This is a genomic window from Roseovarius tolerans (genome assembly GCF_028885395.1).
Classification (GTDB): Bacteria; Pseudomonadota; Alphaproteobacteria; order Rhodobacterales; family Rhodobacteraceae; genus Roseovarius; species Roseovarius tolerans.
Genome location: NZ_CP118494.1, coordinates 3,635,854 through 3,741,103, shown reverse-complemented (window position 1 = coordinate 3,741,103; position 105,250 = coordinate 3,635,854). Strand labels below are relative to the sequence as shown.

The 105,250-nt window shown below is 65.4% G+C and carries 130 protein-coding genes and 3 tRNA genes (2 of these 133 running past the window's edge); 55 read left to right on the top strand and 78 right to left on the bottom strand.

Features of this window, described 5'->3' with window-relative positions; all coding sequences use genetic code 11:
* On the bottom strand, nt 1–600 hold the 5' portion of the coding sequence (locus tag PVU19_RS18705; protein WP_152911590.1) for a spondin domain-containing protein. 246 nt of this gene lie to the left of the window's left edge; only the first 600 of its 846 coding nucleotides appear in the window; it begins with the start codon at nt 598–600; its stop codon lies beyond the left edge, outside the window.
* A gap of 221 nt (nt 601–821) precedes the next feature.
* On the opposite strand from PVU19_RS18705, the gene pyrF reads away from it, so the two are divergent.
* A complete protein-coding gene (gene pyrF, locus PVU19_RS18700) occupies nt 822–1,514 on the top strand; it encodes an orotidine-5'-phosphate decarboxylase (RefSeq protein WP_050661641.1) in 693 nt (230 codons plus the stop codon).
* A gap of 16 nt (nt 1,515–1,530) precedes the next feature.
* On the opposite strand, the gene PVU19_RS18695 is transcribed toward pyrF, so the two are convergent.
* The 6 genes from PVU19_RS18695 to def (PVU19_RS18670) form a co-directional block, all read right to left on the bottom strand.
* Nucleotides 1,531–1,604, bottom strand: a tRNA-Gly gene (locus PVU19_RS18695).
* A gap of 68 nt (nt 1,605–1,672) precedes the next feature.
* Entirely contained in the window at nt 1,673–1,912 is a 240-nt protein-coding gene (locus PVU19_RS18690) for a hypothetical protein (protein WP_050661642.1), read from the bottom strand.
* Between the two features lie 3 nt (nt 1,913–1,915).
* Nucleotides 1,916–2,158, bottom strand: coding sequence for a hypothetical protein (locus PVU19_RS18685; RefSeq protein ID WP_050661643.1), 243 nt, complete (start codon nt 2,156–2,158; stop codon nt 1,916–1,918).
* A 4-nt stretch (nt 2,159–2,162) separates the two neighbouring features.
* A complete protein-coding gene (gene fmt / locus PVU19_RS18680; RefSeq protein ID WP_050661644.1) occupies nt 2,163–3,071 on the bottom strand; it encodes a methionyl-tRNA formyltransferase in 909 nt (302 codons plus the stop codon).
* 58 nt (nt 3,072–3,129) lie between these two features.
* Complete coding sequence (def, locus tag PVU19_RS18675; protein WP_050661645.1) at nt 3,130–3,624, bottom strand: peptide deformylase; 495 nt, start codon at nt 3,622–3,624, stop codon at nt 3,130–3,132.
* Nucleotides 3,621–4,139, bottom strand: a complete 519-nt coding sequence (gene def / locus PVU19_RS18670) for a peptide deformylase (protein WP_050661646.1) — start codon at nt 4,137–4,139, stop codon at nt 3,621–3,623. Before def (PVU19_RS18670) ends, def (PVU19_RS18675) begins: the two co-directional genes overlap by 4 nt.
* A 96-nt stretch (nt 4,140–4,235) precedes the next feature.
* On the opposite strand from def (PVU19_RS18670), the gene PVU19_RS18665 reads away from it, so the two are divergent.
* Nucleotides 4,236–5,408 carry a MalY/PatB family protein gene (locus tag PVU19_RS18665; protein WP_050661647.1) on the top strand — a complete coding sequence of 391 codons (1,173 nt, stop codon included), beginning with the start codon at nt 4,236–4,238 and terminating at the stop codon, nt 5,406–5,408.
* Between the two features lie 85 nt (nt 5,409–5,493).
* Here PVU19_RS18665 and rpsA read toward each other — a convergent pair whose 3' ends face one another.
* Both rpsA and cmk read right to left on the bottom strand, forming a co-directional pair.
* Nucleotides 5,494–7,161, bottom strand: a complete 1,668-nt coding sequence (rpsA, locus tag PVU19_RS18660) for a 30S ribosomal protein S1 (RefSeq protein ID WP_050661648.1) — start codon at nt 7,159–7,161, stop codon at nt 5,494–5,496.
* 212 nt (nt 7,162–7,373) lie between these two features.
* Nucleotides 7,374–7,997: a (d)CMP kinase gene (cmk, locus tag PVU19_RS18655; RefSeq protein ID WP_050661649.1), complete on the bottom strand. Its 624-nt coding sequence runs from the start codon at nt 7,995–7,997 to the stop codon at nt 7,374–7,376.
* A 98-nt stretch (nt 7,998–8,095) separates the two neighbouring features.
* Here cmk and PVU19_RS18650 point away from each other — a divergent pair, with 98 nt between their 5' ends.
* Genes PVU19_RS18650 through arsC form a run of 3 tightly spaced genes read left to right on the top strand, consistent with a single transcriptional unit; the run spans nt 8,096 to nt 9,827 of the window.
* Nucleotides 8,096–8,434 (top strand): DUF952 domain-containing protein, encoded by a 339-nt coding sequence (locus tag PVU19_RS18650; protein WP_050661650.1) that lies wholly within the window; start codon nt 8,096–8,098, stop codon nt 8,432–8,434.
* Nucleotides 8,431–9,489, top strand: coding sequence for a quinone-dependent dihydroorotate dehydrogenase (locus tag PVU19_RS18645; RefSeq protein ID WP_050661651.1), 1,059 nt, complete (start codon nt 8,431–8,433; stop codon nt 9,487–9,489). The genes PVU19_RS18650 and PVU19_RS18645 overlap by 4 nt, the downstream gene beginning before the upstream one ends.
* Nucleotides 9,486–9,827 carry an arsenate reductase (glutaredoxin) gene (gene arsC / locus PVU19_RS18640; protein ID WP_050661652.1) on the top strand — a complete coding sequence of 114 codons (342 nt, stop codon included), beginning with the start codon at nt 9,486–9,488 and terminating at the stop codon, nt 9,825–9,827. The genes PVU19_RS18645 and arsC overlap by 4 nt, the downstream gene beginning before the upstream one ends.
* A 60-nt stretch (nt 9,828–9,887) precedes the next feature.
* Here arsC and PVU19_RS18635 read toward each other — a convergent pair whose 3' ends face one another.
* The 3 genes from PVU19_RS18635 to PVU19_RS18625 form a co-directional block, all read right to left on the bottom strand.
* Nucleotides 9,888–10,910: an aspartate-semialdehyde dehydrogenase gene (locus PVU19_RS18635; RefSeq protein WP_050661653.1), complete on the bottom strand. Its 1,023-nt coding sequence runs from the start codon at nt 10,908–10,910 to the stop codon at nt 9,888–9,890.
* 75 nt (nt 10,911–10,985) lie between these two features.
* Nucleotides 10,986–12,158: an MFS transporter gene (locus PVU19_RS18630; protein ID WP_050661654.1), complete on the bottom strand. Its 1,173-nt coding sequence runs from the start codon at nt 12,156–12,158 to the stop codon at nt 10,986–10,988.
* A gap of 28 nt (nt 12,159–12,186) precedes the next feature.
* Nucleotides 12,187–13,116 carry a histone deacetylase family protein gene (locus tag PVU19_RS18625; RefSeq protein WP_050661655.1) on the bottom strand — a complete coding sequence of 310 codons (930 nt, stop codon included), beginning with the start codon at nt 13,114–13,116 and terminating at the stop codon, nt 12,187–12,189.
* A 99-nt stretch (nt 13,117–13,215) separates the two neighbouring features.
* Here PVU19_RS18625 and PVU19_RS18620 point away from each other — a divergent pair, with 99 nt between their 5' ends.
* From PVU19_RS18620 to rlmH, 3 genes are all read left to right on the top strand, one after another.
* The gene (locus tag PVU19_RS18620) at nt 13,216–14,529 is read left to right on the top strand and encodes a mechanosensitive ion channel family protein (protein WP_050661656.1); all 1,314 of its coding nucleotides are present in this window, start codon (nt 13,216–13,218) and stop codon (nt 14,527–14,529) included.
* A gap of 182 nt (nt 14,530–14,711) precedes the next feature.
* Nucleotides 14,712–15,077 (top strand): ribosome silencing factor, encoded by a 366-nt coding sequence (rsfS, locus tag PVU19_RS18615; RefSeq protein ID WP_050661747.1) that lies wholly within the window; start codon nt 14,712–14,714, stop codon nt 15,075–15,077.
* Complete coding sequence (gene rlmH / locus PVU19_RS18610; RefSeq protein ID WP_050661657.1) at nt 15,078–15,548, top strand: 23S rRNA (pseudouridine(1915)-N(3))-methyltransferase RlmH; 471 nt, start codon at nt 15,078–15,080, stop codon at nt 15,546–15,548.
* Between the two features lie 89 nt (nt 15,549–15,637).
* Here the strand turns inward: rlmH and rplT are convergent, their stop codons facing one another.
* From rplT to pyk, 4 genes are all read right to left on the bottom strand, one after another.
* Nucleotides 15,638–16,003 carry a 50S ribosomal protein L20 gene (gene rplT, locus PVU19_RS18605; protein ID WP_050661658.1) on the bottom strand — a complete coding sequence of 122 codons (366 nt, stop codon included), beginning with the start codon at nt 16,001–16,003 and terminating at the stop codon, nt 15,638–15,640.
* A gap of 20 nt (nt 16,004–16,023) precedes the next feature.
* On the bottom strand, nt 16,024–16,224 hold the full coding sequence (gene rpmI, locus PVU19_RS18600) for a 50S ribosomal protein L35 (RefSeq protein ID WP_050661659.1): 201 nt from the start codon (nt 16,222–16,224) through the stop codon (nt 16,024–16,026).
* 134 nt (nt 16,225–16,358) lie between these two features.
* Nucleotides 16,359–16,580, bottom strand: a complete 222-nt coding sequence (locus PVU19_RS18595; RefSeq protein ID WP_050661660.1) for a hypothetical protein — start codon at nt 16,578–16,580, stop codon at nt 16,359–16,361.
* Nucleotides 16,581–16,620: 40 nt separating this feature from the next.
* Nucleotides 16,621–18,066, bottom strand: coding sequence for a pyruvate kinase (gene pyk / locus PVU19_RS18590; RefSeq protein ID WP_050661661.1), 1,446 nt, complete (start codon nt 18,064–18,066; stop codon nt 16,621–16,623).
* 128 nt (nt 18,067–18,194) lie between these two features.
* Between pyk and PVU19_RS18585 the strand changes: the two genes are divergently transcribed.
* The 4 genes from PVU19_RS18585 (at nt 18,195) to PVU19_RS18570 (ending at nt 21,556) form a co-directional block, all read left to right on the top strand.
* Nucleotides 18,195–18,935, top strand: coding sequence for an N-formylglutamate amidohydrolase (locus PVU19_RS18585; protein ID WP_050661748.1), 741 nt, complete (start codon nt 18,195–18,197; stop codon nt 18,933–18,935).
* Between the two features lie 58 nt (nt 18,936–18,993).
* A complete protein-coding gene (locus PVU19_RS18580; protein ID WP_050661662.1) occupies nt 18,994–19,308 on the top strand; it encodes a DUF1244 domain-containing protein in 315 nt (104 codons plus the stop codon).
* A 57-nt stretch (nt 19,309–19,365) separates the two neighbouring features.
* Nucleotides 19,366–20,070 carry a glutathione S-transferase family protein gene (locus PVU19_RS18575; protein WP_050661663.1) on the top strand — a complete coding sequence of 235 codons (705 nt, stop codon included), beginning with the start codon at nt 19,366–19,368 and terminating at the stop codon, nt 20,068–20,070.
* A 112-nt stretch (nt 20,071–20,182) separates the two neighbouring features.
* Entirely contained in the window at nt 20,183–21,556 is a 1,374-nt protein-coding gene (locus PVU19_RS18570) for an L-serine ammonia-lyase (RefSeq protein WP_050661664.1), read from the top strand.
* Between the two features lie 99 nt (nt 21,557–21,655).
* Here PVU19_RS18570 and PVU19_RS18565 read toward each other — a convergent pair whose 3' ends face one another.
* The 7 genes from PVU19_RS18565 to PVU19_RS18535 form a co-directional block, all read right to left on the bottom strand.
* Nucleotides 21,656–22,279, bottom strand: coding sequence for a trimeric intracellular cation channel family protein (locus tag PVU19_RS18565; protein WP_050661665.1), 624 nt, complete (start codon nt 22,277–22,279; stop codon nt 21,656–21,658).
* Nucleotides 22,276–22,743, bottom strand: coding sequence for a ribonuclease HI (gene rnhA, locus PVU19_RS18560; protein WP_050661666.1), 468 nt, complete (start codon nt 22,741–22,743; stop codon nt 22,276–22,278). The genes PVU19_RS18565 and rnhA overlap by 4 nt, the downstream gene beginning before the upstream one ends.
* Nucleotides 22,736–23,353, bottom strand: coding sequence for a glutathione S-transferase family protein (locus PVU19_RS18555; RefSeq protein WP_050661667.1), 618 nt, complete (start codon nt 23,351–23,353; stop codon nt 22,736–22,738). The genes rnhA and PVU19_RS18555 overlap by 8 nt, the downstream gene beginning before the upstream one ends.
* A 9-nt stretch (nt 23,354–23,362) precedes the next feature.
* Nucleotides 23,363–23,818, bottom strand: coding sequence for a DUF3429 domain-containing protein (locus PVU19_RS18550; protein ID WP_050661668.1), 456 nt, complete (start codon nt 23,816–23,818; stop codon nt 23,363–23,365).
* 419 nt (nt 23,819–24,237) lie between these two features.
* Nucleotides 24,238–25,188, bottom strand: a complete 951-nt coding sequence (gene ispH / locus PVU19_RS18545; protein ID WP_050661669.1) for a 4-hydroxy-3-methylbut-2-enyl diphosphate reductase — start codon at nt 25,186–25,188, stop codon at nt 24,238–24,240.
* A gap of 336 nt (nt 25,189–25,524) precedes the next feature.
* Nucleotides 25,525–25,977 carry a YqaA family protein gene (locus PVU19_RS18540; protein WP_050661670.1) on the bottom strand — a complete coding sequence of 151 codons (453 nt, stop codon included), beginning with the start codon at nt 25,975–25,977 and terminating at the stop codon, nt 25,525–25,527.
* A gap of 45 nt (nt 25,978–26,022) precedes the next feature.
* Nucleotides 26,023–26,595 carry a LabA-like NYN domain-containing protein gene (locus PVU19_RS18535; RefSeq protein WP_050661671.1) on the bottom strand — a complete coding sequence of 191 codons (573 nt, stop codon included), beginning with the start codon at nt 26,593–26,595 and terminating at the stop codon, nt 26,023–26,025.
* Nucleotides 26,596–26,780: 185 nt separating this feature from the next.
* On the opposite strand from PVU19_RS18535, the gene folK reads away from it, so the two are divergent.
* The 10 genes from folK (at nt 26,781) to rnc (ending at nt 35,796) form a co-directional block, all read left to right on the top strand.
* On the top strand, nt 26,781–27,305 hold the full coding sequence (folK, locus tag PVU19_RS18530) for a 2-amino-4-hydroxy-6-hydroxymethyldihydropteridine diphosphokinase (RefSeq protein WP_235575676.1): 525 nt from the start codon (nt 26,781–26,783) through the stop codon (nt 27,303–27,305).
* A 78-nt stretch (nt 27,306–27,383) separates the two neighbouring features.
* Entirely contained in the window at nt 27,384–27,737 is a 354-nt protein-coding gene (gene rpoZ / locus PVU19_RS18525; protein WP_050661673.1) for a DNA-directed RNA polymerase subunit omega, read from the top strand.
* Nucleotides 27,738–27,769: 32 nt separating this feature from the next.
* A complete protein-coding gene (locus PVU19_RS18520) occupies nt 27,770–29,896 on the top strand; it encodes a RelA/SpoT family protein (RefSeq protein WP_050661674.1) in 2,127 nt (708 codons plus the stop codon).
* Nucleotides 29,897–29,921: 25 nt separating this feature from the next.
* The gene (locus PVU19_RS18515) at nt 29,922–30,602 is read left to right on the top strand and encodes a DUF2062 domain-containing protein (protein WP_050661675.1); all 681 of its coding nucleotides are present in this window, start codon (nt 29,922–29,924) and stop codon (nt 30,600–30,602) included.
* A gap of 39 nt (nt 30,603–30,641) precedes the next feature.
* Complete coding sequence (locus PVU19_RS18510; protein WP_050661676.1) at nt 30,642–31,394, top strand: pyridoxine 5'-phosphate synthase; 753 nt, start codon at nt 30,642–30,644, stop codon at nt 31,392–31,394.
* The gene (locus tag PVU19_RS18505) at nt 31,387–32,001 is read left to right on the top strand and encodes a LysE family translocator (RefSeq protein ID WP_050661677.1); all 615 of its coding nucleotides are present in this window, start codon (nt 31,387–31,389) and stop codon (nt 31,999–32,001) included. The genes PVU19_RS18510 and PVU19_RS18505 overlap by 8 nt, the downstream gene beginning before the upstream one ends.
* A 7-nt stretch (nt 32,002–32,008) precedes the next feature.
* Complete coding sequence (locus PVU19_RS18500) at nt 32,009–33,478, top strand: alpha/beta fold hydrolase (protein WP_050661678.1); 1,470 nt, start codon at nt 32,009–32,011, stop codon at nt 33,476–33,478.
* Nucleotides 33,475–33,885: a holo-ACP synthase gene (gene acpS, locus PVU19_RS18495; RefSeq protein WP_050661679.1), complete on the top strand. Its 411-nt coding sequence runs from the start codon at nt 33,475–33,477 to the stop codon at nt 33,883–33,885. The genes PVU19_RS18500 and acpS overlap by 4 nt, the downstream gene beginning before the upstream one ends.
* A gap of 400 nt (nt 33,886–34,285) precedes the next feature.
* Entirely contained in the window at nt 34,286–35,116 is an 831-nt protein-coding gene (gene lepB / locus PVU19_RS18490) for a signal peptidase I (protein ID WP_050661746.1), read from the top strand.
* On the top strand, nt 35,113–35,796 hold the full coding sequence (gene rnc, locus PVU19_RS18485; RefSeq protein ID WP_050661745.1) for a ribonuclease III: 684 nt from the start codon (nt 35,113–35,115) through the stop codon (nt 35,794–35,796). The genes lepB and rnc overlap by 4 nt, the downstream gene beginning before the upstream one ends.
* A gap of 40 nt (nt 35,797–35,836) precedes the next feature.
* Here rnc and PVU19_RS18480 read toward each other — a convergent pair whose 3' ends face one another.
* Nucleotides 35,837–36,391: a thermonuclease family protein gene (locus PVU19_RS18480; RefSeq protein ID WP_082237402.1), complete on the bottom strand. Its 555-nt coding sequence runs from the start codon at nt 36,389–36,391 to the stop codon at nt 35,837–35,839.
* A gap of 83 nt (nt 36,392–36,474) precedes the next feature.
* On the opposite strand from PVU19_RS18480, the gene era reads away from it, so the two are divergent.
* From era to recO, 3 genes are read left to right on the top strand one after another with little or no spacing between them, the layout of a single operon-like run.
* Nucleotides 36,475–37,380, top strand: coding sequence for a GTPase Era (gene era / locus PVU19_RS18475; RefSeq protein ID WP_050661744.1), 906 nt, complete (start codon nt 36,475–36,477; stop codon nt 37,378–37,380).
* Between the two features lie 4 nt (nt 37,381–37,384).
* Nucleotides 37,385–37,717, top strand: a complete 333-nt coding sequence (locus PVU19_RS18470) for a DUF1491 family protein (RefSeq protein ID WP_050661743.1) — start codon at nt 37,385–37,387, stop codon at nt 37,715–37,717.
* Between the two features lie 9 nt (nt 37,718–37,726).
* Nucleotides 37,727–38,461: a DNA repair protein RecO gene (gene recO / locus PVU19_RS18465; protein ID WP_050661742.1), complete on the top strand. Its 735-nt coding sequence runs from the start codon at nt 37,727–37,729 to the stop codon at nt 38,459–38,461.
* A gap of 305 nt (nt 38,462–38,766) precedes the next feature.
* Here the strand turns inward: recO and PVU19_RS18460 are convergent, their stop codons facing one another.
* Together PVU19_RS18460 and PVU19_RS18455 are read right to left on the bottom strand one after the other, a co-directional pair.
* Nucleotides 38,767–39,156 (bottom strand): META domain-containing protein, encoded by a 390-nt coding sequence (locus PVU19_RS18460; protein ID WP_050661741.1) that lies wholly within the window; start codon nt 39,154–39,156, stop codon nt 38,767–38,769.
* Nucleotides 39,157–39,160: 4 nt separating this feature from the next.
* The gene (locus PVU19_RS18455; RefSeq protein ID WP_050661740.1) at nt 39,161–39,715 is read right to left on the bottom strand and encodes a TetR/AcrR family transcriptional regulator; all 555 of its coding nucleotides are present in this window, start codon (nt 39,713–39,715) and stop codon (nt 39,161–39,163) included.
* Nucleotides 39,716–39,864: 149 nt separating this feature from the next.
* On the opposite strand from PVU19_RS18455, the gene phnC reads away from it, so the two are divergent.
* From phnC to PVU19_RS18430, 5 genes are all read left to right on the top strand, one after another.
* Entirely contained in the window at nt 39,865–40,689 is an 825-nt protein-coding gene (phnC, locus tag PVU19_RS18450) for a phosphonate ABC transporter ATP-binding protein (protein ID WP_050661739.1), read from the top strand.
* 56 nt (nt 40,690–40,745) lie between these two features.
* Nucleotides 40,746–41,648 carry a phosphonate ABC transporter substrate-binding protein gene (gene phnD, locus PVU19_RS18445; protein ID WP_050661738.1) on the top strand — a complete coding sequence of 301 codons (903 nt, stop codon included), beginning with the start codon at nt 40,746–40,748 and terminating at the stop codon, nt 41,646–41,648.
* A 72-nt stretch (nt 41,649–41,720) separates the two neighbouring features.
* Complete coding sequence (gene phnE / locus PVU19_RS18440) at nt 41,721–42,593, top strand: phosphonate ABC transporter, permease protein PhnE (RefSeq protein WP_050661737.1); 873 nt, start codon at nt 41,721–41,723, stop codon at nt 42,591–42,593.
* A 4-nt stretch (nt 42,594–42,597) separates the two neighbouring features.
* A complete protein-coding gene (gene phnE / locus PVU19_RS18435; protein WP_050661736.1) occupies nt 42,598–43,935 on the top strand; it encodes a phosphonate ABC transporter, permease protein PhnE in 1,338 nt (445 codons plus the stop codon).
* A 101-nt stretch (nt 43,936–44,036) separates the two neighbouring features.
* Nucleotides 44,037–44,654 carry an LbetaH domain-containing protein gene (locus PVU19_RS18430; RefSeq protein ID WP_050661735.1) on the top strand — a complete coding sequence of 206 codons (618 nt, stop codon included), beginning with the start codon at nt 44,037–44,039 and terminating at the stop codon, nt 44,652–44,654.
* Nucleotides 44,655–44,784: 130 nt separating this feature from the next.
* Here PVU19_RS18430 and PVU19_RS18425 read toward each other — a convergent pair whose 3' ends face one another.
* Nucleotides 44,785–45,558 carry a sulfite exporter TauE/SafE family protein gene (locus tag PVU19_RS18425; protein ID WP_050661734.1) on the bottom strand — a complete coding sequence of 258 codons (774 nt, stop codon included), beginning with the start codon at nt 45,556–45,558 and terminating at the stop codon, nt 44,785–44,787.
* Between the two features lie 146 nt (nt 45,559–45,704).
* Between PVU19_RS18425 and PVU19_RS18420 the strand changes: the two genes are divergently transcribed.
* Entirely contained in the window at nt 45,705–47,393 is a 1,689-nt protein-coding gene (locus PVU19_RS18420) for an acyl-CoA dehydrogenase family protein (RefSeq protein ID WP_050661733.1), read from the top strand.
* Nucleotides 47,394–47,538: 145 nt separating this feature from the next.
* Here the strand turns inward: PVU19_RS18420 and PVU19_RS18415 are convergent, their stop codons facing one another.
* The 3 genes from PVU19_RS18415 to PVU19_RS18405 all read right to left on the bottom strand — a co-directional run bounded on the left by PVU19_RS18415 (nt 47,539) and on the right by PVU19_RS18405 (nt 50,412).
* Nucleotides 47,539–48,492 (bottom strand): SLAC1 anion channel family protein, encoded by a 954-nt coding sequence (locus PVU19_RS18415; RefSeq protein ID WP_050661732.1) that lies wholly within the window; start codon nt 48,490–48,492, stop codon nt 47,539–47,541.
* A gap of 5 nt (nt 48,493–48,497) precedes the next feature.
* Nucleotides 48,498–49,196, bottom strand: a complete 699-nt coding sequence (locus PVU19_RS18410; protein ID WP_050661731.1) for a fumarylacetoacetate hydrolase family protein — start codon at nt 49,194–49,196, stop codon at nt 48,498–48,500.
* Between the two features lie 73 nt (nt 49,197–49,269).
* The gene (locus PVU19_RS18405) at nt 49,270–50,412 is read right to left on the bottom strand and encodes an alpha-D-ribose 1-methylphosphonate 5-triphosphate diphosphatase (RefSeq protein WP_050661730.1); all 1,143 of its coding nucleotides are present in this window, start codon (nt 50,410–50,412) and stop codon (nt 49,270–49,272) included.
* A 50-nt stretch (nt 50,413–50,462) separates the two neighbouring features.
* On the opposite strand from PVU19_RS18405, the gene PVU19_RS18400 reads away from it, so the two are divergent.
* Nucleotides 50,463–51,149, top strand: a complete 687-nt coding sequence (locus PVU19_RS18400) for a DUF1045 domain-containing protein (protein WP_050661729.1) — start codon at nt 50,463–50,465, stop codon at nt 51,147–51,149.
* Here the strand turns inward: PVU19_RS18400 and phnN are convergent.
* From phnN to PVU19_RS18380, 4 genes are read right to left on the bottom strand one after another with little or no spacing between them, the layout of a single operon-like run.
* Nucleotides 51,131–51,679, bottom strand: a complete 549-nt coding sequence (gene phnN, locus PVU19_RS18395; RefSeq protein WP_050661728.1) for a phosphonate metabolism protein/1,5-bisphosphokinase (PRPP-forming) PhnN — start codon at nt 51,677–51,679, stop codon at nt 51,131–51,133. The two genes, PVU19_RS18400 and phnN, sit on opposite strands and share 19 nt — an antisense overlap.
* Entirely contained in the window at nt 51,676–52,359 is a 684-nt protein-coding gene (gene phnL / locus PVU19_RS18390; protein ID WP_050661727.1) for a phosphonate C-P lyase system protein PhnL, read from the bottom strand. Before phnL ends, phnN begins: the two co-directional genes overlap by 4 nt.
* Nucleotides 52,360–52,417: 58 nt before the next feature.
* Nucleotides 52,418–53,188, bottom strand: coding sequence for a phosphonate C-P lyase system protein PhnK (gene phnK / locus PVU19_RS18385; RefSeq protein WP_050661726.1), 771 nt, complete (start codon nt 53,186–53,188; stop codon nt 52,418–52,420).
* On the bottom strand, nt 53,185–54,054 hold the full coding sequence (locus PVU19_RS18380) for an alpha-D-ribose 1-methylphosphonate 5-phosphate C-P-lyase PhnJ (RefSeq protein ID WP_050661725.1): 870 nt from the start codon (nt 54,052–54,054) through the stop codon (nt 53,185–53,187). Before PVU19_RS18380 ends, phnK begins: the two co-directional genes overlap by 4 nt.
* Before the next feature lie 82 nt (nt 54,055–54,136).
* On the opposite strand from PVU19_RS18380, the gene PVU19_RS18375 reads away from it, so the two are divergent.
* The gene (locus tag PVU19_RS18375) at nt 54,137–54,325 is read left to right on the top strand and encodes a hypothetical protein (protein ID WP_050661724.1); all 189 of its coding nucleotides are present in this window, start codon (nt 54,137–54,139) and stop codon (nt 54,323–54,325) included.
* Nucleotides 54,326–54,327: 2 nt separating this feature from the next.
* Here PVU19_RS18375 and PVU19_RS18370 read toward each other — a convergent pair whose 3' ends face one another.
* Genes PVU19_RS18370 through phnG form a run of 4 tightly spaced genes read right to left on the bottom strand, consistent with a single transcriptional unit; the run spans nt 54,328 to nt 57,063 of the window.
* The gene (locus PVU19_RS18370) at nt 54,328–54,930 is read right to left on the bottom strand and encodes an HAD family hydrolase (protein ID WP_050661723.1); all 603 of its coding nucleotides are present in this window, start codon (nt 54,928–54,930) and stop codon (nt 54,328–54,330) included.
* Nucleotides 54,931–54,961: 31 nt separating this feature from the next.
* Nucleotides 54,962–56,050 (bottom strand): carbon-phosphorus lyase complex subunit, encoded by a 1,089-nt coding sequence (locus tag PVU19_RS18365; RefSeq protein WP_050661722.1) that lies wholly within the window; start codon nt 56,048–56,050, stop codon nt 54,962–54,964.
* The gene (gene phnH, locus PVU19_RS18360; protein ID WP_050661721.1) at nt 56,051–56,620 is read right to left on the bottom strand and encodes a phosphonate C-P lyase system protein PhnH; all 570 of its coding nucleotides are present in this window, start codon (nt 56,618–56,620) and stop codon (nt 56,051–56,053) included.
* The gene (phnG, locus tag PVU19_RS18355; protein WP_050661720.1) at nt 56,620–57,063 is read right to left on the bottom strand and encodes a phosphonate C-P lyase system protein PhnG; all 444 of its coding nucleotides are present in this window, start codon (nt 57,061–57,063) and stop codon (nt 56,620–56,622) included. The genes phnH and phnG overlap by 1 nt, the downstream gene beginning before the upstream one ends.
* A gap of 102 nt (nt 57,064–57,165) precedes the next feature.
* On the opposite strand from phnG, the gene phnF reads away from it, so the two are divergent.
* Both phnF and PVU19_RS18345 read left to right on the top strand, forming a co-directional pair.
* On the top strand, nt 57,166–57,885 hold the full coding sequence (gene phnF, locus PVU19_RS18350) for a phosphonate metabolism transcriptional regulator PhnF (protein WP_050661719.1): 720 nt from the start codon (nt 57,166–57,168) through the stop codon (nt 57,883–57,885).
* Nucleotides 57,886–58,040: 155 nt separating this feature from the next.
* The gene (locus PVU19_RS18345; RefSeq protein WP_050661718.1) at nt 58,041–58,769 is read left to right on the top strand and encodes a hypothetical protein; all 729 of its coding nucleotides are present in this window, start codon (nt 58,041–58,043) and stop codon (nt 58,767–58,769) included.
* Between the two features lie 32 nt (nt 58,770–58,801).
* Here PVU19_RS18345 and PVU19_RS18340 read toward each other — a convergent pair.
* Both PVU19_RS18340 and PVU19_RS18335 read right to left on the bottom strand, forming a co-directional pair.
* Nucleotides 58,802–58,888: transfer RNA gene (locus PVU19_RS18340), tRNA-Leu, on the bottom strand.
* A 99-nt stretch (nt 58,889–58,987) separates the two neighbouring features.
* A complete protein-coding gene (locus PVU19_RS18335; protein ID WP_235575677.1) occupies nt 58,988–60,310 on the bottom strand; it encodes a peptidoglycan-binding domain-containing protein in 1,323 nt (440 codons plus the stop codon).
* A 142-nt stretch (nt 60,311–60,452) separates the two neighbouring features.
* Between PVU19_RS18335 and lipB the strand changes: the two genes are divergently transcribed.
* Nucleotides 60,453–61,115 (top strand): lipoyl(octanoyl) transferase LipB, encoded by a 663-nt coding sequence (gene lipB / locus PVU19_RS18330; RefSeq protein WP_050661751.1) that lies wholly within the window; start codon nt 60,453–60,455, stop codon nt 61,113–61,115.
* Between the two features lie 97 nt (nt 61,116–61,212).
* Nucleotides 61,213–61,599 (top strand): c-type cytochrome, encoded by a 387-nt coding sequence (locus PVU19_RS18325; RefSeq protein ID WP_050661716.1) that lies wholly within the window; start codon nt 61,213–61,215, stop codon nt 61,597–61,599.
* A gap of 90 nt (nt 61,600–61,689) precedes the next feature.
* Here PVU19_RS18325 and nthA read toward each other — a convergent pair whose 3' ends face one another.
* The 5 genes from nthA to trxB form a co-directional block, all read right to left on the bottom strand.
* Complete coding sequence (gene nthA / locus PVU19_RS18320; RefSeq protein ID WP_050661750.1) at nt 61,690–62,346, bottom strand: nitrile hydratase subunit alpha; 657 nt, start codon at nt 62,344–62,346, stop codon at nt 61,690–61,692.
* Nucleotides 62,336–62,614, bottom strand: a complete 279-nt coding sequence (locus PVU19_RS18315; protein WP_050661715.1) for an SH3-like domain-containing protein — start codon at nt 62,612–62,614, stop codon at nt 62,336–62,338. Before PVU19_RS18315 ends, nthA begins: the two co-directional genes overlap by 11 nt.
* Nucleotides 62,607–62,948 carry an SH3-like domain-containing protein gene (locus PVU19_RS18310; protein WP_050661714.1) on the bottom strand — a complete coding sequence of 114 codons (342 nt, stop codon included), beginning with the start codon at nt 62,946–62,948 and terminating at the stop codon, nt 62,607–62,609. Before PVU19_RS18310 ends, PVU19_RS18315 begins: the two co-directional genes overlap by 8 nt.
* A gap of 39 nt (nt 62,949–62,987) precedes the next feature.
* Nucleotides 62,988–64,055 (bottom strand): flagellar motor switch protein FliG, encoded by a 1,068-nt coding sequence (locus PVU19_RS18305; protein WP_050661713.1) that lies wholly within the window; start codon nt 64,053–64,055, stop codon nt 62,988–62,990.
* A gap of 168 nt (nt 64,056–64,223) precedes the next feature.
* Nucleotides 64,224–65,168: a thioredoxin-disulfide reductase gene (gene trxB, locus PVU19_RS18300; RefSeq protein WP_050661712.1), complete on the bottom strand. Its 945-nt coding sequence runs from the start codon at nt 65,166–65,168 to the stop codon at nt 64,224–64,226.
* A 198-nt stretch (nt 65,169–65,366) separates the two neighbouring features.
* Between trxB and PVU19_RS18295 the strand changes: the two genes are divergently transcribed.
* Nucleotides 65,367–65,867 (top strand): Lrp/AsnC family transcriptional regulator, encoded by a 501-nt coding sequence (locus PVU19_RS18295; protein ID WP_050661711.1) that lies wholly within the window; start codon nt 65,367–65,369, stop codon nt 65,865–65,867.
* Here PVU19_RS18295 and PVU19_RS18290 read toward each other — a convergent pair.
* The 5 genes from PVU19_RS18290 to hrpB form a co-directional block, all read right to left on the bottom strand.
* Entirely contained in the window at nt 65,864–66,616 is a 753-nt protein-coding gene (locus tag PVU19_RS18290) for a Hint domain-containing protein (RefSeq protein WP_050661710.1), read from the bottom strand. The two genes, PVU19_RS18295 and PVU19_RS18290, sit on opposite strands and share 4 nt — an antisense overlap.
* Nucleotides 66,617–66,902: 286 nt before the next feature.
* On the bottom strand, nt 66,903–67,040 hold the full coding sequence (locus PVU19_RS18285) for a hypothetical protein (protein ID WP_162838252.1): 138 nt from the start codon (nt 67,038–67,040) through the stop codon (nt 66,903–66,905).
* Nucleotides 67,041–67,324: 284 nt separating this feature from the next.
* Nucleotides 67,325–68,806 carry an inorganic phosphate transporter gene (locus PVU19_RS18280; protein ID WP_050661709.1) on the bottom strand — a complete coding sequence of 494 codons (1,482 nt, stop codon included), beginning with the start codon at nt 68,804–68,806 and terminating at the stop codon, nt 67,325–67,327.
* An 86-nt stretch (nt 68,807–68,892) separates the two neighbouring features.
* The gene (locus PVU19_RS18275; RefSeq protein WP_274789836.1) at nt 68,893–69,336 is read right to left on the bottom strand and encodes an NUDIX hydrolase; all 444 of its coding nucleotides are present in this window, start codon (nt 69,334–69,336) and stop codon (nt 68,893–68,895) included.
* A gap of 105 nt (nt 69,337–69,441) precedes the next feature.
* Nucleotides 69,442–71,889, bottom strand: coding sequence for an ATP-dependent helicase HrpB (gene hrpB, locus PVU19_RS18270; RefSeq protein WP_050661707.1), 2,448 nt, complete (start codon nt 71,887–71,889; stop codon nt 69,442–69,444).
* 211 nt (nt 71,890–72,100) lie between these two features.
* Between hrpB and meaB the strand changes: the two genes are divergently transcribed.
* Nucleotides 72,101–73,069 (top strand): methylmalonyl Co-A mutase-associated GTPase MeaB, encoded by a 969-nt coding sequence (meaB, locus tag PVU19_RS18265; protein WP_050661706.1) that lies wholly within the window; start codon nt 72,101–72,103, stop codon nt 73,067–73,069.
* Nucleotides 73,070–73,328: 259 nt separating this feature from the next.
* On the opposite strand, the gene PVU19_RS18260 is transcribed toward meaB, so the two are convergent.
* Nucleotides 73,329–73,568 carry a hypothetical protein gene (locus PVU19_RS18260; RefSeq protein ID WP_050661705.1) on the bottom strand — a complete coding sequence of 80 codons (240 nt, stop codon included), beginning with the start codon at nt 73,566–73,568 and terminating at the stop codon, nt 73,329–73,331.
* Between the two features lie 127 nt (nt 73,569–73,695).
* On the opposite strand from PVU19_RS18260, the gene PVU19_RS18255 reads away from it, so the two are divergent.
* From PVU19_RS18255 to PVU19_RS18245, 3 genes are all read left to right on the top strand, one after another.
* Complete coding sequence (locus PVU19_RS18255; protein WP_050661704.1) at nt 73,696–74,406, top strand: M48 family metallopeptidase; 711 nt, start codon at nt 73,696–73,698, stop codon at nt 74,404–74,406.
* Nucleotides 74,407–74,409: 3 nt separating this feature from the next.
* Nucleotides 74,410–74,766 (top strand): YigZ family protein, encoded by a 357-nt coding sequence (locus PVU19_RS18250; RefSeq protein ID WP_050661703.1) that lies wholly within the window; start codon nt 74,410–74,412, stop codon nt 74,764–74,766.
* 64 nt (nt 74,767–74,830) lie between these two features.
* A complete protein-coding gene (locus PVU19_RS18245; protein WP_050661702.1) occupies nt 74,831–75,094 on the top strand; it encodes a DUF6455 family protein in 264 nt (87 codons plus the stop codon).
* A gap of 49 nt (nt 75,095–75,143) precedes the next feature.
* On the opposite strand, the gene trhA is transcribed toward PVU19_RS18245, so the two are convergent.
* Together trhA and PVU19_RS18235 are read right to left on the bottom strand one after the other, a co-directional pair.
* The gene (gene trhA, locus PVU19_RS18240) at nt 75,144–75,794 is read right to left on the bottom strand and encodes a PAQR family membrane homeostasis protein TrhA (protein WP_050661701.1); all 651 of its coding nucleotides are present in this window, start codon (nt 75,792–75,794) and stop codon (nt 75,144–75,146) included.
* Between the two features lie 57 nt (nt 75,795–75,851).
* Nucleotides 75,852–76,238 carry a thiol-disulfide oxidoreductase DCC family protein gene (locus tag PVU19_RS18235; protein WP_050661700.1) on the bottom strand — a complete coding sequence of 129 codons (387 nt, stop codon included), beginning with the start codon at nt 76,236–76,238 and terminating at the stop codon, nt 75,852–75,854.
* Between the two features lie 180 nt (nt 76,239–76,418).
* On the opposite strand from PVU19_RS18235, the gene PVU19_RS18230 reads away from it, so the two are divergent.
* Complete coding sequence (locus tag PVU19_RS18230; RefSeq protein ID WP_050661699.1) at nt 76,419–77,333, top strand: lipid A-modifier LpxR family protein; 915 nt, start codon at nt 76,419–76,421, stop codon at nt 77,331–77,333.
* An 88-nt stretch (nt 77,334–77,421) separates the two neighbouring features.
* On the top strand, nt 77,422–78,486 hold the full coding sequence (locus PVU19_RS18225; protein WP_050661698.1) for a Hint domain-containing protein: 1,065 nt from the start codon (nt 77,422–77,424) through the stop codon (nt 78,484–78,486).
* A 37-nt stretch (nt 78,487–78,523) separates the two neighbouring features.
* On the opposite strand, the gene PVU19_RS18220 is transcribed toward PVU19_RS18225, so the two are convergent.
* Nucleotides 78,524–79,354 (bottom strand): fumarylacetoacetate hydrolase family protein, encoded by an 831-nt coding sequence (locus tag PVU19_RS18220; protein ID WP_050661697.1) that lies wholly within the window; start codon nt 79,352–79,354, stop codon nt 78,524–78,526.
* A gap of 101 nt (nt 79,355–79,455) precedes the next feature.
* On the opposite strand from PVU19_RS18220, the gene PVU19_RS18215 reads away from it, so the two are divergent.
* Nucleotides 79,456–80,457 (top strand): ligase-associated DNA damage response exonuclease, encoded by a 1,002-nt coding sequence (locus PVU19_RS18215; RefSeq protein ID WP_050661696.1) that lies wholly within the window; start codon nt 79,456–79,458, stop codon nt 80,455–80,457.
* Complete coding sequence (locus PVU19_RS18210; protein WP_050661695.1) at nt 80,454–82,046, top strand: ATP-dependent DNA ligase; 1,593 nt, start codon at nt 80,454–80,456, stop codon at nt 82,044–82,046. The genes PVU19_RS18215 and PVU19_RS18210 overlap by 4 nt, the downstream gene beginning before the upstream one ends.
* A 1-nt stretch (nt 82,047) precedes the next feature.
* On the opposite strand, the gene PVU19_RS18205 is transcribed toward PVU19_RS18210, so the two are convergent.
* Entirely contained in the window at nt 82,048–82,977 is a 930-nt protein-coding gene (locus PVU19_RS18205; protein WP_050661694.1) for a hypothetical protein, read from the bottom strand.
* 144 nt (nt 82,978–83,121) lie between these two features.
* Here PVU19_RS18205 and PVU19_RS18200 point away from each other — a divergent pair, with 144 nt between their 5' ends.
* Nucleotides 83,122–84,936 carry a M3 family oligoendopeptidase gene (locus PVU19_RS18200; protein WP_050661693.1) on the top strand — a complete coding sequence of 605 codons (1,815 nt, stop codon included), beginning with the start codon at nt 83,122–83,124 and terminating at the stop codon, nt 84,934–84,936.
* 160 nt (nt 84,937–85,096) lie between these two features.
* Here the strand turns inward: PVU19_RS18200 and PVU19_RS18195 are convergent, their stop codons facing one another.
* The 4 genes from PVU19_RS18195 to PVU19_RS18180 all read right to left on the bottom strand — a co-directional run bounded on the left by PVU19_RS18195 (nt 85,097) and on the right by PVU19_RS18180 (nt 88,662).
* Nucleotides 85,097–85,366 carry a DksA/TraR family C4-type zinc finger protein gene (locus tag PVU19_RS18195; RefSeq protein ID WP_050661692.1) on the bottom strand — a complete coding sequence of 90 codons (270 nt, stop codon included), beginning with the start codon at nt 85,364–85,366 and terminating at the stop codon, nt 85,097–85,099.
* Between the two features lie 62 nt (nt 85,367–85,428).
* Complete coding sequence (locus PVU19_RS18190; RefSeq protein WP_082237405.1) at nt 85,429–86,517, bottom strand: alpha/beta hydrolase; 1,089 nt, start codon at nt 86,515–86,517, stop codon at nt 85,429–85,431.
* Between the two features lie 59 nt (nt 86,518–86,576).
* Nucleotides 86,577–87,473: an RNA polymerase sigma factor RpoH gene (gene rpoH / locus PVU19_RS18185; RefSeq protein WP_050661691.1), complete on the bottom strand. Its 897-nt coding sequence runs from the start codon at nt 87,471–87,473 to the stop codon at nt 86,577–86,579.
* Nucleotides 87,474–87,630: 157 nt separating this feature from the next.
* Nucleotides 87,631–88,662: an RluA family pseudouridine synthase gene (locus tag PVU19_RS18180; RefSeq protein WP_050661690.1), complete on the bottom strand. Its 1,032-nt coding sequence runs from the start codon at nt 88,660–88,662 to the stop codon at nt 87,631–87,633.
* Here PVU19_RS18180 and PVU19_RS18175 point away from each other — a divergent pair.
* Nucleotides 88,661–88,966: a DUF6476 family protein gene (locus PVU19_RS18175; RefSeq protein ID WP_050661689.1), complete on the top strand. Its 306-nt coding sequence runs from the start codon at nt 88,661–88,663 to the stop codon at nt 88,964–88,966. The two genes, PVU19_RS18180 and PVU19_RS18175, sit on opposite strands and share 2 nt — an antisense overlap.
* Nucleotides 88,967–88,976: 10 nt before the next feature.
* Nucleotides 88,977–89,327, top strand: coding sequence for a hypothetical protein (locus PVU19_RS18170; protein ID WP_152911591.1), 351 nt, complete (start codon nt 88,977–88,979; stop codon nt 89,325–89,327).
* Nucleotides 89,328–89,358: 31 nt separating this feature from the next.
* Here PVU19_RS18170 and PVU19_RS18165 read toward each other — a convergent pair.
* Nucleotides 89,359–89,435: transfer RNA gene (locus tag PVU19_RS18165), tRNA-His, on the bottom strand.
* 41 nt (nt 89,436–89,476) lie between these two features.
* Nucleotides 89,477–89,962 carry a GNAT family N-acetyltransferase gene (locus tag PVU19_RS18160; RefSeq protein ID WP_050661687.1) on the bottom strand — a complete coding sequence of 162 codons (486 nt, stop codon included), beginning with the start codon at nt 89,960–89,962 and terminating at the stop codon, nt 89,477–89,479.
* A 78-nt stretch (nt 89,963–90,040) separates the two neighbouring features.
* Here PVU19_RS18160 and PVU19_RS18155 point away from each other — a divergent pair, with 78 nt between their 5' ends.
* On the top strand, nt 90,041–90,229 hold the full coding sequence (locus PVU19_RS18155) for a DUF6324 family protein (RefSeq protein ID WP_050661686.1): 189 nt from the start codon (nt 90,041–90,043) through the stop codon (nt 90,227–90,229).
* On the opposite strand, the gene PVU19_RS18150 is transcribed toward PVU19_RS18155, so the two are convergent.
* The 8 genes from PVU19_RS18150 to PVU19_RS18115 all read right to left on the bottom strand — a co-directional run bounded on the left by PVU19_RS18150 (nt 90,224) and on the right by PVU19_RS18115 (nt 96,289).
* Entirely contained in the window at nt 90,224–90,667 is a 444-nt protein-coding gene (locus PVU19_RS18150; protein WP_050661685.1) for an MmcB family DNA repair protein, read from the bottom strand. The two genes, PVU19_RS18155 and PVU19_RS18150, sit on opposite strands and share 6 nt — an antisense overlap.
* Before the next feature lie 335 nt (nt 90,668–91,002).
* Nucleotides 91,003–91,341 carry a hypothetical protein gene (locus PVU19_RS18145; protein ID WP_050661684.1) on the bottom strand — a complete coding sequence of 113 codons (339 nt, stop codon included), beginning with the start codon at nt 91,339–91,341 and terminating at the stop codon, nt 91,003–91,005.
* Between the two features lie 103 nt (nt 91,342–91,444).
* Nucleotides 91,445–92,053 carry an extensin-like domain-containing protein gene (locus PVU19_RS18140; protein ID WP_050661683.1) on the bottom strand — a complete coding sequence of 203 codons (609 nt, stop codon included), beginning with the start codon at nt 92,051–92,053 and terminating at the stop codon, nt 91,445–91,447.
* Nucleotides 92,050–92,967, bottom strand: coding sequence for a prephenate/arogenate dehydrogenase family protein (locus tag PVU19_RS18135; RefSeq protein ID WP_050661682.1), 918 nt, complete (start codon nt 92,965–92,967; stop codon nt 92,050–92,052). Before PVU19_RS18135 ends, PVU19_RS18140 begins: the two co-directional genes overlap by 4 nt.
* Nucleotides 92,964–94,049 carry a histidinol-phosphate transaminase gene (gene hisC / locus PVU19_RS18130; RefSeq protein WP_050661681.1) on the bottom strand — a complete coding sequence of 362 codons (1,086 nt, stop codon included), beginning with the start codon at nt 94,047–94,049 and terminating at the stop codon, nt 92,964–92,966. Before hisC ends, PVU19_RS18135 begins: the two co-directional genes overlap by 4 nt.
* A gap of 116 nt (nt 94,050–94,165) precedes the next feature.
* Nucleotides 94,166–94,786, bottom strand: a complete 621-nt coding sequence (rpsD, locus tag PVU19_RS18125) for a 30S ribosomal protein S4 (protein WP_050661680.1) — start codon at nt 94,784–94,786, stop codon at nt 94,166–94,168.
* A gap of 397 nt (nt 94,787–95,183) precedes the next feature.
* On the bottom strand, nt 95,184–95,876 hold the full coding sequence (locus PVU19_RS18120) for an NUDIX hydrolase (protein WP_050661521.1): 693 nt from the start codon (nt 95,874–95,876) through the stop codon (nt 95,184–95,186).
* A 23-nt stretch (nt 95,877–95,899) separates the two neighbouring features.
* Nucleotides 95,900–96,289, bottom strand: coding sequence for a DUF983 domain-containing protein (locus tag PVU19_RS18115; RefSeq protein WP_050661520.1), 390 nt, complete (start codon nt 96,287–96,289; stop codon nt 95,900–95,902).
* Nucleotides 96,290–96,305: 16 nt separating this feature from the next.
* Between PVU19_RS18115 and PVU19_RS18110 the strand changes: the two genes are divergently transcribed.
* The 5 genes from PVU19_RS18110 (at nt 96,306) to PVU19_RS18090 (ending at nt 98,546) form a co-directional block, all read left to right on the top strand.
* Nucleotides 96,306–96,524, top strand: a complete 219-nt coding sequence (locus PVU19_RS18110) for a hypothetical protein (protein WP_139194541.1) — start codon at nt 96,306–96,308, stop codon at nt 96,522–96,524.
* Nucleotides 96,521–97,015 carry an EF-hand domain-containing protein gene (locus PVU19_RS18105; RefSeq protein WP_050661519.1) on the top strand — a complete coding sequence of 165 codons (495 nt, stop codon included), beginning with the start codon at nt 96,521–96,523 and terminating at the stop codon, nt 97,013–97,015. The genes PVU19_RS18110 and PVU19_RS18105 overlap by 4 nt, the downstream gene beginning before the upstream one ends.
* A 79-nt stretch (nt 97,016–97,094) precedes the next feature.
* Nucleotides 97,095–97,688 carry an RNA polymerase sigma factor gene (locus PVU19_RS18100; protein ID WP_050661518.1) on the top strand — a complete coding sequence of 198 codons (594 nt, stop codon included), beginning with the start codon at nt 97,095–97,097 and terminating at the stop codon, nt 97,686–97,688.
* Nucleotides 97,672–98,037 (top strand): hypothetical protein, encoded by a 366-nt coding sequence (locus tag PVU19_RS18095; protein WP_274789833.1) that lies wholly within the window; start codon nt 97,672–97,674, stop codon nt 98,035–98,037. Before PVU19_RS18100 ends, PVU19_RS18095 begins: the two co-directional genes overlap by 17 nt.
* Nucleotides 98,037–98,546, top strand: a complete 510-nt coding sequence (locus tag PVU19_RS18090; protein ID WP_082237378.1) for a periplasmic heavy metal sensor — start codon at nt 98,037–98,039, stop codon at nt 98,544–98,546. The genes PVU19_RS18095 and PVU19_RS18090 overlap by 1 nt, the downstream gene beginning before the upstream one ends.
* 30 nt (nt 98,547–98,576) lie before the next feature.
* On the opposite strand, the gene PVU19_RS18085 is transcribed toward PVU19_RS18090, so the two are convergent.
* The 9 genes in view from PVU19_RS18085 to PVU19_RS18045 are tightly spaced (at most 4 nt apart) and all read right to left on the bottom strand, a layout consistent with a single transcriptional unit that may run on beyond the window.
* Complete coding sequence (locus PVU19_RS18085) at nt 98,577–99,542, bottom strand: energy transducer TonB family protein (RefSeq protein ID WP_050661516.1); 966 nt, start codon at nt 99,540–99,542, stop codon at nt 98,577–98,579.
* Entirely contained in the window at nt 99,539–99,922 is a 384-nt protein-coding gene (locus PVU19_RS18080) for an ExbD/TolR family protein (RefSeq protein ID WP_050661515.1), read from the bottom strand. Before PVU19_RS18080 ends, PVU19_RS18085 begins: the two co-directional genes overlap by 4 nt.
* 4 nt (nt 99,923–99,926) lie before the next feature.
* Entirely contained in the window at nt 99,927–100,304 is a 378-nt protein-coding gene (locus PVU19_RS18075) for an ExbD/TolR family protein (protein WP_050661534.1), read from the bottom strand.
* Nucleotides 100,304–100,942, bottom strand: coding sequence for a MotA/TolQ/ExbB proton channel family protein (locus PVU19_RS18070; RefSeq protein ID WP_050661514.1), 639 nt, complete (start codon nt 100,940–100,942; stop codon nt 100,304–100,306). The genes PVU19_RS18075 and PVU19_RS18070 overlap by 1 nt, the downstream gene beginning before the upstream one ends.
* Nucleotides 100,935–101,591, bottom strand: a complete 657-nt coding sequence (locus tag PVU19_RS18065) for an adenosylcobinamide amidohydrolase (protein ID WP_050661513.1) — start codon at nt 101,589–101,591, stop codon at nt 100,935–100,937. Before PVU19_RS18065 ends, PVU19_RS18070 begins: the two co-directional genes overlap by 8 nt.
* Entirely contained in the window at nt 101,588–102,346 is a 759-nt protein-coding gene (locus PVU19_RS18060) for an ABC transporter ATP-binding protein (protein WP_050661512.1), read from the bottom strand. The genes PVU19_RS18065 and PVU19_RS18060 overlap by 4 nt, the downstream gene beginning before the upstream one ends.
* A complete protein-coding gene (locus PVU19_RS18055) occupies nt 102,343–103,326 on the bottom strand; it encodes a FecCD family ABC transporter permease (RefSeq protein WP_050661511.1) in 984 nt (327 codons plus the stop codon). The genes PVU19_RS18060 and PVU19_RS18055 overlap by 4 nt, the downstream gene beginning before the upstream one ends.
* On the bottom strand, nt 103,323–104,189 hold the full coding sequence (locus PVU19_RS18050) for an ABC transporter substrate-binding protein (protein WP_050661510.1): 867 nt from the start codon (nt 104,187–104,189) through the stop codon (nt 103,323–103,325). Before PVU19_RS18050 ends, PVU19_RS18055 begins: the two co-directional genes overlap by 4 nt.
* Nucleotides 104,164–105,250, bottom strand: partial view of a TonB-dependent receptor plug domain-containing protein gene (locus tag PVU19_RS18045; protein ID WP_050661509.1) — the 3' portion only. Its footprint extends 734 nt past the window's final position; the window shows 1,087 of its 1,821 coding nt (coding positions 735–1,821); the start codon falls outside the window, past its right edge; the stop codon is at nt 104,164–104,166. Before PVU19_RS18045 ends, PVU19_RS18050 begins: the two co-directional genes overlap by 26 nt.

Sequence of the window (105,250 nt, the reverse complement as noted above, 5' to 3'; positions counted from 1 at the left end):
TGCGGCGCCCTCGGCGGTGTTGGCCCCGGCAAGATCGGCGGATCCGCCGGTTGCCGACGTGTCGTTGACCTCGGTGCCCGCGTCCCACATATCGGCCCTGGATATGGTGATCACCCGGTCGCCCTGGAAGATGCCCAGGTCGTCAAAGAGCGCGATGGCTTGCGGATCGTCATTGCCCATGAAGGTGTCGTTCGTGGGTGCCAGCATCGAAAAGTAGCTTAAAAACCTGTTCACCGCACCATCAACGTCGAACTGGGCGGTGACCGATTCACCCGGAACGAATACCGGCCGGGGCGGAAAGTCGGGCCCTAAAACGAAGAGTCTGTCCGAGTCGGGATCTGCTGCGACGCGTTCCGCATTGAGACCATTCGCGAAGCCGGTTTCGGCTATGGTTTCGAGACCGGGGCTGGCCGCAGCGCCCTCATCAAAGGCATCAAAGCTGCCATCGTGAAACGCCAGGTACATCGGCGAAAATGCAAACCCGCCCAAGGCTGCGGTATTTGTTACGGTGAATTCAAGTGTCGTGGCCTGGGCCATTGCGGCGCATGATATGGTCGCGCAAAATGAAATGGCGACCTGTCTTTTGAGTTTATTGAACATTTTATACACCTCAATTTAAAATTGAGTTGCCAAACAATAACGGCAACTCACAGAGGATGCGCTTCGGGGTGATTCACGCCAAATCAAGATTGCGTGATATGCGTGTTGTGTGGATGAGCCGGAGGCGGGGCCGTTCATTTGTACGATAGCCGGGTCTTACCTTGACGCCTGATCTGTGTCTCGGCACAAGGGCGCGACCGCTGAATGCAAGGACCTCGCTAATGCAAGATGACCGCCTGATCGTTGCCCTCGATGTGCCCAATGCGCTGGAGGGCTTGCAGCTAGCCGAAGTGCTGGGGCCGTCGGTGAGTTTCTACAAGATCGGGCTGGGCATGCTGACCGGGGGTGGTCTGGCGCTGGCCAACGAGCTTAGCCAGGAGCATGGCAAGCGGATTTTCCTCGACATGAAGCTGTTCGATATCGGGGCCACGATCGAGGCGGCGGTGCGCGGGCTGGCGCAGTTCGATCTGGATTTCCTGACCGTGCATGGCGACCCGCATGTGGTGCGCGCGGCCAAGGAGGGCGCGGCGGGCAAGCCACTGAAGATCTTGGCCGTGACGATCCTGACCTCGCTCGACCGGGCCGATCTCGATGCCGGGCTGATCAAGCCGGGCGATCTGCCTGATCTGGTGGCCGAGCGCGCAGGCCGCGCCTTCGAGGCCGGGGCCGACGGTGTGATTGCCAGCCCGCAGGAAGCCGCGATGATCCGCGCGCTGCCGCAGGCGACGGGGCGGCTGATCGTGACGCCGGGGGTGCGGCCCGTGGGCAGTGCCCTGGGCGATCAGAAGCGCGTGGCGACACCGGCGCAGGCGGTGGCGGACGGGGCCGATCATATCGTCGTGGGGCGGCCGGTCTGGGCGGCGGCGGACCCGCGCGCGGCGGCCGAGGCGATCCTGTCGGAGTTGCGCGGATGATCAGGCGGGGAGATTTTGGAGCGGGTAACGGGAATCGAACCCGTAACTGAAGCTTGGGAAGCTTTCGTGATACCTTTTCACCATACCCGCGTCTGAGCCGTGGAGATATGGCCTTGTGCGGGCGTGGTCAAGAGGGGAAAGCGGAGCGCGCGCGCGGCCTACTTGCGCCCCAGATACATCTGGTAGAGCCAGATCAGCAGCAGCGACCCCAGCACCGCGCCAATGAGCCCGCCCAACAGCCCCGTGACCATCAGCAGCACCCGGATCACCACCGCGCCGATGAGCGCGCCCGCGATGCCGATCATCACGGTTTGCACCACCCCGGCCTCGATCCGCATCAGCCGGGTCGCGAGGAACCCCGCCGCCGCCCCGATAATGATCAGGTAGACCACGCCCATGGCTTACCTCCGCTTGCGCCAATGGGTCGGCACGATGATAAGTGCGCCGACCGATGAGAGGATCGCGTCAATTCCGGGCGCGCCGAAGCGGATGCCGAACATGATGCGGATGAAGTAAAAGAGGAACGCGCCGCCGACGCAGATGATGATCGACGGGAGATAGCCGTTGCGGGTAAAGCCGCTTTTTTCGCTGGCATAGCCGACGATGCCCGCGATCACCACCGTGCCGAAAAGTTGCAGGAACATCGCGTTACTCCAATCGGCTGCCGCGCGGCCAAGCCATGCCGCGCAGGAACTCGGGCCCATCCTGCGCCGCGCGGCCCGCGCGTTGCAAGCGCAAAAGCCGCACCGCGCCTCGCCCGCAGGCGACCGTCGCCTCGGCGTCGAGCACCTCGCCGGGGGCGCCCTGCCCTTGGGCCACGCGCGAGGCCAGCAGTTTCACCCGCGCCTCGCCTGCCAGGCACCACGCGCCGGGAAAGGGCGAAAGGCCCCGGATGCGCCGGTCGACCTCTTGCGCGTCAAGGCTCCAGTCCACGCGCGCCTCGGCCTTGTCGATCTTGGCGGCATAGGTGACGCCTGTCTCGGGTTGCGGTTCGGGCTGCAAGCTGTCCAGCTGCGCCAACGCCTTGACGATCAGCCGCGCGCCCATGTCCGACAGTCTGTCATGCAACTGCCCGGTGGTCTCGGCCTCGCCGATCCGCGTTGCCTCGCGCATGAGGACTGGCCCGGTATCGAGCCCCGCCTCCATCTGCATGATGCAGATGCCGGCCTCGGCATCCCCGGCCATGATCGCGCGGTGAATGGGGGCGGCGCCGCGCCAGCGCGGCAGGAGGCTCGCGTGGATGTTGAGACAGCCCTTCGCGGGCGCATCGAGCACCGTCCGCGGCAGAATGAGGCCATAGGCCACGACCACCGCCACATCGGCTTTGTGCGCGGCGAAGGCCGCCTGTTCGTCGGCCCCTTTCAGGCTGACCGGGTGGCGGACCGGCAGGCCAAGCGTCTCGGCGCGCGCCTGCACCGGGCTGGGGCGGTCCCTTTTGCCGCGTCCCGCCGGGCGCGGCGGCTGGCAATAGACGGCGGCCACCTCGTGCCCCGCCTCGACCAGCGCATCGAGCACCGGCACGGAGAAGTCCGGCGTTCCCATGAAGATCACACGCATAGCAGCCCCTTCATCTTTCCCAAAATACTCATATCCAACCGTGCCAAGGACGATAGGCTCAGGCCAGTTTTCTTGCCTTCCGAAACAGCATGTCCCGTTTGACCCGGCCCAGCCGGTCGAAATACATCCGCCCCTGCAGATGGTCGATCTGGTGCTGCACGGATGTGGCCCAGAGCCCGACGAAATCGCGCTCCTCGACCTCGCCTGACGCATTCAGAAACCGCACCGTCACCGCGCGGGGCCGCTCGATCACCGCCGAGACGCCGGGCAGGCAGGGGCTGGCCTCCTGATGTTCGCGCAAATGCACGCTGGCGTGCAGGATTTCGGGATTGGCCATGCGCACGACCTGACCGCGCGCGTCGCTTGCATCGACCACCGCCAGCGCCTGCATCTCGCCAAGCTGCGTCGCCGCGAGCCCGACGCCCGGCATCGCCTCCATCACCGCGATCATCTCGTCCCAGATCGCGTGGGTCGCATCGGTGATCGCGCTCACCGGGGCGGCGGCAGTCCGCAGCCGCTTGTCGGGCCAGCGCAGGACCGGGCGCAGGCTCACGCGCGGGCCTGCTCGCGCTTGAGTTTCTGCATGCGCCGGGTGATCATCTGCCGCCGCATCGCGCCGAGATAGTCGATGAAGAGCTTGCCGTTGAGATGGTCGATCTCGTGCTGCACGCAGGTCGCCCAGAGGCCGTCGAAGGTCTCGGCCTGCGCGTTGCCGTCGCGGTCGATCCAGCGGACATCGACCAGTTTGGGCCGTGTCACGTCGGCATATTGATCGGGGATCGAGAGGCAGCCTTCCTCGTAGGTATTGGTCTCGTCTGAGCTGGCCACCACCTCGGGGTTGAACATCACCAGCGGGCGCGGCTCTTCACCCTCGTCCTTGACGCAGTCGAGCACGATCAGGCGGCGGGTTACCCCGACCTGCGGTGCGGCAAGGCCGATACCCGGCGCGTCATACATGGTTTCCAGCATGTCGTCGGCGAGGCGGCGCAGATCGTCGCTGAGATCGGGCACAGGCTCGCAGACCTTTTTCAGGCGCGGGTCGGGGTGGATGAGGATCGGGCGTTTCATGGCGCTTGATTTAGGGGATCGGCGCACGATCCGCAACGGTCTTGCACCCGGCGAGCAATCGTCTAGCCTGCGCCGCGACATCCCAAGGAGAGCCCCATGAATTTCGACGAGATCATCGACCGCCGTGGCACAGGAAGTACCAAGTGGGACAGGATGGAGGCCTATGGCGGTGTCTCGCCCGCTGACGGAATTCCGATGTGGGTCGCCGACATGGACTTCCGGGCGGCTGATGTCCTGCAGGACGCGATGCAGAGCCTCATGGACCGCGCCAATTACGGCTATTTCCCCGGCGACGGTGAAATGAACGAAGCGGTTGCGTGGTGGATGAAAGAGCGCCACGGGTGGGACGTGGACCCAAGCCACATGTCAAGCACCGCCGGGCTGGGCCATGCCATAGCCCTGATCCTAGAAACCTACACCGATCCCGGCGACGAGGTGATCATCTTCACCCCGGTTTACCATGAGTTCACAAACAAGATCGAACTGACCAAGCGCGTCGTTCACGAGGCCCCGCTGGTTATCGAGGATGGCATCTACCACATGGATCTGGACGCGCTCGAGGCCGGGCTCAGCGGCAAGGAGCGAATGATGCTCATCTCCTCGCCGCACAATCCGGCAGGGCGCATCTGGACGCGAGGGGAATTGCGCCAATTGTCCGAGTTTTGCACGCGTCACGATCTCATCATGGTTGCGGACGAAATCCATCACGACCTCGTTTTTCCCGGCCAGACATTTACGCATTTCCTCAATGCCGCCCCTGAGGCTGCGGATCGCACGTTTGTTCTCACCGCCGCGTCGAAAACATTCAACACCGCTGGCGCGCGCGTCGGGACGGTGACGATCCCCAATCCCGATCTGCGCAAGCGTTTCCGGCAGGCGCTGCTCGAACATCAGACCCAGCCCAATCTCTTGGGGGTCGAGTTGACGCGGGCCGCCTACTCGCCGGGTGGTGCTGCCTGGGTTGATGAACTGGTCGCCTATCTCGACGGCAATCACCGGCTTTTCCTCGATGGGATCGGTCAGATCCCTGCGCTGAAGGCCATGCCCATGCAATCGACATATCTCGCCTGGGTGAACTTTGCCGATACCGGCATGGATATGAAGGAGGTTCTTCGAAGGGTGCATGAGGATGCGCGTCTTGTTCCGTCAGTGGGCGCTGATTTCGGCACCGGAGGCGAAACCTTCCTGCGGTTCAACATCGCCACGCCGCGCGCGCGGGTGGCCGAGGCGGTGGAGCGGCTTCAGGCGGCTTTCGCCGATCTGCAATAGCGCGCCGCGACCAGACATGCCCGCACAGAAAAACGGCCCCGTCACATCGACGGGGCCGTTTTCATTCTGTCACAGCGTCTGACGCTTACTTGTCGTTGTCGCCCTTGAGCGCCGCGCCAAGGATATCGCCAAGCGATGCGCCGGAGTCGGACGAGCCATACTGCTGAACCGCCTCTTTCTCTTCGGCGATTTCGCGGGCCTTGATCGAGAGGCCCAGACGGCGGGTCTTGCTGTCCACGTTCGTGACGCGCACATCGACCTTGTCGCCGACCGAGAACCGCTCGGGGCGCTGCTCGGCGCGATCACGGCTGAGGTCGGAGCGGCGGATGAAGGATTTCATGCCCTCGTATTCCACCTCGACGCCGCCATCCTCGATCGCCGTCACTTCGACGGTGATGATCGAGCCGCGCTTCACGCCACCCACGGCATCGGCGAACTTGTCACCGCCGAGCGCCTTGATCGAGAGCGAGATACGCTCTTTCTCGATATCGACCTCGGAGACGACCGCCTGAACGATGTCGCCTTTCTTGTAGCTCTGGATCGCTTCCTCGCCACGCTCGTCCCAGCTCAGGTCGCTGAGATGGACCATGCCGTCGATTTCGCCTTCGAGACCGATGAACAGACCGAATTCGGTGATGTTCTTGACCTCGCCTTCGACTTCGGTGCCGGCGGGGTGGGTCTCGGCAAAGACTTCCCACGGGTTGCGCATGGTCTGCTTGAGGCCAAGGCTGACACGACGCTTGGCGCTGTCGATTTCCAGAACCATGACTTCGACCTCTTGCGAGGTGGAGACGATCTTGCCGGGATGCACGTTCTTCTTGGTCCAGGACATTTCCGAGACGTGAACGAGACCTTCGACACCGGGCTCCAGCTCAACGAAGGCACCGTAATCGGTGATGTTCGTCACGCGGCCGGTATGCACCGATTCGAGCGGATACTTGGCGGCGACCAGATCCCACGGATCTTCCTGCAGCTGCTTCATGCCGAGGCTGATGCGGTGCGTGTCCTTGTTGATCTTGATGACCTGAACCTTGACGGTCTCGCCGATCGTGAGGATTTCCGAGGGGTGATTGACGCGGCGCCAGGCCATGTCGGTGACGTGCAGAAGGCCGTCGACACCGCCGAGGTCCACGAAGGCCCCGTATTCGGTGATGTTCTTGACCACACCGTCGACCGTCTGGCCCTCGGTGAGGTTGGCGATGACCTCGGCGCGCTGTTCGGCGCGGCTTTCTTCCAGAATGGCGCGGCGCGACACGACGATATTGCCGCGGCGGCGATCCATCTTGAGGATCTGGAAGGGCTGCTTGAGACCCATGAGCGGGCCTGCGTCACGCACCGGTCGCACATCGACCTGAGAGCCGGGCAGGAAGGCCACGGCGCCGCCGAGATCGACGGTAAAGCCACCCTTGACGCGGCCAAAGATCGCGCCTTCGACGCGCTCTTCGTCGGCATAGGCCTTTTCGAGACGGTCCCATGCCTCTTCGCGGCGGGCCATCTCGCGGCTGACCACGGCTTCGCCGCGGGAGTTCTCTGCGGAGCGCAGGAAGACCTCGACCTCGTCGCCGACGGAAATGTCGGGCTGCTCGCCGGGATTCGCGAATTCTTTCAGATCAACGCGGCCTTCCATCTTGTAGCCGACGTCGATGATGGCTTGTCCCGCCTCGATGGCGATGACCTTGCCTTTGACAACCGTGCCCTCATCGGGCGTGTCCATTTCGAAGCTTTCTTCAAGGAGGGCTTCGAAGTCCTCCATAGATACGTTCTGAGCCATGTGGTCTCTGGTTTCCTTTGATCGGTTTTCTGGCCGCGCGGTTGTCTCCGCCGGTCTTGGGGTTTCATTGGTCAGGCGGGTCACAAAACAAAGAGGGCCGGTGGTGCCGACCCTGCTCGATCTCAATGCTTCGTGGCGGTTTCCGCCTTGTTGACGCGCCGCGTATAGCGGGGGCGGGGGCGTAAATCAAGCGTCTAAAGCGCCCCAAGGCGGGCTTTTGCCCGGTCCACCTCGGCCACCGCCGCCGCGACGGCCTGATCTATGGTCATCTCGGAGGTGTCGAGCCTGAGCGCGTCCTCGGCGGGTTTCAGCGGGGCCGCTGCGCGGGCGCTGTCGCGGGCGTCGCGCTGGCGCAGGTCGTCCATGACCTCGTCGAGCGTGGCCGTGTGGCCGCCGTCGCTCAGTTCCTTATGCCGCCGCCTGGCGCGTTCTTCGTCCGAGGCGGTGACGAACAGCTTCACCTCGGCCTCGGGGCAGATCACCGTGCCGATATCGCGGCCATCGAGCACCGCACCGCCCGCGCGCCGGGCGAAGGCGCGCTGAAAATCGAGGAGCGCCTGCCGCACCTCGGGGATTGCGGCGACGCGGCTGGCGGCCTGGCTGACATCGGGTGTGCGCAGGTCGTCCGCCTCCAGATCCTCGGCGCGCAGGCTCTGGGCCGCCTCGACCGGATCGAGCCCGGTCAGCACACGCCGCCCGGTGGCCCGGTAGAGCAGCCCGGTATCGAGATGCGCAAAGCCGAAATGGCGGCTGAGCGCCCGCCCGATGGTGCCCTTGCCCGCCGCTGCCGGTCCGTCGATTGCTATGGTGAACGCCATGCCTGTCCTCGTCTTGCCTGGACCATCTTGCTAGCCGATCCGGCCCTGCGCCTCAAGCATCGCTTGACGCAGCGGCCCGGGCGCGGCATCACCCGGATATGCTGATTTACAAGATATTCCGTGGCCCCGAATGGGCCGATCTTCGCGCCAAGGGTGAAAGCGCCGGTGCGCCGGTCGATCTCGCCGATGGGTATGTGCATTTCTCGACCGCCGATCAGGCACCCGAGACCGCTGCCAAACATTTCGCGGGCGAGGGCGATCTGATGCTCCTGGCCATCGAGACCGACCGTCTGGGCGAGGCCCTCAGATGGGAGCCGTCGCGCGGTGGCGCGCTCTTTCCGCATCTCTACCGCGAATTGCGGCTGTCTGATGTGGCCTGGGCGCAGCCCTTGCCGTTGGTGGATGGCGTGCATCAGTTCCCGGCGGGTCTGGAATGACCATGCTGGAGCGGCTGGGCCTTGGCCTGCTGCACCGGTTTGATCCGGAAGCCGCGCATGGTCTGGCGCTGCGGGCGCTGCGTATGGGGCTGACGCCCAGCGCCGGGCCGGTCACGAGCGCGCGGCTCAGGACTGATCTGGCGGGGCTGCGGCTGCCGAATCCGGTGGGTCTTGCCGCCGGGTTCGACAAAAATGCCGAGGCGCTGGGGCCGCTGAGCCGCGCCGGGTTCGGCTTTGTCGAGGTGGGGGCGATCACGCCGCGCCCGCAGCCCGGCAACCCGCGCCCGCGTCTGTTTCGACTGACCGAGGATCGCGGGGTCATCAACCGCTTCGGCTTCAACAATGAGGGCATGGAGGCCGCCGCCGCGCGGCTGGCCAATCGCCCGCGCGACGCGGTGATCGGCCTCAATCTGGGGGCCAACAAGGACAGCGACGACCGGGCCGAGGATTTCGCCCGGGTGCTGGCGCATTGCGGCGCGCATCTCGATTTCGCGACGGTCAATGTCAGCAGCCCCAACACCGAAAAGCTGCGCGAGTTGCAAGGGGCAGAGGCGCTGATGGGTCTGTTGAAAGGGGTGATGGAGGCGCGTGACTGGCTGCCGCGCCCGATTCCGGTTTTCCTCAAGATCGCGCCGGATCTCAGTGACACCGAGTTGTCGGAAATCGCCGATGTGGCGCGTGCGAGCGGGATCAGCGGCATCATCGCCACCAACACCACGCTGGATCGCGACGGGCTGCGCAGTGACGCGCGCGATCAGGCGGGGGGGCTGTCGGGCCGGCCGCTCTTCGAGAAATCGACGCGGGTGCTGGCACGGCTGTCGCAGCTGACCGGCGGTGAGATGCCGCTGATCGGCGTGGGCGGCGTGGGCTCTGCCGAGGATGCCTATGCCAAGATCTGCGCGGGGGCGCATGCCGTGCAGCTATATTCGGCGCTGGTTTATGAGGGGCTGTCGCTTGTCTCGAACATCGCCAAGGGCCTCGATGCGGCTCTGGAGCGTGACGGCTTCGCCAGCGTGGCCGAGGCCGTGGGCACCAAGCGGGAGGACTGGCTGTGATCACCTATTGGCACAATCCGCGCTGTTCCAAATCGCGCGCGGGACTTGCGCTATTGGAAGAGCGCGGGGCCGAGGTGAGCGTGCGCCGCTATCTTGAGGATGCACCAACCGAGGCCGAATTGCGCGCCGTGCTGGCGCAGCTGAACGTGGCACCCATCAAGATGATGCGGCCCGGAGAGGCGCGCTTCAAGGCGCTTGGCCTGTCCCGTGACAGTGACCCGGAGACGCTGATCGCGGCGATGGCCGAAAACCCGATCCTGATCGAGCGGCCCATCGGTGTGACCGAAGGCAGTGCCGCGATCGGACGCCCGCCCGAGAACCTGCTGTCGCTGCTCTGAGCGCGAAAACGCAAACGGGCGCGCCCGAAGACGCGCCCGATATCTGAGCCTGACCCGTGATCAGCCCTTTTTCAGAACCCTTGCCCCGAGTGTCTCGGCGATCTGCACGGCGTTGAGGGCCGCGCCCTTGCGCAGGTTGTCGCTGACGCACCACAGGTTGATACCGTTGTCGATGGTCGGGTCCTGCCGGATGCGGCTGATGAAGGTGGCGAAATCGCCGACGCATTCGATGGGCGTGACGTAGCCGCCATCCTCGCGCTTGTCGATCACCATGATGCCGGGGGCCTCGCGCAGGATGTCGCGCGCCTCGGCCTCGTCGAGATGATCCTCGAACTCGATATTGATCGCCTCGGCATGGCCGACGAAGACCGGCACGCGCACGCAGGTCGCGGTGACCTTGATTTTCGGATCGACGATCTTCTTGGTTTCGGCGACCATCTTCCATTCTTCCTTGGTCTGGCCGTCCTCGAGGAACACGTCGATATGCGGGATCACGTTGAAGGCGATCTGCTTGGGGTAGACCTTGGCCTGATAGTCGTCGGTCGGGTTGTAGACCGCCTTGGTCTGGTCCCACAGCTCGTCGATGCCGTCCTTGCCCGAGCCCGACACCGACTGGTAGGTCGAGACAACCACGCGCTTGATCCGGGCACGGTCATGCAGGGGCTTCAATGCGACCACCATCTGCGCGGTGGAGCAGTTGGGGTTGGCGATGATGTTCTTCTTGGCATAGCCCTCGACCGCCTGCGGATTCACCTCGGGCACCACGAGCGGCACGTCGGGGTCGTAGCGGTAGAGCGACGAGTTGTCGATCACCACGCAGCCCGCCTTGGCCGCCTTGGGGGCATAGATCTTGGTCGCGTCCGAGCCGATGGCGAAGAGCGCGATATCCCAGCCGGTGAAATCGAACGTGTCGAGATCGAGGGTCTTGAGCGTGCGGTCGCCAAAGCTGACTTCGGTGCCGAGCGAGCGGCGCGACGCGAGTGCGGCGATCTCGTCCACCGGGAACTCGCGTTCGGCGAGGATGTTCAGCATTTCGCGGCCCACATTGCCCGTGGCGCCAACGACGGCGATTCTGTAACCCATGTGTATCATGCCTCCTGATCGGGGTTGCGGTGCGGGTCATACAGGGATTGGTGGGGATGTGAAAGGGGCCGGTTGTCAGCCCATGTTGTCGCGGCTGAAGAGGTAGATCACCAGCCCGGCCAGCAGTGCAACGCCGAACAGCCCGAAGATCGCCACATATCCTGCAAGCGGGCCCGTGGCGGCCGCCGCTGCGTGCAGCGGACCGGAGGCGAATTGCGCGACGCCGACCCCGCCGATGCCAAAGAGATTGAGCAGCGTCACCCCGCGCCCGGCCAGATGCGGCGGGAAAAAGCTGCGGCCATGCGCGATGATCACCGGAAAGGACGCGCCGGAAAAGCCGATGATGGCCAGCAGGGCGATGGAGAGTGCAAGGCTCGTATCCGGCCAGAGCATCAGCGCGCATGTGGCCAGCGCGCAGATCAGGTTGCCGGTGAAGATCACCCATTTTCGGGTCTGGAACAGCCGGTCGAGCGGGCCATAGCTGAGCGTGCCCGCGATCATCGCCAGCCCCATGACCAGCGTCGCCTGTCCGACCTGCCCGGTATCGAGCATGAAGACGTCTGTGAGATACGGCCCGGCCCAGAGCCCGCGCAGCGCCGCCGCAGGCGCATAGGCCACGAACATCAGCGGCAGGATCGCCCAGATGGCGGGCATTTTCAGCAGGTCGAGCACCGAGCCGCGCGTTTCGCCGGTGACGGCTTCGGGATCGCGCACGAGGGTCTGAATCCCAAGCGCGATGACCGCCGATATGCCCGCCAGCCCCCAGAGCGCGGCGCGCCAGCCCATCGTCTCTGCCGCCCAGGCCATCGGGTAGGAGGCCACCAGGTTGCCCACCGATCCCACCCCCAGCATCAAGGCTGCGAGGGTGGCAAAGCGCGCGGGCGGGAACTGTCGCGCGAAGATGTAATAGGAGGCCATCAGCACCGGCGAGCAGCCCACGCCGATGAGCGCCATCGCAAGGCTGACATGCAGCGGCGTCGTGGCGAGCGCAAAGAGAGCCGCCCCGCCGCCCCCGCCGATCAGCAGCAGCATCGCCGCCGTGCGGCGCGGGCCGACCCGGTCAAGCGCCCATCCCACCGGCAATTGCATCGCAGCGAAGATCACGAACCACAGCCCCGAGGCAAAGGCGAGATCGTCCGGCGTGGTGCCGATATCGCGCGCCAATGGCCCGCTGAGCACCGCAAGGAAGGCGCGAAAGAACTGGCTCAGCACATAGGCGAGGCAGAGCAGGGCAAGGCCGGCACGCATGGATGAGGGTCCTTATCGGGGGCTGCGCTCAGGCGCCGCCACGCTTGATCAGCACATCGACATGCGCCGCCGTGCTCTCGGCCAGCGCATAGAGGTTATAGCCGCCCTCCAGACAGCTGACCAGGCGGCCACCGCAGAGATCATCCGCCAGATCGCAGAGCCGGTCGGTGATCCAGGTGAAATCGTCCGTCTCCAGCGTCAGTTCCGCCAGCGGGTCATCGCGATGCGCGTCGAACCCGGCGGAGACGAGGATCAGATCGGGCTTGAAGGCGCGCAGGCGGGGAAAGACCGTGTCCTCATAGGCGCGGCGGAACGCAGTGCTGCCCGAGCGCGGCGCGAGCGGCACGTTGAGGATGGTGTCATGCGGCCCGGTCTCATCCGGGGCGCCGGTGCCGGGCCAGAGCGGATATTGATGCGACGAGACGAAGAGCGCGCGCGGCTCGTCCTCCAGCAGGTCCTGCGTGCCGTTGCCGTGATGCACATCGAAATCCACCACCGCGACACGGCCCAGCCCTTGATGATCGAGCGCGTATTTCGCCGCCGCCGCGACATTGCCGAAGAGGCAAAAGCCCATCGGGGTTTCACGCTCGGCATGGTGCCCCGGCGGACGGGTGGCGACAAAGGCGTTATGCGCCTCGCCCGACAGCACCAGATCGACGCCGCGGATCGCGCCACCGGCGCCGCGATGCGCCGCCGCGAGGCTGCCCGGCGACATCCATGTGTCGGCATCCAATTGCACGAGTCCTTCGGCAGGGGCTGCGGCGCGGATCGTCTCGACGTAACTTTTTGGATGGACCCGCAGCAGATCGTCCTCGGCCACCAGCGGGGCGGTGACGCGCAGCAGGTCCTTTTCCACCAGCGCCGCCAGAACCCGCTCCAGCCGGGCCACCTGTTCGGGATGGCCCTCGGGCGGTTCATGCCCCAGGCAATCGGGATGGGTGATCAGGGCAGTGGTCATGGCGCTCCTCCGTCTTTGATCGGGTGAACAGAACCGGATTTTCCCGCCTTGTCCAGTGCAGCCTTGTGGGCGCGCGGGGGGCATGCCACTCTGGCTGGTATGGAAGGTGATGCCGTCACGTTGACACAGGATATCGCGCTCGGGCTTTGGGCGCAGTTGGAACTGTTCCTGCGCAGCCTGCTGCGCCCGTGGAATGCCTATCAGATCGCGATTGCAGTCGGCCTCTTCGGGCTGGCGCATGTCCTCAATGCCCTGCTTGGCCCGATCTGCCGCGAGTGGATGCGGCAGCGCGAGGGCTGGCCGAAATGGCGCATGCGCCTGCTGGTCATGCTGCACCGGCGCTTGCGGCTGATCTTTTTCGTGATGCTGATCTGGCCCCTGGTCTGGCTGATGCAGACCTATACCTGGCCCAGCCGGTCCTACCTGCTGACGATCTTTGCCGAACTTGCCCTTGCATGGCTGATGATCGCCGTCGTGACACGGCTGATCGGCAACAGTGTCCTGCGGGCGCTGGTGCGCTATGCGGCCTGGGCATGGGTCACGCTCAGCATCCTGGACCTGACCGAAGAGGCGCAAACCCTGCTCGATGGCTGGGCCTTCGAGTTCGGTGAGACGCGGCTGTCGCTCTGGCTGATCGTGCAGGCGGTGATCGTGATCGGCGTGCTCTTTGCCATGGCGCGCTTCATCTCGACAACGAGCGCGGCGCAGGTGCGCAAGAACGCCGATATTTCGCCCTCGATGCAGGTGCTGGTGGTCAAGTTCCTGCAGGTGCTGCTCTACGGGTCCGCCTTCTTCATCGGACTGCGCACCGTCGGTGTCGATCTGACGGGCCTTGCGGTCCTGTCGGGGGCGATCGGCGTGGGGCTTGGCTTCGGCCTGCAAAAGGTGGTGTCGAACCTTGTGTCGGGCGTGATCATCCTGCTCGACAAGTCGATCAAGCCCGGCGACGTGATCAGCCTTGGCGAGACCTTTGGCTGGATCAACAGTCTGGGGGCGCGCTATGTCTCGATCACCACGCGCGACGGGCGCGAATATCTTATCCCGAATGAGGATCTGATCACCGGGCAGGTGGTCAACTGGTCGCATTCCAACGATTTCGTGCGGCTCGACATCTATTTCGGCACCGCCTATGGCGACGATCCGCACAAGGTGCGCAAGATCGCCATCGAAGCCGCCAAGAGCGTCGACCGTGTGCTGAGCGTCAAGCCGCCGGTCTGCCATATCGTCGGCTTTGGCGACAGCAGCGTGGACTATATCCTGCGGTTCTGGATTCGCGATCCCACCGGCGGTCTCACCAACATTCGCGGCAATGTCTATCTGGCGCTCTGGGACGCGTTCCAGGCCAATGACATTTCCATACCGTTCCCGCAGCGCGAGGTGCGAATGTTGGGCGATCAGGCACAACCTGGGTAAATTCGGCGCATATTCGCGTGTAATCGGCCCTGCCTGCGTTGCGCTTCATTGAAAAGTCGTGTTTGTCTTGCTACCTTCAATACATGCCCGGCACCGGGGCTTTGCGGTGCGCCAGAGAGGAGGACTATGTCCTGTCTTTTACAATGCATGCGGCAGGCGCCGCTGAGCAGGGGGCGTATCCGATGACGCCCGTAATGACCGCAGATAGCGAAGCGCAGCTTGCGGCGATCCTTCAATCCCTTTCCGACGACAAGGCCGAGGATGTCGTGCAGATCGACCTGCGCGGCAAGACCGCCATGGGTGATTACATGGTGATCTGTTCGGGCCGGTCGTCGCGGCAGGTCTCGGCGATTGCCGAGAAGCTGGTGGATCGGCTCAAGCAGGAGCACGGCGTTCCGGCCGGCACCGAGGGCAAGGATACCGGCGACTGGGTGCTGATCGACACGGGCGACGTGATCGTCCATGTGTTCCGCCCCGAAGTGCGCGAGTTCTACCAGCTTGAGAAGATGTGGATGCCCACCGGGCAGACGGCAGCGACCCAGGCCTGAATGCGGGTGCATATCTGCGCGGTGGGCCGGTTGCGGACCGGCCCGGAACGCGCATTGATCGACGATTACGTCACCCGGTTCGACCGAACGGGGCGGGCGCTGGGCCTTGGCCCGCTCGTCCTGCATGAGGTCGAGGACAAGAAAGGCGGCGGCATGGAGGCCGAGGCCGCCCTGCTGGAGCGCGCGATCCCCAAGGGCGCGGTGATCGTGGCGCTGGATGAGCGCGGCACGGTCCTGTCCTCGCCCGAGTTTTCCGACCGTATCGCCGGATGGCGCGATGCCGGGCGCGGCGACGTGGCGTGTGTCATCGGCGGGGCGGACGGGATTGCGCCGGTGCTGCGTGCGCAAGCCGATGTCGCGCTGTCATTCGGCAAGATGGTCTGGCCACACATGCTCGTCCGGGTGATGCTGAGCGAACAGCTTTACCGCGCCGCCTCGATCCTCGCGGGCAGTCCCTATCACCGGGTGTGATCAACGTGCGTGAGCGCGCAAAATGAAACCGCCGCCCGGGGCATTCCCGAACGGCGGTTGTTTTTCTTGTCCCTCGATGTGCGACCGGCTCAGGAGGCCAGGGCACCCTTGGCTTGATCCACGATCGCGCCGAAGGCGGCGGGCTCGTGAACGGCCAGATCGGCCAGAACCTTGCGGTCCACCTCGACCCCGGCCAGGGTCAGGCCGTTGATGAAGCGCGAATAGGTCAGTGCCTCATCATGCGCGCGCACGGCGGCGTTGATCCGCTGAATCCACAGCGCGCGGAAATTGCGCTTGCGGTTCTTGCGGTCGCGCGTGGCGTATTGGTTTGCCTTGTCGACGGCCTGTGCGGCCACCTTGAAGGTGTTCTTGCGGCGGCCATAGTAACCTTTGGCGGCCTTGACGACTTTCTTGTGACGGGCGTGGGTAACAACCCCACCTTTGACGCGTGACATCTCTCAAATCCTCCTGGGGCTTAGCGTGCGTAGGGCATCATCGGCTTGATGATACCTTCGTCGGCTTTGCTGAGCGTGGTGGTGCCACGCGCGTTACGGATGAACTTGTTGCTGCGCTTGATCATGCCATGGCTCTTGCCCGCCTGGGCGGCCACAACACGGCCACTCGCCGTCACTTTGAACCGCTTCTTGCAGCTCGACTTTGTCTTCATCTTGGGCATTTCCGGCTCCTTTTCTAGGTCGGTAGGGCCGCACGACTCGGCATGCCACGTCTGGCCGGTCCTGCGGATAGAGCGCGCCGTATACGCGGACACCCTGATTTGTGCAAGGGGCTGACTGCGAAATTCCCGCGCCGTCAGATATAGCGCGCGATCACCTCGATCAGCAGCTTGGGCAACTCCGAAAAGCTGTAGCCGCCGGGCTTGTTGCTGAGCGCCCAGAGGATCAGCCCTCCGGCCCCGAGAATGGTGAACATCGCGACCCGCGGCGCGCGCCTGTCAGACACCGCCGAGAGCACCGCAGGAAGAGAGAACACTGCCAGAACCATACCGATAGCCATCGCAAGATCGGGATCCATTACGCACCTCTGAGAAATCGCTTACGTCAATTGCGCGAGCTTACCCCGGATCGGTGGCGTAAATCAAACTTTCCTGACAGGGGGCCACGCGCAGGATGTTGGTGGTGCCCGGCACGTTGAACGGCACGCCAGCCGTGACGACGATCTGATCGGTCTCCTCGGCATAGCCCTCGGCGCGCGCGGCGCGGGCCGCATTGATCACCGCCATCTTGAATCGCGTCAGTTCGCCGGTCATGACCGGATGCACGCCCCATGTCAGCGCAAGACGCCGGGCGGTGCCGCGCAGGCTTGTGAGGCCGATGATCGGCACCTTGGGGCGTTCGCGCGCCGTCAGCAGGGCCGTGGTCCCGGATTCGGTGTAGCAGCAGATCACCTTGATGTCGGTCGTCTCGGCGATCTCGCGGGCAGCGGCGACGATGCCGTCCGCCACGGTCTGCCGGTCGGCGCGGCGGCTGGCCTCGATCACCTCGCGATAGGTCGGGTCGTTTTCGACCTCGCGGGCGACGTTGTCCATGGTCTGCACCGCCTCGACCGGGTAGTCGCCGGCCGCCGATTCCGCCGAGAGCATGATCGCGTCCGATCCTTCGTAGATCGCGGTCGCCACGTCCGACACCTCGGCGCGGGTCGGCATCGGGCTTTCGATCATCGATTCGAGCATCTGCGTCGCCACGATCACCGGCTTGGCCATGGCGCGGCACTTGCGCACCAGCCGTTTCTGGATCGGCGGCACGTTCTGCACCGGCAGTTCCACACCCAGATCGCCACGCGCCACCATGATCCCGTCGCTGACCGCAAGGATGTCGTCAAAGCATTTCACCGCTGCCGGTTTCTCGATCTTCGACAGGATCGCGGCGCGCCCCTTGGTCAGGGTGCGGGCCTCGTTCACGTCCTCGGGGCGCTGCACGAAGCTGAGCGCCAGCCAGTCCACGCCCAGTTCGCAGACGAACTCCAGATCGGCGCGGTCCTTGTCGGACAGCGCCGCGAGCGGCAGCACCACGTCGGGCACGTTCACGCCCTTGCGGTTCGAAATCGTGCCGCCGATCACGACCTCGCACTCGGCGAAATCCGCGCCGCAGGCGGTGACGCGCAGCCGGATCTTGCCGTCGTTGACCAGAAGGTCGGCCCCCGGCTCCAGCGCCGCGAAAATCTCGGGGTGGGGCAGGCAGACGCGGCTTGTGTCCCCCTCGGCCTCGTCAAGATCGAGCCGGAACGCCGCGCCCTCGACCAGCTCTTCCTCGCCGCGCGCAAACGTGCCGACGCGCAGTTTCGGCCCCTGAAGATCGGCCAGAATGGCGATCGGGCTGTTCAGGTCCTCTTCGATCTGGCGAATGATGCGATGGCGCTCGGCGATCTCGCCATGTTCGCCATGGCTCATGTTGAGGCGAAAGACATCCGCTCCGGCCTCGTGCAGGGCGCGGATCGTGTCGTAATCCGAAGAGGCGGGGCCAAGCGTGGCCACGATCTTGACATTGCGGTGGCGTCTCATCTGTGTTCCTTCGTCTCTCGTCGTTCAGGTGCTGATGTTATCGCTAACATCCACGGCCTTCGCCTTATCGCGCAATTCACATTGCCGCACAACTGTCCTAGAGGAAGATGACAGGAAAAACCAACACGATGATGTATCAGCCATATGAAATCGACGGGGCCGGGCGGGGCGCACGCTGGCTCGTGACCTGCGACCACGCGGCCAATACCGTGCCGCCCTTCGTCAATGGCGGCTGCCTTGGCGTGGCCGCTGCGGACATGGCCCGTCACATCGCCTATGACGTGGGCGCAGCGGGGGTGGCGCTAGGGCTGGCGCAGGCGCTCGACGGCCCCGCGATCCTGTCGAATTTCTCACGCCTCGTGATCGACCCGAACCGGGGCGAGGATGATCCCACATTGGTGATGAAGCTCTATGACGGCACCGTGGTCCCGGCCAATCGCCATGCTGACGGGCCTGAGATCGAGCGCCGCCTGAACCGTCTCTACCGGCCCTATCACACCGCGCTGTCGCAGCTTGCAGCGCGGCGCGACGACACGGTGATCGTCTCGGTCCACAGCTTCACCCCGCAGTTCAAGGGCCGCCCGCCGCGTCCTTGGCATATCGGGCTGCTCTATGCCGCCGACACGCGCTTTGCCCGCCCGCTGCTGGCGCGGCTGCGCGAGGAACCCGATCTTTGCGTCGGCGATAACGAGCCTTATGGCGGGCACCTGCCCGGCGATGCCATCGCGCGCCACGCCATCGCCCATGAACGGCCCAATGTCCTGATCGAGCTGCGCAATGACCTGATCGAGACGCCCGCGCAACAGGCGGCATGGGCCGCGCGCCTTGCCCCCATCCTGACCGAAGTTGCAGGCAAGGTCGGCGTCTGACGCCCTTGCGCCACGGTGAAACACGCTTACTCTTGAGCGAAGACAGAGGAGATACATCATGGACGACCAGACCCGGATCGAACTCGAAGCCGCCGCCTTCCGCACCCTGCGCGCGCATCTGATGGAAAAGCGCACCGATGTGCAGAATATCGACATGATGAACCTCGCGGGCTTTTGCCGCAACTGCCTGAGCCGCTGGTATCAAGAGGCCGCCCATGCCCGCGACATCGAGATGACCAAGGACGAGGCGCGCGAAATCTTCTACGGCATGCCCTATGACCAGTGGAAATCGCACTATCAGGTCGATGCCGATGCCGAGAAGAAAGCCGCGTTCGAGGCTGCCTTTGCGGAAAATGTCGGCAAAAACGGCTAGGGGTTTCTTTTTGGCAAAAATACTCAAATTCCTGCCACCGCAACCGGGGCAGGTGACGTGACTGCGCGCTACCGGCTGCATTATGCGCCCGACAACGCCTCGCTTGTCATCCGCCTCGCGCTGGAGGAATTGGGTGTGGCCTATGAGACCGTGCTGGTCGATCGTCGCGCGCGGGCGCAGAAATCGCCCGCCTATCTGGCGCTCAACCCGGCGGGGCTGATCCCGGTGCTGGAAACGCCGGGTGGCGCGGTGTTCGAGACCGGCGCGATCCTGCTATGGCTCGCCGACCGGCACGGCGCGCTCGCCCCCGCCCCGGATGATCCGGCACGCGGGACGCTGCTCAAGTGGCTGTTTTTCCTGTCCAATACCCTGCACCCGGCGATGCGGATGATCTTCTATCCCGATCAATACGCAGGTGCTGATATCGACGCGCAGGCCCGGCTGCGCACCCATATGCAGACCGAGGCTGCGCGCCATCTCGACACATTGGAGGCGGCGGCATCGGCGCATCCTGACCTCTTCAGCGGCACCACGCCCAGCGTGATCGGGCTGTATCTTGGCCCGGCCTTGCGCTGGCTCGCGCTCTATCCTGCGGGGGAAACCGGCTGGTTCGATCTTGCCCGCTGGCCGGTCTTGCAGGCGATGGCGCAGGCGTTGGAAACCCGCGCCAGCGCGAGTACCGCCGCCCGCGCCGAGGGGCTGGGCTCTGCGCCCTTTACCGCCCCGACCCCGGCCGACCCGCCGGAGGGCGCGGCGCTTTGATCCGCCCACATGTCAGCGCGCCGCCCTTGAACGGTCGCTTTCGGACAAGTAGCTGTAAGGGGATGCGGGGATAACACCCGCGACCCACCCGCGGCCGAATGGAGCGCGCCATATGTTTCTATCCGTCTTCGATATGTTCAAGGTCGGCATCGGCCCGTCCTCGTCGCACACGATGGGGCCGATGGTGGCCGCCGCGCGGTTTCTCGACCGGATGCGCGCGGAGCCGTTCCATTACGCGGGGCTGCGCGGCTCGCTGCATGGCAGTCTCGCCTTTACGGGCGTGGGGCACGCGAGCGACCGGGCGACGATCCTCGGGCTGGCGGGCTTTCGCCCCGACACCTATGACGCCGAGGCCGCCGAGACCACGCTCGAGCAGATCCGCGAGACCCATACCGTGACGCCGCCGGGCCTGCCGGAGCTGGCGTTCCATCCCAAGGACGACCTGATCTTCGATTTCGGCCCCAATCTGCCGGGCCATGCCAATGGCATGATCCTGATGGCCACCGACGCGCAGGGCGACGTGATCCTGCAAGAGACCTATTATTCCATCGGCGGCGGCTTTGTGATGACCGAAGGCGAACTGGCGGCGGGCCGCAATACCGACGAGGGCGACCCGGTGCCCTACCCGTTCAAGTCGGCGGTCGAGATGCTGGAGATGGCGGAACGCTCGGGCAAGAGCATTGCCGCGATGAAGCGCGCCAACGAGGTGGCGCGCGGCGGACCGGAGAACCTGCGCTCGGGCGTGGCGCGAATCTGGCAGGTGATGGACGACTGTATCGAGCGCGGGCTGAGCACCGACGGCACCCTGCCGGGCGGCTTGGGCGTCAAGCGCCGGGCCAAGGGCATCCGCGACGCGCTGATCGCAGAGCGCGGCACCAACCTGAGCGCGCCGCACAAGATCAACGACTGGATGAGCGCCTATGCCATGGCCGTCAATGAGGAGAACGCCGCCGGTGGGCAGGTGGTGACCGCGCCCACCAACGGGGCTGCGGGCGTCGTGCCTGCGGTGATCAAGTACTGGCTCGACCACGTGCCGGGCGCGCATGAGGCCCAGATCGAGGAATTTCTGCTGACGGCGGCGGCGATCGGCGGGCTGGTCAAGTTCAACGCCTCGATCTCGGGGGCCGAGGCAGGGTGTCAGGCCGAGGTGGGCTCTGCCTCTGCCATGGGGGCGGCGGGGCTCGCGGCGGTGCTGGGCGGCACGCCCGCGCAGATCGAGAACGCGGCCGAGATCGCGCTCGAGCATCACCTCGGGATGACTTGCGACCCGGTGCGTGGCCTCGTGCAGGTGCCCTGCATCGAGCGCAACGGGCTGGGCGCGATCAAGGCCGTCTCGGCGGCGTCCCTGGCCCTGCGCGGCGATGGCACGCATCTGGTGCCGCTCGACGCCTGTATCGAGACGATGCGCCAGACCGGCGCGGATATGAGCGAGAAATACAAGGAAACCTCGCTGGGCGGGCTGGCGGTGAACATCCCGAACTGCTGAGAGCGACGGAATTTTGAAAAAATTCCGCTCAAGAAAGTTTTGAACTTTCTTGGCACTGACTGTCCACAGGGCGCCGAGGCAATTACGGCGTCCGGGCGCTCACACCCTTGGTGGACGCGCGCGGTAGACCGGCAGCCGCCAGCCGAAGGCGAGCGAGCCTGCCCGCAGCGCCCATGTGAGCGCCGCGCAGATGCCGAGGATCAGCAGCAGATCGTCGGTGATGCGTGCCGCCACCACACCGCCGAGCGCACCCGCAAACGCAGCCGAGACATAAAGTTCGCCCTGTTTCAGCACCAGCGGCACCTCGCCCACCACCACGTCGCGCATCAGCCCGCCCATGCAGCCAGTGACCATGCCCATCAGCACCACGATCACCGGGCTCTGGCTCATCGCCATGGCGGCGCTGACGCCTGCGGGCACCGCAACGGCGAGCGCGAAACTGTCGAGCCACAACAGCCAGCGATAGCGGCTTTCGACCAGATGCGCGGTCACGAAGACCAGCAGGGCGGCGGCGCAGGCGATGAGGATATAGTTCGGGTTGCCCATCCAGAACACCGGGTTGCGATCCAGCAGCACATCGCGCAGCGTGCCGCCGCCCACCGCCGTCAGACAGGCGAGAAAGGCAAAGCCCACGATATCGAGCTGTTGCCGCGAGGCGACGAGGGCGCCGGTCAGCGCGAAGATCAGCACCGAGGCGTAATCGAGCAGGATGAGCGCGCTCATGCCCCGGATTTGCCGGGCTTGAACGGGGCCATGCCCGCGCGCGCCAACTCGTCTGCGCGCTCGTTTTCGGGGTGGCCCGCATGGCCCTTGACCCATTCCCAGGTCACGTTGTGGCGTTTCTGCGCCTCATCCAGGCGCTGCCACAACTCGACATTCTTCACCGGTTTCTTGGCGGCGGTTTTCCAGCCGTTGCGCTTCCAGCCATGCATCCACCCGGTGATCCCGTTCTTCACATAGGCACTGTCGGTGACGATGGTGATGGCCGAGGGTTTGCTCAGGGCCTCGAGCGCATGGATCGCCGCCAGAAGCTCCATCCGGTTATTGGTGGTGTCGGCCTCGCCGCCCGAAAGCTCGCGTTCCTTGACAATCTCTTTGCCTGCCATGGCGCGCATCAGCACGCCCCAGCCGCCCGGGCCGGGATTGCCGGAGCAGGCGCCGTCGGTATAGGCGAAGAGATCAGCCATCGCTCAGCCCCACATAGCCCGGCAGCGCCGCCACGCGGGCGCACCATGCGGTGAGGCGCGGGAAGCGGTCCATGTCGAAGCCGCCGCGCGGTCCGGCGGTGTGGGTGTAGGCGTAGAGCGCGATATCGGCGAGCGTGGGCGAGGGGCCGCAGAACCAGTCCCGCCCGTCCAGCGCGTCCTCCATCAGGTCAAGCAGCGTGTGGCCCTCGTCGAGCAGCGCCGCCATGCGCTCGGGCGTTGCCTCATGTGCCAGATGCGGATAGGTGGCGAGCGAGGCGCGCACGGCGACGACCGGCTCGTGCCGGTTCTGCTCGAAAAACATCCAGGCGAGCATCTGCGCCTGTTCCAGCGCATCCTCGGGCACCCAGCCGGTGCCCGCGCCCAGATACCACAGGATCGCGTTCGATTCCGTCAGGACCGTGCCGCAGGGCAGGTGCAGCGCGGGCAGCTTGCCGAGGGGCAGGTGACCTGCCGCCTTGGCCTCGGCCAACTCCTGCGTGTTGGTCTCGATCGGCACATGGGTATAGGCCCGCCCTTCGAGCGCCAGCAGAAGCCGCACCTTGTAGCTGTTGCCCGAGGCGGGCATGGAATAAAGCGTCAGATCGGTCATGTTTGGCCCTCAGAGAAAGACGCCGACCGCGAGGCAGGCGATCACCACGGCGCTGAGCAGGAGCCGTAGCGGCATCCACCATGCGGGCGCAAGACCCCAGCGGGCGAATTGCAGATCCAGCAGCAACAGCCCGGCAAAGCCGAAGATCAGGTTCATCCCTGCCGATGTCGGCCCGCCGCCGGTCATGAAGAAGGCCCAGAGTGCCGGGATCACCGAGAGCGCGTAGCCGGTGGTGGCGAGCGTACCGGTGGCCCGTGCGGCAAAGCCCCAGAGCACGCCCGACATGAACGACAGGATCACCGCGCCGTAAAAGAGCATGACATAGGGCCCGGCGAAACGCGGGCCGAGGGTTTGCGCCGTCCACAGGCCAAGATCGGGAAAAAGCACGGTCAGCGCCCCCCAGAGGAAGGGCAGGAGACCGGCAAGGCCAAGGATCAGCGGGGCGCGCGGGATGGTTTGGAACATGCGCCGCAAACTGGCGCGGTGGCGCGCGGTTGGCAAGTGTTGGCAAGTGTGGATGGGGCTTTTGGTGTGGTGTTTGTCAAGCGGGCTGGTTCTGCCGGTCGCCACGGTCGGGATATGGTCTGGAGCCGCCTTCGCCGCATCCCGCGCGAAACGCACCGAAGGTGCCGCGCGATCGCCGGGCCGTCCCGCGGCCTGGCGATATGATAGAGCGCGCTACGTGTTGAGTTTAGAATGACTTGGCTGGGATAAAGTGCAGGCATCAGCCGTTGCATCGCCAGTCCCCGGCCCTGCGACCGCGCGGCACCTTCTGGCGGTCATTCAACGTCCGCTTCAGGCCATTTTGCTCAAGGCCGCAACGAGCTGTCCTGCCCGAGTTGATCCTTGGGGCGTGATGCGGCACGTCGCACCCACCAGCGATTTCACGCCGTCTCGCGCAGCACCCTCGGCACCTTGAATTCGACGTTTTCCTGTGCGGTCTCAACCTGTTCGATGATCACGTCATAGCGCGCGCGGACCGCGTCGATGACCTCGTTGACCAGCACTTCGGGGGCGGACGCCCCCGCGGTGATGCCGATGGAGGTGATGCCTTGAAGCGCGCGCCAGTCGATATCGGTCGCGCGTTGGACAAGCTGCGCATAAGCGCATCCGGCACGCGCACCGACCTCGACCAGACGGCGCGAATTCGACGAGTTGGGCGCGCCCACGACCAGCATCGCCTCGGCCTTTTCGGCCATCGCCTTGACGGCCTCCTGCCGGTTTGTGGTGGCGTAGCAGATATCTTCCTTGTGCGGGCCGACAATGGCGGGAAAGCGCGCGGTCAGGGCGGTGACGATCTCGGCGGTGTCATCGACCGAGAGGGTGGTCTGGGTGACGAATGCGAGTTTCGCGGCGTCGCGAACCTCCAGCGTGGCGACATCGCCGGGTGTTTCGACCAGCAGCACCTCGCCCGGCGGCAATTGCCCCATGGTGCCCACCGTCTCGGGGTGCCCGGCATGGCCGATCATCACGATCTGCAGCCCGTTCTCATGGTGGCGTTCGGCCTCGATATGCACCTTGGAGACCAGCGGGCAGGTGGCATCGACAAAAAACATCTGCCGGGCTGCCGCCTCGGCGGGGACAGATTTCGGCACGCCATGGGCGGAAAAGATCACCGGACGATCGTCGGGACAGTCGTCGAGTTCCTCGACGAAGACGGCACCCTTGGCGCGCAGATCATCGACCACGTATTTGTTATGCACGATCTCGTGGCGCACATAGACCGGGGCACCATATTTAGCGAGCGCCATCTCCACGATCTTGATCGCGCGGTCCACACCGGCGCAAAAGCCGCGAGGTGCGGCAAGGTAGAGGGTGAGGGGGGGCTTGGTCATCGCGCGTCTCCTGCTTGGTCCAGAGGTAAGGCAGGTGGCGCGCGGCGTAAAGGGAGGCGGGGCGAATTGGTGGCCGGGTTGAACGGTTTTGGCCTGGAGCTGTCGTTGACGCATCCCGCGCGAAACGCACCGAAGGTGCCGCGCGATCGTCATGCCAGAGGCATGCCTCCGGCATGACGCCGTCCCGCGGCCTGGCGATTTGATAGGTTGCGCAACGTGTTGGGGTTACATTGACTTGGCTGGCATAAATCGCCTGCCACTGGTGTTGCATCGCCAGTCCCCGGCCCTGCGATCACGCGGCACCTTCTGACGGAGTGCGATGTCCCCATCAGGCCATTAACCACCCGCCTGCACCGTCAGCCAGGCAAGCACGATATACCGCCCGGTCTTGGCGATGGTGACCAGCACGAGAAATAGCCATGCCGGGGTGCGCATGACGCCCGCGATCACGGTGAAGGCGTCGCCCAGTGGGGCCCAGCTCATCAGCAGGGTCCAGACCCCCCAGCGGGCATACCAGTGCTGCGCCCGGGCCAGCTGTGCGGCATTGACCGGAAACCAGCGGCGATGTCGAAACCGTTCGATCCCGCGCCCCATGACATAATTGACCACGGCCCCGAGCGTGTTACCCACGCTCGCCACCACGATCAGCCAAACCAGCGAGGCGGTGCCCGCCAGTTGCAGGCCGACAAAGACCACTTCGGACTGAAACGGCAGAATCGTCGCCGCGCCGAACGCCGCCAGGAAAAGCCCGCCCAGTTGCAGCAAAACGCCCGGATCCGCCATGCTCATGCGTGCGGAACCCGGGCGTCAGTGCAAAGCCGTGTCAGGAAAACGTCATTCCTGTTCGGCATAGGCCTCCTGCCGGTCGTTCTGATGTTCGCGCGGCGGGCGCCCGATCACGTCCTTGAGATCGGCCAGTTCGATGAAATTGTCGGCCTGACGGCGCAGGTCGTCCGAAATCATCGGCGGCTGGCTGCGAATCGTCGAGACGACCGAGACGCGCACGCCCTGACGCTGAAGGCTTTCGACCAGCGGCCGGAAATCGCCATCGCCAGAGAACAGCACGATATGATCGACGCGCGGCGCGAGTTCCATGGCATCGACGCAAAGTTCGATATCCATGTTGCCCTTGACCTTACGACGGCCCTGACTGTCGGTGTATTCCTTGGCCGGTTTCGTGACCATGGAATAGCCGTTGTAATGCAGCCAGTCGACCAGCGGCCGGATTGGTGAATACTCGTCATTTTCCAGCAGCGCGGTGTAGTAAAAGGCGCGCAGCAACTTGCCGCGGCGCATGAACTCTGAACGGAGGAGTTTGTAGTCGATGTCGAAACCCAGGGCCTTGCCGGCTGCGTAAAGGTTCGAACCATCAATGAACAACGCTAAACGGTCGTCCTTGTAAAACATGATTAATGTCCTTCCAAATCGTTTTGCCTTGCCTGTGAGTGTGAGTGGTGTGAGTGGTGGGGCAGGACAAAGTAGGACGCAGAATTAGGGACTTCCCGAAGGCTGCGCAAGCGAATGATACATTACAAAAGAATAGGTGGGTCATGACGTCGGATCAACTGTGCTTGATCGCGATCGGTGGAAATATGCCGTCATGGGCGGGCTCACCGGACCGGACGGTCGATGCTGCATTGCAGCATCTTGAGCGGGCCGGTGCGCAGGTCGCTGCCGCTAGCCGCCTTTACCGCACCCCCGCCTTCCCGGCGGGCAGCGGGCCGGATTTCGTCAATGCCGCCGCTGCCCTGCGCATGCCGGGTGCGCCGGAGGCGGTGCTTGGCGTGTTGCACGCGGTCGAGGCGGCGTTCGGGCGCGAGCGTGTCGCGCGCTGGGGGCAGCGCACGCTCGATCTCGATCTGATCGGCGTTGATGATCTGGTTCTGCCCGATCTCGCGGGGTTCGAGACGTGGCGCGCGCTTGATGCGCAGGCACAGCAGCAGCGTGCGCCGGACTGCCTTATCCTGCCACATCCGCGCGCGCATGAGCGGGCCTTCGTGCTGGTGCCGCTGGCGGATGTGGCCCCGGACTGGGTGCATCCGGTGTTTGGACAAACGGTACGCGCGATGCTGGAGGCGCTACCACAGGACGCGCGCGACGAGGTTGTGCCGCTCTGATTCTACGCTTGTAAATCCTGTTTCAAACCCCTAAGTACGTGGCTTCTGATTCAAGCCCAAACCCTGCCCGGAGGTCTTATGGCCCGCGTTACGACAGAAGATTGCGTTGACAAGGTTCCGAACCGTTTCGATCTGGTGATGCTCGCAGCACACCGCGCCCGCGAGATTTCTTCGGGGTCGCCGCTGACCGTGGATCGCGACAACGACAAGAACCCGGTCGTCGCCCTGCGCGAGATCGCCGAAGAGACGCAATCGGCGGATGACCTGCGCGAACGCCTGATCGAGTCGAACCAGACCCAGATCGAGGTGGACGAGCCGGAAGAAGATTCCATGGCTCTGTTGATGGGTGGTGAGGCGGATAAGCCCGAAGCCGACGACATGTCGGAAGAGAAGCTGCTCCGCGCCCTTATGGAAGCCCAGGGTCAGGGCTGAGCCGCCCCTGACCACTGCAAGGCGCGACACTGATGATCGCCGTTGATGACCTGATCACGCTGGTCCGCCACTACAACCCTCGCACCGATGAGGCACTCATTCGCGCGGCCTATGATTTTGGCCGCGCAATGCATGAGGGGCAGTTTCGCCATTCGGGCGAGCCTTATTTCACCCACCCCGTTGCCGTCGCCGCCATCCTGACCGAACAGCGGCTCGATGATGCGACGATCATCACCGCGCTTTTGCATGACACGATCGAGGACACCAAGGCGTCCTACCGCATCGTCGAAGAGAAATTCGGCCGCGAAGTGGCCGATCTGGTGGATGGCGTCACCAAGCTGACCAATCTGCAACTCTCGAGTTCCGAGACCAAGCAGGCCGAGAATTTCCGCAAGCTGTTCATGGCGATGTCCAAGGATCTGCGGGTGATTCTCGTGAAACTCGCCGACCGTCTGCACAACATGCGCACGATCAAGGCAATGCGCCCCGACAAGCAGGCGCAGAAGGCGCGCGAGACGATGGATATCTACGCGCCGCTTGCGGGCCGCATGGGCATGCAGTGGATGCGCGAGGAGCTGGAGGATCTGGCGTTCCGCGTGCTGAACCCCGAGGCACGAGCCAGCATCATCCGGCGTTTCATCACCCTACAACGCGAGACCGGCGACGTGGTCGAGCGGATCACCGGCGACATGCGGCACGAACTGGACAAGGCGGGCATCGAGGCGGATGTCTTTGGCCGCGCCAAGAAACCCTATTCGATCTGGCGCAAGATGCAGGAAAAGGAGATGGGCTTTTCGCGCCTGTCGGACATCTACGGCTTTCGCGTGATCACCCGGTCCGAGAATAATTGCTATGGGGCCCTGGGGGCCATTCACCAACGCTGGCGTGCCGTGCCGGGGCGGTTCAAGGATTACATCAGCCAGCCGAAATCGAACGGCTATCGCAGCATCCACACCACCGTGTCGGGCCGCGACGGCAAGCGGGTCGAGGTGCAGATTCGCACGCAGGCGATGCATGACGTGGCCGAAACCGGTGTCGCGGCGCACTGGTCCTACCGTGACGGGGTGCGCGCCGAAAACCCCTTTGCCGTCGATCCCGCCAAGTGGATCTCATCCGTCAGCGAACAGTTCGACGCCGAGGAGGATCACGAGGATTTCCTCGAAGCGGTCAAGCTCGAGATGTATGCCGATCAGGTGTTCTGCTTTACCCCCAAGGGCGATGTGATCAAGCTGCCGCGCGGGGCGACGCCGATTGATTTCGCCTATGCCATTCACACGAGGATCGGCCATGCCTGCGTCGGGGCCAAGGTGGACGGGATGCGCGTGCCGCTCTGGACCCGTGTGAAGAACGGCCAATCGGTCGAGGTGATCACCGCCGACGGGCAGACACCGCAGGCCACATGGCTCGATATCGCGACCACCGGCAAGGCGCGCGCCGCCATCCGCCGCGCCCTGCGCGAACTGGACCGGGGGCGCTATATCAAGCTGGGCCGCGAACTGGCGCGCTCGGCGTTCGAGCATGTCGGCAAGAAGGCCACCGACAAGGCATTGGAGGCCGCCGCCCGCACGCTACGCCTGAAGAACGCCGACGAGGTGCGCGCGCGGCTGGGCAGTGCGGAACTGACCGCGCAGCAGGTGCTGAACGCGGTCTACCCCGATCTTGCGCCCGATCCGTCGGACGAGGTAACGCGCGACCGCGCGGTGCTTGGCCTCAAGGCCGATCAAAGCTTCGAGCGGGCGCGCTGCTGTCAGCCCCTGCCGGGCGAGCGCATCGTTGGCATCACCTATCGCGGGCGCGGCGTGGTGATCCATGCCATAGATTGCGAAACCCTCTCGCAATATGACGATCAGCCCGGGCGCTGGATGGATTTGCACTGGCATACCGGCACGCATCCCGCTGCCTATGATGTGACATTAGACCTCACCATCGGCAACGATGCGGGCGTGTTGGGGCGGATTTGCACCTTGATCGGGGAACAGAAGGCCAATATCTCGGACTTGACTTTTGTTGACCGGAAACCTGATTTCTATCGCCTGCTTGTTGATATCGAATTGCGCGACGCTGAACATCTGCACGGGGTGCTGTCGGCGCTTGATGCGGAAAGCGATGTGGCCGCCGTCGAACGCTATCGCGATCCGTCCCGCTCCGGGGCGGTCTGACCCATGAACCCTAGGAGCCGCGCTGGTGGTTTTCAAACGCCGAGACAGACGACCCTTGTGGAAGGTGATCGCTGACTTTTTCTGGCCCAAGGGCGGCTGGGCGCGGGCGTTCACCTATGTCAAGCACCGGCTGCACCGGCTGCCCGACCCGCCCGAACGGATCGCACGCGGGATCTTTGCGGGCGTGTTCACCACCTTCACACCGTTTTACGGCATGCATTTCATCGTGGCGGGCACGCTCGCGTTGATCCTGCGCGGCAATATCCCCGCCGCCCTTTTGGGCACCTTCTTCGGCAACCCGCTGACCTATGTGCCGATCGGGGTGATCTCGCTTCAGACCGGGCATGCCATCCTAGGACGGCACACGCTGGCCGAAGACGAGATCAGCCGCTCGCTCGGGGGCAAGTTTCTCGATGCGGGCGAGGACCTCAAGAACAACGTGCTGGCTATCTTCTCGGATCACGAGGCCGATTGGCACGGCCTGCACCTGTTCTATGACGAGGTGTTCCTGCCCTATATGGTGGGCGGCATCGTGCCCGGTATCGTGACGGCGCTTGCCGCCTATTACATCAGCCTGCCGGTGATCACCGCCTATCAGAACCGCCGCAAGGGCGTGCTGCGGGCGAAATGGGCGGCGATCAAGGAAAAGAAGGCGCAGAAGGAAAATGCGTCAATTGAGGCTGACGGGCGCGGCAAAGGGGACTAGGTTGCACCCCGAGCCGATCATGATCTGAGGAAGAGCCCGATGCCGTCCGATGGAAAACTGCGCCTTGGCGTGAATATCGACCATGTCGCCACCGTCCGCAATGCGCGCGGGGGGGCCTATCCTGATCCGCTGCGCGCCGCCAAGCTGGCAGAGGAGGCGGGGGCCGACGGCATCACCGCGCATCTGCGCGAAGACCGCCGCCATATCTCGGATGCCGATATCGACGGGCTGATGGAGGTGCTGACTGTGCCGCTCAACTTCGAGATGGCGGCGACGGCGGAGATGCAGGCGATTGCCCTGCGCCACAAGCCCCACGCCGTTTGTCTGGTCCCCGAAAAGCGCGAGGAACGCACCACCGAGGGCGGGCTGGAGGTGGCGCGCGAGGAAAACCGGCTGGCGCATTACATCGCGCCGCTGCGCGAGGCGGGCTGCCGGGTGTCGATCTTCATCGCCGCCGACAAGCGTCAGATCGAGGCCGCCCACAGGATCGGGGCCGAGGTGATCGAGTTGCATACGGGCGCCTATTGCGACGCCCATGCCGAGGGCGATGTCGACACCCGCGACCGCGAGTTGGAGGGGCTGCGCGAGATGTCGGCCTATGCCCATGCGCTGGGGCTCGAGGTGCATGCCGGACATGGCCTGACCTATGACACGGTGCAGCCCGTCGCCGCCTTTCCCGAGGTGATGGAACTCAATATCGGCCATTTCCTGATTGGCGAGTCGATCTTTCTCGGGCTTGGCCCGGCGATCACCGAAATGCGCCGCCTGATGGACGAGGCGCGCGATGGCTGAGCCGCTGGGGCTGCTGTCGGCTGTGCTGGCCTTCGCGGTTGTCGCCGCCTCGCCTGGTCCGGCCAATCTTGCGGCTGCTGGTGTGGCGATGGCGGCAGGCCGTGCCAGGGCGATGCGATTTGCCCTGGGGCTGGCGCTTGGCCTGTTCTTCTGGGGGGTGCTGGCGGCACTCGGCATGGGCGCGATCCTGCAATCAACCGGCTGGGTGCTGACCGGCCTCAAGGTCGCGGGCGGGTTCTACCTGCTGTGGCTGGCGCTGCAGTCGCTGCGCGCCGCGCGCGGCACGGACACGACCATCGCCGCGCGCCGCGCACCGCGCCGCCTGTTCTGGTCCGGTCTGATGCTGAACCTCTCCAATCCCAAGGCGGTGTTTGCCTGGATGGCGACGCTGTCGCTTGGGATGGGCGGCGCGGGGCAGGGCTATCTGCTGCTGACGGTGCTCTGTTGTCTGATCGGGCTGATCAATTACATCGGCTGGGTCGCGTTCTTCTCGACCGGGGTGATGATGCGTGCCTATCTGCGCGGGCGGCGCTGGATCGAGGCGACGGTGGGCCTGCTGCTCGGCGCGGCGGGGGTGTCGCTGCTGCGGTCCTCGGCCACGCAATGAGGGCGGCATGATCCTGCGCGCCATTCCGGCCTTGTTGCTCGCCTGCCTCTCGCTCTGGCAGCTTGAGACGCCGCGCGCGGGGCTCGAAATCACCACGCGCGCCGTGGGCGAGACGCCGATCACCCGCATCGCGCAGCCCGGCTCTGATGGCCCGGTGGTCGTGGTCGCGCATGGCTTTGCCGGGTCGCGGCAGATGATGCAGGCCTACGGCCACGATCTGGCGCGGGCGGGCTACCGGGTCTGGGCGTTCGACTTTGAGGGCCACGGGCGGCACCCGGTGCCGATGTCGGGAGATGTGGAGAGCATTGACGGCACCACGCGCCTTTTGGTGGAGCAAACGCGCAGCGTGGTGGATGCGGCGCTGGCGGCGGAGGGCTGGCAGGGCGAGGTCGCGCTGCTGGGGCATTCGATGGCCACCGATATCATTATCCGCACGGCAATTGACGATCCCCGCATCGGCCCCGTGGTGGCGATCTCGGCCTTTTCCAAGGCGGTGACGGCGACCGCGCCCGACACGCTGTTGCTCATCACCGGCGCATGGGAGCCGGGGCTGCGCGGCTTTGCCCGTGACGCCGTGGCGATGGTGGACCCGGAGGCAGGTGAGGGCGAGACCGCACGCGCAGGCGATGTGATCCGCCGCGCGGTCGTTGCCCCGTTGGCCGAGCATGTGGCGGTGCTGCATAGCCGCGCCGGGCGCGCCGAGGCGGTGGCGTGGCTCGATGCCGCCTATAGGCGCGCGAGCGATATCGCGGTGCGCGCAACGGGCCCGTGGTTTCTGGCGCTGATGGCCGCCATCGTGGCGCTGGCGGCACCGCTCTCGCGCCTTCTGCCCGAGCGCGCGCCGCCGATGCCGGGGGCGCTGTCATTGGGGCGCTTTGCACTGGTCGTGGGCGTGCCTGCGCTGCTTGCGCCGCTTCTGGCGGTGCAGGTCGAAACGCGGCTCCTGCCGGTGCTGGTGGCGGATTACCTCGCGCTGCATCTGGCGATTTATGGCCTTTGCCAACTGGCGCTGTTGTGGTGGCTGGGGCGGCGGCCCGAGGGCCTGCGGCCCCTCGCGGTGCTGGCGCTTCTGGTCTGGGGGCTGGGTGTCTTCGGCTTCGCGCTCGACCGCTATGGCGCGAATTTCTGGCCGACGCCCGAGCGCCTGGTGATCATCGCCGCGCTCTGCCTTGGGGCGCTGCCCTTCATGCTGGGGGATGCGGTGCTGGCGCGCGGGGCCGCGCTCTGGCAACGCATCACGGCACGGCTGGGCTTTCTGCTGTCGCTCGCGCTCGCCGTGCTGCTCGATACCGAGCGGCTGTTCTTTCTCGCCATGATCGCGCCGGTGATCCTGCTCTTCTTCCTGATTTTCGGGCTGATGGGCCGGTGGGTTGCGGCGCGGGCAGGGGCGGCATCGGCGGGCGTGGCACTCGGCCTGATCCTCGCCTGGGCGCTTGGCGTGAGCTTTCCCCTTTTTGCACCCGGAGGACTGGGATGATCCTTGGCATCGGCACCGATCTTGCGAATATCGAGCGGATTGCGGGCACGCTGGAGCGCTTCGGCGACAGGTTCCGCAACCGCGTCTTCACCGATATCGAACAGGCCAAGGCCGAGCGTCGCGCCGATGTTGTGGGCACCTATGCCAAAAGGTGGGCGGCGAAGGAGGCGTGCTCCAAGGCGCTCGGCACCGGGCTGCGCATGGGGATCGCGTGGAAGGACATGGCCGTGTCGAACTTGCGCACTGGTCAGCCGGTGATGCATGTCACCGGATGGGCGGCAGAGCGGCTGGCCGAGATGACACCGGAAGGTCATGAGGCGATCATTCATGTGACATTGACCGACGATCACCCCTGGGCGCAGGCCTTTGTGGTGATCGAGGCGCGGCCGAAAGGTGGAGTGGATTAGGGGGCGTGAAGGGCCTGGAGTTGACCTTTAATTGGACGCACCCGCGCGAAACGCGGCCGAAGGCCGCCGCGCATCGCCGTGCCGCCCCCCGGCGCGGCGATTTGGCTGCAACCTGCTCTGCGCTTGGATGTTCTTCGGGCTTGGCTGGCATAAAGCACTGCCAAACAAGCCTAAGATCGCCACACCGCGGCACGACGCTGCGCGGCTAACTCCAACGCCAGCTCCAGGCCCAAACCGCCCCGAGGTTCAACCAATCGGAGGATACTTCTGCCCCCCAAGCCGCATATTGCTCAACCCTGCCACTCACACACCGGCGATCACCGCCCCTCGCGCCTTGACACTTTGAGCCCCGCCCCGCATGTAGCGCGAGACCCAAATCTGCCCTATCCGGAGAGGCCCGATGGCATCTGACGCCAAAAAAGGAAATTCCATCGTCGAGACGATCAAGACGGTGTTCTGGGCTCTCGTGATCGCGGGGCTGTTTCGCACGCTCTTCTTTCAGCCGTTCTGGATTCCGTCCGGCTCGATGAAGGACACGCTGCTGATCGGCGATTTCCTCTTCGTCAACAAGATGGCCTATGGCTATTCCTACGCCTCCTGCCCGTCAGTGCGGCTCGGGTTCATCAATGTCGATGCCGAGGATATCTGCGGCATTCTGGGGGGCGACAACACCCGTATTCTGGGCGGAGAGCCCGAGCGCGGCGACATCATCGTCTTCCGGCACCCTGTCGATGGGACCGATTTCATCAAGCGGCTGATCGGCCTGCCCGGCGACCGCATCCAGATGCGGGACGGCGTGCTGCATATCAACGGCGAGCCCGTGGAGCTTGAACCCGCCGGTGAGTTCACCGAGGAATTCGCGCGACAGGGGCCGATGGGCATCCGCCCGCGCTGTGAAAACGGGGCTGTCGGGGCTGGGGCGGACTGCACCAAATCCCGCCAGATCGAGACCCTGCCGAATGGTCATTCCCATGCGATCCTGAATATCGGGGATCAGCGGTCGGACAACACGGGGGTCTTCACGGTTCCCGAGGGGCATTATTTCTTCATGGGCGACAACCGCGACAATTCCACCGACTCGCGCTTTCCGCAGGCTGTCGGCGGCGTCGGATTCGTTCCCTACGAGAACCTGATCGGGCGGGCCAACCGGGTGATCTTCTCGTCGGCGGGCTCGTCTATGCTGGCCTTCTGGACATGGCGCGGGGATCGGTTCTTCGAGAGGCTGGAGTGAAACTGTCACGCGACATGGCGGAATTTCAGGCGCGGCTCGGGCATGAATTTGCCGACCCCTCGCTGCTGGTCCGGGCGCTGACCCATTCCTCGATGTCCTCGCCCAATCGCGACGACAATCAGCGGCTGGAATTTCTGGGCGATCGGGTGCTGGGCCTCGTGATGGCCGAGGCGCTTCTGGCGCATGACAGTGCCGCCACCGAAGGCCAGCTTGCCCCCCGCTTCAACGCGCTGGTGCGCAAGGAAGCCTGCGCCGATGTCGCGCGTGAGGTCGACCTTGGCACGGTCCTGAAACTCGGGCGCTCCGAGATGCTCTCGGGGGGGCGGCGCAAGATGGCGCTCTTGGGCGATGCGATGGAGGCGGTGATCGCCGCCGTCTATGTCGATGCCGGGTTCGAGGCGGCGCGCGCCATGGTGCTGCGGCTTTGGGGCGGGCGCATCGGCGCGGTCAAGGAAGACGCGCGCGACGCCAAGACCGCGCTACAGGAATGGGCGCAGGCGCGCGGCCTGCCGCCGCCCGATTATGCCGAGACAGCGCGTTCCGGGCCGGATCACGCGCCGGTCTTTACCATCGAGGCGCGGCTGCAGAGCGGTGAGCATGTCAGCGCCACCGCCGGATCGAAACGGCAGGCGGAACAGGCGGCGGCTGCAGCCTTGCTGTCTAAGCTAAAATCAGACTGAACTCTCTGAACGATACGGTGTTGCGTATCAAAGGTCGGACCTAACCGTGGCGCCGCTCATCGTATCGCCCTTTTTGCTTTGCATCCGCGCGCCACAGCTTTTTTCGAATGCCTTCTGGTTCCAGATGTTTGTAACGCCCGCCCGAAAATTTCGGCCAATCTATTGCAAGACCCTGGCGCACCAGTTCTGCGGCAAGATCGCGTCCATCTGGTAGATAGCAGGTTGCAACCGCGCGATCATAGGTGCTCTCAGGATGCAGCTCTGCCGTAATGATCTGTCCTTTGCACAGCCTGATCATCGCGGATCTCGAGTTGCGGCCCCAAGGGTGGTTCAATTCCGGCGCATCTATGCCCGCCAATCGAACATGCACCTTGTCAATGACGATGGTGTCTCCATCTATGACCCAGCACTTTCCTTTTAAGCTACGCGCCGTCTTCGGTTCGACGTAGGAAGACGGTCTCGGCGGCGCGGGGCGTCGCGCGACCTTCGGCGCTGACTTCGTCTCTTCTGCGCGTGGTGGCGCGTCGGATTTCGCCAAGGATTTGACCGCGATGATCAAAGCCGCAAGGACTAGAAGAGCAGCAATTACTTCCATGTTTATGCTATCCGACGACGAAAAACCAAGATATCGACGTTACTAGGCTAAAGGCAAACCACAATGCAAGAAAGTTGACCAGAATGACCACCCGCGCCGGCTTCATCGCCCTGATCGGAGAGCCCAATGCGGGCAAATCCACGCTGCTCAATCGCATGGTGGGCGCCAAGGTCAGCATCGTTACTCACAAGGTGCAGACCACCCGCGCGCGCATTCGCGGCGTGGCGATGGAGGGCGAGAGCCAGCTTGTCTTCGTCGACACGCCCGGCCTTTTCCAGCCGCGCCGCAGGCTGGATCGGGCGATGGTCGCCGCCGCCTGGGGCGGCGCGGCGGATGCCGATATCGTGGTGCTGCTGATCGAGGCACATCGCGGCGTCACCGAAGGGGTGGAGCGTATCCTCGACGGCTTGCAGGATATCGCCAAGGGGCGCAGGATCGCCCTTGCGATCAACAAGATAGACCGGGTGGAGGCCCCCGTTCTGCTGGCGCTGACCAAGAAGATGAACGACCGCTTCACCTTCGAGAGGACCTTTCTGATTTCCGCCGAAAAGGGCCACGGTGTGGACGATCTGCGCCACTGGCTGGCAGCGGAAGTGCCGGAAAGCCCGTGGCTCTACCCCGAGGATCAGATCGCCGATCTGCCGATGCGGATGATCGCCGCCGAGATGACCCGTGAAAAGCTGACGCTGCGGCTGCATCAGGAACTGCCCTATCAACTGACCGTCGAGACCGATGCCTGGGAAGAGCGCAAGGATGGCTCGGCCCGCGTCGATCAGATCATCTATGTGCTGCGCGACGGGCATAAGGGGATCGTTCTGGGCAACAAGGGCGAGACAATCAAGGCCGTGTCCAAGGCCGCGCGCGAGGAGATGGAAGAGTTTCTCGGGCGGCGGATTCACCTGTTCCTGCAGGTCAAGGTGCGTACCGGCTGGATGGACGAATCCGAACGCTATTCCGAGATGGGGCTGGATTTCAAGGACGGGAACTAGGGTCTTGGCCCGGCTGACCGCGCGGTTCTGGATCGACGCCTATCTGGCGCGGCTGCGGCTTCAGGACATTCCCGGTTTCGTGGTGGCGCATGGCGATGACACCGGCGGTGCGGTGCTGGTGAAACTCAATACGCTCGATGGCAAGGCGCAGGTGTTTCAACGCTCCTTCGATCTCGCGAGCGGCGCGCGCGTCTGGGTGACGCTGGCCGAGGGTAACGAGGCGGAGGTGGATGCCGCCATCGCCCGGCAACGCGGGTTTGACCCGGATATCTGGGTGGTCGAGGTCGAGGACCGGGCGGGGCGGCACCTGCTCGACGCGGACGGGTTGAGCGGGTAGGATCGGGCGATGGAATGGCGTGATCAGGGGATATTGCTGAGCAGCCGCCGCCACGGGGAAACCTCTGCCATCATTGAAGTTTTCACGTCTGAACATGGGCGGCACGCGGGCGTTGTGCGCGGTGGCGCATCGCGCCGGATGGCACCGGTGCTGCAACCGGGCGCGCAACTCGATGTGGAATGGCGCGCGCGGCTGGAGGATCATCTGGGCACCTTCCGGGTCGAGCCCTTGAAATCGAGGGCCTGGTCGATGGGCGACCGGATGGCGCTGGCCGGTCTGAATGCGGTGTGCGCGCTGTTGCTGTTCGCGCTGCCCGAGCGGGAAGCGCATGCCGGCATATATCGCAAGAGTTTGATCTTGCTGGACCTTCTGGAGCAGCCGGAGATCTGGCCGCTCGCCTATCTCAACTGGGAACTGGCGCTGTTGGAGGAGATGGGTTTTGGCCTCGATTTGCGGCGCTGTGCGGTGATGGGGGAAAAAGCCAATGACCTCAGCTATATATCTCCCCGCACCGGGCGCGCGGTGTCGCGCGCGGGGGCGGGCGACTGGGCCGACCGTCTGTTGCCGCTGCCGCCTTGCCTGTTGGGCGAAGGCCCGGCCCCCGATGCGGAAGTATTGCAGGGATTTCAGGTGACGGGTCATTTCCTGATGCACCATCTTGCACCGCAGATGGGCAACAAGCCCCTGCCGGATGCCCGCGCCCGCTTTGTCGCGCGGTTCGCCGCGCAGGCGGGGGCGGGGTGAGAGTGGGGTTTCGGATCTGAGTGGAACGGGGGGCGGTCATGTTTGGCCTTGAGCTGCCGTTGACGTGAGCCGCGCATCGACGGGCCGCGGTACGGCGATCCAACGCGTGTTCGGCAGCACTTTATCTCTGCCACGTCAGGAAAACATCCACGCGATGCGCAGGTTGCAGCCAAATCGCCGTGCTGGGGGGCGGCGTCATGCCGAAGGCATGTCTCTGGCATGGCGATGCGCGGTGGCCTTCGGCCTTGATTCCGCGCAGGTGCTACAATCTAACGACAGCTCAAGGCCATCAATCACACCCTGCGTTACTCCCCCGCCCGAAACACCATCTCGCGCCCCGCCTCGTTGGTCAGCAGAAGCGTGTCACCCGCGACTTCGACAAGCGTCATCTCTTCGAGTATGCGCAGATAGCGGGTTTCGGCCTCGAGATCGGGGCAGGCGCGCTTGGTGGTGATCAGGGCTTCGGCGCGGAACCACGGATAGGGCAGGGTCTGAGCGCCGGAATAGCGGTTGCAGGGGGCCTCGCCCGCAAGCGTGCCTTCCTCGGGAAAACCCAGGGTCGCGCGGGCGGCAAAGGGCGTGCCGTCGATGCTATGGAGCACCCATGTCGCCCCGGCCCCACCATGGCCCGAGACCGTCTCGTCCTTGCAATAGCCAAGGATGGACATGGCGATGAGCAGGAGGGCGGTGCGCATCGCCTTACCTGAGCGCGAGGATCAGATCGACAAGCGAGCCTATGGCGGTGGCCGCCGTGTCGCGGGCGGTGTCCTGCAAGGCCTGCATGCCGGTGGCCGAGGCATAGAGAATGCGCGCCATTTCCGGGTTGCCGATGCCGCAGGCCGCCAGAAGATCGTTCAGCCGGGCAAGGCGGATTTCGTCCACGCCGGCCACCACACCGGCCGCCAAGTCATTGCCCTGCGCCCAGGCGCGAATCGCGGGTTCGGAGCGCAGCGCGGGGCTGTTGCTGGTGGTGCTGTCGGCGATGGTCTGGGCGGTGGCGCGCAGCCGGGCGGTGTCGGTGGCGCCGTCGGCCGTGAGAAGGGCCGTCTCGGCATCGGTTTGCCAGAGCGACAGCAGGGCCGCGTGGAAGCCCGGCACGTCGTCGAAATGCCAGTAGAACGAGCCCTTGGTGGCGCCCACGCGCCGCGCCAGAGGTTCCGCGCCAAGCGTGCCGGGCCCGCCCTCGCACAAGGCGGTGAGGCCGGTCATGAGCCAGTCGTCACGGGTCAGGCGGGGGCGGCGTCGTGCGATCATGCCTAAGGGTTTACGCGCGCTGCCGCACTGCCGCAAGGGTTGCGAATGTCACGCCGCGTCAAGCGACCGTCAAAAAACTTTTACCAAGCTGTCGCAAACTCTTTGAGTTCGCCGCGTAGGTGGGGCGCAAACCAAAGGGGGCATCTTTCGTGCTTAGCATCGACGCGCTGACCAAGACATTCGGCCGCAATACCGCCGTGGACAAGGTAAGTTTCACCGTCGAGAAACCGGCGATGATCGGGATCATCGGGCGGTCCGGAGCGGGCAAATCGACGCTTTTGCGGATGATCAACCGCCTGACCGATGCCTCCTCTGGCCAGATCATGTTCGAGGGGCGTGAGGTCACCGGCCTCAAGGCGGCGGAAAAACGCGCCTGGCAGTCCGACTGCGCGATGATCTTTCAGCAATTCAACCTCGTGCCGCGGATGGATGTGGTGTCGAACGTGCTGCACGGCACGCTCAACCGCCGCTCGACGCTGGCGACGATGTTCAACCTTTACCCGGATGCGGACATTCACCGCGCCATCGAGATCCTCGACCGGCTGGGCATTGCCGATCATGCGCCAAAACGTGCCGAGGCGCTCTCGGGCGGGCAGCAGCAGCGCGTGGCGATTGCCCGCGCCCTGATGCAGGACCCCAAGATCGTGCTGGCGGATGAACCCATTGCCAGCCTCGACCCGATGAACGCGCAGCTGGTGATGGATGACCTGCGCCGCATCCACGAAGAGGACGGGCGCACCGTGATCGCCAACCTGCACACGCTCGATACCGCGCGGCGCTATTGCAACCGGGTGATCGGGATGCTGCATGGCCGGGTGGTGTTTGACGGGACGCCCGAACAACTGACCACCGGCGTGGCGCGCGACATTTACGGGGCTGATGCGAGCTTTTCCGAGGAAAGCACATCGACCTCCATCGAAACGCTGGATCGTGGGACGGTGCGCGCGCTGCGCGAAGCCGAGGCCGCGGTCTGAAGACCCCCTGGCCCGCCGGGGGGTGGCGGGCCGACAACCCAACCGGAGAGAAACCCATGACCAAAATCTTTGCTACCATCCTGGCCACCACCGCTCTCGTCAGCCCCGCGCTGGCGCAGGACAAGATCGAAGAATTCCGCATCGGCGTGCTGGGCGGCGAGAACGCACAGGACCGCATGACCTCGAACGAGTGTCTGCGGGAGAAGACCGAGGCGCTGCTCGGTGTGCCCACCAGGATTTTTACCCCCGCCGATTATGACGGCGTGATCCAGGGCTTGCTGGGCGGTACCATCGACGTGGCGTGGCTCGGGGCCTCCGCCTATGCCAAGACCTACCTGACCGACCCGGGCGCGGTCGAGCCGGTTCTGGTCAAGGTCAACACCGACGGGTCCTATGGCTATCATTCCATCGGCTTTACCCGCAAGGATACCGGCATCACCTCGCTGGATGATATGAAGGGCAAGACGTTCGGGTTCGGTGATCCCAACTCGACCAGCGGCTACCTGATCCCGTCGATCGAGATTCCGCAGGAGGTTGGCGCCAGCATGGACTCGGGCGATTACTTCGGCGAAGTGAAATTTACCGGCGGTCACGAGCAAACCATCGTCGCGGTCGCCAACGGCGACATCGACGCCGGGGTGACCTGGGCCGACGGTCTGGGCGCGTGGGAAGACGGCTATAACTCGGGCGCGCTGCGCAAGGCAGCGGATGCGGGGCTCGTGGACATGAACCAGATGGTCGAAATCTGGAAATCCAAGCCGATCCCCGAAGGCCCGGTCGTTCTGCGTCAGGCGCTGCCCGAGGACGTCAAGCTCAAGGTGACGGGCCTGTGGGCGTCGCTCAAGTCCATCGACGCGGATTGCGCCTATGGCGTGCTTCAGGGCGATGCGCTGGGCTTCATGCCGATCACGCACGACGCCTATATCTCGATCATCGAGGCGCGCAAATCCAAGATGTAAGCCGTCAGGGCTGACATTCGGACCGGGCCTGCCATGTGCGCAGGCCCGGTCTTATTTGGCGGGGGATGAGGCATGAGCGATCTGACGGCAGGACAGGCAGGCGTGGCACGGGTGCAGGACGTGCAGGGCGCCTACATGGCGATGACACGCCGCAAGCGGCTTTACGGCAGCGTGATGCTGATCGTGTTCATCGCGCTGATGGTCTCGGGCTTTCAGGTGGCCGACGGGCGCAACGCGGGCGGCTTCTGGGACGGGATTGGCAATATATTCCAGTTTCCCGGCGAGGTGCTGGCCGAGGCGAGCGAAAAGATCGCCAACCTGCCGGGGCTGATGTGGAAATTCCTGCCCTCGCTGATCGAGACGATCAACATCGCGGCGGCGGCCACGCTTCTGGGGGCGATGTTCGCGGTTCTGATCTCGCTTTTGTCGACGCGGGGCCTTGCGAAATGGCCGCGCCTGATCGGGGTGTTTCGCCGGGTGATGGACATCTTGCGCGCCGTGCCCGAGATCGTGATCGCGCTGGTGCTGATCTTCATCCTCGGGGGCGGGCCGGTGCCCGCGATGATCGCCATCGCGATCCATACCGTGGGGGCGCTGGGCAAGCTCTTCTCGGAGGTCAACGAGAACGCGAGCCTCAAGCCGGTCGAGGGGCTCTCGTCGGTGGGGGCCACATGGGGCCAGCGCATGTGGCTGGGGGTGATCCCGCAAGTCGCGCCGAATTACCTCAGCTACGCGCTCCTGCGCTTCGAGATCAATATCCGCGCCTCGGCGATCCTCGGTTTCGTCGGCTCGGGCGGCATCGGCTATGACCTAAAGAACGCGTTCAGCTGGGGGCAGGGCCGCTATGACGAGGTGGCGGCGATCTTCCTGCTGCTGTTCGGCACCATCGTCATCTTCGATCAGGTATCGAGCCGCTACCGTAACAAGCTGATCGGGGGAGAGTGAGACCATGACAATGGCTAGCGAGGCAGGGTTCGACGCGTCCGGGTTCTTTCGGCGCAAGCGGCTGATGGCCTTTGCCGTCCCGGCGGTGATCCTGGCCTATTTTGTCTATATCTTCTTCGCCTTCGACATTCCGGGGCTGGCGGATCGCGCGCGGATGGACAATGCGCGCATCCTCGTCGCCGACAGCTACAGCTACAAGACGCATGTCACGCGCGACAACCGCACCGGAGATCTGACCATCGCCGTGGAGGGCGAGAACAAGGGCACATGGCCCGAAGGTCGCAGCCCCGACTGGGTGAGCGTCGAGAGCGAGGAGCGCACGCGCGTGGCGCTGAAACATGGCCACGAGGTGCTGATCGACGGCAGCACGCTGCGCTATGACGTGCCGGGCTACGGGCTGATCACGGCCGAGGTGTCGCGCCGCGAGGGCGTGACGCTCGACCTGCCCACCGACAAGGTGCCCGACTGGATCAGCGCCAGCAACGCGCGCGTCGACATCACCACCGAGGGCGGGCGCGTGACGCTCACCAAGGCGCGCACCGAGGTGATGCGCTATGCCTTCGGCTGGGAGCTGTTCTGGTTCACCCTCGATAGCCCGTTCTACGGCAAGAGCTTTGGCGAGTTGGTGGGGCTCGTCGTTTCGGGCGACCGCGTCGTCGAGGGCAAGAGCAACCTCGCCGCCATCCTGCATGACATCTGGAACAACCGGATGTGGCAGCACAAAGACGTGATGTGGGCGATCTTCGAGACCATCCTGATGGCCTTTCTCGGCACCATGGGCGCGGCCATCGTGGCGCTGCCGCTGGCCTTTGCGGCGGCGCGCAATTTCTCGCCGCTGATGGCCGTGCGCGCGGTGGTGCGACGGGTCTTTGATTTCGTGCGCGGCGTCGATGCGCTGATATGGACGATCATCCTCGCGCGCGCCTTCGGCCCCGGGCCGCTGACCGGCGCGCTGGCGATCCTGCTGACCGATACCGGTACCTTCGGCAAGCTCTTCTCCGAGGCGCTGGAGAATGTCGACAAGCGCGAGATCGAAGGCGTGCAATCGACCGGGGCCAAACCGCTGCAACGCTACCGCTTCGGCGTCATCCCGCAGATTACGCCGGTGCTGCTGAGCCAGTTGCTCTATTACCTCGAATCCAACACCCGCAGCGCCACCATCATCGGCGCGATCACCGGCGGCGGCATCGGGTTGTTGCTGACGCAGGCGATGATCACGCAGAAGGACTGGGAAGAGGTGAGCTATTACATCATTCTCATCCTGATCATGGTGATGGTGATGGATACGGTGTCGGGCTGGCTGCGGCGCAAGCTCATCATGTCGGATGACAGTGGGGTCTGAGGCGGCGGATTTGGGTATTTGTGCCAAGAAGAAACTAAGTTCCGGTTTCTTCTTGGTGAAAATACCCGCGCCGCAGGCATTCATCTCTTGGGGAGCAAAACATGCCGAGATTGCAATCCGACGGGGCGGTGATCCATCCCGATTGCGAGATCACCGATTGCGAGTTCGGGGCCTATACCGAGGTCGGGCGCGGCAGCCGTCTCGCGCATGTGGCGATGGGGGATTACTCTTATTGCGACCGCGCCTGCGATCTGGCCAATGCCGAGATCGGCCGCTTTGCCAATATCGCCAGCTACGTGCGGGTGGGGGCCACCGATCATCCGCTGGACCGGGCATCCCTGCATCATTTCCAGTATCGCTCGGCGAGCTATTGGGAGGATGCCGAGGACGATGTGCTCTGGTTCGATACGCGCCGCGCGCGGGTCGTGCGGATCGGCCATGACACCTGGATCGGGCATAATGCGCAGGTGAAACCGGAGGTGACGGTGGGCCACGGCGCGGTGATCGCGGCAGGGGCGGTGGTGACGCGCGATGTGGGCCCTTACATGATCGTGGCGGGGATGCCCGCCAAGCCGCTGCGCGCGCGGCTGGCCCCCGATCTCGCAGAGCGGATGATGGCGCTGGCGTGGTGGGACTGGGATCATGCGCGGTTGCGCGACAGCCTTGCCGATTTCCGCACGCTCACAGCCGAGGCGTTTCTGGAGAAACACGGCGGCTGAACAGCAAAAGGCGGCCACGAGGGCCGCCTTGAAGGTGCTGAAATATCGCGGGGTGAAAGAGCAGCTAGAATATGCACGCTACCTAACGTAGCGATATGACAGCGCGGTGACAGCGGGCGAGTTTCCCGTCTCAGAGCATCAGCACCCCGCGCCGGATGAGGTTGATCCCCGCGATCAGCAGCACCCAGAGCGTGACCTTGCGAAACGTCTCCTGATCGAACTTGTCCTGCAGCCAGAACCCCAGCCCGATCCCCAGCAGCGCCGGCGGCACCAGCCCGAGCGACAGTGGCAGCGTCTCGGTGCGCAGCACGCCCGAGCCCAGATGCGACACCAGAAGCAGCACCGCGCCCAGCCCGTAGATCACCCCCTGCACGCGCATCTGTTCGCGCTTTTCCGTGCCACGCGCCATCAGCATCGCCACCGTGGGCGGCCCCCAGATGCCCGACAGCCCGCCAAAAAGCCCCGCCAGCGCGCCCATCCCCGCCTCGCCGCGCAGCCCGCCCTCGGGCGACAGGCGCAGGCCCCGGCCCATCAGCGTCGAGAGCGCATAGGCGGTGATCAGCGGCCCGATGAACAGAAACATCGCGGCGGGCGGCAGGCGCGGCACGGCTTGCGCCGCCAGCACCATCACCGCCCCGCCTGCCAGCAGGAACACTCGGAACCGCGCCACCGAGGCGAGCGCCGCGCCAATGCCCTGCCGCAGCGCCTGCCACAGGTTGGTGGCCAGCGTCGGCAGGATCAGCCCCGCAAGCGCCAAGTCAGGTGGCATCATCGTGCTCAGCCCCGCGATCAGAACCGTGGGCATGGCAAAGCCCACCACCCCCTTGACCAGCCCTGCACAAATCGCCACGACAAAGGCGAGGCTCCAGCCCCAGAGCGGGCCGATATCGAAAAACATCTCCATGTCTGGTGTGGTAGCATGTCGGTAGCGCCGCAGTGCAATAAATCAATACGCAACTTTAGATCAAAAACCTGCGACAATTGGCATAATAGTTGCGCTGCACCTGCATAATAGATAAAAGGCAGCAGATCAGGAAAAGGATGCGATTCATGGCACATGACGGACAGGACATTGCAATGGCCCAGCCGACGATTCTGGATGACCTTCTGGCGCTGACCGGTGCGGCGGTTGCCCCGGTCGAGACCGTGCTGGAGCGTGCGAAAACCTCTGTCGCCGATCTGGTCACCGTCGATGGCCGGGTCTCGGGTGCCGAGATCGAGGCGCATCAGACCGCCGCGCACGGGCTGGCGTGGCTGGCCACCTATGTCGAATCGCTGCGGCAGATGCAGAACTGGGCCACCCGACTGCAGGAGCAGGGCCAGTTCGGCGAGGTCGAGCAGCTGATTCACCAGATCGCGTTCGGCGAATACCTGCATCAGATCGCCGGTGGGATCCAGATGAACCAGGGCGAGATGGTGCGCCTGCAGGATCTGGGCCTTGGCTGGGATGCGCTCAGCGGCTTTCAATGTTCTGAGGTGCAGACCCTGATGGCGCGCGGCAACAGCCAGGCCGCGCGCACGCGGCTGGTGGAGTTGATGCAGGAACGCGCCGCCGAGATCACCGTCGGGCGCTCCGGGCTCGATGATGAGCTGGAGATGATCCGCGAACAGTTCCGCCGCTTTGCCGTGGAAAAGGTCGAGCCGTTTGCCCATGAGTGGCATCTCAAGGATGAGCTCATTCCGATAGAGATCATCGAGGAATTGGCGGAAATGGGCGTCTTCGGCCTGACCATCCCCGAGGAATTCGGCGGCTTCGGCCTCAGCAAAGCGTCGATGTGTGTGGTCTCCGAGGAACTCAGCCGTGGCTACATCGGGGTGGGCAGCCTCGGCACGCGCTCGGAAATCGCCGCCGAGTTGATCCTTGCGGGCGGCACGCAGGAACAGAAGGAAAAATGGCTGCCACGCCTGGCGAGTGCCGAGACACTGCCGACCGCCGTTTTCACCGAACCCAACACCGGCTCTGATCTTGGTGCCCTGCGCACCCGGGCGGTGCGCGATGATAATGGCGACTGGAAGGTCACCGGCAACAAGACCTGGATCACCCATGCCGCGCGCACCCATGTGATGACGCTTCTGGCGCGCACGGTGCCCGACACCACCGATCACCGGGGCCTGTCGATGTTCCTCGCCGAGAAAGAGCCGGGCACCGATGAGCATCCTTTTCCAACCGAGGGCATGACCGGCGGCGAGATCGAGGTGCTAGGCTATCGCGGCATGAAGGAATACGAGCTTGGCTTCGACAATTTCCACGTCAAGGGCGAGAACCTGTTGGGTGGAGAAGAGGGCAAGGGCTTCAAGCAGCTGATGGAGACGTTTGAATCGGCCCGCATCCAGACCGCCGCGCGCGCCATTGGCGTCGCGCAATCGGCGCTCGATGTGGCGATGAAATATGCGATTGATCGCAAGCAGTTCGGCAAGCCGCTGATCGCCTTCCCGCGCGTCTCGAGCAAGCTGGCGATGATGGCGGTGGAGATCATGGTGGCGCGTCAGCTGACCTATTTCTCGGCCTGGGAAAAGGACAACGGGCGGCGTTGTGATCTGGAGGCCGGGATGGCCAAGCTGCTGGGCGCGCGCGTCGCCTGGGCGGCGGCGGATAACGGGCTGCAGATCCATGGCGGCAACGGGTTTGCGCTGGAATACACCATCAGCCGGATCCTGTGCGATGCGCGGATCCTCAATATCTTCGAGGGCGCGGCAGAGATTCAGGCGCAGGTGATTGCACGGCGGTTGCTGGGGTAGGTCTGCGTGGTGGGTCTGGCCTTTCGCTGCCGTTGACGTGAGCCGCGCATCGCCGGGGGGCGGCTCGGCGATGCGCGGCGGCCTTCGGCCTTGTTCCGCGCAGGTGCTTCAATCTAATGTCAGCTCCAGGCCGGAACCATCCCCGTCAATCCGGCTGAAAGATCGCCCCCGCCTGCAACGCGCGCCCCGTGCGCCAGATCAGTCCTGCGATGATCACGCAGAGCACCGCCAGTAGCGCCAGCCCGATCAGCCGATGCCCCGCCGAGCCGGTCATCTGCGCATGCGCAAGGCTCGCCAGCACCGCCCCGGCCACCGGAAAGCTGAGCGCCCAGAAGGCGAGCGAGAACGGCAATTTCAGCAGTTTCGGCAATTGCACCGCCACGATCAGCGTGAAGAGATAGGCGCAGTTCAGCAGAACCCGCGCGAATTCATCCACCCCGCCGACCAGCGCCACCCAGGCAAGATACCCCACCGAGGGCGGCGCGATCAGGATCACCAGCGAGGGCTGCAACCGCTCTGGCAGGGGATCGTGAAAGATCAGCCGGTTCATCACCAGCACCAGCATCACGATCCAGAAGATCAGCCCAACGCTGGTGAAGAACCAGCTGATCTCGATATAGCCCAGGGGCACGCCCGCAATCGCCACGATCACGTTGCCGACGGCGGGGATGAACCACGCCGGCGACAGGTGGCCGTGCTGGAACGCGCGCGCGCTGATCCAGCCATTCACCACCGCCAGCGTCAGGGCCAGTTGCATCGGCACCGCCACCAGCCACATCGCCCGCGCCAGCCCCGGATAGGGCGCCAGCATGACAATCGACATCAACACCAGTGCGATCGAAATCGCGGGGAAAAACGCGAGTTTCACGGGATGCTGCCATTCGGCCTGCACGGCACCCGGGTGGCGCAGCAGCTTGGCCAGATAGCCCAGGGCGATCGCGGCAAAGATGCCCATGGTGAACCAATGCGTTACGGCCGAGGCGACATGGCCCAGCCCCAACGCCGCCTCGCCCGCGCGCAGCGCGAGGGTAAACCCGCACAGCCCCATCACCACGGTAAAGAGCGTCACCGGCATGTGTTGCAGACGGCTTTCGGCCATGTCGCTCACTCCGCCGCGTCGATGCTCAGATACAGCGGTGCAAGGCCGTCGACCTCACCCAGCAGCACGTTGCCCGGCCCCACCGGGCCGACCCCGGCGGGCGTGCCGGTATAGATCAGATCACCCGGTTGCAGATGGTAGAACCGCGACAGATGCGCGATGACCTCGGGCACGGACCACACCATGTCCGACAGCCGCGCGTCCTGCGTCACCGTGCCGTCCACCGCCAGCCGGATCGCCTGATCGCCGATCTCGCCAAACGCCGCCCTCGGTGTGATCGGGGCGATGATCGCCGAGTGTTCGAAATCCTTGCCCAGATCCCAGGGGCGGCGCTTTTCCTTGGCCGCGCCCTGCAGGTCGCGGCGGGTCAGGTCGATGCCGCAGGCATAGCCATAGACCGCCGTCATCGCCTCGGCCTCGCTGACCCGGAAGGCAGGCGCGCCGATGGCGACGACGAATTCCATCTCGTGATGGCAGTCACGCGTTTCCAGCGGATAGGGGATCGTCGCCCCAGACAGGCAAATGTCATGCGCCGACTTGGTGAAGTAGAACGGCGCCTCGCGGTCCACCTCGTTGCCCATCTCGGCGGCATGGGCGGCATAATTGCGCCCGACGCAGAAAATCCGCCGCACCGGAAAGGCCCCGGCCGCGCCCTCGACCGGGACAAGGGGGGCGGCGGGAACGGCGAATAGCGGGTCTGTCATGACGAACTCCGGGGCAAGCGGTTGAAATCGCGCCTGTTATGCGCCCACGCCGCGGCCTTGTCAAAGCGCCGGCTCAGCCCGCGCGCAGGCCCCGCGACCAGACCCCACGCAGGGCGGGCGCGTCACCGCGCAGCCGAAAACGGATGAGATCAGCGCGCGTGCCCACCTCCAGCCGCCCGCGATCCATAAGCCCCACGGCGCGCGCGGGGGTCATCGTTACGGTGGCCAGCCCCCGCGCCATGTCGCCCCAGCGATGGCCCAGTTGCACCGCTGCCAGCAGAAGCGCCGAGGGCACGTAATCCGACGACAGGATATCGAGATGCCCGAGATCGGCCAGATCGCTCGCGGCGACATTGCCGGAGTGCGACCCGCCCCGGATCAGGTTGGGCGCGCCCATGATGACGGAGATGCCGCGCGCATGACAGGCGCGCGCCGCCTCCACCGTGGTTGGAAACTCCGCCAGCCGAATGCCATGGCCATGCGACACCGCGACCTGCGCCTCGGTGGTGTCGTCATGGCTCGCCAGCACCGCGCCATAGCGGGCGGCATGGGCCACGGCGGCGGCCTCGTGCCGGTCGCCATGGGTGTCGCGCAGCGCCCTGAGCTGCGCGATATGGGCCTCGAACTCGGCATCGTTCAGCGCGTGCTTGCCCTTCATATAGGCCTCGAGCTTGCTCAGATCGCGAAACTGCCGCTGCCCCGGTGTGTGGTCCATCAGGCTGACGATACCCACGCGATCCGCAGGCCCGAATTCCTCCATTTCCTCTTCCAGCGTCTCGGAACAGACCTCGGCGCGCAGGTGCAGGAAATGGCTGATCTTGAGCGCGTCCTCGGCGCGCAGGCTCAGGAGTTCATCGGCCAGCCCGCGCGCATATTTCTTGTACCGCCCGACCCCGGTCGGCACCGAGCCGACGCGCATCGCATCGAACACCGTGGTGATGCCCACGCTTGCCAGTTCCGCATCATGCGCGAGGATGGCGGCGTTATGCGGCCAGTCGACCTTGGGGCGGGGCTGGATATGACGCTCCAGATTGTCGGTATGCAGCTCGATCAGGCCGGGGGCGAGGTAATCACCGCCGCAATCCACCGCCCCCTTGGGCACGCTTGTGCCGGTGTCGATGGCTGCGATCTGCCCGTCCCTGAGATGCAGCGCGCCGGGGCGCACCTCACCCGGCAGGACCAATAACGCATTGGCGAGAATGAGGTTTTCTGTCATGTCACTGTCACGCTTTCCTGGCAGGGGGCGTCAAACCGATGAGTGTGCCCATGCAATTCACCCGCTACGCTGTCTATTTCACGCCGCCCGAAGGCGCGTTTTCGGAGTTCGGCGCAGCCTGGCTGGGTTGGGATGCGGCCCGGGGCACTGCAATCGCGCATCCCGAGGTGGCGGGCCTGCCCGCGCCTGTCTCCGAGATCACCGAGACCCCGCGCAAATACGGGCTGCATGCCACGATGAAACCGCCGTTTCGGCTGGCCGAGGGTCAGGACGAGGCGGGTTTGCGAGCGGCTTTCGCGCAGTTCTGCGCGCAGGCGCAGCCGGTTCTGCTCGACGGTCTCACCGTCACCACGCTTGGCCGGTTTCTCGCGCTGATGCCCGAGGGCGACACAACCGCGCTTGACGCGCTCGCCGCCCAGACCGTGCGCGCGTTCGAGCCGTTTCGCGCCCCGCTCTCGGAGGCGGAATTGGCCCACCGCCGCGCCGGTGGGCTGAGCCCCGATCAAGAGGCGCGTCTCATGAAATGGGGCTATCCGCATGTGATGGAGGGCTTCCGCTTTCACATCACGCTCACCGGCAAGCGGCCGAAATCCGAATTGCCCGCCCTGCGCGATATCCTCACGGCGAAATTCATACCGCTCCTGCCGCGCCCCTATCCCATTGATGCGCTGTCGCTGATGGGCGAGGATGCGCAAGGCTGGTTTCACCTGATCGCGCGTCACGTCTTCACCCCGTAGACCAGCTTGATCGCCCGCTTGGCCAGCCGCCCGACGGGCGCATCGGTGTCGAGCGTCACCACCGGCCACGCGCCCTCGGCCAGGGCCATCTCCGCGCCCTCCAGCCGTTCCGCGATATCGCCTGCCGCCTCGCGCCCGCGCGTCGCAAGACGCGCGGCCAGGACCTCGGGTGTCGCCGTCAGATGCAGCACGATCAGGCGAGGATAGCGCGCCTGCGCCTGCGCCAGCACACCGCGCGACAGGTTGACCAGCAGGTCGCGCCCCGCGCCGAGATCCATGCAGATGCCCACCGGCACCCCGTAGCGCAGCCCATGCGCGCGCCAGTCGAGGGCAAAGCCGCCCTCCTTGCGACGCGCCTCGAATTCGGCTTCGGTCACCGGCTCATGCCCCTCGCCGCCATCATCGGCGGGGCGGGTGATGACCCGGCGCACCCGGCGCAGCCCGGGGCGTTCGGCCACCATGGCACGCATCAGCGTGTCCTTGCCCACGCCCGAGGGGCCGACCACGGCGATGAGACGGCCCTTGGTCATGCCGCCTGCTCCGGGGCAAAGGCACCCACATCGACCTCGCGGTCGCAGACCCGGCCGCGCGCCGCCTCGTCGTGAAAGATCCCGATGATCGCCGCCCCGCGCGCCTTGGCCTCCTCGATGAGGCCGATCACCACCTCGCGATTGGCGGCGTCGAGGCTGGCGGTCGGCTCATCCAGCAGAAGTGCGGGAAAGGCGTGGGCAAAGCCGCGCGCGATGTTCACCCGCTGCTGCTCGCCCCCCGAAAACGTTGTGGGGCTGAGCGACCACAGCGCCTCGGGGATGTTGAGCCGCGCCAGCAGCGCCTCGGCCCGCGCGATGGCGTCCGCCCGCGTCACACCGAGGGTCAGGAGCGGCTCTGCCACCACCTCGCGCGTGGGCACGCGCGGCACGACCCTCAGGAACTGGCTGACATAGCCGAGCGTGTCGCGCCGAAGTTGGATGATCTCGCGCGGCGCGGCTTGGGCGATGTCGGTCTCGCCCACCATGATCCGCCCGGCACTGGCGCGGTAATTGCCGTAGATCATCCGCATCAGGGTCGATTTGCCCGCCCCCGATGTGCCGGTCAGCGCCACGCATTCCCCGCGCGCCACCCGCAGATGCGCGCCCGCCATCACCGGGATCACCGCACCGCCCTGATTGTGCAGGGTAAAGCTCTTGCCCAGACCTTCGATCTCGATCATCGCATCCGTCCTTCATCTTGCCCCAAATATTCCGGGGGTTCGGGGGCTGGCCCCCGGATCACACCTGCAACACGCTCGACACCAGCAATTGCGTGTAGCCGTGCTGCGGATCATCAAGCACCTGATCGGTCAGCCCGTCCTCGACCACGCGGCCATCCTTCATCACCATCAGCCGGTCGGCCAGTAGGCGCACCACCGCCAGATCATGCGTCACGATGATCGCCGAGAGGCCCATTTCGCGCACCAATCCGCGCAACAGGTCCAGAAGCCGCGCCTGCACGCTGACATCGAGCCCGCCGGTCGGCTCATCCATGAACACCAGACGCGGGCCGGTCACCAGATTACGGGCGATCTGCAAGCGTTGCTGCATGCCCCCCGAAAACGCCTGCGGCTTGTCATCCACGCGGTCGGCCGCGATCTCGACCCGGCCCAGCCAATCCACTGCCTGTTCGCGGATATCGCCATAATGCCGCGCGCCCACAGCCATCAGCCGTTCGCCCACATTGCCGCCCGCCGAAACCCCCATGCGCAGCCCGTCGCGCGCGTGCTGGTGAACAAACGCCCAATCGGTGCGCATCAGCATGCGTCGCTCGGGTTCGGACATGGTCAGCGTGTCGCGCGGGCCATCCGCTCGGGTGTCGAAAATCACCTCGCCCCGGTCGGGCGGCAGATGCCCGGCAAGGCACGACAGAAGCGTCGATTTGCCCGAACCGCTCTCGCCGACGATGCCCATCACCTCGCCGGGGTAGAGATCAAAGCTCACATCCTCACAGCCGCGCCGCGCCCCATAGAATTTCGCGATACCCTGAACCTGCATTAGCGGTGTCATGCGGCACCCTCCTCATAGGGGGCGCCCTGCGCGCCGACATGGCCCGCCGCGCGGCGAGACCGGCAATAATCGGTGTCGGAACAGACGAACATCCGCCCGCCCGCATCATCCACGATCACCTCGTCGAGATAGCTGTCGGAGGCCCCACAGAGATCGCAATCGTGATCGGCCTTGCTCGGCTCGAACGGGTGATCCTCAAAATCGAGACTGACGACCGCCGTATAGGGCGGTAACGCGTAAATCCGCTGTTCGCGCCCCGCACCAAAGAGCTGGATCGCCGCCATGCCCAGTTTCGGATTGTCGAATTTCGGGATCGGCGACGGGTCCATCACATAGCGCCCCTCGACCTTGACGGGATAGGCATAGGCGGTGGCAATCGCGCCGTGCTGGCTGATGTCCTCGTAGAGTTTCACATGCATGAGGCCATATTCCTCAAGGCTGTGCATCTTGCGGGTCTCCACCTCCGACGGCTCCAGAAAGCGCAGCGGTTCGGGGATCGGCACCTGGTAGACAAGGATCTGTTCCTCGCTCAGCGCCTCCTCGGGGATGCGGTGGCGGGTCTGGATGAGGCTGGCGCGGGCGGTTTCCTCGGTGGTGGCGACTTGGGCGGTCTTCTCGAAAAACTTGCGGATCGAGACCGCGTTGGTGGTGTCATCCGCACCCTGGTCGATCACCTTGAACGTGTCATCCGGGGTCAGACAGGCGGCAGAGACCTGCACGCCGCCGGTGCCCCAGCCGTAAGGCATCGGCATCTCGCGGCTGGCAAAGGGCACCTGATAGCCGGGGATCGCCAGCCCCTTGAGAATGGCGCGGCGGATCATCCGCTTGGTCTGCTCGTCGAGATAGGCAAAGTTATAGTCAGACATGCCATGTCCTTTCTTGCGCGCGCGGCCGCCAAGGAAATGCCCGATTCGTGATGCACTCTGTCGGCGCAAGAGGAGAGCCGGCATGTTCGACAACTGGATCATCATTGCCCTTGGCGGGCTCTTCGCCCTTTTTCTGGGGCGCTCCGCGATCATCGTGCTCTGGCCCGAGAGCGAAGCGGCCAAGTTCTGCGAAAACCAGCTTGGCATCATGCATACAATCGGCGACAGCGACGGGGATGATGGTGATTGCGGGGATGGCGGCGGCGACTGACATCACAAAAAACCCCGCTCGCGCAGATCGACGCGCAGCCGCTCCGCCCCGGTAAAACGATGCGCCTGCCAGCCCGCATTCCGCGCGCCCGCCACATTGGCGGCGCTGTCGTCGGTAAAATAACACTGGTCCGGGGCGACGCCCGCGCGCCCACAGAGAAGATCAAAGATTTCCCGGTCAGGTTTGACCATGCGCTCGTGGGCAGAGACGACGATCCCCTCGAAAACATCGGTCAGGTCGGGATGCAGGCGCAGCGCCTCGGGCCAGGTATCGGCGGAAAAATTGGTGAGCGCCCAGAGGCGATGATCGCGCGCTCTGAGTGCGGCGATGATCGCCCATGTGCCTTCGATCCGTTCACGGATGGTCAAGCCGAAGCGGTCGAAATAGCCGTCCATGAGATCGGTATGATCCGGCCATTGAGCTGAGATGGCCGCCACCGCCTCGGCACGGGTCCGGCCCCGGTCCTGCTCAAAGTTCCAGTCGTAGAATCCGACCTCGTCCAGCAGCGCGTCAATCTCGGCATCGCTGGTAAAGGCATGGCGAAAGGCCGCTTTCGGGTCCCACTGGAGGAGGACATTGCCGATATCGAACACGATCAGGGTCACCTCATGCCCCGTTTCATCTTGCCAGAAATACTCATTCCGCCGCCTCCCGCGCCGCACTGCCCTCGGCCTCGCGACGCAGTTTGCGCACCAGTTCCAACTCGCTTTGGAAATCGACGTAATGCGGCAGCTTGATATGCTCCAGAAACCCCGTCGCTTGGATATTGTCGGCATGCATCAGCACGAATTCCTCGTCCTGCGCGGGCGCGCCTTGATCTTCTTCGCCCAGTTCCTTCCAGCGCAGCGCCCGGTCCACGAGCGCCATGGCGATGGCCTTGCGCTCGGTCTGGCCAAAGACGAGGCCATAGCCCCGGGTGAACTGCGGCGGCTCGGTTTTCGAGCCCTTGAACTGGTTGACGGTCTCGCATTCGGTCAGGGTGATTTCACCCAGCTCGATGGCAAAGCCTAACTCGGGGATGTCCATCTCAACACCCACCCCGCCGATCCGCAACTCGCCGACAAAGGCATGATTGCGGGCATAGCCGCGCTGCGTCGAATAGGCGAGCGACAGGATGAACCCCTCGTCGCCGCGCGTCAGCGCCTGCAGCCGTAGGGCGCGGTCTGCGGGCAGTTCCATCGGCTCGCGGGTCAGGTCGGGCGGGGTCGCCTCATCCGGCACCTCGTCCTCGATCAACCCCTCACGGTTCAGATAGCCCATGATATGCGGCGTCGGGCCGGGCTGCGGCGGGGCCTCGGGGGCGTCGGCCACCTCGCCCTCGGCGGCCAGTTTGAAATCCAGCAGGCGGTGTGTGTAATCGAATGTCGGCCCCAGCACCTGCCCCCCTGGCGCATCCTTGAACGTGGCCGAAATACGCCGGTCGCAGCGCATGGCAGAGGTCTCCACCGGGTGCGAGGCGCCAAAGCGGGGCAGCGTCGTGCGATAGGCACGAATGAGGAAAATCGCCTCGATCAGATCGCCGCGCGCCTGCTTGATGGCCAGCGCGGCAAGGTCGGGGTCGTAGAGCGAACCCTCGGCCATGACGCGGTTGACGGCGAGGCTCAACTGCTCACGGATCTGCGCGACGCCCAGTTCTGCGACAGAGGCATCGCCGCGCCGCTCCTCGGCGAGCCAGGCATGGGCGTTGTCGATGGCGCGTTCGCCGCCCTTGACCGCAACATACATCTATTGGCCCTCCACGCGGGTGCTGCGTGGCAGGGCCGCGAGACGGTCGCCACAGGTGAGCAGAAAATCGAGCCCCAGTGGAAACTGCCGCGCATTGGCCTGAAACGCCGCCACCTCGGGTACCGAGAGCGCCGCCGTGTCTTTGATCCCCGGCCCGCGCAGGCATGCACCGGACGCCTCCAGCCGGTCCATCTCGACGATCAGCGTGGCCGAACGGTCGGGATACTCCGGCGTGCCCACCGGATAGGCGTCAAGCGGCGCGAGCGCCTCCCATGTACCTATCGCGAACATCGCCTCGGACCGCGCCACCAGCGGCGCACCGGTGTGAAAGGTGATCCATTCGTGCACCCCCGCGCAATCGGCATCACCCGCCAGATGCAGCGGTGTTTCCGGATCGCAGAGCGTGAGCAGGACCGTTCCCGCCGCGACCGACAGCGGGGCGGGTGGCGTGGCCCCAGTTGCCGCCTCAATCGTGCCGGGCCGGGCCATCACGCGCATCACCGCGCGAAAGGCATGGGCCGCATCGACCGGGGGGGCCGCAAATCCGCCGCTCAGGGTGTCCGCCTGCATCAATCCTCTCCCCGCATCATGGTGAAGAAATCGACCTTTGTGGCCGCGGCACGCGCGGCACGGGCGGTGCGGCGGGCCTCCTCGGCCTCTTGCAGCGGCGACAGGATCGCCGCGCGCAGGGTCTCGGCCTGATCGCCCTGCATCAGCGCATCAATCAGCGCGGCCTGCGTCGCATGGGTCTTGCCGCGCCCCTGCACATAGCCGTGCCCGACGGTGCCATCCGCCAGCCGCACCGCGCAGCGCGTCACCGTCATCTCGCCCAGATTGAACGGCGCGCCGGTGGCCCCGGCGCGGCCGCGCACCATCACGCCGCCCACCTCGGGCGGGCGCAGATGGGCGTAATCGGGGGTCAGCCCGGTCTCGGACCACAGGCTATTCAGCTCCCCGGCGGGCGCACGCGCCAGCAGGCCCATCCATGCCTTGCGCTCTGTCTTGTCGGTCATGCAGACACCTTGCGGATTTGTCGAGATAACTATACAACTAGACAAATATCTACCTGAACCCGCCCTGTCGAACAAGCCTTCAACCCGTGAAATTTATGTGACATGCCCCGAGAGAAACCCGATGCGCTGTGGCGCGCGATCCATGATAACCTGAACGCGGACATTGCGGCGGCGCGCTATGCGCCCGGTGATAAGCTGCCGACCGAGGCAGCACTCGCGGCGCGGTTTGGCGTCAACCGCCACACGGTGCGCCGCGCGCTTGGCGAACTCTCCGAGGCCGGGGTGATCTTCACCCGGCGCGGCGCGGGCGCGTTCGTGGCGCATCGCCCGACCGATTACCCGATTGGCACGCGGGTGCGCTTTCACCAGAACCTGCGCGCTGCCGGTCGCCTGCCGGCCAAGGAAATTCTGGCCCTCGAGACCCGCGCGGCGGATGCCGCCGAGGCCGAGGCGCTGCGCCTCGCGCCCGGCGCGCAGGTGCATGTCTATGACGGGCTGTCGCTGGCCGACGGGATGCCCGTCGCCACCTTCCGCAGCACCTTTCCAGCCGCCCGGTTCCCGGATCTGCCGCAGGCGCTGCGACGTCTCAAATCGGTGACCGACGCGCTGCGCGAACAGGGGATCGCGGATTACACCCGTGCCTCGACCCGGCTGACCGCGAAACTCGCCAGCCCCACCCAGGCGCTGCATCTGCATCTGAACCCCGGCGCGCCGATCCTGCGCACGACGGCGGTGAACGTCGACCCCAACGGGCAACCCATCGAATACGGGCGCACGTGGTTTGCGGGCGACCGGATCACGCTCACGCTGAGCGACCTGTGATCACGCCTGTGTTGCGCGAAAGATCAGTCGGAGAGCTAAAGCGATGCCGCATGCCCGTCCAAGTTGACAAAATCCTGAACCGACCAGATCATCCGTCAAAAATGATCGGGCAAGGGCAGGACATGGCTACGGTTTTGTGCGTCGGGGATTCCCATATGCGGCTTGCCGGAATCAAGCCGCGTGATGCGCTCTTTCGCTATGAACGAATCAGCCCGACCCGGATTGCCGGTTTCGACAGCGCGTATATCCTAAGTCTTCGCGGCGCGACAGCGGCGGGGCTGCGTCAGAAATCGGATCGCACGGGCAGCTACGCCCGGGTAGCGCGGGCGATCGCGCGGCTTGATCCAGATACCGTCTGTTTCGGGTTCGGGCAGGTGGATGCGGAACTCAGTTGTTACTACATGGCCCTGCGCGATGGTATCTCGCTGGCCGAGGCCACGCGCGCCAAGCGGGCGGCGATGCCGCGCTATCTGCGCAATTGCCTGCGTCTGGCCGAGGGGCGCGGGCTGGTGATCAAGGGGCTGAACACGGTGACGTTGCGCGGCACCGGGGCGCTGCACATGATGCTGCGCGCGAACCTCTGTCCGGCGCTTAATCTGTCAGCGCAAGACCTGTCGCGCTGGCTGCACGAGAACGATGTCACGCTGGCGCGGCATGGGGCGATCAATATCGAGATCGCGACCGCGCTGCGCCGCTCGGCGCACCGCTTTGATTTGCCGTATTTCGATCTGCGCGCGGCGATGGCGAGCGCCGATCATCCGGGCCTGTCACAGCCCCGGTTCTGTGGTCGCGCGCGGGACGTGCATGTGCAGCCGGTGATGCGGATCGAGAGGATGATCGGGAAAGTCCTGTCGCGGCGTGCAGCGCCGACGCGTGCCGCCTGAGGCGGGGCCGGTCGATCTGACATTCAGATGAATGGTGCGGTCGAGAAGACTCGAACTTCCACGGGTGTTACCCCACAGCGACCTCAACGCTGCGCGTCTACCAATTCCGCCACGACCGCACGTGATCAGGTAGGTGCGCGCCGTATAAGCAACCTGATCGGGATTGTGAAGGGGCAAAACCATTGCCCCTCCGGATTTTTTCAGGCCGGTCCGCGCGCTCAGTCGAGCGAGAATGTGGGCAGGGTCGAGGCGGGTTGCACCGTCTCCTCCGGCTTGGGGGCCTGCGCGCCCTTGGACTGGAACGCAGCCTTGCGAATGAGCGAGTTGCGCTCCGAATTGCCCGGTGCAAAGACCGGCTCGGCGCCCTTTTCCACCGCCGTCACCGCGCCGTCATACCACGCGAGTGCCAGATCGGGGCGGCGGGTGGTGCCGAACCCTTCGTTGAGATGGTGACCCATCAATTCGCCATAGGCTTCTTCACCCAGGGCGGTGAGCAACAGGCCAGAGCCGAGAGCCACGTTCATGTTGTCGATCCGGTAGCCCACCGACAGGCAGACCTTAGCGGTGCCCGCCAATTGTGCGGGCGACTGGCCGGATTGCAGCACGAAGCCGCGCACATCGCTGATCACCGCATCGCGCTCGTTGAGCGACAGCGCCGAGACATAATCGCGCATCGCCGGGCCGAAGGCGCGGCACTGATCCTCGAGTTGTTCGGGGGTCACGCCCTTGAGGTTCGCGGCAATGGTCTCGCCCTCGGCGATCGCATAGGTCCGCGCGAGGCAGAATTGCTCGTTCAGGGCAAACCGCGCGTCAGACAGCGAGGCCTCGGTCACAAACCCACCATTGGAATTGGTGATCAGGCTGACCTGGTTGCAATGCGAGGCCAACGACGGTCCGTCGCCGCCCGATGCCATCAGGTTAGGCAGCGCGGACGACGCCGTCTGCGTCTGGGCCTGCGGCTGCGGCTCGGCCTGTGGCACCTGCGCCGCCTGCGGCACGGCGGCCATGACCCGCGACTGACCCTGTGCCTGCGGCACCGGGGCCGCGGCATAGGTCGGCACGCCCACCGCCTCGTCGCGATAGGCATGCAAAAGCCCGCGCGTGCCCTGGCCGCGCTGCGCGATCAACTGCGAGGTGGCGGCCCCGCTGCTCTGCGCCCGGTAGTAGGACGAGATCAGGAACTGCCGCTCGTAATCGGCCAGGTACCCGGTCATCGGATAGCTCATATGGCCCTGAAACTGCGACACGGCGTTGCGCGTGTTGCGTCCGCGCACACCGTCGGGCGTGCCTGCGGGAAAGCCGAAATAGTTCAGCGCGGTCTGCGTCTCGCGGACCTGCTGCCGTTCGACCGTGTTGACCGGGGCGCGATAGACCCGCCGCGTGGTGGTGGTCGTGGTGCGCTTGCGCTCGCGCGCCTTGGCGCTTTCGTTGACGATGATGCCGCTGACCGCGCCGCCGACAAGGCCGCCAACCAGACCATCCGCGAAATCCGCAGCTGCGCGTCCGGCGGGCAGGGCCACACTCGCAGCCAGGGCCGCCATCATAATTCGCTTTGAAACCATCTCTCATCTCCCCTAATCAGGTGCAGCAGAACTTTGAACGACTATACCACATCTTTCCCTTCCGCGTGCATCGAGTCCAGCCTTGACACCCGAAACCCGCATCGAGACCGATCAAAACGGCGTGGAATGGCACATCTCCGCCGGTCTGACCCCCTATCCCGACGCGGTAGAGGCGATGGAGACGCGCGCGGCGCGAATCGCCTCGGGTGACGCCGCCGAGGCGATCTGGCTGCTCGAGCATCCGCCACTCTATACCGCTGGCACCTCGGCCAAGCCTGCCGACCTGACCGATCCCGACCGCTTTCCGGTCTACGCGTCGAAACGCGGCGGGCAGTATACCTATCACGGCCCCGGTCAGCGCGTGGTCTATGTGATGCTCGATGTCGGGCGTCGGGGGCGCGATGTGCGCCGCTTCGTGCAGCAGCTTGAGGCATGGGTGATCGCGACGCTGGATCAATTCAACGTGACCGGTGAGATCCGCGACGGGCGCGTCGGCGTTTGGGTGGCGCGTGACGACAAACCGCTCACCGCCACCGGGGCGCGGCCCGAGGACAAGATCGCCGCCATCGGTATCCGTTTGCGCAAGTGGATCAGCTTTCACGGAATTTCGATCAATGTGGAGCCCGATATCGAGCATTTCACCGGGATCGTGCCCTGTGGCATCACCGAGCACGGCGTCACCAGCCTTGTCGATCTGGGCCTGCCGGTGACGATGGCCGATCTCGACGTGGCGCTGCGACGTAGCTTCGACGGGGCCTTGCCGCCGCCCAAGCTTCCGGGCTGACGCGAGGATCCGCCCTGCGGCAAAGTTGAGCTTGCAACATGGGTCAGCCGATCTATTGTCCTAACAGACTGCAACCAAATCGACAGTGAGGTAGCCCATGAAGACGATGATCGCCGCAACCGCAACTCTGGTGGCGCTCGCCATGCCCGCCCTGGCGCAGGACGCCGCCAAAGGCGAAAAAGAATTCAACAAGTGCAAGGCGTGTCACATGATCGCCTCGGACTCCGAGACCATCGTGAAGGGTGGCAAGATCGGTCCCAACCTTCATGGCGTGATCGGCCGCACCATGGGTAGCGTCGAGGATTTCAAGTATTCCGACGGGCTTCAGGCCAAGGCAGAGGCCGGTGAAGTCTGGACCGAGGAGAACCTTGCCGAATATGTGACCGACCCCAACGACTTCCTCGGAAGCCGCTCCAAGATGACCTTCAAGCTGCGCAAGGGTCAGGAAGACGTCGCCGCCTATCTCGCGACCTTCTCCGAGTAAGCGGGCATATCGCGACAGTGCAAAGGCCGCGCGGCATCCCGCGCGGCCTTTTGCGTTTCGACCGTTTTGCCAGGTGCTGTCACATGCCGGTCACGGCAGGCGCGGCACCCCGGTGCCGATCATCGAATCGCGGGTGACCAGCGCAGCTAGGTCCGCCTCGGTCATCCCATCGGTGCCACGGGGGCGCGCGGGCAGCACGATATAGCGCATGTCGGCAGTGCTGTCATGCACGCGCACCGTCACATGATCGGGCAGGTCGAGACCGAACTCGCGCAGCACGGCGCGCGGCTCACGCACGGCGCGGCTGCGATAGGCGCGGGTCTTGTACCAGTCCGGCGGCAGGCCCAGCAGGTTGCGCGGATAGCACGAACACAGCGTGCACACGATAAGGTTATGGGTGTCTTGGGTGTTCTCCACCGCGATCAGGTGAAGCGGGCCGATATCGAACCCCATCTCGCGGCTCGCCTCCGAGGCATTCTCCAGCAGCCGCGCCTTGAAGGCCGGATCGGTCCAGGCACGGGCCACCACCGCCGCGCCATTGGCGGGACTGCGGGCATCCATCGCGTCAATCTGCGCGGCGATCTCGGCGGGGGTCACATGGCCCTTTTCCACCAGCAACTCGCGCACCGCGATCTCCATGCGTTGCCAATAGCTCAGCGGCGCGTCGTTATCGGCGCGATAGGGATGTCCCGAGGGGCTCAGGCCCTCGGGGTGGACGTGGTCGTGATCGTGATGGTCATGCGGCATGGGCATCCAGCCTTTCCAGCCAGTGGCCATAAAGTTCGGCGTCAAGCGTGTCGTCGGGGGCCTCCGCACGCTCGCCCCACACCTCGGCCATGGTAAAGCGCACGCGGTATAGCGGCTTTTCCTCGGCGGGCAGGCCATAGGCCAGTTGCTCGGGATTGGCGAATCGGCCCAGGGGTCGCTCGATCACACCCTCCTTGCCGCGCAGATACCAGGGTGCCCGCACATGGCCGGGCGGTGTGAGGGTCCTGACGCGCACCCGCTCAGCCATCGCCCTGCGCCTCGCCATAGGTGGGGCCGCGCTGTGCGACCTCGTCCATGCGGCCGGCCAGCTCCTCCAGGCTATAGGCCCCGGCCTCGATCAGGTTCTGGTTCACGGCGGCGATCCAGCGTTCATAGTAGCTCATCGTCTCGAACGCCTCCTCGCCCATGTCCTCAAGCGCGCGGCGCAGCCCGTCGACGGTGAACAACCCCTTTTGACCGCAGAGCACCATGAGCGCGTCGATGCGCTTTTCCCACAGCGCGAAATCATGCCCGTCCATCGGCACAGGCCCTGCGTCCTGTCCGCCCATGTCGTGCCAGCGGCGTCCGTCCCAATCTGTCATGCACAGCAGCCTAGGCATGGCCCGGCGCCCTGTCCAGCCCTAGCCTTGCGCGTTCTCCTCCTCTTCATCGGGGCGGCGCAGGGTGATCTCGCCCGCCGCCTCCAGCCTGCGGATGGCGTTCACCACCTCGGTCATCGCCGCCTCGCCGTCGCGGGGGCGCACGCGGCCCGCCTCCTGCATCTCTTCGCGGATCGCCTCGGCCATGCGCTTGCTCATGTTGGCCAGGATGAACTCCGCCGCCGGGGCCAGCTCACTAGCCTGCGCCCCGGCCAGTGCCGTCACCAGCAGCGGCTGATCGACCTCGCGGGTGATCCGGGGGATGTCGGTGGCAGTCACCCGGTCGGGGATATGCACGAAGGTAAAGATCGCCCGGCGCACCAGTGCCGCGAAATCCTGATCGGTTTCCTCCAGCCCTTCCAGCATCTCGTCGCGGGTGGCCGAGGCCGAATAGTTCAGGATCGCCCCCACGCGTTCCACCGCGCCCTCTGAAAAGGCGACCTCGGGCACGTCATGCAGTTGTGCCGCCAGCGCAAGCCCGATCCGGTCCACCGCCTCGGGGCTGACCGATCCGGTCTGCGAGATGGCATAGGTGATGCGCCGGGCGACCGGCCCTGGCAGGCGGCCCAGCAGGTCAGCGGCGCGCGCCACGTCGAGCTTCGACAGCACCACCGCCGCGACCTCCGCGCTCTCCTCCTCGAGGATCGGCAACAGCGCCTCGGGGGTCGCACCCTGCACCAGATCCCACGGGTCGCCATATTGGCGCACGCCCGCCTCCTTGCGCAGGCGCATCGCGGTTTGCGGGCTGATCCGGCCATCCAGCGCCGAAAGCGCCCCCGCCACCCCGCGTGGAAAGGTCAGGCCCATGCCTTCCAGTTCCTGCGCGAACTCGGCGACGACATCGGCCAGCGTGCCGCGATCCACATAGCGCATCGAGCCCATCTGCGTGGTCAGCCGCGCCTGCAAGCCATCCGGCAGATCGGTCAGCGGCACATCGGTGCCCTCGTTCAGCAAGAACCGCACGATGATCGCCGCCTTTTGCGCGCGGGTCAGATGCGCCGCCGCGCCGCGCCGCGCCGGGGCCTCAATGCGTGCTGGTGGTGCGCCCATGCCTCGATCCCTGTTGCCTGATCCGGCAAGGATCATGCGGCGCAAGGGATGAAGAAATTCTGAACCCGGTCCGGGTTTCTTTTTGGCGAAAATACTCCGGGGGTTTGGGGGCAGCGCCCCCATCCCAAGACCCTGCGTGGCGCAGCCACACCGCTTTTACAAACCCGGTCAGCCCTCGTGTTCGGCGAGGAACTTCTCCGCGTCGAGCGCCGCCATGCAGCCCATACCGGCACTTGTGACCGCCTGTCGGTAGACATGATCGGTCAGGTCACCGGCCGCAAACAGCCCCGGCACCGAGGTCCGAGTGCTGCCCGGCTCGACGCGCACATAGTCGCCGTGATGCATCTCGACCTTGCCCTTCACCAGCTCGCTCGCAGGCGCGTGGCCGATGGCGATGAACACGCCCTTGCAGGGGATCTCGGTGATCTCGCCGGTCTCGACATGGCGCACCCGCACGCCCTCGACGCCCTTGGGATTGTCGTCGCCGAACACCTCGTCGAGCGTGTGGAACCACAGAGGTTCGATCTTGGGGTTCTTCATCAGCCGGTCTTGCAGGATCTTCTCGGCCCGAAGCTCGTCGCGGCGGTGAATCAGCGTCACCTTGGAGGCGAAATTGGTCAGGAACAGCGCCTCTTCTACGGCGGTGTTGCCGCCACCGATCACCACGATCTCCTGCCCGCGATAGAAAAACCCGTCACAGGTGGCGCAGGCCGAAACGCCAAAGCCCTTGAACGCCTCCTCGCTGTCCAGCCCCAGCCATTTCGCGCGCGCGCCGGTGGCGAGGATCACGGCATCGGCCGTATAGGTCGCGCCGCTGTCGCCCTTGGCCACGAAAGGACGGCTCCCGGTGTCCAGCTCAGAGATGATGTCACCCACGATGGCACAGCCCATCGCCTTGGCATGGGCCTCCATCCGCACCATCAGATCGGGGCCCTGCACCTCGGTATCGCCGGGCCAGTTCTCGACCTCGGTGGTGGTGGTCAGCTGCCCGCCCGGCTCGATCCCCTGCACGAGGATCGGCTCAAGCATGGCGCGGGCGGCATAGACCCCGGCGGTATAGCCGGCGGGGCCCGACCCGATGATCAGGCATTTCGTATGGGTGGTCTGGGACATGGAGATTCTCTTCCTGATGATCCGCGATTTCGGGGCTGAGATATAGCGATGCCGGACGCGGGATGTAACCCCGTGCAAAGCGGCATTGCGCCGCCTGCGACCCTTGATTGGGGAAATGATGTTGCGCAAATGCGAAAGATTATTGCGTGTGCCAGCGGCGGTGATATAACATCTGCGAATATCAGGGAGTATGACGACATGGCGGCATCCCGTCTTGATCCGATAGATCGCAAGATACTGGCGGAATTGCAGGCCGATGGCCGGATGACCAATGTGGAACTGGCCAAGCGCGTGGGGATATCGGCCCCGCCCTGCCTGCGCCGGGTGCGCACGCTGGAGGAGCAGGGCTATATCCGCGGCTATCACGCCGAGGTGGATCCGCGCGAATTGGGCTTCGAGGTGCAGGTCTTTGCCATGGTCGGGTTGCAGAGCCAGGCCGAGGCGGACCTCTCGGCGTTCGAGGCGCGTTGCCGGGCGTGGCCGCTGGTGCGCGAATGTCACATGCTCAATGGCGAGGTGGATTTCATCCTCAAATGCGTGGCACCGGATCTGTCGACCTTTCAGCGGTTCCTGACCGAGGAGTTGACCGCCGCCGACAACGTGGCGAGCGTCAAGACCTCACTGGTCATTCGCGGCGCCAAGGATGAGCCCGGCGTGCCGTTCGACATCCTAGAGGCGCGGCTCAGCCAATCGGCCTAGGCGACGTCCAGCGTATCGGGCGTGTCGAGCGGCAGGCGCAGGTGGGCGAGCGGGCCGAAATCCTGCAATGTGTGGATATGTGGAAACAGCGACAGGAAGCGGCGCAGCGTCTCGGCACCGCAGTCGCGGTCGAACCCGGCCCCGGGGTGAAAGCTCTCGACCTCGAGCCCGTTTGCCGTGATCACCGCGTGCCGTCTCAGGCACAGGTGGTAGAGGGTGACGGTCTGGCGGGGAATGACGCAGAACGTGTTCTGGCCATCCGCCATCACATGCGCGGGCGTCAGCACATGATCCGACCCGAGCCGATCCCGCAGGTGGCGCGGACGACCAAGCAGGCGCGCCCCCGGCCCCGCCATCAGATCGGCAAGCGGACGCCCGATGCCAAAGGCGTCGGCCATGATCCGGGTCAGGCGTGGCCCGGTGCCCTGCGCCTGAGGGCGCAGGTCCATCGACCCGATCCATGAGATGGCAAGCGGCCCATGCGCTGCGGTCATCACCTTGTCGCCGGGCAGCAGGTCTTCGATCGCGACCGGCCCCCGGGGCGTCAGGATCAGCGTGCCACGCACGAACGCCGAATGCGCCGCATCAAACAGCGGATGCACCGGAGCCTCCTGCTCGGTTTCCTTGATTTCACCGGACAGGTCGGTCCAGAGACTGCGGTATCGGCGCGTTTTCGGGGCGACAGGAAGCTGTGGCACGCCGACGCGCGGCAGAGCCTCGGCGCGGGGCGACAGGCGGGGGATGGTCATGCTGTGTAACCTTTCACTCAAGGTTGTCACAACCGCGTCGGCCCCCACCGACAACGACAGATGGACAAGATCTGTTCACTTAATGGAAATAGTTTGCGTGCACTTGCGGCTTTGCGTCAAGTTTCCGGGGGTATTGTTCCAGTCTCGCGAATGATCGCGCGAAACATGCCGCTTTGTTCACGGATCATGCGCGGGTTCGCCATATTCCGCCATGTGCCCCCGAATCGCGCAACGGGGCCGCGTTGCGCGACCCCGTTGACCTGTTTGCCTGTAATCCGATCCGCGCTCAGGCGGATTTCACTGCCTTCGGCGGGTGTGCCATCCGCGCGCGCCTCGCCGTTTGGCGGGTGCCACGTGCATAGGGCAGGGCAGGGGCGGCGTCCTTGCTGTGCTTGACCACCGATTTCAACCAACGTGCTTTCATGACCGTATCCTCGTTCTGCTCTGCCCGTCTTGGGGCGCATTGTTTCTCTAATGGCAACTATGCTCGGGTTTTGGGGCCAAGTTTTGACGGCAACGCAGAAAAATCAGGGAAAGCCATAGAATCTGACGCGGACCTGTGCCGATCATTCAAATAATTGATTATATTAAATAAAATACTAATCCTTGTCTTTCATTAGCGACCGACGTCGGGCGGATGCAGCGCCAATGCGGCGAGAATCGTGCCGATCTCGCCCAGATCCCGCCCGATTTCGGCGGCCCGCGCGCTTAGCGGATCAGGCTGTTCAGCAGCACAAAAATCACGCTCGACATCAGCGCGGCGGCGGGCACCGTGATCACCCATGCGGCGATGATGGTCAGGAAATGGCTGCGGCGCACCAGCTTGCGCCGCCGCCGCTCCTCGGGGGCGATGCGCATCGGGTCGGGGCGTGCATTGTTCAGCACCCGCCGCCGCCGCGCCATGTGCCATTCGCGGAAGAACCCCACGCCAAAGACTGCGCCCACGGCGATATGCGTGGAACTCACCGGCAGACCGAGCCAGCTTGCCACGATCACCGTGATCGCCGCCGACAGCGCCACGCAATAGGCGCGCATCGGGTTCAGCTTGGTGATCTGACCGCCGACCATCCGGATCAGCTTGGGCCCGAAAAGAAACAGGCCAAAGGAAATCCCGAAGGCCCCGATCACCATCACCCATGCGGGAATCGAGACCTGACTGGCGACACCGCCCAGGTCCGAGGCATGCACGATCGCCGCCAGCGGCCCCACCGCATTGGCCACGTCATTGGCCCCATGCGCAAACGACAACAGCGCCGCCGACAGAACCAGCGGCATCGCGAACAGCACCTTGACCGATTTATTACGGTTTTCCATACCGCGTGATTTGCGCGCGATCAGCGGGCGGGTGACGACATAAGTCATCAGCCCGAGCGCAAGCCCGATCAGCAGCGCGCTCTGCATGGTGATCGGTAGTATCTTCTTCAGCCCCTTGAGCGCGAGATAGGCGGCAAAGGCCCCGGCCATGATCGCCACAAGGATCGGCACCCAACGCCGGGCGGCGGCGATCTTGTCCTCCTGATAGAGGATGCGGCTCTTGATCAGGGCGAGGAACGCAGCGGCGATCACGCCGCCCAGCACCGGCGAGATCACCCAACTTGCCGCAATCGCACCCATCGTGGGCCAGTTCACCGCCCCCAGCCCGGCCGCGGCGATCCCGGCCCCCATCACGCCGCCCACCACCGAATGCGTGGTCGAGACCGGCGCGCCGACCCAGGTGGCAAGGTTGATCCACAGCGCGGCGCTCAGCAGCGCGGCCATCATTGCCCAGATAAAGGCGCGGGTTTCGGCCACGCTAGCCGGGTCGATGATCCCCTTGGATATGGTCGAGACCACGTCCCCCCCGGCCACCAGCGCACCGGCACTCTCGAAAATCGCGGCGATTGCAATGGCACCGCCCATGCTGAGCGCATTGGCCCCGACCGCCGGGCCCATGTTGTTGGCGACGTCATTGGCCCCGATATTGATCGCCATATAGGCGCCGATCACCGCCGCCGCGATCACCACCATATTGACCGGCGTGGTCCCGAAGAGAAGCGCCGCCGCCAGCCCCGCCATGACCATGAACGCAAGCGCCACGCCCGGCGCCACCAGCGGGCGCGAGATATACGCCGTCGCGTATTCGACCTGAGAAATCTTGTTCAGGTCCTTGTCGACCGTGTTCCATTGCTTGCTGTCAGGTGACCCAGCCACGCGAAACTCCCCGGATGCTGCGCGTCTCGCCTAGGGGGATTGAAGCCTCAGATCAATGGAGTTGGTGCAATTCTGTTACGAAACCGTCACATTTGCCGCAGAATGGCCTGCAGCCCCGGCTCCTGAACCCGGTTCGCGGCTTCTTCGGGGGTAAACCATTGGCGGTCGCGTTCGCCAGCCTCGGGATAGCTGTCTTCCAGCCGGTCAATGCAAACCTTGAACACATGCGCTTCGACGGGGGTCTCGTAGCCCTCGTCGTGGCGCTTGTCATAGTCGAAATGCCCGGCCGGTTCGGCACGCTCGACCCGCGCCTTGACCCCGGCCTCTTCCCACGCTTCCTGCAATGCGGCCTCGACCGCGTTCAGCCCGTCGATAGGCCAGCCCTTGGGCACGATCCAGCGCCCGGTGCCCCGGCTGGTGATCAACAGAACCTGACGCCCCAAAGGGGCATCGCGATAGCAGATCGCGGCCACCTGCAACTGGCGCGGGCGGCGCAAAAGCGGCTGGACCAGATCGGTCCAGGTTTTCATCAAACCTTCGGTCATATTTGTTTCGAACCTGCTCAGGTAAATTTTTGTTATTGATATATAATATAGGGCCAGATCAACAAAATTGCAATTCACCGCCCGGCAGCGTCATTTTCTGGGCTTGGCGCGCAGCGTCGGGTCGGCCTCGCGCGGGTCCTCGGGCCAGGGGTGGCGCGGGTAGCGCCCGCGCATCTCCTTGCGCACCTCCGCATAGGAACTGTCCCAAAAGCCGGGGATATCCGTCGTCGTCTGCACCGGCTTGTGCCCCGGCGACAGCAGCGTGACGCGCAATCGCGTGCCGCCCACCAACGGATGCGTGGTCTGGCCGAACATCTCTTGCAGGCGCAGGGTGATCTCGGGCGGATCAGAGCCATAATCGATCGGTATCCTGCGCCCCAGCGGCGTGGTGAAATGCGCCGGCGCCGCGCGGTCGAGCGCCTGCATCTGCTCCCATGTCAGCCGCGCGCGCAGCGCCTCCAGCATGTCGAAGCGTTTCCAGTCCTGCGCGGACTTGACCCCCTTGAGATAGGGCAACAGCCAGTCCTCCAGCCCCTCCAGCAGGGCTGCGTCGGACAGGTCGGGCAGTCCGTCGATGCTATCGCGGCACAGCATCACCCGAGCCTTGAAACGGCGTGCCGCATCGCTCCAGTTCAGCCCCAGATCGCGCACCCCGTCGAGCATGGCGCGCGCCACCGCCTCGGGCGGGGCCTCCTTCCACTGCCGGTCGTCGAGGATCAGCGTGCCAAAGCGTTCCTGCCGCCGCATCAGCACGCGCCGCTCGCGCCTGTCCCACAGACAGACATCCTGCCAGGCGATCTGATCGGCGAAGAGCGCGCGAATTTCCGCCTCGCTGATCTGCATCGCCTGCCGGATGCGCGCCTCGCGCGGGTCGCCGTCGAGATCCGTCGCCACGATCAGCCGCGCACCCGCCATCGGATCGTCCTCGGGCATGACCGCGCCCTTGCCGCCCGACAGCACATAGCGCGGCGCGTCGCCTTTGCGGCGCAGCCCGATCCGGTCGGGATAGGCCAGCGCGGCGCATTCGGCATCGCTCAGCGGGGGCGTCGCGGGCTTGGCCTGCCGCGCAAGGCGCTTGGCCTCGGTGCGGATGCGCTCCACCGCACCGCGATTGGCGGGATGGGGGGGGCGCTCGGCATAGGCGCGTGGGTCGCGCAGGGCCATGAGGCGGAGCGAGAGATCCACCGGCGCGCCGCGCCCCAACGGGTCGCGATCCGCCAGCAGTGCCGCCATCCACGCGGCGTCGGGCCCTGCGACGGCCAGCATATGCGCGAGGCGCGGGTGTAGCGGCAGGGCGGCCAGCGCGCGCCCGTGATCGGTGATCAGGCCCCGCGCGTCGAGCGCGCCCAGCATCTGCAGCAGCGCCTGCGCCTCGGTAAAACTGCCGGGATTGGGCGGGGTGAGGAACGGCAAATCCGCAGGCCCAGCCCCCCAGAGCGCCAGTTCCAGCGCCAGCCCCGCCAGATCCGCCGCCTCGATCTCGGCGGGCGGAAAGGACTGGAGCGCGCCCTCTTCCCCCTTGGTCCAGAGGCGGTAGCAGACGCCCTCGGCCACGCGCCCGGCCCGGCCCGCGCGCTGCGTGGCCTCGGCGCGGGTCACAGGCTCGGTTACCAGCCGTGACATGCCCGAGCCGGGATTGAACCGCGCCCGCCGTGCCCGACCGCCATCGACCACGACGCGTATATCCTCGATCGTCAGCGAGGTTTCGGCGATGGCGGTGGCCAGCACGATCTTGCGGCCCTGCGTCACCGGCGCGATGGCGGCGCGCTGTGCGGCAAAGTCCATCGCGCCGAAAAGCGGGCGGATCAGGCACTCCGGCGGCACGCGGCCCTTGAGCAAGGCCTCGACCCGCCGGATCTCGCCCTCGCCGGGCAGAAAGACCAGCACGCCGCCCGTCGTCTCCGCCACCGCCTCTGTCACCAGATCGGCGACCCCGTCCTCGAACCGCTGCCCCTTGCGGCGCGGACGGTCGCGCCAGCGGGTTTCGACCGGATAACTGCGGCCCTCCGATGTGATCATCGGCACATCGCCCATCAGCCGTGCCACCGGCCCGGCATCGAGCGTGGCCGACATCGCCAGCAGGATCAGGTCCTCGCGCAGCGCGCCCGCCACTTCGAGGCAGAGCGCCAGACCCAGATCGGCATTGAGCGAGCGTTCGTGAAACTCGTCGAAGATCACCGCGCCGATGCCGGGCAGGTCCGGGTCCGACTGGATCATGCGGGTTAGAATGCCCTCGGTCACCACCTCGATCCGGGTGGCGCGGCTGACCTTCGCCTCGCCCCGGATGCGGTAGCCGACGGTCTCGCCAACGCCTTCGCCCAGGGTCTGCGCCATCCGCTCGGCAGCGGCGCGCGCGGCGAGGCGACGCGGCTCCAGCATCAGGATGCGGCCCGTCACCAGCCCCGCGCGCAGCATCTCCAGCGGAACCACCGTGGTCTTGCCCGCGCCCGGCGGGGCCTGCAACACCGCACGTCCCCGCCCGCGCAATGCGTCGATCAGGGCGGGGATCGCGTCATGGATCGGCAGGGTCCGGGTCATCCCCCGCTTATCCGACAGGTACGCGCGATTGGCCAGAGGGGTGTGTCGGGGTTTCTCTATGGCAAAAATACTCAAATCCCACCGTCTGTGGCCCGCGTTTCGGTTGAGTATTTGGACCATAAAGAAACACGGGGCGCGTGCCCCGGTCTGGACATTCGCGTTCCTCGCAAGGCATGAAGGCGCAACGCAAACAACCTTTCTGGCCGGGCGCATGGATATCACCGAACTGAGCGACAGGATCATCGCGGGCGACCGGCGCGCGCTGGCACGTGCGATCACCCTGATCGAAAGCGGCCGCGCCGATCACCGCGCGCAGGCCGCCGACCTGATGGAGGCGCTGAAAGACACCGGGCGCGAGGCGATGCGCATCGGGCTCTCGGGCACGCCCGGCGTGGGCAAGTCGACCTTCATCGAGAGTTTCGGGATGATGCTGACCGCGCAGGGGCTGCGCGTGGCTGTGCTGGCGGTCGATCCCTCCTCGGCGCGCTCGGGCGGCTCGATCCTCGGCGACAAGACCCGGATGGAACATCTCAGCCGAGACCCGAACGCCTTTATCCGCCCCTCTCCCAGCCGCAGCCATCTGGGCGGCGTCGCCCGGCGCACCCGCGAGACCGTGGCGCTCTGCGAGGCGGCGGGCTTTGACGTGGTACTGATCGAGACCGTGGGCGTGGGCCAGTCCGAGACGGTGGTGGCGGAGATGTCCGATCTCTTCATCCTGCTGCTCGCCCCGGGCGGCGGTGACGAGTTGCAGGGCGTCAAGCGCGGCATCATGGAGATGGCCGATATCATCCTCGTCAACAAGGCCGACGGCGATCTGAAACCGGCGGCGATGCGGACCCGCTCGGACTATGCGGGCGCGCTCCGGCTGTTGCGCAAACGCCCTCAGGACCCCGAGGGATTTCCCAAGGCGATGACCGTCTCGGCCTTGCAGGAAGACGGGTTGCAGACGGCCTGGGATGAGATGCAGGCACTGGTCGACTGGCGCCGCACCGAGCGGCATTTCGCCGCCCGCCGCGCCGCGCAGGCGCGCTACTGGTTCGGCGAAGAGGTGCGTCAGGCGCTGCTCGCCCGGCTGGAGACCGCCGAGGCGCGCGCGCTGATGGAGGACTATGCCGCACGGGTGGCGCGGGGCGACCTGACCCCGGCGGTCGCGGCGGCACAGGTGCTGGACCGGGTGTAGGGGCAGGGAGCAACTGGCCTAGAGCGGACGTTAGATTGAAGCATCTGCGCGGAACAAGGCCGAAGGCCGCCGCGCATCGCCGGGCCGCCCCCCGGCACGGCGATTTGGCTGCAACCTGCGCAGCACTCAGATGTTTTTCGGGCTTGGCAGATATAAAGGTCTGCAGAACAGGCGTTGGATCGCCGTACCGCGGCCCGTCGATGCGCGGCTCACGTCAACGGCAGCTTCAGGCCACTTTCACAGCCACCTGAACCTGATACTACCCCCGGTCTCCGCCCCGGATATAGACGCCCTCGGGCAGGTCGAGCGCCGCGCCGAGATCGCGCAACTGGCTCATCGACAGGGTGATCTTGTGCAATCTGTCGGTGCGCGGATCGTATTGCTCGACCGTCACGCATTCCTCGAAAGCGTTGACGATCACGTCCTCGCCCAAGGGCGCGCTCCCCTCGTCGACAAGGGTGATCACCGTGGCGTCAAAGTCGTGTTCGATGGAAAACATGGGACCACCCTAGCCGCTTGGCGGGTCTTTGCAAGGGGGCAGGTTCGCGGCCCAAAAAGGCTTTGCCGCAGCCCAAACCCTGTTAGAACGGACGGGTGATACGCCATGGGAATGACAGAGGTATGTGATGCGCTGGATTTACGTTCTGGGTCTTGTCGGGCTGATCGGTTGTGTGCCTACGGTCGAGCAGGGCCCGGTCACGCGGCCCGCCCCGCAACAGGCCGCGCCGCAGCCGCCCGCGACCCCGACCCGTGCCAAGGTGCAGCAATTCATGACCGTCGTGCAGCGGGTCGAGCCCATCGCCGAGCGCGAATGCCGGGCCCGCGCGCCGCGCAGCAATTGCGATTTCCGCATCGTGGTGGATGACCGCCCCGGTCAGCCGGTCAACGCCTATCAGACGCTCGACCGCAGCGGCCGCCCGATCCTCGCCTTCACGCTGCCGATGATCGCCTCGGTGCGCAACGCCGATGAGCTGGCCTTTGTCATGGGCCACGAGGCGGCGCATCATATCGCCGGTCACATTCCGCGCCAGCAGCAGAACGCGGCGGCGGGGGCGATCATCCTGGGCGGGCTTGCGGCGCTGACCGGGGCCAGCCAGGGGATCGTCGATCAGGCGGTGGATATCGGCGCGGGCGTCGGCTCGCGCACCTTCTCCAAGGAATTCGAGCTGGAGGCCGATGCCATGGGCACGGTGATCACGCATCGCGCGGGCTACAGCCCGTTGCGCGGGGTCGAGTTCTTTTCGCAGATCCCCGATCCGGGCAACCGGTTCCTGGGCACCCATCCGCCCAACGCGCAGCGCGTGGCGACGGTGCGCCGGGTGGCGGCCGGGCTCTGATCCATGCGGCAATTGAAGGCGGTGCTGAGCGACCGGGGATCGAGTTACGCGGTCTCGGGCGGCGCGGCGCGCGACCGGGCCGAGGTCGACGATTTTCTCAAGGCGCTCAAGCGTGACAAGAAATTCGCCCGCGCCACGCATAACACCTGGGCGGTGCTGTTGTCGGACGGCACCCCGCTCAAGGGCGATGATGGCGAGGCCGGGGCGGGACAAGTGATCCTGCGCATGTTGGAACGTGAAGGCCTGCATGATCACGTGATCGTGGTCACGCGCTGGTATGGCGGGAAAAAGCTCGGGGGCGACCGGTTTCGCCATGTGCAGGACTGCGTGCGCGCCTATCTCGACGCGGCGAGCGTTTGACGCAGATCAAGGCATGCGAGCGCCGCGTCAGGCAGGCTGTCTCCGAGAAAACAGGAGATATGGCATGCAAGGCACCAGCACACTCAAACGGCACGCCGATCTGGTGGATCGGATGGCGAATACGCAAGGCGTTGATCTTGAAGAGAGAATGATGGCGGGCAAGATATTGCCCGATGATCTGAGCGATGCGGTTCTGGCCTGCACCGGCTGCGCCAATCCCGAGGCCTGCGAGCATTGGCTTGCGCGCAACGAGACGGCAGAGCAGACGCCCGACTACTGCCGCAACGCGGATCTGTTTGGACGGTTGAAGCTGGGTGGACACGCCTGATCCGTCTGGATCGTCACGAACCTCACGGACGCGACATCACCCCGCCGGATCACATCCCGGCGGAGAGGGCGGTTGCGATCCCGAAGAAGAAACAGGCGCTGGCCACCGCGACGAAGAGGTGCCAGATCGCATTGGCAAACCGCAGGTTTTCCCAAGCGTAGAACACCACGCCGCCGGTATAGAGCAGCCCGCCCGCCAGAAGAAGCCCGAGGCTTTGGCCCGGCAGCACCGCGGAAAGCGGGATGAACAGCGCCAGACCGATCCAGCCAAGCGCCACATAGGGCAGCCATCCGGTGGTCATCTGACCGGGTTTCGCGCGGATCTTGGTCACCGCGCCGAAGAGGGCCAGCACCCAGACCAGCGCCAGGATGACATAGCCGAAGGCGGTGCCCAACAGCACGCTGAGCGGGGTGAAGGTGCCCGCGATCTTGACGTAGATCGCCGCGTGATCGAGGCGGCGCAGGATCGGTCGCGCGGCGGTATGGGCATAGAGGTGGTAGGCCGCCGAGGCCACCAGCATCAGCAAAAGCGTGCCGGAATAGACGATGGTCGAGGCTAGCGTCACCCCGTCCATGCGCAGCGCCCACATCGCGAACAGCAATGAAACCCCGGTGATCGCGGTGATCACCCCCGCGATATGAACCGCGCCATCGGCGACACGCTCGGCCTTTGAATACTCGGGATAGGACATGTCGATCATGCCTCCATAATGAGCCCCAAACCTTAACACTTCAAGAATGCCCGAGAATTTCGTCAATCACAGGGTGACGTTGGGGCAATTGCGGCGCTCGCGGGCCAGATGCCGCGCATAGAGGCGCGGCGCGAGGATGCGCTCATAGACCAGATGCGCGACCTGCCGAAGCCCCGGCAGCGCCACCACCCGGGCAATCCAGCGATAGCGGGGCAGGGCCCGCCAGAGGGCGATGAACGCGTCAACGCCTGACAGAACCTGCCCCGCCTCGCGCACATGCAACCGGCGCGCGGCCTCGTTCGCGCCGATCCCCCAATCCGCCAGATCGCGGCGGTTGAGGTCGTGGAACGTCACCGGCAGGTCGCGGGTCCGGGCATAGCCTGCGTAATGGTCGATCTCGGCCCGGCAGACTGGGCAGCGCGCGTTGTAAAGGACTTCGGTGAGCGGTGGCATGGTCCCTCCTGTGCTGTCCAAAGACCTAGGGCCCGATGCTCGTCTGGCCAGAGTCCAGGCGGCACCACGGCCGGGCTTTGAGTCACATCTCCGAGTTTTGTCAAACTTTTGCTGGCAAATCGTCATTTGCCTTTGCTATTGGTTGCAAGGCCGGGGGGCATCACATCGGGAGCGTGCGGAATGACGCGTGTTTTTGCCATTGCCCTTGGGCTTTGCATCGGGCTGGTCACTGCGGCGCAAGCCGAAGGCCGTTACAAGATCGGCTATGGGCTGATCCTCACCAATGATTTGATCGGCGACACCAAGGATCGCTGGCGCACCGGCTCTGTCGCATCAAGCCGGGTCTGGGCCGATGGCTGGCAAGGGCAAGCGCCAACTGGCTTCGGCGACCTGCTGGAGTTCCGCTTCAATGCCGAGATCATATCGCCCGAAAGCATCGGCGCACCCGCACCCAATGACCGGCCCTTCGCCGGGGCGCTCAGCTTCGGCTTGCACACGCATTTCGAACGCGCAGCTGTGGAATACGCGCTGGGTGGTGATCTCGTCATCACCGGATCGCAGACCGGGCTTGGGGATTTCCAGGACTTCCTGCACGGCCTGGTGGGCGCGACAGAGCGGGGCCCGGCCACCCGACAGAACCAGATCGGCAACGAGTTCCGCCCCTCGGGCGTATTCGAGATGGGGCGCGAGTTCACCCTTGGCGCGGTGCGCATCCGCCCCTTCGCCGAGGCCCGCCTCGGGATCGAGGATCTAGTGCGCGCCGGGGCGGATATCACCATCGGCTCGCTCACCCGCGATGAGCTGATGGTCCGCGAACCGGTGACCGGTCAGCGCTACCGCGTGGTGCGCGAGGACCGGCCCGGCACCGCCTTCATCCTCGGTGGCGACATCGCCTATGTCGATGACAGCGAGTTTCTGCCCGCGCGCAGCGGTGTGTCCGTCACCGAAGGCCGCACCCGCCTGCGCGGCGGCGTGCATTGGGAGGGGGCCAAGGGCGGCTCGCTCTTCTACGGCGTGACATGGCTGAGCGAGGAATTCGACCAGCAACCCGAAAGCCAGGTCGTCGGCTCTGTGCAGTTCAGGTTGCGCTTCTGAAGAAAATTCCCGTGGGGGGTTTTCAGGGTGATTCGCCTTTGCTACGCTGACAACAATAAAAAAAGACAAGAGGCAGGCAGTCAGAGATATGGGAACGGGCTATAAAGGCACGTTCGTCATCTCCTGGTCGCAAACAGATCTGGATGGAGTGTCGGGCGCATCTGTGCGGTCGCTTTCGGTAGGGCAGACGTGGCTCTGGCGCGGCGATGTGGTGTGCGTGGACGGACCAAATGAGCTTTTGCGCCTGGATATGGCGGAGGGAGATGCCGTGAACCGCAAACGTGCGGCACGGATGGTGCGGCGCCTTGTCGGGGCCGCGATGAGCAACACATGCGATCTGGGCGCGGTCGACGTGCCCGAGCCGATCATGGACACCGGCTTTGTCGTCACCGACGGCTTGCGCAGCTACACCGTGACGATCATCGAGGTGGCGGGCGATGCGCCGCCGCTCCTGATGTTCCTTGACGAGATTCCGCCGCGCGACACCGAGATGTGGATCGTGCATCACTCGCTCGAAGGGATGCGCGGTGCCTCGACCGGACCGGCGAGCGGCGGGGTGATCTGTTTCACCCCCGGCACACGGATCGAAACCCCCGAAGGCCCCCGCCTGATCGAGGAACTGCGCGAGGGCGACCGGGTGCAGACCCGCGACAGCGGCGCGCAGGATATCCAGTGGATCGGCAGTCGCCGGATGACCGGGGCGCGGCTCTTTGCCATGCCCAAGCTGCGGCCGATCCGTCTCGGCCCCGGTGCAATCGGGATCGACCGCCCCGATGCCGCGCTGCTGGTCAGCCCCGAGCACCGCCTGCTGGTGCGCGGCGACGTGGCGCGCGCGCTCTTCAACACGCCCGAAGTGCTGGTGATGGCGCGCGATCTGGTCAATAACGACACGGTGTCGGTCGATCTCGCCTCGCGCGAGGTGACCTATATCCACCTGCTCCTGCCCAGTCATCAGATCATCTGGGCCAATGGCGTGGAGACCGAAAGCTTTCACCCCGCCAGCACCGCCCTCTCGACGCTGAGCGATGACGACCGGGCGCGTCTGCTGGAGATCAATCCAAACCTCGAATACGAGCCGCATGTCTATGGCGGCTATGCGCGGCGGTGCCTGAACGGGTCCGAGGCCGCGATCCTCGCGCATGAGGCGGCGTGACGGGGCAGTCGGGGCGCGGAGCCCGTCATGTGCGCCTTCAGCGTTCCGCGCGCACCGGTGAGCGTTGTTCGCCGAGCCCCGAGATGCGCAGCACCATCTCGTCGCCATCCTTGAGAAAGCGCTGCGGCGTGTGCCCCATGCCCACGCCCGGCGGGGTGCCGGTGGCGATGACATCGCCCGGTTCCAGCATCATCAATTCGCTGAGATAGGACACGATCCGCGCCACCGAAAAGATCATCCGCCCGCTATTGCCGCTCTGCATCCGCTCGCCGTTCACGTCGACCGACAGGTCGAGCGCCTGCACGTCGCCCGCGGTATCGGGCGTCACCAGCCACGGCCCCATCGGCGCGAAGGTGTCGCAGCTCTTGCCCTTGGTCCACTGACCCGAACGCTCAAGCTGAAATTCACGCTCCGACACGTCGTTGACGATGGTATAGCCCGCCACATGGCGCAGCGCCTGCGCCTCGGTCACGTATTTCGCGCGGCGACCGATGACGATGCCCAGTTCGACCTCCCAGTCACCCTTCTGCGAGCCACGCGGCAGGATCACCGGATCATGCGGCCCGTTGATCGCCGAGGTCGCCTTGAGGAACACCACCGGGTCCTCGGGCGGCTCGACCCCAAGTTCGGCGGCGTGATCGGAGTAATTGAGCCCGATGCAGACCAGCTTGCCAACCTGCCCCACCGGCGGCCCGATGCGTGGAGTGCCCGGCACCAGCGGCAGGCTCTGCGGGTTGATTCGGGGCAAATCGGCCATGACGGGGCCCGCCAGATCGGGCACCACGCCGCTGAGGTCGCGCAACTGTCCCTCGGCATCCAGCACCGCGGGCCGTTCATGCCCGGCCTCACCATATCTCACGAACCGCATGGTCTGCCCCCTGTATCGCCATGTTCCGTCACGCAGCATAGACCGCGCGCGGCGCTTCGCAAGGGGCTGGTCACGGGCCGCGCGGGGCCTATCATCGGCGCATGGTTCTGCATGTCACCCCAGAGGGGCTCTATTGTCCCGCCGGCGATTTTCACATCGACCCGTGGCGCCCTGTCGCGCGGGCGCTGATCACCCACGGCCATGCCGATCACGCCCGCGACGGGCACGGGGCCTATCTTGCCACCGATCTCGCTGCCCCGGTGATGCGCCACCGGCTGGGGGATATCGCGCTCGACACCATCCGCTACGGCCAGGCGCGGCAGATCGGCGATGCGCGCGTCTCGTTCCACCCCGCAGGCCACGTCCCCGGCTCGGCGCAGATCCGGGTCGAGGTGGGCGGCGAGGTCTGGGTCGTCTCGGGCGATTACAAGCTTGAGGCCGATCCCCTCTCGACCCCGTTCGAGCCGGTGCGCTGTCACCATTTCATCTCCGAATGCACCTTCGGCCTGCCGGTCTTCGACTGGCCCGACCCCGGCGATGTGGCGCGCGAGATCAACGCATGGTGGGCGGCGAACGCGGCCGAGGGGCGGTTCTCGCTGCTCGGGGCCTACGCGCTCGGCAAGGCGCAGAGGGTGCTGATGATGCTCAACCCCTCCATCGGCCCGATCCTCACCCACGGCGCGATCGAGGCCACCAACGCGGTGATGCGCGCGCAAGGCATCGCCCTGCCCGACACCCATCATGTTACACCTGACAGTGACCTGCGCGCTCGGAAGGGCGCGCTGGTCATCGCGCCGCCTGGTGCGCTTGCAGGGCCGTGGGCAGGACGGTTCCGCCCGGCGTCTACCGGGTTTGCAAGCGGCTGGATGCGCCTGCGCGGGGTGCGCCGCAGGCGCGCGGCGGATCGTGGCTTTGTCCTGTCGGATCATGCCGATTGGGCTGGCCTCAACCGCGCCATTGCCGAGACCGGGGCCGAAACCATCCACGTCACCCACGGCTATACCGAGATCTTCGCCCGCTGGCTGATCGAGCAGGGCTATGACGCCCGCGTGCTGCGCACCGAGTTCACCGGCGAGACGCTGGATGAGGCGGGCGAGCCATGAAGGACTTCGCCGCGCTCTTCGCCACGCTCGACCAGACCACGCGCACCAATACCAAGGTGACGGCACTGGCCGAGTATTTCCGCACCGCCCCCGAGGCCGACCGCCTCTGGACCATCGCGCTCTTCTCTGGCCGCCGCCCGAAACGCGCGATCACCACCACGCGGCTGCGCGAATGGGCCGCCGAGCGCGCGGGCATCCCGCTCTGGCTCTTCGAGGAAAGCTATCCCATCGTCGGCGATCTGGCCGAAACCATCGCCCTTGTGCTGCCACCGCCCTCCACCACCCACGACGCCAGCCTCTCCGCGTGGATCGACCACCTGCGCGCCTTGAAAGACGCCGAGGACGAGACGCGCAAAGAGCAGGTGCTGGCGGCATGGGAGGGGCTGACGCCGCTGGAACGGCTGGTCTTCAACAAGCTGCTCACCGGCGGCTTCCGCGTCGGGATCAGCCGCAAGCTGATGACCCGCGCGCTCGCTCAGGCACTAAGCCGCGATGAGGCCGAAATCGCCCACCGCCTGATGGGCGACTGGACCCCCGACAACACCACATGGGCCGACCTGATCGAGAGCCACGACCCCACCGACAGCCTCTCGCGCCCCTATCCCTTCTGCCTCGCCTATGGGCTGGAGGAGGGGCCCGAGAGCCTTGGGCCACCTGCGGACTGGCTGGCGGAATGGAAATGGGACGGCATCCGCGGCCAGGTGATCGCGCGCGGCGGGCAGATCTTCATCTGGTCGCGCGGCGAGGAGCTGATGACCGACCGCTTTCCCGAACTGTCACCCCTGCGCGACCTCCTGCCCGACGGCACGGTGATCGACGGCGAGTTGCTGGCCCATGACGGCGACGCCCCCTTGCCCTTCGCCGCGCTGCAAAAGCGGATCACCCGAAAGACCGTGCCGAAAAAGCTGCTGACCGAGGCCCCGGTGATCCTGATGGCCTACGATCTCTTGGAACAGGGCGGCCGCGACCTGCGCGACACCCCCTTTGCCGAGCGCCGCGCGCGGCTCGACCGGCTGATCGCGGACCTGCCCGACACCGCCCCCCTGCGCCCCTCACCGACGATCCCCTTCACCACATGGGACGATCTGGAAACCACCCGCGCCACCGCCCGCGCCCACCGCGCCGAGGGGCTGATGCTCAAGCGCCGCAGCGGCCCCTATCACGCGGGCCGCAAGAAGGGCGACTGGTGGAAATGGAAACTCGACCCGCTGACCATAGATGCGGTGATGATCTACGCCCAGCAGGGCCACGGACGCCGCGCCAACCTCTTCACCGATTTCACCTTCGCGGTCTGGGACGGTGACACGCTCGTGCCCTTCACCAAGGCCTATTCCGGCCTCACCGATGCCGAGTTCCGCCAGATCACCGCCTGGGTCCGCAAGAACACGACCGAGCGCTTCGGCCCCGTCCGGCAGGTTCGCCCCGAACATGTGTTCGAGATCGCCTTCGAAGGCATTCAGGCCAGCTCGCGCCACAAATCCGGCGTTGCATTACGCTTTCCCCGCATGGCCCGCTGGCGGCAGGACAAGCCGACCCATGAGGCCAACACCCTGACCGACCTGCGCGCCATGCTGGCGCAATACGGCTAGCTCAGGAACACCCGCCGTCCAGCAGCACCCGGTTGCCCCGAATGCCGGTCACGCTGACCGTGCAATTCTCCACCGAATGGCTCTCGCCGACGCGCAGGCTCTGCATCGCCAGCCCGTTGATCGCAAGCCGCGCCGCGTCGCCCAGAATGCCCGAGACGAAGACCCGCAACTGCCCGTCGCCCAAGCTTGCCATCTCGCCCGGGCCATAGGCCGCGCCATCACCAGCAGGCATGTCGCAATCCGAACTGATCCGCACGCCCTCGGCGCCAACCTCGCTCAGCGCCAGCCGACAGGCCCCGGCGTCATGGCGCACGGTGATCGCCTCACCTGGCGACAACTGTGCCGTGCCGCCATTCACCGACAAGAGCACCGTGCCAGCGTCTGCATCCGCACGCTGCACGAAGGCACGCACCGCGCCACCGGCCAGCACGAAGGTCTCTCCAACCCCGCGCGCCTCGGGCAGCATCGCCAATCCCTCGGGCGTCTCCGCCTGCGGCGCGCTCACCGCCGCCGCTTCGGCCTCGGGCGCTGGGGCGGCAGCGGGCTGCGCCTCCAACGCGCCGCGCACCGCCTCGGCCTGCGCCGCCGCCGTTTGGGAAATCTGGCTGCCAAGATCCTGGGCCACCGTGTCGATCCGCGCCTCAAGCGCCGCAATCCGCTCACCGAAATCACCCGCCACCTGCGCCCCCAGACCGGCCACAGCCTCGGCATTGCCGGACATGCTCGCTTCCAGCGCGGCCAGCCGCTCACTCACCCCCGACAGCGCCGCATCGTCGCCCTGCACCACCGCCGACAGATCCTCCATCGCGCGGCCCATGCTGCTGCCGACCTTGCTCTCGATGGTCGAGAGCGACAACAACGAGCCCACCAAAAGCCCGGCAATCCCGCCGCCCACACCGGTCACGACCGGGTTTTTCAAAATCTCAGACATGTTCAAATCCTCCCCCTAGAGGGATAAGGATAAGGGGATTCGCAAAATCCGGAACAGATTTTTTAGATCGACCCGGCTCTCGCGCATATACTTCGCCCGCCCTGCGCGCTACCTCTGCGCAAAACCGATAGTAAGGAGCGTCCCATGACCGACACCGTCCTCCGCGATGCCAATGCCCCCTCCGGCAACAAGAACCTCGGCGATCTGCCGGAATGGGATCTGAGCGATCTCTACGCGGGCGAGGACGCACCGGAACTGCAACGCGACCTCGACTGGCTGCAAACCGCCTGCGCCGAGTTCGCCGCTGATTATGAGGGCAAGCTCGACACGCTCGACGCCGCCGGGCTGCTCGACTGCCTGCACCGCGACGAGGCGATCAGCCGGACGGCGGGGCGGATCATGTCCTTTGCCGGGTTGCGCTATTACCAGCTGACCACCGATGGCGGGCGGGCGAAATTCCTCTCCGATTGTCAGGAGAAGGTCACCAATTACACCACGCCGCTGGTCTTTTTCTCGCTGGAACTGAACCGACTGGATGAGGGCGCACTCAAGGCGATGTATGCCGAGAACGCCGATCTCGCCCGCTACGCCCCCGTCATCCGCCGCATCCGCGCGATGAAACCTCATCAGCTTTCGGATGAGCTTGAGAAATTCCTGCACGATCTGGGCGTCGTGGGCGACGCCTGGGAGCGGCTATTCGACGAGACCATCGCCGGGCTCACCTTCACCGTGGACGGCGAGGAGATGGGTATCGAAGGCACGCTCAACCTGCTGACCGAGCAGGACCGCGACCAACGCGAGGCCGCCGCGCGCGAACTGGCGCGGGTCTTTGGCGAGAATATCCGCACGTTTTCCCGCGTCCACAACACCGCCGCCAAGGAAAAAGAGGTGATCGACCGCTGGCGCAACATGCCCACCCCGCAGACCGGGCGGCACCTCAGCAACGATGTCGAGGCAGAAGTGGTCGAGGCGCTGCGCGACGCCGTCGTCGCGGCCTATCCCAAACTTTCGCACCGCTATTACGAGCTCAAGCGCAAATGGCTCGGGCTCGACCGGATGCAGGTCTGGGACCGCAACGCGCCGCTGCCGATGGAGGAGACCCGCATCGTCGGCTGGGACGACGCCCGCGCCACGGTAATGAACGCCTATGCCGCCTTCGATCCGCGTATGGCCGATCTGGCGCAGCCGTTCTTTGAGAAGGGCTGGATCGACGCGGGCGTGAAGCAGGGCAAGGCACCGGGCGCCTTCGCACATCCCACGGTGACGGATGTGCATCCCTACGTGATGCTCAACTACCTGGGCAAACCGCGCGATGTGATGACGCTGGCGCATGAGCTGGGCCACGGCGTGCATCAGGTGCTGGCGGCTGAGCAGGGCGAGCTTTTGTCCTCCACCCCGCTCACGCTGGCGGAAACGGCCTCTGTCTTCGGCGAAATGCTGACCTTCCGCCGGATGCTCGACGGGGCCAAGGACAAGGCCGAGCGCAAGGTACTGCTCGCGGGCAAGGTCGAGGACATGATCAACACGGTCGTCCGCCAAATCGCGTTCTATGATTTCGAATGCAAGCTGCACGACGCGCGCCGCGAGGGCGAGTTGACGCCTGACGACATCAACGCGCTGTGGATGAGCGTGCAGGCGACAAGCCTCGGGCCGGCGTTCGACTTCATGGACGGCTATGAGACCTTCTGGGCCTATATCCCGCATTTCGTGCATTCGCCGTTTTACGTCTACGCCTATGCCTTCGGCGATGGTCTGGTGAACGCGCTTTATGCCGTTTACGAAGAGAACCCCGAAGGCTTTCAGGAGAAGTATTTCGAGATGCTCAAGGCGGGTGGCTCCAAGCACCACAAGGACCTGCTCGCGCCCTTCGGTCTCGATGCGAGCGATCCGGCGTTCTGGGATAAGGGCCTCGGTATCATCTCCGACATGATCGACGAGTTGGAGGCGATGGAGGACTGAGACCCCTGCCACACCCCGACCGGGCGCGGCGGAATTTTCAAAAAATTCCGGTCCGATTTCTTTTTAAGAAATCGTTACCCCCGCGCCCCGTCGATGTGGCGGGCGTCTCAGTCCATACCGACGCAATACCGACGTGATACCGACGCGATACAGCCGGGCCTCACTTCAACTGGCTGTCCTTCGATCCGCGCCGGTTGATGCCGCTGCGGGGTTGATTCTGTGCTTGCAGATCGGACGCGCAGTCGATGCAAAGTTTCACGCCGGGGATCGCAGTGCGCCGGGCCTCGGGGATCGGTTCCTCGCAGTCGGCGCAATGGGTCAGGCTCTCGCCCTTGGGCTGCGCGCGGGCCTTGAGCCGCGCCAACTCATCCGAAATCGAGGCTTCGATCTGCTCGCTCACCGCGCCATCGCGCGCCCATCCACCGGCCATCGGGATCTCCTTTCCTGCGCAGGCCAGTCTAGGCCCGCGCGGCTGGTGACGTCAAATCGGGCTCAGGGTTCCACATGTGTGGCGGCGGGCAGGGCGAGCGACATGTCGCGCACGAAAGCGGCCCCGACCCCGCCCGCCTGCGCAATGATGCCGTTGAGCATGCGGATCGCGGCGGGCGAGGTGACCGGCACGAAATGGTTGAAGCCCTCGCCGTCGGCCAGGTCCGAGAAATCGACCACCTGCACATCGCCGCGCTGCACCTTGTCGGCATCGTCGATCACTCCAAGCCGCGGTTTACGGCCGGTGATGAAGCCCGACAGCGTAAGCGCGCGATCCGCCTTGGTGATGAAAATCATGAATGGTTGCGGCAGCTTACCGATGGCCTCGGCCTGCCGGTCGAACAGATCGGGGTCGATATCGGGTGACATCAGCACCACGCCGCTGATCCGGTTGAGCAACTGCCGGTCGCCGCGCAGGGCAATCTGGCGCAGCGCCTCCATCACCAGCTGCGACCCCATGGAATGCGCGAGGATAAAGACCTTCTCACCCGGCCGTGCCGTCAGATCACGCAGCAGCCTCTCCAGATCGTCACGCGCATAGAGCACGCTGTCACGGTCGTAGATATAGCCACGCGGGTCGGCCGCAGAAGGCCAAGCGAACAACAGCCCCGGCATCGGCACGTTGAAATCGGCCCTGATCTGCGCCAGCCGGTACATCGCCTCCGAGAGCGTGTTGTTGTAGCCATGCACGAAGAGCAGCGTCTCGCGTCCCGTCGTGTGTGCGCGCATGTCGCGGATGAGCGCGTGCGGCCCGTCATGCACCTGCGTCCCGGTGACGACGAAATCGGTGGCCGCGTCGGGCGGCCCCTCTGGCCATTCGATGCGCCCTGTTTCATGCGTCGGCGGGATAGAGATATCGGCGCGGAAATAGTTCATGGCCTCGGGCCGTTCCAGCCCGAAGATCGGCCCGGTCCGGTCGAGATCACGACCCGTCGCCACGAAAATCGGCTGGATGTCGGCCGCCGGGTGCGTTGCGGCGCGCTCTGCGGTGACACGCGGCGCGCAGGCGGCCAGCAGTGTCAGGACGATGAAGGCCAGCCCGCAACGGGCCAGCCGATCAGCAGAGGTCGTTCCAGTCCCGCGTGTTGCCATCATCACCCACCCTCACCTGAGCGCGAGAGATAGGCGATGTCAGCGCCCGCGCCAAGGGGTCAGGCCGATGCCAGCATACCTTTTTCCTGTGCCAGATCGCGCATCCGTTTTTGCAGCTTTTCAAAGGCACGCACCTCGATCTGGCGAATGCGCTCGCGGCTCACATCATATTGCGCGCTAAGATCCTCCAGCGTGATGGTCTGCTCGTTCAGGCGGCGCTGCGTGAGGATATCGCGCTCGCGCTCGTTGAGAACGTCCATCGCCAGCCCCAGCAATTCGCGCCGCGCCTTGAGTTCGTCCTGCTCCTCATAGGCTCCGGCCTGATCGGCATCCTCATCCTCGAGCCAGTCCTGCCATTGCATCGTGCCTTCGCCTTCGGAGCCGACGGTGGCGTTGAGCGAGGCGTCTGACCCGGCCATGCGCCGGTTCATCGAGATCACCTCGTCCTCGGTCACGCCGAGGTCGGTGGCGATCTTCTTGACGACCTCGGGGCGCAGATCACCATCCTCAAGCGCACCGATGCGGGCCTTCGCCTTGCGCAGGTTGAAGAACAGCTTCTTCTGCGCCGAGGTGGTGCCGAGTTTCACAAGGCTCCATGAGCGCAGGATGTATTCCTGGATCGAGGCCCTGATCCACCACATCGCATAGGTCGCGAGGCGAAAGCCGCGCTCCGGGTCGAACCGCTTGACCGCCTGCATGAGGCCGACATTGGCTTCCGAGATCACCTCGGCTTGCGGCAATCCGTAGCCGCGATAGCCCATGGCGATCTTGGCCGCGAGACGTAAGTGGCTGGTGACCATGCGGTGTGCGGCCTCGGTGTCCTGTTCCTCGACCCACCGCTTGGCCAGCATGTATTCCTCTTCCGGCTCGAGCAGCGGAAACTTGCGGATTTCCTGCATGTAGCGATTCAATCCGCCTTCCGGTGTCGGCGCTGGCAGATTCGCGTAGTTGCCCATGCTGTTGTCCCTTCTGATGTTTAGCTCGTTAACATTGACCTAGGAACGCGTGGCGATCCTTTCAAGATGCCATAGCTCAAAGATATTAACGTTCAGGTAAGAGTTTTCCGTCGCTTTGCTCTGAATATGTCAGAAATTCACGCGATCTTGCGCCCGGTCACACCTCGCCTCGAAGTGCCGTGATCAGGGTTGCCATATCGGCGGGCAGCGGGGCCTCGAAGCGCAATGCCTCACCTGTCAGCGGGTGGTCAAAACCCAGAACGGCGGCGTGCAGCGCCTGCCGGGTAAATCCCTGCGCAGCCTCGATGGCGCGCGGCGAGAGCGCCTTTTGCGACAGCTTGCGCCGCCCGCCATAGACCGGATCGCCGATCAGCCCATGCCCGACATGCGCCAGATGCACCCGGATCTGATGGGTGCGCCCGGTCTCCAACCGACATTCCAGAAGCGCCGCCGCCGGGGGATGGCCGAACCGCTCCAGCACCCGCGCGCGTGTCACCGCATGACGCCCCCCCTCGAACGTCACCGCCTGACGCTGCCGGTCGGTCTTGTGGCGTGCGAGGCCGGTGGCGATGCGCAGGACATTGCCGGGCTCGAACGACGCTCCGCGCAGGCCTCGCAGGCGCGGATCGCTGGCCTCGGGTACGCCGTGGACCACGGCCATGTAGGCGCGCTCGGCGCTATGGGCCTCGAACTGCGCCGCAAGCCCCTGATGCGCGGCGTCAGACTTGGCCACCACCAGCAGGCCGCTGGTATCCTTGTCGATGCGGTGGACAATGCCGGGCCGCCGCGCGCCGCCCACACCCGAGAGCGTGTCGCCGCAATGATGCAGCAGCGCGTTGACCAAAGTGCCTGCCGGGCTGCCGGGCGCGGGATGCACAACCATGCCAGCAGGCTTGTCGATGACGATCAACTCATCATCCTCGTAGACCACGGCAAGCGCGATATCCTCTGCCGCGATATGGCTCTCGCGCGCGTCCGGCACGTCGATCTCGATCAGGTCGCCCGTCGCCACCCGTGCCTTGGCCTCAACCACCACCGCGCCGTTGACCCGCACCGCGCCTTCGCCCAGAAGACGGGCAAGCCGGGTGCGCGACAGCGCTGCCACCTCTGGCACATCGCGGACAAGCGCTTTATCAAGGCGCGCAGGCGGATCGTCCCCGATCCGGAATGAAAGCGGGTCTTGCCCCATGGATGATAGCCCCCCGCCGGTCAGCCCGGCGACATTGAAATTCCTCGCGCGGCTGGTCACGGTGTTGACCGCCACGATGATTGTCGGCGTTGTAGTCATCGTCGCCCTGCTTGTCATCCGCTTCTCGGGCGACGAGCGTACGCCACCTCTCACCTTGCCTGACAGCATCACCCTGCCTGAAGGCGCGCGCGCCGAGGCGGTCACCTTTGGCGGTGACTGGATCGCCGTGGTGACGGGCGACGAACGCATCCTTATCTATGATCGCACCAGCGGCGCGTTGCGGCAAAGCATCGCGATCGAGTAGCGTGCCCTTCATGACCCGCACACATTGGATTGTCCTGCTCTCCGGCATCTGGGCCGCGCTCTATGCGGCATCGGTCCTCGTGCCTTACTTCACGGCCCCGACCGATTTCGGCTTCACGCGCGGGATGAACCGGCTGACGGCCTTTGTGCAATATCAGTTGGGCGCCGGGGTTGTGGGTGTTTTCATCTGGGCCATGGGACAGCAACTGCGCCATCGCTGGCAGCGCTGGCTAGCGCGTGTGCCGGGGCTTCTCGCGATCAGTCTGGTGGTCCTCGTGCTTGTTGCGATCACGGTCCCCAACCTGTTCGAGTGGCGCGTCGAACCAGCGACCTCACCCCAAGAGCCGACGGTTACACAGTAGCATGCAAAGCGCGATTGAGATGTCGGGAGGATGGTACCGCCTCCCTGGCTTGAACAGGGGACCTCTGGATCCACAATCCAGCGCTCTAACCAACTGAGCTAAGGCGGCACTGGGGGGCGATTTAACTTTACCGCACTCCGAATGCAAGCCTAATGAAAGGCGATTTCCCAGCTTTGTTCGACCAGATCGCGACCAAAGGAGTGTACGGGGCGGGACGCGACCAGCCGCCAGCCGTTACGCGCATAGAGCGCGCAGGCGGCGCGGTGGCTTTCATGGGTCCAGAGTTGCATGCCACGATAGCCCCGGTCGCGGGCATAGGTCATGCAGGCCTCCAGCAACCGCTGCCCGAGGGCCTGACCGCGCGCCTCGGGCACCAGCAGAAAGAGCCGCAGCTTGGCGGTATGCTGATCGAGCCGCACGCAGAAAATCGAGCCGAGCCGTGCTCCCCCGGCCTCGGCAATCCAGCCCGCCTCGCAAGTGGGGTCGTGATCGGCGACAAAGCCGTCGAGGATGCTCGCCACCAGCGGCGCGAACGTGTCGTCGAACCCCTCGTCGCGGGCATAAAGCGTGCCGTGACGCTCAACCAGCCAGGCGGCGTCCTCGGGGCGAAAGGGGCGGATCACAGGCGTCTCCATAGCACGCAGCAAAGCGCCATGAGGCTTGCCAAGCAAGAGGGAAACGCGTAGCAGACCGCCCAGATCAAGGAGGCCGGAATGGGCATCAACGCTGAAACCGATATCGAAGCCAATCTCCAGATCGGTCCGACCGATCAGGGCATGGTACGTCTCTATGTAGAGGCGCAGGGCCTTGAAATTCCTATGGACTTCACACCTGAAGAGGCCGAGGAAATCGCCCAGGAAATCCAGAGCGCGGCCAAAGCCGCCGCGGCGCGAAAATCATGATTGCGGATCGCGCTGCCATTGCAGGCGGCGCGCGGCATCGCGGGCGAATTTGCGGATGAGCGCGGCGCGGCGCGCGGGGGCCAGTTTACTTTCCTCACCCATGCGCAGGATCTCGGCACCGTAGCCATCGGCGATGATCAGGCCGGTCTCGGGCGGCAAAAGATCGGTGGGGAAATCAGCGTCCACCGCCCAGAAATAGCGGTCGCACCAATTGAGATAGCCCTGCCATTTCGCGTCAGTCTGAAAATCGGCGCGGCTCGACTTGCACTCGATCACCCAGATCTCGCCCTTGGGGCCGAGCGCCATGACATCCACCCGCTTGCCCCGCTCGGGCGCGAATTCCTCAACTGGAACAAAGTCGTAGCCCAGAAGGTGACGGCATACACCACGCGCCAGGATCTGGCCGGGTTGCAAGGGGCGGGCGCTCAGCGGGTCCATACTCGTATTTTGAACAAAACACGAACGCGTGCAACCCCTTGTCGTGCGCGCCACAAAGGACTACTTCAGCGGGGTGACGGGTTCTGCCCTTTTCGTGAACGGTTGCATTCCGGTGGCCTTAAGCAATTCCGAGGGAGCTGGCTCTGTCCGGGCCCTGGTCCGGTTACCCGGCGCCCACCTGTACATACAGGTCCTCGGGAATGAGATAACCAAACGGCTGCGTGCGGGCCCGTCACACCCCCTGACCTTTCGACCAGATGTAAAATTCATGCGCTGAACGTGACAAACGAAAAAGGCCCCCGCAGGGGCCTTTGTCATGTCCGTGAGGGCGTGATCTACCACTTGTTCTGCCAGAAGGCGCGTGAGTCATCTTCGTCGGCGCGCGCCGGGATGGTGGCATATTCGCGCCGCATCACGTGCTGGCGGTGGCCGCCGCGCGGCCCGTCATCATCGTCATCCTTCAGGCGCATCACCGCGATGGCGAATTGAACACCGGCAAAAACGATACCGTTGGCGAACCACAGGATCACAACAGCCAACAGGCCCTTGTCCGAATGGGTCACCAGATGCCAGAGATTGGCGACGTTGAACCACAGCAGCATTCCCACGAATGCCGCCGCAATACCGAAACCAATGGCGACATGTGTTATGTAGAGGCGGATAAGCTTGGGCATGGCAAACCTCATTTGTGCTATTATAGAGCGTAATGCCTTAAGAAAGAATTACAAGCGCCCGGTCTAACTTGTGATGCCGTCCGCGACATCCCGCCGCCGCAGATCAGCGGCAATAGGGGCCGCCCCGGTGCCGGGCGGTGTCGAAATGGAAGTGATCGCGGTGGAATCGGTCCGACTCGGGGCCCAGCACCGTGCCAAACGGACCACAGGCCTGACGGTGCACGCGGCGCAGCACGCGCCCCTTTGGCCCTTGTCCCCAATCGTCGAGTACCGAAATTTCCGACCCGTCGCGCAGCTGCAGGGCGGCGATGTCGATCGCCTTGCCCTTGCCGTGTTCCGAGATCCGCGCACCGGGTTGATGATTACGGGTCCGGCAGGCGTAATGTGCGGCCACGCGCAGCCCGGAAAGGCCGCCGCCCATGCGCCCCACCTCGGGTTTGGCGCTTTGATCCACCCATTGCCCGAGGGTGCGTGCCGTCAGACAATCAAGTGTCGCGGGCTGGCTCAGGCGCACGCCGTGCACCGATTCGAGCCGTACCGCGCGCTCGACTCCGCAGCTGCCGATGCGACCGGGCACAAGGCCCGATACCGTACCGACCAGCGCCGGATCACCACAGAGGCCACCGCCGCGCGCTACTGCGTCATCGCCACGCCCGCAGGCGGAGGAGACAAGGCTCAGGCTGAGGGCCATGGCGATCACGGTGCCCCTCATGCCTTTTTCACCCGGCCGAAATCGGGTGCCTCAGTATCCTGCCCGGCCTCGATGATGCCGCGCCGGATGGCGCGGGTGCGGGTGAAATAGGCGTGCAGGTGATCGCCGTCGCCGGTGCGGATCGCGCGTTGCAGCGCGAAAAGCTCTTCGGTAAAGCGGCCCAGAATTTCCAGGGTCGCCTCCTTGTTGTTGAGAAACACGTCGCGCCACATGGTCGGGTCCGACGCCGCGATGCGGGTGAAATCGCGGAACCCGGCGGCGGAATACTTGATCACTTCGCTATCGGTGACGCGGCGCAGATCGTCGGCCACGCCCACCATCGTGTAGGCGATGAGATGCGGCGCGTGGCTTGTCACCGCCAGCACAAGGTCGTGATGCTCGGCATCCATCTCGTCGGTATGGCTGCCAAGCGCCTGCCAGAACGCCTCCAGCCGCTCGACGGCGGCGCGGTCGCTGCCCGCTTGCGGCACAATCAGGCACCAGCGGTTGTCAAAAAGCTCCGCAAAGCCCGAGCGCGGACCGGAATGCTCGGTCCCGGCCAAGGGATGGGCGGGCACGAAATGCACGCCCTCGGGCAGATGCGGTGCCACTGCCTCGATCACCGCCTTTTTGACCGATCCCACATCGCTGACAGTGGCACCGGGTTTCAGCACCGCGCCGATCTCGGCAGCGACGTCGCCCATGGCTCCCACGGGCACGCAAAGCACGATCAGGTCTGCGCCTTCGCAGGCCTCGGCAGCGCTCTCGCAGACCCTGTCGCACAGGCCGATTTCGCGCGCGATGGCGCGGGTCTCGGGGCTGCGGGCATATCCCGTCACCTCGCGCGCCACTCCGGCGCGCTTGATCGCATGCCACATCGACGAGGCGATGAGCCCGAGCCCGATCAGGGCCACGCGGTCATAGATCACACTCATCTGGCACCGCCTTTGAACTGCCCTACGGCATGCGCCACGCGGCGACAGGCGGCCTCGTCGCCCACGGTGATACGCAGGCAGTTGGGCAGGTTGTAGCCGGCCACCTTGCGCACGATCAGGCCCTGCGATTGCAGATAGGTGTCGCAGGCCTCGGCCTCGTCGCGGCTGCCAAAGCGGGCGAGGATGAAATTCGCGGTCGAGGTGTCCGACGGCACGCCGTGTTCGGCCAGTGCCTCGGCCAGCCAGGCGCGCAGGCGGGTGTTGTCCTCGCGGCATTTTGCGGCCCAGGCCGTGTCGCGGATCGCGGCCTCGGCGGTAACCAGCGCGGCATGGCTCAGGTTGAAGGGCCCGCGCAGGCGGTTGAGCACGTCGATCACATGGGCTGGGCCATAGCCCCAGCCGACGCGCAAGCCGCCCAGGCCATGCAGCTTGGAGAAGGTGCGGGTCATCACTACATTGTCGCGGCTCTCGACCAGGGCCGCCCCGCCATCGTAGCCCTCGACGTATTCCGCATAGGCCCCGTCGATCACCAGGAGCGCGCGGTCGGGCAGCCCTTCGGCAAGGCGACGCAGTTCGGCCTCGCCGATCATAGTGCCGGTGGGGTTGTTGGGATTTGCGACAAAGACCAGCCTTGTGGACTCGGTGCATGCGGCAAGGATCGCATCGACATCTGTCACGCGCTCGCGCTCGGGCACCTCCACGGGGGTGGCCCCGTTCGCCAGTGTACTGATCCGGTACATGGCAAAGCCGTGCTCGGTATGGATCACCTCATCGCCCGGCCCGGCATAGCCCTGACAGAGAAAGGCGATGATCTCGTCACTGCCGACACCGCAGACGATGCGCGCAGGGTCGAGGCCGTGGATCTCGCCGATAGCGGCGCGCAACTGGCCGTGATCGGTCGAAGGGTAGCGGTGCAACTCGTAGGCGGCCTTGCGAAACGCCTCCTTGGCGGCCTCGGAGGGGCCGAACGGGTTCTCGTTCGAGCTGAGCTTGACCACATTGGCCACGCCCTCCACATGCCCGGCCCCGCCCTGATAGAGCGCGATATCCATGATGCCCGGCTGTGGCGTGATCTTGGTCATGTCGTCCCCCGTGTCTTGCAGGTGGTTCTAGCTTTGACATCCCGCCTTGACCAGCATCAAAAGAAAAAGGCCGCGGCGGTTCCCCGTCGCGGCCTCTTCGCATCTGGTCAGAACGTTTAGTTCTGGGCGTAGAATTCGATCACGAGGTTCGGTTCCATCATCACCGGATAAGGCACGTCCGACAGGCCGGGCTGGCGCACGAAGGTTGCCTTCATCTTGGAATGATCGGCATCGATGTAATCGGGCACGTCGCGCTCGGCGAGTTGTACGGCCTCAAGCACGGCAGCAATCTGCTTGGACTTGTCGCGGACCTCGATCACGTCGCCCTCTTTCACGCGGTAGGAGGGGATGTTGACGCGCTTGCCGTTCACCGTGACATGGCCGTGGTTCACGAACTGGCGTGCGGCAAACATCGTCGGCACGAACTTGGCGCGGTAGACCACGGCGTCGAGACGGCGCTCGAGCAGGCCGATCAGAAGCTCGCCGGTGTCACCGCGGACACGCTCGGCCTCAGCGAAGATGCGGCGGAATTGTTTCTCGGTCAGATCGCCGTAGTAGCCCTTGAGCTTCTGCTTGGCGCGCAGCTGCAGGCCGAAGTCGGAAATCTTCGCCTTGCGGCGCTGGCCATGCTGGCCGGGGCCATATTCACGGCGATTCACCGGGGATTTCGGACGGCCCCAGATGTTTTCGCCCATGCGGCGGTCGATCTTGTACTTGGCAGACGTGCGTTTGGTCACGGCTGATCTCCTTCTCTATGTGTCGAAGGGCGTTGTCCTCTGGATTGCTCCCGACAGGCATCCCCTTGCGGGGGCCACCAACACCAATGAAGCCGCGCTTATACAGGGGTGCGTGCGGGTGTCAACCGGGGTGTTGGATGATGCGAGGCGGGGGAGCATGGGTGGCCTGTTGCTGCCGTTGGAGTTAGCCGCGCATCGTCGTGCCGCGGTGTGGCGATCTTAGGCTAGGTGGGCAGTGCTTTATTCCAGCCAAGCTCGAAAAACATCAGAGCGCAGAGCAGGCTGCAGCCAATTCGCCGCGCCGGGGGGCGGCACGGCGGTGCGCGGCGGCCTTCGGCCGCGTTTCGCGCAGGTGCGTCAATCAGAGGTCCGCTTCAGGCCAAAACCAACACCGCCCTCAGTCGGCTCTCATCCCGTTCAACCTCAGAAACAGGCTTTCCTCGTCGTCGTTGCGGAAAAACGGCACCGAGGAAGGCGGCGCGCGGTCATGTGCCCGCGCCGTGACCTCTGCCAGTACCACCTCGGTGATGAAGGGCAGATCGAATCGGCGTGCATCCGCGAGGGGCACCCATTGCAGATGGCTCAACTCCTCGCAGGCGGCAGTGAAATCATCGGGGTCACCGGCGAGCGCCTCGGCATGGACCAGAAAGAACCGCGCGTCGAACCGGCGCGGGCGGCCCGGCGGCGTGATCGCGCGGAACACAAATTGCAGCGGGTCGGCACGTGGCACGAGACCGCGCGCGGCAAAGCCCTGCCAATCGGGCGGCACCGCGCCCGGCCAGTCACCGGCCTGACCCAGGGCAAGCCCGGTCTCCTCCCACAATTCGCGCACCGCAGCCGCGGCGAGGGCGTGGGCCAAGTCGCGCGGGCTATCCTCGCGCAGACGCTCGGCGCAGAGGGCGGGCAAGGGCCGGACAAACGGGATATCGGCATCGCCCGCATCCACTGCACCGCCTGGAAAGACGAACTTGTTCGGCATGAAGGCGGCCTGCGCACCGCGCTGCCCCATCAGGACATGCGGCCGCGCCTCATCGCGCAACACGATCACTGTCGCTGCATCGCGGATAGCTGTTTTGTCGATCTCGCTCATGCCGCCCTTTCGCGCGCAAGGGCCTAGTGGCTGTCGCTGAACCCGTGCATCAACCGTGCCCATTGAAAGGCCACAATGGCCCCTTTCAGACGGGGCAGAAGGTAGAGCGAGAGTGTGATCGTGCCAATAGCGAATATCGTGAACAGCACCAGCGGCTCGGGCCGAAACTGCACGAAGGAGATATGCAGAAGCGGTGCCATCAGATGCCCGACGATCAGGATCGTCAGATAGGCGGGACCGTCGTCGGCGCGCGCATGGCTCAGATCCTCGCGGCACACTGGGCAGGTCTCACGCAGCTTGAGATAGCTCTTGAGGATCGGACCGCTGCCGCAATTGGGGCATTTACGGGAAAACCCCCGGCGCAGGGCGGGCCACAGCGGGCGGTCTGTCTGATCGGCGGTGGTGTCCTGCATGGGGTGAGGCCTTTCGTTGCGTTGGCTCGAACATGGCGAAACCTGTACGGTATTTAAAGGTGACAGCCTGCCCTTGCGGCGCGATGTCGCAAATCACCCGCAAAGCGATGCAAAAAAATCATTCCTGCGCGCCGGAAGCGCGGTCCGTGCGCGTATCACTTTGCAGAAACGGCCCGACACGGTGGCGTTTCACGACAACAGGCACGTCACAAGAGAACTGGAGATGTCACGATGAACAATATGGTTTTGATCGCAGGTCTGGCCACTGCCATCACGCTTGGCGGGCTGAGCGCCGTCGAGGCGGGCAACAACAAGGGCGGCAAGCATCATGGCGGCATGCAGATGCGGCACAGTTTCGAGGATCTCGACGCCGATGGCGATGGCAAGATCACGCCTGAGGAAATGGCCGGCCACATGCAGGCACGCTTTGACGGCGCCGACAGCGATGGCGACGGCGCTCTGTCGCGCGACGAGTTGGTCGCGCGGATGATGGAGCGTCGGGCCGAGCGGATGGGGAACTATGCCGACCACATGATCGAGCGGCACGATGCCAACGGGGATGGCAAGCTGAGCATGGACGAGATGCGTGCCGACCGTCAGGGCAAGATGTTCAAGCGTGTCGATGCCGATGGCGATGGTGCGATCAGCGCCGAGGAGTTCGCCAAGATGCGCGAGATGCGCGGCAAGCATCACGGCATGAAGCAGGGCGGCAAGGCGTCCGAGTAAGCGCGGTCCGCGTGGCAGGCATGGCACCCGTGCCTGCCACGCTGGTCAGGGACCGGTCTGAAGGATACGCTTGGGGGCCATGACGATGCCGTTCGACGCCCATGACGACGTGCCCGACGAGGCGCTGCTCGTGCTTTTCGCCAACGGCGACAGCGCGGCGGCGCGCGTGCTGACCCTGCGGCTCACGCCGCGGGTGATGGCGCATGCGTACCGCCTGTTGGGCAACCGGGCCGAGGCCGAGGATGTGGCGCAGGAGGCGATGTTGCGGCTCTGGAAACAGGCCCGCGACTGGCGGCAGGGCGAGGCCAAGGTGACCACGTGGCTTTACCGTGTCGTGGCCAATCTGTGCATCGACCGGCAACGGAGGGCGCGGGGCGGGTCGGTCGCGCTCGATGCCATACCGGAGCCTTCGGACGGGCGGGCGAGCGCCGTTGAAGAAATGCAGGAGCACGCCCGCGCCGAGGCGTTGCAGACGGCCCTGAACGATCTGCCGGAGCGGCAGCGACAGGCGGTGGTGCTGCGCCATATCGAAGGGCTGGCGAACCCCGAGATCGCCGGGATCATGGAGATCACGGTCGAGGCGGTGGAAAGTCTGACCTCGCGGGGCAAACGCGCGCTGAGCGCGGCCCTCGCCGGGCGGCAAGAGGAGTTGGGATATGTCGATGAGCGATAAGGATCAGGCGGACGGTGGGCTCGATGTCTTTTTCGAGGCGGCGCGTGGGCATGCTCCAATACCCTCGCCGGATCTTCTGGCGCGGGTGTTCGCAGATGCCGAGACAACGCAGCAGGCTGGTCCGAGCACCGCGCCCGCCCGCGTGTACGCCACGCCGGACGGGTTGGCGGCGCGTCTTTATCGTCTGCTTGGCGGCTGGCCTGCCATGGCGGGGCTGGCCACGGCGGCACTGACCGGTATCTGGATCGGCACCGCCTTGCCCGAGGGGCTGATTGGCACCGCCGAGGCGGCCTATCTGGTGGATATCACGCCGGAAATGGCCTTTGATCTGGCCGGGGGGGATTTCTGATGACAGATCTGAACGAGCGGCAGGACAAGCCCGGCCCGGGGCGATGGATGCGCGTGCTGCTGGTGGTTTCGCTGGCTGTGAACCTCGCGGTTGTCGGGGTCGTCGCCGGATGGGCGCTGCGCCATGGCGGGCATCACGGGCACCACCCCTCGCGGCTTGATATGGCAGGCGGGCCGTTGACCCGCGCGCTCAGCGACGAGGACAGGCGTGCGATCGGGCAGCGCATGCGCGAGGTCTGGCGCGAACGCGGCGGCAACCGCGCCGGTATTCGTTCAAGTTTCGATGCGTTGGTGGTTGACCTGCGCGCCGTTCCCTTCGATCCGGATCGCGTGGCCGAGCGCATGCGCGAACAGCGCGAAGGATTTGCCGCCCGCTTCGAGATGGGGCAAGAGGTGCTGATCGCGCATCTGGCCGCGATGAGCGATGCCGACCGCGCGGCCTATGCCGATCGGCTGGAGGCGCGGATCGAGGACTATCGCGCGCGGAGATCGGGAAAAGACCGCGATTGATCGAATGATCGAAAACCGTGCGGCGCTGCACTAGCGGCGGAACGCCACCGGCAGGTTGAAGCTGTGGCTGTCCCCTGGCAGGCGGGCGGGCTTGGCGGGCAGGCGCGCGCCTTGCACCGCCTTCACTGCTGCCGTGTCGAGCGCACGGTCACCCGAAGATTGCCGCACACGCACCGCCATCAGCCGTCCGTTGCCCGACACTGTCAGCGCCAGATGAACCGTACCGCTTGACCGGGTGCCGCGTGGATAGCGCTTCTGTCTCTCGATCCGGCTTCGGATACTGCCGCCCCATTGGGCCATCAGGCTGTTGCGGGCGGCGGGGTCGAGCGTCGTTGCAGGTGCGGTTCTGGCCGCGCCGCCGGCCTTTTGCCCACCATCTCCGCGTGCCACTTCCTTGGGACGAGCGGGGCTGGATTGCGCGGGCTTGGGGGAAGGCCGCTCAGGGCGTGCCGTGGGCCGTTTGCGGGATGGGGCAGGGGCGGTATCGGCTTGCGGCAAGGCGTCGGTTTGGGTGGGGCTGCTGAGCCGGGCGGTCATCGTAGCGCGGGCGGGCGCCTGTTCTGCCATTGCGGTGGGTCGCGTGTGATCGGCCTGCGGATTGGGAGCCGTTGGCTGAGGTGCGCGGTCGCTCAGCTCTGGCGTGGGCAGAGGCAGGGGGGCGGCCTCGACTGCGGGGAGGTCGGGTGCATGCGCCGCGATTTGCGGTGCGGTCGGCGCCGGGCCGCTGCGTGGCGCGGTATCTGGGCGCAGGCCGACCGGGGTTGCGTCCGGGCGCGGAGGGGATATGGGTTGTGCCGCCTCTTGCGTCAGCTCAACCGGCTGCTGCCAGGCCTCGACCAGCGCGGCCATCTGCGGGCTTGAGGCCTCCAGCGTCACGCTCTCGGACCCCTGTGCGCCGCCTGCGCCGCTGCTGCCACCCGGCGCGGCGGTCCACACCCCGGCATGCACGGCGGCGGCAAGGGCGAGGAAACCGGTGAATTCCAGACCGCGAATCATGGTGCCCCCGTCAGGAGTTCGATCTCCGCGATGCCACGCGCCGCCAGTTCCGGCAGAAGCCGGGCAAGCGCCTGCGCCTCGAGCCGCGCATCGGCGCGGATTTGCAGCGTGGCATCGGGCGTGGAGCGGGCGGCGAGCGCGTCAAAGACCGCCTCGCCCCGCGCCGCGTTGAACGCGAGCTGCCCTTGTGCATCCATGTAAAGCGTGTCGGTGGGCTGTGCCGTGCTCTCGCTCGCACTTTCGGGCAGGGTCACGTCGAAGGGCGCGGGCGGCGTGATCTGCGCGCTCATCAGAAAGAAGATCAGAAGCAGGAACACCACATTGATCATCGGCACGATGGCCTCTGACGGGCGGCGGCGTCTGAGGGTCGCGAAGTCCATGCGCCTACTCCACCACGATCAGTCGCGTGAGACCGGCAGCGCGCAAGGCGTCGGTTACGGCGATCAACGATTGCAGGTCGGCTCCGGCGGCGGGGCGCAGCACGACGGCGTCGCCGGTGTCGGCCATCAGGGGCGCGAGGGCGGCGGGTAGCGTGTCGAGCGTCACGGCGCTGCCATTGAGCGTGAGCCCTTCGGCCGCGATCCCTATCAGGCGGGGCGGGCCGTCATAGGTGGCATTACCGCTGCCGCCGGTGGACAAGGGCAAGGTCATGTCGTGGCCGAAGCGCGCGGCCAGCATGAAGAACACCAGCAGCAGGAACACCACGTCGATCATCGGCGTGAGGCTGGGGCGGCGGGGCGCGCGGGGCTGGCCAAAGCTCATCATGGCGCGCCTCGCGCATGCGGGGTGGTGAAGATGCGGGTGGCGGCGTCCTCCATATCGGCCTGCACGTGGTCGGCCACACTCTCGAACCATGTCAGCGCCATCGAGGCCGGGATCGCCACAGCCATGCCCGCAGCGGTGGTCAGCAACGCCTCCCAGATGCCGCCGGCGAGGATCGAGGGATCGGCGCTGTTGCCGCTGTCTTGCAGCGCCTGAAAGGCGGCGATCATGCCCAGCACCGTGCCCAGAAGGCCGATCAGCGGTGCGATGGTGGCGATGAGTTCGAGCGCGCGCAACCCGGAACGTGCCTCGTTCAGCAGCGACTTGGCGATGCGGGTGGTGTCTTCGCGGGCCTCGCGTTCGCCCCAGTGCGGGGCCGTGGCCGCCTCCATCGCGGCGAGGGCGAGCCTAGCGCGCAAGCTGCGGCGCGGGCGCAGGAGGGCCGTCGCCTCGGCACCCTGCCCGTGCTGCCAGAGGGCCACCGCGCGGTCGGTCACCGCCCCGGACCACGCGCCGGTCAGCAAGAGGCGCCAGACCTTCCACAGGATGAGTGCGAGGGTCAGCACCGAAAGCGCCGCGATCACCCAGAGCGCCGGGCCGCCCCGATCAAGAAATCCGATGAGCGCGGTGCTATCCATGCTGCGCCTCCTTTGCCGGTCGGGTCCATGCCTGCGCGCCTTGGCGGACCGCGTCAAGCACCGCGCGGCCCACGGCCTCGCCCGCCTCGGTATGCAGACCCGCGTAGCGCGTGGTGCCCTCGGGTGCCGCGATGGCGACGCAATCGGTGCCGGTGCCGGTGGCGAGGCCGGTCGCAAGGCGCAGCCCCGCTTCGGTAATGGCGACGGTGCGGGCCTGCGTGGCGATGCTCATCGCCTCCAGCCGAGCGGCATCGGTCAGCCCTGCATCCAGCGTCACCGCGATGTTGATGGTGCCCCAGCCATGCGCCGCAGGTGGCAGGCGGCGGCCCACACGCTCGGCATTCGACAGCCCCACGGTGGCCACGGCGCGGGCGGTGATCGTGCCTGCGGTGGCGCGTACCTCGGCATAGGTGCCGATATCGCAAGAGGTGAGAAAGCAGACCGCATCGAAGGCCTGCTGCGCGGTGAGCTCGCGGTCGAGCCAGTCCTCGACATCGAGATCCTCGGGCAGATCGGCATTGCGCACCTCGCGCCACAGGATGCGCCGGGCCCGCACCTGACCGGGGCGATTCACCGCCCAGCTGAGCACCGGCATGTCGCGGCCCAGATCGAGCGATAGCCAGGGGCGGTCCAGGTGCAGGCGGCTCATCGGGTCACCTCGAGCGGTTGAAAGACGGGGCCTTGCGGCGTGTGCGCATAATGCGCCGAGACATGGAAGATGCGGGCGAGGTTGTCGGGTGTCAAAACGGCATCGGGGGGGCCGTCGGCGGCAATGCCGCCGTCGCCCAGCAGAATGAGCCGGGTGCAATGGCGCGCGGCCAACCCCAGATCGTGGATCGAGACGATGACGGCGCGGCCTTCCTTTGCCAGCCCGGCAAAGACCTCCATCGTGGAAATCTGGTTGGCGGGATCAAGCCCCGCAATCGGCTCGTCGGCCATCAGCAGCGGTGTGTCCTGTGCCAGTGCACGCGCAATCAGCACCATCGCTTGCTCTCCGCCTGAAAGGCGCGTGGCGGTGCGGTGGCGCAGGGCGTCGAGCCCCATCGTATCGAGCGCCGCATCGACATGGGCGCGGTCGGCGGCGCTGATGCCCTGTAGCCCCGACAGGTGCGGGGTGCGTCCCAGGGCGACCAGCGTCTCCACGCTCACCGGCCAGGCGATGTCGCGCGCTTGCGGCATCCAGGCGGCGGCGCGGCCACGGTCGCGGGGCGGCAGCGCGGCAAGGCTGCTATGGCCGCTATGCGGGACAAGCCCGAGGATCGCGCGCAAGAGCGTCGTCTTGCCCGCGCCATTGGGGCCGATGAGGCCGACGCATTCCCGGGGGCCGACGCTGAAGCTGACATCGCTTAGGACGGGACGCGTGCGCAGCCGCACCGAGAGGCTATCGACGCTGAGCAGGGTCATGCCATCTCCGCCCGTGTCTTGTAGATCAGGTGCAGAAAGAGCGGCGCGCCGACGAGGGCTGTGAGCACGCCGAGTTTCAGGTCACGCTCGGGCAGGACCAGCCGCACGGCGAGATCGGCGGCAAGCACCATCGCCGCTCCGCCAAGCGCCGAGCCCCAGAGCAGCCGCGAGGGCCGCGCGCCCACCAGCGGCCGCAGCAGGTGCGGCACCACGAGGCCGACAAAGCCGATGGCCCCGGCCACCGCGGTCGCCGCGCCCACCACGAAGGCGATACCGACCACCAGCGTCAGGCGCAGGCGCGTCAGGCGGATGCCCATGGCCTCTGCCGCGTCCTCGCCCAATGTCAGCGCATCCAGACCGCGCCCGAGGGTCGCAAGCCCGACCCAGCCTACCACCATCAGCGGCAGCGCCAGCCAGACATGCGTCATCGAGCGGTCAGCGAGCGAGCCCATCATCCAGAACACGATCTCGGAGGCGGCATAGGGGTTGGGCGAAAGGTTGAGCACCAGCGAGGTGAGCGCGGCAGCAAGCGCCGAAATCGCGATGCCCGCGAGGATCAGCGTGATCGACGCGCCACGCGGCCCGGCCAGCATCAGCACCAGCAGCACGCCGATGCCCGCGCCCGCAAGGGCCGCCAGCGGCAAGCCAAGGGTAAAGGCGGCGGCAAGCCCGGTATGGATGGCGAGCACTGCACCGAGAGCGGCGGAGCCTGACACGCCAATCAGCCCCGGCTCGGCCAGCGGGTTGCGCAGGTAGCCTTGCATTGCGGCGCCTGCAAGTCCGAGGCTTGCCCCGATCATCAGGCCCAAGAGCGCGCGCGGCAGGCGGATTTCGCGCATCACCAGCGGCAGGGGGCCGTCGCCGCCAAGGATCAGCGCAGAGAGATCCGACAGGGCGGAGGTGTCCGACGGCCCGGTCGTCAGCGAAGCGGCGAAGAGCACCGCCACGAGGGCCGAGAGGGCGAGGGCAAGGCGGCTCATTGACCGCCCTCCGGCAGGGCGCGGCGCGCGTCGGTCAGGCGCTCGACCGCATTCAGCACATGCGGCGTGCCGCAGATCCAGTCGGGCGAGGTGATCCGCAGCCCGGCGCGCCCCTTGCGCAGTGCATCGAGCGCGGGATGACCCAGAACCGCCTCGGAGCGCGAGGCACCGGGCAGGGGGGCGGCACTGATCAACAGATCGGGCGCGGCCATGACAAGCTGTTCCAGTGGCAGGGTGCCGCCGCCGCGATGGCCCAGCTCTGCGGCGAGGTTGTGAAAGCCCGCAGCGCGCAGGATGTCATCAGCCAGCGTGCCGCCGCCGAGCGTGTAGCCGTTGGGATGGTAGAGCGCGGCGCGCGGGTGATTGCCGGCCTCGGCCTCCAGTGCTTCCAGACGCGCGTCGAACTCTGCGATCAGGGCGGTGCCCTCGTCCTCGCGCCCCAGAACGCGGGCCATCTGCGCGATGCGCGCGCGGGTGTCGTTGAGCGACTTGGCGGTGTCGAACTGCTCCACCCGAAGACCCACCCGACGCAGCATGCCGATGGTGGCGGGATCGGTATAGGCTCCGGCGACCACCAGATCGGGGGCCAGCAGATAGACCTCCTCGGCGCGGCCCTGATTGACCGGATAGCCGCGCGCGGCCTCGGCCATGGCGGAACTGTGCGGATCGGCGGCCAGATCGGAAACCGAGACAAGCTGACCGGGGGCGGCCAGCAGCATCGCCAGCTGATCGGTGCACAGGTTGATCGACACGACGCGGCGCGGGGCCGGGTCGGCCCCGGCCTCGGTTGTGGTCACGGCCCCCGCAAAGGCGAGGGCCGCGCCAAGCGATATGAGCCTAGAAAGACGCACGCAGCCCCACATAGGCGGCGCGGCCCGAGGTGTTGAACCCACCGGCTGTCTCGTAATCCTCGTCAAAGAGGTTCTCGACCCGAAGGAAAGCATCGACATTATCTGTCACCTGATAGGTGCCGTTCACATGAACCAGCGTGTGCGCCCCAACGAGGTTGTTCGCGGGTGCAAAAGTTGACGGTGTGATGCCCGACAGACGCTGGATGGTCACCTGGCCATCGAGGCGCGGTGTGATCTGCGCCTCCAGCCCCAGGGCCGCATCGTGACGCGGCACGCGCGCGGCGTCGACGCCGTTCTGCTTGGCATCGGTAAAGGTGTAAGCGGCGTTGAGCGTCAGGAATTGGTTGATCGTGACGCGGCCCGACAGTTCGACGCCTTCACCTTCGAAATCCGCCGTCTCAAAGCAGCCGAAACCGCTGCCGCAACGGGTCGACGCCCCGTCAAAGAAGATCTGATTGTCGATCTCGGTGGAAAACAGGGTCACGCGGATGAAATCGTCGCCATCGAGCCGCTTTTCCAGCCCGAGGTCATAGCTGACCGAGGTTTCCGGCTGAAAAGTCGGATCGCCGAAGAACGGGTCGAGTTGCGAGAGCGTTGGTGCGCGGAAGCCGTCGGATGCCGAGGCGCGCAGGATCAGGTCCTCACGGATGCGCCATGCGAGGGCGGCCCGCGCCGACAACTCGCCGGAGAATTCGGAGTGGTCGTCATGCCGCACCGAGAGGGCGAGATCGAGCGCATCGGTGGGGGCGAGCAGAAGTTCAGCCTGCAGTCCTGCGATGTCGATCTTCTGGTTGAGGTCCTCTTCCTCGGTATAGTCGCCGCCGAAACTGAGCGCCCAGACCCCGCCGGTATCATAGCTGCCGCGGTACTCGATGCGGTCGCGTTCGCCTTTGAACGGTGTGGGGGTGCCGTTGGAGAAGCTGACGCGGTCGGTCTCGAAGGTTGAATACGCCAGTTCATGACTGACCGGGCCGGTTTCGAGCTCGGTGAAGAGCCGCACGCCTGTGACCTCGCGCTTGTTGAATTCATCGAACGGCGCGGGCCCGTCGCCGCCGAACTCGTCGAACTCCGCG

Bases quoted from the DNA above. Each gene is read 5' to 3' on its own strand.
- rpoZ (WP_050661673.1), top strand. From the start codon at position 27,384: ATGGCCCGCGTTACGACAGAAGATTGCGTTGACAAGGTTCCGAACCGT.
- PVU19_RS18325 (WP_050661716.1), top strand. From the start codon at position 61,213: ATGAAGACGATGATCGCCGCAACCGCAACTCTGGTGGCGCTCGCCATG.
- PVU19_RS18205 (WP_050661694.1), bottom strand. From the start codon at position 82,977: ATGTCTGAGATTTTGAAAAACCCGGTCGTGACCGGTGTGGGCGGCGGG.
- PVU19_RS18220 (WP_050661697.1), bottom strand. From the start codon at position 79,354: ATGCGGTTCGTGAGATATGGTGAGGCCGGGCATGAACGGCCCGCGGTG.
- PVU19_RS18200 (WP_050661693.1), top strand. From the start codon at position 83,122: ATGACCGACACCGTCCTCCGCGATGCCAATGCCCCCTCCGGCAACAAG.
- fmt (WP_050661644.1), bottom strand. From the start codon at position 3,071: ATGCGTGTGATCTTCATGGGAACGCCGGACTTCTCCGTGCCGGTGCTC.
- PVU19_RS18425 (WP_050661734.1), bottom strand. From the start codon at position 45,558: ATGGAGATGTTTTTCGATATCGGCCCGCTCTGGGGCTGGAGCCTCGCC.
- PVU19_RS18260 (WP_050661705.1), bottom strand. From the start codon at position 73,568: ATGTTTTCCATCGAACACGACTTTGACGCCACGGTGATCACCCTTGTC.
- phnN (WP_050661728.1), bottom strand. From the start codon at position 51,679: ATGACCAAGGGCCGTCTCATCGCCGTGGTCGGCCCCTCGGGCGTGGGC.
- PVU19_RS18540 (WP_050661670.1), bottom strand. From the start codon at position 25,977: ATGAGCATGGCGGATCCGGGCGTTTTGCTGCAACTGGGCGGGCTTTTC.
- PVU19_RS18645 (WP_050661651.1), top strand. From the start codon at position 8,431: ATGACCATGCTGGAGCGGCTGGGCCTTGGCCTGCTGCACCGGTTTGAT.
- PVU19_RS18170 (WP_152911591.1), top strand. From the start codon at position 88,977: ATGACCCGCACACATTGGATTGTCCTGCTCTCCGGCATCTGGGCCGCG.
- PVU19_RS18150 (WP_050661685.1), bottom strand. From the start codon at position 90,667: ATGGACCCGCTGAGCGCCCGCCCCTTGCAACCCGGCCAGATCCTGGCG.
- PVU19_RS18105 (WP_050661519.1), top strand. From the start codon at position 96,521: ATGAACAATATGGTTTTGATCGCAGGTCTGGCCACTGCCATCACGCTT.
- PVU19_RS18520 (WP_050661674.1), top strand. From the start codon at position 27,770: ATGATCGCCGTTGATGACCTGATCACGCTGGTCCGCCACTACAACCCT.
- PVU19_RS18630 (WP_050661654.1), bottom strand. From the start codon at position 12,158: ATGCGTGCCGGCCTTGCCCTGCTCTGCCTCGCCTATGTGCTGAGCCAG.
- PVU19_RS18085 (WP_050661516.1), bottom strand. From the start codon at position 99,542: ATGATTCGCGGTCTGGAATTCACCGGTTTCCTCGCCCTTGCCGCCGCC.
- PVU19_RS18595 (WP_050661660.1), bottom strand. From the start codon at position 16,580: ATGGATCCCGATCTTGCGATGGCTATCGGTATGGTTCTGGCAGTGTTC.
- PVU19_RS18115 (WP_050661520.1), bottom strand. From the start codon at position 96,289: ATGCAGGACACCACCGCCGATCAGACAGACCGCCCGCTGTGGCCCGCC.
- PVU19_RS18230 (WP_050661699.1), top strand. From the start codon at position 76,419: ATGACGCGTGTTTTTGCCATTGCCCTTGGGCTTTGCATCGGGCTGGTC.
- rplT (WP_050661658.1), bottom strand. From the start codon at position 16,003: ATGTCACGCGTCAAAGGTGGGGTTGTTACCCACGCCCGTCACAAGAAA.
- PVU19_RS18685 (WP_050661643.1), bottom strand. From the start codon at position 2,158: ATGTTCCTGCAACTTTTCGGCACGGTGGTGATCGCGGGCATCGTCGGC.
- PVU19_RS18155 (WP_050661686.1), top strand. From the start codon at position 90,041: ATGGGCATCAACGCTGAAACCGATATCGAAGCCAATCTCCAGATCGGT.
- PVU19_RS18690 (WP_050661642.1), bottom strand. From the start codon at position 1,912: ATGGGCGTGGTCTACCTGATCATTATCGGGGCGGCGGCGGGGTTCCTC.
- PVU19_RS18420 (WP_050661733.1), top strand. From the start codon at position 45,705: ATGGCACATGACGGACAGGACATTGCAATGGCCCAGCCGACGATTCTG.
- PVU19_RS18120 (WP_050661521.1), bottom strand. From the start codon at position 95,876: ATGAGCGAGATCGACAAAACAGCTATCCGCGATGCAGCGACAGTGATC.
- phnH (WP_050661721.1), bottom strand. From the start codon at position 56,620: ATGCAGGCGGACACCCTGAGCGGCGGATTTGCGGCCCCCCCGGTCGAT.
- PVU19_RS18090 (WP_082237378.1), top strand. From the start codon at position 98,037: ATGACAGATCTGAACGAGCGGCAGGACAAGCCCGGCCCGGGGCGATGG.
- rpoH (WP_050661691.1), bottom strand. From the start codon at position 87,473: ATGGGCAACTACGCGAATCTGCCAGCGCCGACACCGGAAGGCGGATTG.
- PVU19_RS18160 (WP_050661687.1), bottom strand. From the start codon at position 89,962: ATGGAGACGCCTGTGATCCGCCCCTTTCGCCCCGAGGACGCCGCCTGG.
- PVU19_RS18145 (WP_050661684.1), bottom strand. From the start codon at position 91,341: ATGCCCAAGCTTATCCGCCTCTACATAACACATGTCGCCATTGGTTTC.
- PVU19_RS18140 (WP_050661683.1), bottom strand. From the start codon at position 92,053: ATGAGGGGCACCGTGATCGCCATGGCCCTCAGCCTGAGCCTTGTCTCC.
- PVU19_RS18195 (WP_050661692.1), bottom strand. From the start codon at position 85,366: ATGGCCGGTGGATGGGCGCGCGATGGCGCGGTGAGCGAGCAGATCGAA.
- PVU19_RS18070 (WP_050661514.1), bottom strand. From the start codon at position 100,942: ATGGATAGCACCGCGCTCATCGGATTTCTTGATCGGGGCGGCCCGGCG.
- trxB (WP_050661712.1), bottom strand. From the start codon at position 65,168: ATGTCCCAGACCACCCATACGAAATGCCTGATCATCGGGTCGGGCCCC.
- acpS (WP_050661679.1), top strand. From the start codon at position 33,475: ATGATCCTTGGCATCGGCACCGATCTTGCGAATATCGAGCGGATTGCG.
- PVU19_RS18635 (WP_050661653.1), bottom strand. From the start codon at position 10,910: ATGGGTTACAGAATCGCCGTCGTTGGCGCCACGGGCAATGTGGGCCGC.
- PVU19_RS18550 (WP_050661668.1), bottom strand. From the start codon at position 23,818: ATGTTCCAAACCATCCCGCGCGCCCCGCTGATCCTTGGCCTTGCCGGT.
- PVU19_RS18190 (WP_082237405.1), bottom strand. From the start codon at position 86,517: ATGGCAACACGCGGGACTGGAACGACCTCTGCTGATCGGCTGGCCCGT.
- cmk (WP_050661649.1), bottom strand. From the start codon at position 7,997: ATGGCGTTCACCATAGCAATCGACGGACCGGCAGCGGCGGGCAAGGGC.
- PVU19_RS18275 (WP_274789836.1), bottom strand. From the start codon at position 69,336: ATGAAAACCTGGACCGATCTGGTCCAGCCGCTTTTGCGCCGCCCGCGC.
- PVU19_RS18415 (WP_050661732.1), bottom strand. From the start codon at position 48,492: ATGGCCGAAAGCCGTCTGCAACACATGCCGGTGACGCTCTTTACCGTG.
- PVU19_RS18065 (WP_050661513.1), bottom strand. From the start codon at position 101,591: ATGAGCCGCCTGCACCTGGACCGCCCCTGGCTATCGCTCGATCTGGGC.
- PVU19_RS18665 (WP_050661647.1), top strand. From the start codon at position 4,236: ATGAATTTCGACGAGATCATCGACCGCCGTGGCACAGGAAGTACCAAG.
- recO (WP_050661742.1), top strand. From the start codon at position 37,727: ATGGAATGGCGTGATCAGGGGATATTGCTGAGCAGCCGCCGCCACGGG.
- PVU19_RS18245 (WP_050661702.1), top strand. From the start codon at position 74,831: ATGCAAGGCACCAGCACACTCAAACGGCACGCCGATCTGGTGGATCGG.
- PVU19_RS18410 (WP_050661731.1), bottom strand. From the start codon at position 49,196: ATGACAGACCCGCTATTCGCCGTTCCCGCCGCCCCCCTTGTCCCGGTC.
- meaB (WP_050661706.1), top strand. From the start codon at position 72,101: ATGGATATCACCGAACTGAGCGACAGGATCATCGCGGGCGACCGGCGC.
- PVU19_RS18285 (WP_162838252.1), bottom strand. From the start codon at position 67,040: ATGAAAGCACGTTGGTTGAAATCGGTGGTCAAGCACAGCAAGGACGCC.
- PVU19_RS18255 (WP_050661704.1), top strand. From the start codon at position 73,696: ATGCGCTGGATTTACGTTCTGGGTCTTGTCGGGCTGATCGGTTGTGTG.
- PVU19_RS18075 (WP_050661534.1), bottom strand. From the start codon at position 100,304: ATGAGCTTTGGCCAGCCCCGCGCGCCCCGCCGCCCCAGCCTCACGCCG.
- def (WP_050661646.1), bottom strand. From the start codon at position 4,139: ATGAAACGCCCGATCCTCATCCACCCCGACCCGCGCCTGAAAAAGGTC.
- PVU19_RS18295 (WP_050661711.1), top strand. From the start codon at position 65,367: ATGGCGGCATCCCGTCTTGATCCGATAGATCGCAAGATACTGGCGGAA.
- phnE (WP_050661736.1), top strand. From the start codon at position 42,598: ATGACAATGGCTAGCGAGGCAGGGTTCGACGCGTCCGGGTTCTTTCGG.
- ispH (WP_050661669.1), bottom strand. From the start codon at position 25,188: ATGACCAAGCCCCCCCTCACCCTCTACCTTGCCGCACCTCGCGGCTTT.
- PVU19_RS18310 (WP_050661714.1), bottom strand. From the start codon at position 62,948: ATGACAGATTGGGACGGACGCCGCTGGCACGACATGGGCGGACAGGAC.
- PVU19_RS18430 (WP_050661735.1), top strand. From the start codon at position 44,037: ATGCCGAGATTGCAATCCGACGGGGCGGTGATCCATCCCGATTGCGAG.
- PVU19_RS18250 (WP_050661703.1), top strand. From the start codon at position 74,410: ATGCGGCAATTGAAGGCGGTGCTGAGCGACCGGGGATCGAGTTACGCG.
- PVU19_RS18100 (WP_050661518.1), top strand. From the start codon at position 97,095: ATGACGATGCCGTTCGACGCCCATGACGACGTGCCCGACGAGGCGCTG.
- phnF (WP_050661719.1), top strand. From the start codon at position 57,166: ATGCCCCGAGAGAAACCCGATGCGCTGTGGCGCGCGATCCATGATAAC.
- phnD (WP_050661738.1), top strand. From the start codon at position 40,746: ATGACCAAAATCTTTGCTACCATCCTGGCCACCACCGCTCTCGTCAGC.
- PVU19_RS18055 (WP_050661511.1), bottom strand. From the start codon at position 103,326: ATGAGCCGCCTTGCCCTCGCCCTCTCGGCCCTCGTGGCGGTGCTCTTC.
- PVU19_RS18405 (WP_050661730.1), bottom strand. From the start codon at position 50,412: ATGACAGAAAACCTCATTCTCGCCAATGCGTTATTGGTCCTGCCGGGT.
- PVU19_RS18400 (WP_050661729.1), top strand. From the start codon at position 50,463: ATGCAATTCACCCGCTACGCTGTCTATTTCACGCCGCCCGAAGGCGCG.
- PVU19_RS18570 (WP_050661664.1), top strand. From the start codon at position 20,183: ATGTTTCTATCCGTCTTCGATATGTTCAAGGTCGGCATCGGCCCGTCC.
- rsfS (WP_050661747.1), top strand. From the start codon at position 14,712: ATGACGCCCGTAATGACCGCAGATAGCGAAGCGCAGCTTGCGGCGATC.
- PVU19_RS18535 (WP_050661671.1), bottom strand. From the start codon at position 26,595: ATGTTTTACAAGGACGACCGTTTAGCGTTGTTCATTGATGGTTCGAAC.
- phnG (WP_050661720.1), bottom strand. From the start codon at position 57,063: ATGACCGACAAGACAGAGCGCAAGGCATGGATGGGCCTGCTGGCGCGT.
- PVU19_RS18585 (WP_050661748.1), top strand. From the start codon at position 18,195: ATGATGTATCAGCCATATGAAATCGACGGGGCCGGGCGGGGCGCACGC.
- hrpB (WP_050661707.1), bottom strand. From the start codon at position 71,889: ATGACCCGGACCCTGCCGATCCATGACGCGATCCCCGCCCTGATCGAC.
- PVU19_RS18180 (WP_050661690.1), bottom strand. From the start codon at position 88,662: ATGGGGCAAGACCCGCTTTCATTCCGGATCGGGGACGATCCGCCTGCG.
- nthA (WP_050661750.1), bottom strand. From the start codon at position 62,346: ATGCCGCATGACCATCACGATCACGACCACGTCCACCCCGAGGGCCTG.
- PVU19_RS18305 (WP_050661713.1), bottom strand. From the start codon at position 64,055: ATGGGCGCACCACCAGCACGCATTGAGGCCCCGGCGCGGCGCGGCGCG.
- phnE (WP_050661737.1), top strand. From the start codon at position 41,721: ATGAGCGATCTGACGGCAGGACAGGCAGGCGTGGCACGGGTGCAGGAC.
- PVU19_RS18510 (WP_050661676.1), top strand. From the start codon at position 30,642: ATGCCGTCCGATGGAAAACTGCGCCTTGGCGTGAATATCGACCATGTC.
- PVU19_RS18555 (WP_050661667.1), bottom strand. From the start codon at position 23,353: ATGACCGATCTGACGCTTTATTCCATGCCCGCCTCGGGCAACAGCTAC.
- PVU19_RS18650 (WP_050661650.1), top strand. From the start codon at position 8,096: ATGCTGATTTACAAGATATTCCGTGGCCCCGAATGGGCCGATCTTCGC.
- PVU19_RS18215 (WP_050661696.1), top strand. From the start codon at position 79,456: ATGGTTCTGCATGTCACCCCAGAGGGGCTCTATTGTCCCGCCGGCGAT.
- PVU19_RS18375 (WP_050661724.1), top strand. From the start codon at position 54,137: ATGTTCGACAACTGGATCATCATTGCCCTTGGCGGGCTCTTCGCCCTT.
- PVU19_RS18480 (WP_082237402.1), bottom strand. From the start codon at position 36,391: ATGGAAGTAATTGCTGCTCTTCTAGTCCTTGCGGCTTTGATCATCGCG.
- PVU19_RS18225 (WP_050661698.1), top strand. From the start codon at position 77,422: ATGGGAACGGGCTATAAAGGCACGTTCGTCATCTCCTGGTCGCAAACA.
- phnL (WP_050661727.1), bottom strand. From the start codon at position 52,359: ATGATCGAGATCGAAGGTCTGGGCAAGAGCTTTACCCTGCACAATCAG.
- phnK (WP_050661726.1), bottom strand. From the start codon at position 53,188: ATGACACCGCTAATGCAGGTTCAGGGTATCGCGAAATTCTATGGGGCG.
- PVU19_RS18210 (WP_050661695.1), top strand. From the start codon at position 80,454: ATGAAGGACTTCGCCGCGCTCTTCGCCACGCTCGACCAGACCACGCGC.
- PVU19_RS18380 (WP_050661725.1), bottom strand. From the start codon at position 54,054: ATGTCTGACTATAACTTTGCCTATCTCGACGAGCAGACCAAGCGGATG.
- rpsA (WP_050661648.1), bottom strand. From the start codon at position 7,161: ATGGAGGACTTCGAAGCCCTCCTTGAAGAAAGCTTCGAAATGGACACG.
- PVU19_RS18345 (WP_050661718.1), top strand. From the start codon at position 58,041: ATGCGGCTTGCCGGAATCAAGCCGCGTGATGCGCTCTTTCGCTATGAA.
- rnhA (WP_050661666.1), bottom strand. From the start codon at position 22,743: ATGGCTGATCTCTTCGCCTATACCGACGGCGCCTGCTCCGGCAATCCC.
- PVU19_RS18315 (WP_050661715.1), bottom strand. From the start codon at position 62,614: ATGGCTGAGCGGGTGCGCGTCAGGACCCTCACACCGCCCGGCCATGTG.
- PVU19_RS18335 (WP_235575677.1), bottom strand. From the start codon at position 60,310: ATGGCGGCCCTGGCTGCGAGTGTGGCCCTGCCCGCCGGACGCGCAGCT.
- PVU19_RS18175 (WP_050661689.1), top strand. From the start codon at position 88,661: ATGGATGATAGCCCCCCGCCGGTCAGCCCGGCGACATTGAAATTCCTC.
- PVU19_RS18135 (WP_050661682.1), bottom strand. From the start codon at position 92,967: ATGAGTGTGATCTATGACCGCGTGGCCCTGATCGGGCTCGGGCTCATC.
- hisC (WP_050661681.1), bottom strand. From the start codon at position 94,049: ATGACCAAGATCACGCCACAGCCGGGCATCATGGATATCGCGCTCTAT.
- folK (WP_235575676.1), top strand. From the start codon at position 26,781: ATGCCGTCATGGGCGGGCTCACCGGACCGGACGGTCGATGCTGCATTG.
- PVU19_RS18455 (WP_050661740.1), bottom strand. From the start codon at position 39,715: ATGATCGCACGACGCCGCCCCCGCCTGACCCGTGACGACTGGCTCATG.
- PVU19_RS18290 (WP_050661710.1), bottom strand. From the start codon at position 66,616: ATGACCATCCCCCGCCTGTCGCCCCGCGCCGAGGCTCTGCCGCGCGTC.
- lepB (WP_050661746.1), top strand. From the start codon at position 34,286: ATGGCATCTGACGCCAAAAAAGGAAATTCCATCGTCGAGACGATCAAG.
- rlmH (WP_050661657.1), top strand. From the start codon at position 15,078: ATGCGGGTGCATATCTGCGCGGTGGGCCGGTTGCGGACCGGCCCGGAA.
- pyrF (WP_050661641.1), top strand. From the start codon at position 822: ATGCAAGATGACCGCCTGATCGTTGCCCTCGATGTGCCCAATGCGCTG.
- PVU19_RS18500 (WP_050661678.1), top strand. From the start codon at position 32,009: ATGATCCTGCGCGCCATTCCGGCCTTGTTGCTCGCCTGCCTCTCGCTC.
- pyk (WP_050661661.1), bottom strand. From the start codon at position 18,066: ATGAGACGCCACCGCAATGTCAAGATCGTGGCCACGCTTGGCCCCGCC.
- PVU19_RS18080 (WP_050661515.1), bottom strand. From the start codon at position 99,922: ATGGACTTCGCGACCCTCAGACGCCGCCGCCCGTCAGAGGCCATCGTG.
- PVU19_RS18235 (WP_050661700.1), bottom strand. From the start codon at position 76,238: ATGCCACCGCTCACCGAAGTCCTTTACAACGCGCGCTGCCCAGTCTGC.
- PVU19_RS18050 (WP_050661510.1), bottom strand. From the start codon at position 104,189: ATGTGGGGCTGCGTGCGTCTTTCTAGGCTCATATCGCTTGGCGCGGCC.
- PVU19_RS18365 (WP_050661722.1), bottom strand. From the start codon at position 56,050: ATGTATGTTGCGGTCAAGGGCGGCGAACGCGCCATCGACAACGCCCAT.
- era (WP_050661744.1), top strand. From the start codon at position 36,475: ATGACCACCCGCGCCGGCTTCATCGCCCTGATCGGAGAGCCCAATGCG.
- PVU19_RS18565 (WP_050661665.1), bottom strand. From the start codon at position 22,279: ATGAGCGCGCTCATCCTGCTCGATTACGCCTCGGTGCTGATCTTCGCG.
- PVU19_RS18625 (WP_050661655.1), bottom strand. From the start codon at position 13,116: ATGACCACTGCCCTGATCACCCATCCCGATTGCCTGGGGCATGAACCG.
- PVU19_RS18505 (WP_050661677.1), top strand. From the start codon at position 31,387: ATGGCTGAGCCGCTGGGGCTGCTGTCGGCTGTGCTGGCCTTCGCGGTT.
- PVU19_RS18095 (WP_274789833.1), top strand. From the start codon at position 97,672: ATGTCGATGAGCGATAAGGATCAGGCGGACGGTGGGCTCGATGTCTTT.
- rpmI (WP_050661659.1), bottom strand. From the start codon at position 16,224: ATGCCCAAGATGAAGACAAAGTCGAGCTGCAAGAAGCGGTTCAAAGTG.
- PVU19_RS18460 (WP_050661741.1), bottom strand. From the start codon at position 39,156: ATGCGCACCGCCCTCCTGCTCATCGCCATGTCCATCCTTGGCTATTGC.
- PVU19_RS18580 (WP_050661662.1), top strand. From the start codon at position 18,994: ATGGACGACCAGACCCGGATCGAACTCGAAGCCGCCGCCTTCCGCACC.
- PVU19_RS18060 (WP_050661512.1), bottom strand. From the start codon at position 102,346: ATGACCCTGCTCAGCGTCGATAGCCTCTCGGTGCGGCTGCGCACGCGT.
- PVU19_RS18620 (WP_050661656.1), top strand. From the start codon at position 13,216: ATGGAAGGTGATGCCGTCACGTTGACACAGGATATCGCGCTCGGGCTT.
- trhA (WP_050661701.1), bottom strand. From the start codon at position 75,794: ATGATCGACATGTCCTATCCCGAGTATTCAAAGGCCGAGCGTGTCGCC.